This window comes from Micromonospora sp. NPDC005171, assembly GCF_040608575.1.
In the GTDB taxonomy this organism is placed as follows: Bacteria; Actinomycetota; Actinomycetes; order Mycobacteriales; family Micromonosporaceae; genus Micromonospora.
In genome coordinates this window covers 57,672-154,663 of the sequence record NZ_JBEXIM010000013.1, presented here as the reverse complement: position 1 = coordinate 154,663, position 96,992 = coordinate 57,672, and the positions used below count along the sequence as shown (strand labels likewise).

The following is a 96,992-nucleotide window of genomic DNA, read 5'->3' as shown; positions in this document are numbered from 1 at the left end:
CATCCGGAATCGCCCACCTGCACAACATCGCTCTGACCGGCTGACCAGAACCGATGCCGGGCAACGCCCGCCTCGAGTTACGAGACATCGCTTAGGTGGGTCCAGACGTTTGTTTGTGGCACCGAGGTGGACTTGGCGATCCACCACGTTGCCGTGCCGGAGGTCGCGGACGGCATTTGCGCCACCCACCGGTCGGTGCTCTTGTGGTACTGGAAGTACAGCGACGCCCACCCGGAGGCGTCTTTACTTACCAGCGTCCGGTCGGCTGACTTGTCGGTCAGCCGCACCCACGCGGCCACGCTGTACGACTTCGACGTGTCGACGACCTGCCCGGCGGCCTGGGCGTACGACGACGTTCCGTTGAACGTCGCTGTCTGCCCTCCCACCAGACGGACATCATTGGCCCACGTCACACTCGACGCCGTGACCGGCGAGTTGAGCGGGACAGGCTCGCCGTCGGCTAGCGCTGCCGCCTGGTTGATTCCCGGGTAGGTCTCCAAGCCCCATCTGGCCGTCGGGCCGGACGAACGGGAGACCATGAACTCGACAGATCCGGAACCCTCGTTCATGGTGGCATCCACCGCCTTGACCAGCAGAACATTGCGGCCGAAGCTCGGCGCCGTCATGTCCACTTCGGCGTACCTGGGGTTCGTGCCCTGCGCGGTGACCACCCGGGTGGCCTCGTCCCAGCCATAGAGGAACGTGACGACATCCGTGGAGGTGGACTCGAACCTGACCCTGCCCCTCATACCCGGCCCCGCCGGCAGAGCCACCACCCGCGCGGTCACCTGCGGCTTGGTCGTGTCGGCACTGAACTGACACCACTTAGACCAGGCGCTCGTCGCGTAATAGGGGGCTCTATCGGTGGCCTTGGCACGAAACGCATACGTCACCCCGGTCGTGATGCTCACCGGGTTGCTATCCGCGCGTGTGCCCGGGGTGACGCCTGCCTTGGTCGGCGGTGGGGCCTTGCGAGCCGGGGACGTGTCCGTCACCGTGCTCATACCGCCGGCAGGCACCTGGATCCACTCGAAGGCCGCCGTCAAGGAGTCGTTGTCATCGGCGTCCGGGAACACCGCGGAGAATTTCGGCGTCAGTGTGCCGACCGTCAGGACGCCGGAAGCAGGACAGGCCACCTCGGCGACCTGCAACCCGTTCGGCGCGCCCGGCTTGGAGTCGTAGTCCGCATACAGCTTTGCGTCGTTCGGCTTGAACTTCTTCCACCGCTTCTGCGTCGACTCCCCGGACCCATCGGAGGAACGCGCGGTGAACCCGACCGTGATGGTGTTCCACCAGTCCGTCGCCGCGGTCTGCACCTGACGGGTCACCGTCGCCCCGTCAAACTTCATGATCATGTCCGGTTGCGGCGGATTGCACCCGCCAGCCTCATTCGCGTGTCCCGAGGCATCGTCCAAGAACGTCGACAGCCTCATCTTCGACCAGCTGGCCTTCATCGTCGCGTCGATCGCCGAGGAGAGATACATCGACGCGACCGTGTCGTCGCAGGAGTACGAGTGCCCCAGGTTCATCTGGACGTACGCCGACTCGATGTGCTTGCCCTTGAGCGACACCCCATTCGCGGTCGTCTTGAACTCGAAGAACGACCGATACAGGGCACCGGTCTCCGGATTCAACCCCACCCGCGCGACCGTGTGGTCACTGTTCGAGGAGCCATTGTTGGTGGCATAGGCCCACCGTGACTGGTAGACCGACCAAAGCGGGTCGATGAAGAGCGGGAACACCGTGTCAGGTGCCTGCAGCAGCTCCGCGTCCGGGCGCAGCACGAGATCGGCGCCCACCACGTCCACCGCGACCGGCGCCACCTGAGCAGCATCGCCAGCGACCGCTGACGTCGACCTCGCCGGTGACACCCCGCCACGAACAGAGGCTCCCGACGCCTCACCTGTCCCGGAGTCCCACATCATCGCAGGCTCCGCCGAGGCGATGACGGAGCCACCAGCTGCCGCGCGCAATCCACCGTCCGGCTCGGCGCTCACCTGCACATTCCCGCTCAACCCGAATCGGATCTGACGCACTCCCGGATCCGCTGCGGCCGCCGCTGATTTGACGACCAGCGTGTGAGCGAACCCCGTCCGGGTCGCCCGCACCACCAGGTCCACCTCGGTCAACACGTTGCGGTAGGTGACAGCGTCGCCCGAAACCTCCGGCGCCGGCAGAGGACCCCCGGGCCACGACATCATCATCGTCTTGCCGCCGCGCTTGAGGGTCACCAGCGGGCCAGTGCCACCAGCGGAGAAAGAGACATCGGCGACAGATGCCGCCGGCCGCCACCCACCATCCGCTGCCGGAGCGAGATCGAGATCAACATCGGTCCACTTGCCGTCCACGCGGGTGCGCTGTGGTTCTACTGCTGCCTCGAACCGCAACCGCCCGTCGGGCTGCGCCACCACCTGGGCGAATTCCGTGCGGGAACCGTCAACGGACACCGGCTCGACACAGGCCACGGCCATCGCCGACGCCTCAGCCTCCGACGGCGCGACACCCGTACACGCTGGAGCCGCCCCAGCAGCGGGCACGGGCGCAGGAACGACGAGCAAACTGCCGGTGATAGCAGCGGCTACCCAGGCTGCCAGCCCACGACGGCACCGACGTCCCATGCCACACGTCCAATCGATCAAGGAGCAGTGGCAGAGACGATAGGGCTCGTGATCTCTTCGCTTGGTCCCGTCGGGCCGCGCACAGGCTAGCCCGCTCCACATAGGACCTCATTGGCATCGCATGCTATCTATGTCAATGCCTCCCTGAGCTTGATTCACTACGCCACGTAATCAACGCCGGTCAAACGCGCCGATCGCGTGATGTACGTCATAGCGAAATCTGCGAGATCGTGCGGTCCGCTGCTCAGCCGACCCTCGGCGTCGTTGTCGGAGTGGGTGTGGCCGCGTGGCAACGGGTGCACGAGGTCCTGAGGAGCTAACAACGGGATAGCAGGACGTGTCCGGGGCGCGAACCGACGGCTCCCAAATTTGGGTGCCCAGATGCGGCCTAAGATCGGTGCGAGTCCGGTCGACTGCCGCGCACCAAGCTCCAAACACCACTCCATCACTGACGTGAGCGGCGCCCTCGCCGACACTCCGGCCGATGGATCGACCGCGCCTTCGGCCAACCACCGCCCGTGGTCGAGAACGACCTGACGACGCCGCCGACGCCGCCAACGACCAGCGCCGAGTACTCACCTCACTACCGGACTACGCGCGGCTAACCCTCCCCGGCTACTAGAGTGTCGGAGCCAGTGCCGGCAGGGCTCAGCGCTCGTGAACAACGAGGGATTCGAACCCACGACAGTCTCTTGTCGAGCCTCGTTCAGGGCTTGTCATTGCTTGTCAAAACCCCTTGTTACCGTCCGCAACCATACCGACCTTGTCATTGATTGGCAGAAATAGGCGCTGAGCTGCACAGACACGATCAAACAGTGGTCGCTTTCTGTCACTGGTTGTCAACGGCAGGCAAGGGTTTTCGGGGGGTAAACGGGGGCAAGCCGACAGGACAGCACGAGGTCCCACCGCGCACCGCTCCCCCACCATCGGGGTACGCCCCGTCACCAAAAACAGGGTGCGCCGACCCGTCGCGACTCGCCTACCGCAGGCAAAGGGTTCGTGTCAGGGTATCAACACGAACCGATGCCCAAGCACGAAGCGATACCCATCGTGGGACGCTGTCAAGGACGGCCGTCAGCCCAGTCCATTGTGGCGGCGCAGGAAGGATCTGACCGGTGCGGCCCGCCGTTCGCGCCTGACACTGACGGAGCCGGGCGGGCAGCCGTCTTCTGGCCTGCCGGCGCGGGTGTTAACGTCCCCACGTGACCGCCATCTGGGGCTCCGACGCGACCGGCAGCTGGCGACCACTTGCGGCAAGGGGCTACCCGGCGGAGCAGGCGTTGCATGACTTGGTCGCCGAAAGACCACAGATGCTTCCACTGTCCGGTGCACCGCGACTGACCGTACTCGGCACGGAGGTGCAGCTCGGTGCCGGCCGCGCTGACGTCGTGGCCGTCGAGTCTTCAGGCCGGCTTATCGTAGTCGAAGTCAAGCTCGCCGGAAACCCTGAGGCGCGACGCGCGGTGGTTGCCCAAGTGCTCTCCTACGCCGCGTACCTCCAAGGGCTCGACCCTGACTACCTTGAGTCGACCACCCTCGGCGCACATCTAACACAGCGCAGAGTCAAGAGCATCCTGGAAGCCGTTCGCAACGACGATCAGGAGGGATCCGTCGACTCAGCGTCGTTCGCTGACGGGCTCGCCCGTAGCCTCGCCGACGGAGCATTCCGCCTGGTAATCGTGCTCGACAGTGTGCCTGACGAGCTGGTTCAGGTAGTGGGCTACCTAGAGTCCATTACAAACAATGTCGTTATCGATCTTGTCACCGTCACGGCGTATGACGTCGGCCAGTCTCGAGTACTGGTGCCCCAGCGCATAGATCCTGGCCGCAGAGTGGCGGAGCTGTCGGAGGCAGAGACTGCTGTCCGAGGGGCGAAAGCGCTACAGCCTGGCTCGGCTGAATTTCGTGCCATTGCGGAGAAGGCACCGATGAGGTATCAGCAGACGCTGGCGAGGCTGATCGACTGGGCAGAAGCCCTTGACGCGAACCACCTGATCTCATTGGAGACCTACAGCGGCAAGAACGAGATCACCACCTTGCTGCCGCGTCTGACCCGCGGCAGCGCCGGACTTGCGACGATCTACTGCGAGCCGAAGGGTGCCTACCTCCAGCTATGGCCGTCCGTGTTCAACCGCCTTGCACCCAACGCCACACCGCTCGTGGAAAAGGAGCTCGGCGGACCTATGAGACAGGGCCAACGCATCGTTGTCGTCTCCGACAGCCTTCTCGAAGCACTCACGTCCGCCTACTACGAGGCGAACGGCCGGCCCGGGCCAACCTCCCCCTCGTGACGCTGCTGGCGGCTCAATCGTGGCGTGTCCGCTGTCCAAACTGCCCCCAGCGCAGTCGGGCACTGCGCACAAGAAGCTCCACGCGCGGGCGGTCACACGCGGCGTTACCCTAGCCTCGTTCGCTCACGATCTCCAGCTCACGTTGAAGACAACGGCGACCGCAGGTCGGTAGCCTTCTCGACTCATTGCGCCCGCCCGTCGGGCCTGCAGCCAGGTTGGGAGCTCTTGATGAAGGCCCTGTCCTTCTGGAAGCCCGCTCTCAAATCGGCCGTCACCTTCGACGTCCGAGGCCGTACGCGCCCAGTCCGACAGTTGAGCCGGGAGTTCCCGCACGATTTGACTTGGCAGCCCAAGATCCTTCTTGCGATCGCCGAACAGATGCGACCATGGCCGGCTGTAGCGTAGGTGCTCCTCCAACGCCCTACGGCCGTTCCGGGGTTCTCCCTGGTGACGGCGGGCAACGGCACTCGCGGGCGCGATCGCACAGCCGAAGTCCTCAAGGTAAGCATGCACGCATCCCTTTTGTTCATTGCCATGCGGTACTGGCACTGCCGGCTTGCTGCGGTTTCGGCAGCCTGCGTTGGGAACGCCCTCCGGCCACGAGCCATGCCAGCCGTTATAGAAGCAGTAGAACGCCCAGATGTTATCCCTCTGCGCCTGCTCGAGCAGCAGCTCGTACTGCCGACGACCCCTGACGCGGTGGCCGAGCTGGGCATAGATGCCGTCATCGTCAAGCCTTTTGGCCTGGAATCGTAACCCAAGCCAGCGCGTGTTATCGCTTCCTATCCACCACTCGAAGTCGGCGCCGTTGTACGGCTCCTCGGTCTTGTCGAACTTGTAGACCTCGATCGGAGCACCTCGCCGATCCAGCTCGAAAAGGTTGTGGTCGGTAAGTGACTCCTCGCCGAAGGCTAGCCCTCGCGACGGTCCGACCGACATCTTGTACCACGTTTGGGCAGCGAGATCATTGAGTATGCCGACGAGGTGTTTAACGTCCTCATTAGTGCCGATATGCCGCAGAGAGCTTCGCTCAATCACGCACTCAGCAAACCACCACGCGTCCAACAACTGCTCCGCGGGATCGACAAGACCGTGGTGCCCGCATAACCACGAACCCGCAGCGTTGGATTCGTCGACACGCTGAACGACGGTCACCGCCGACCTACGCCGGCTCGTCGACCTGGCCCGTACCGACCCGCACATGGTCGCGCTCCCTTACCGGCCGGTCCGCGAGCTGATCGGTGACCAGCCGCAGATGTGCCACAAGAGGCCACGGCCGGAGCCTGGTCCAAGTACGTGGACATGAGCAAAGGAGCCTGGGAGCGCGGCGAGGACGGCTACCTGCCCCGTCCTGACCTTGAAGAGCCCGCTCGGACGCACGGCGTCACCCGCTCCTGGACGCGCCGGCGCGTCGGAAAGTGGATCAACAGCCGTCCCGGCCGCAGTGCCGGGGCCGGCCCGCGTGTGCGCACCGAAGAGACCGGCTCGACTGCGGCCAAGTACCGCCGCGTGGTAGCCGCGATCCGGCAGGACATCTCCGAGGGCGCCTTCACCTCAGGACAGCGCCTACCCTCCGTGAACGCGCTGAGCACCCAGTACAGCGTCAGCATGAGCACCATCCAACGCGCGATCGCCGAGCTCCGTAGCGAGGGCGTCCTGACTCGAGGCAGCGACGGCATCACCGTGGCGTAGCACGACCATCCTGCGGCGGAGAGCCGCTGCAGCGGCAACTCGACGATCTTCGTGCCGCGCTGCACACCGCCGAGGCCGACCTGGCCGCCGTGCGCGATCTCAACCAACGCCTCTTGGTGCAGAACAGCCGGCTTCTGGACGAACCGCGAGCCACACCGGCTGGCCCAGCCAGGGCCTTTCAGTAGTAACCAGAAAATCAACGACAACTGTGGTCTGAGTCGGTACTGCAGCGACAGTTGCTTGATGCCGCGACGAGGATCCAATATCACCTGGGAGCCATCGTCCAAGGTTTACCGAACGAAATCCGCCATTACTAACGCCCCCGCGACCCGTCCCCGCCTCGTCGCCGTGGCCGTCGGGCCTGCGCCACCGCCCGCCGCCAGCGCCGCCGCGACCGCACCCGCCCGGCCGCCGCGGCCAGCGCCCGCCACGGCCCGAACTCGACGATCCACAGAATCAGCGACGCGCTAACGCCGGCACCCACACCGGCCGCGAACATCCGGTTCTCGATGTCGGCCGCCTTGCTGTCGTCGACGTACGTCACGCTGGGTGCCAGCGTCGCCGCGAAGTCCTGGTCCATCGTCCAGGACAGGGCCAGCGGCTTCTCCCTCGGCGGGCTGGCGTACTCCTCCCGGACGTCCTCCGGCGGCGCCCCGAGGATGTCGATCCGGTACGCGAGTTCGGGCCGCTCGACCGGACCGCCGTTCGCCTTGAGCACGTTGCCGAAGTCGTCGAGCGTCAGAACAGTCGGAGGCCCGTCAAAGCGCACCTCGGGCGTCAGCAGCTGCGGCGTCCGGACGAACGTGCGCTCGCCGCGCTGGAAGTAGACCGGCAAGTCCGTGTCACCGAAGAGACGAGTCGCGTAGCGGTGACCCTTGCCCCTGGCCACGACCTTCGTCATCGGCTCGGCGGTCAAGGTCTGAAAGCCGTTGAAGCCAGTCAGCACATCGGCAAGCGGACCGTCCCAAACGATCGCACTCTCCGGCGAGACCTCGACGGTGACGCTCCGGTCGGCGAACTCCCGCGCCGAGTCGACGACGACGGTCAGAGCGTAGGAGACGTCGGTGAAGAAACTATTGTCGAGTGACGGCATGACGAACAACGTCACCTCGACCTTGGACACGCCTTCCGGGGCGATGACCCGGATGTAGCTCTGTTTCGCCGGCCCGGAGCCAGGGCGTGCCGTGTCGTACACGTGCCAGCTGCCGTACCCCGTGACCACGGCAAGGACTACGACGATCAGGAACGGGATCAGGCCGGCGGGACGGAACGGCTTCGGGCGCCTGCGAGATCGGGTCACGGCTGCCCATCGTGGCAGACGGGCGCGAGCGCGGCCAGTTTCCAGACGGGCACTAAGAGGTCAACTAGCCAGACGTGTAACGCATGTCCGGTGGTAGCCGATCTTGAGGATCTTCCAGTTCTTGAGTTGATGGCGCGTTCGACGGCGGCGCGGAGCGGCTCCACAGCGACGTCCAAGATCGCGGAAAGGAGGCCAGACTCAGCGCAGGCCGTCAGAATCAACCGCCTCAGCCCAGCGACGCACTTCGCCCCTCGGAGGCGGCCAACGCGGCCTGCGTTGCAGAAAGATCACGCCCTAGTCTGCGCGCCTCGGTGGTGGCCGTTTTTCGCGAGACTCGCAATCCTCCCTCAACCGCGCGCCAGCCCTGAGGATCTGTAGCCGGTTCCCCGGATCGGGCAGAACAGTTCTTCTTCTCTTTGCAACTCACCAGGCGGCGCTCGCGAGGGCTTTGCGGAGCATCTCGACGGGCAACGGCGACCTGTACCAGAGGCTGTCATGGTGCCGGTGCGCAAACCGCGTTGACTATCATCGGTCGGTCATAGATCGGCTACTACCCATGAGAGATGCGGACAATGGCTCAGTGGTTGCTCACCACCGGCGACACTCGGCTGCACCGTAGCCAGCAGGCTGGTTTTACAGGCGAGACCTGGGTGACGTCGGATTGTCTCGGGGATGCTCATCTCTTCGCGCCGCTGGCCAAAGGCGACGGTGTGGCTCTGCGGCGTGCGGGGCGCGGCGGCGGGATCGTGGCGCACGGCCGCGTTCAGCGCGCACCACCAGGTCCCACGTCAAGCCGGACGAGAAAGCCCCCACGGCGATCGGCGCGGCATCCCGGGGCATCTCTGCCGCGACACCGTCCCTCACCGTAGCGAGACGTCCCGCCCAGCGCCCGGGTCCCCCGGATCTTGGTCATTCACGTACCGTGGTCCTACCTCGCCGTGGCGGGCGCATCACGGAAAGCGTTGACCGAGCAGGAAGCCGGGGGCGAATGCAGCAGGGCAGCGGGCATGAACGCCTCAAACTGGCGAGTCTGGACTTCCTGGGCGACGATTCCGTCTTGCGCGAGCAGGCCGATCGCGCGCTGCGCGAGACGGGACGTGAGCTGCGACCCGGGGAGTGCTCCGGGACGGACCACTCTGGCTCCGTCCGCGTGGTGGTCGACACTCAGCGAGAGGTCTCAGCTGTCACGATCGCTCGCGACTGGCGCAGCCGGCTCGGCCCCAGCGGGTTCGCGATGCGCTCTTCGAGGCGTACGCCGCCACCGTGCAGGCTGCCCTCGAATTGGCGGCGCTCCTTCATCTGCAGGTGGAGGAGAGAGGTCCTGCAGCGCCGGATCAGGAGCCGCTCGACAGGAGCCCCGATCGGGACGTCGACGAGCACACCTGGCTGCGCGACACCTGGCGGACGCTGGACGACCTTGGCACGGATTTGGACGCTGCGGCTCGCCTGACCACGCGGACGGACGAGTCGAGCATGTCGAGCCCCAACGGCTGCCTGACGTTGCGCATCCGCGGAGGCGGCATCACCGGCATCACCGGCGACGTCCGGCGGATCGCACGGGCAGACGCGGGCCAGCTGCAGTTCGAAGCCCGTTCCCTCTTCCGCGCGTTCGCGCTGGCCAGCGCCGGACGGACTGGATCGTGAGGTAGTGAGATGGCTGAACTGAACGTCATCACCGGTTCGCTACGCGATGAGGGAGGTAAGTGGCTGACGCTGTCGGACCGGGTCGCCGCCATCAAGGTCGCTGCGGAGCAGCTGTACCTCGACCCATCGGCCTTCTTCATTGGTGACGCGAACGTCCTCATCCACTCGCTGGCATACAACGACTTCCACAACTTCATGGTCGCCGTCCTCAATGGGGCGGTGACCGAGTTCGAACAGGTGGGCAAGGCCCTGCGGCACATCGCCGACGAGTACGACCGGGCCGACGAGATTGTCTCACTCGACCTCAACAAGATCTACAAGGCCTAGCGACCCACCGCGACGTTCGGAGAGGGCACGGAGCACCCCATGCAGCCAGGTACCACTGATCTCGAGTACGGGGAACCGTTCAACAAGGCGTTCGACCACATCCGTGCCGGCATCGACGAGGCGATCGCCAGGTTCAACGAGATCGTCGAGCAGGTGCAGCAGTGGAAGTGGCTCCTCGGACCGGCAGCACTCTTGTGGATCAAACACAGCCTGGATAGCACCAAGACGGCACTGAACGCCGTCCTCGACCGCGTCGAGCAGGCCTTGGAGCATCAACTGCCGGTGCTCTCGCTGATCGAGGTCAGCTTCCGCTGGGTCAACGACGTGAAGACCCCGGTCTCCGACCTTTCTTCCGCCACCACTGACCCCACGAACGAGAACCTGCCCAAGTGGACCGGCGACGCCGCGAGTGCCTACAACGCCAAGGCACTCAAGCAGAAAGCCGCGGTCGACGAGTCCGTCGTCAAGTCGGAGTTCATCAGCCAGTGGCTGTTCACGATCGCCAAGGCGAATGTCGACTACGCCGTCGAACTCGCGAAGATCGTCACGGGACTGGTCGGCAAACTGGCGCAGGCAGCGAGTGAGGGGGTAACCGTCATCGACCTACCGTGGGCCATCTCCACCCTCGCAGAGTCGGTCGGAGACCTCGTCACCGCCGGCCTGGACGTTCTGCTCACCATCGGCCAGCGCTTCGTCGACGCGCTGGGGAACATCCGAGACATCGCCACGCAGGTCGGCGACCATTCGAAGCTGCCCGGTGGGCGGTGGCCCGAGGCCGTCCGAGGATGACCGACGGGCGCATCACACCGTGGGTACGGCCGCCTGCGTCGCCTTGAGCAACGTCAGCGCCTTCGATGCGAGCGTCTCGGCGGCGGCGTACGAGGCACCGCCGAGGGCCAACCAGACCTTCACCACCAGGTTGCTCGTGCGTGCGCGGACCATGTACTCGGCGTACTTGAAGCCGGGCTCGGAGCGCTTGGTGAAGGCTTCGGCCTCGTCGCCCACGCCGGTGATTACGCCGGCCGGAGTCATCACCGTCACCTGCGCCGTGGCCCGGTAGAGCAGCCGAGCCTCCTGCTCACTGGCTGGCGTGGCCGCCTCCACCCGCAGATTCGCTTGATGCCCGTCCTTCGTCCGCATCTCGAACAGACACGACGCACCCGGCTGCCCCAGCGGCGGCTTCGGATCGGTACGGACCACCGTCAGGGACAGCTCCGCCAACGGTTGAAGGTCAGTACGCTTGCACAGCTCCAGATCTTGAGCGCGATACATGGGGCCGGCCGAGGCGGTGGGCGCGGTGGAGGCAACGCTGCTCGCGCCCGACCCGGCGGTCGGCGCACCCGCCGGGGCCGAGGCACCGTCACAGGCGGCAGTGGCGAGCACCGCAACGAGCGCCACGACAAGACGAGAAACACCGGCCGACGCAGACACGCCTCGAACATACCGGCTGCGAAGCTGGCAGACTGCCCGAGCGACGAGCCACTATGGTGCCGGGTATGACCGCCACAGAGACCCCGGAGCACATCGCCCGGACCCGGATGGTCACCGCCCGGGCGGTCCTGCAGGGCCAAGCCGATCTTCGGACGTACCCCTATCGCCTGCTGGCCGTGGTCTCCCACCACGGCGTCAGCGGCGAAAAGGTCAGCGAGGCGGTTGCTGCCGCCGAGGTCCTCGGCCAGTTCGGCTGGGACCTCGTCAACATCTCGGAATTCGCCTCCAACAAGATCGTCTACGCCTTCCTGCAGCGACGGTGACGATGAGGCGGACGCTACCCCTGCGGACGGGCATTGATCTGCTCGACAGGCGGGAGCCGCCGAACGGGTTTCACCGATGGAGTAGGCCTCCAGGCAGCACAGATAGCCCTCACCATCAACGAGTAGCACGATGCCGGCGTAGAACTCGTCGTCGCTGACGTCAGCCGAGACTGGTGCGCTAGACAACCCCGAGGCCGGCGCCGCGGCGCGGTCCACGGCAAGTTGTCGGTCACGCAGCCGCACCCGCACCGACCCTCGAGTGTGGCGAACGGCAACTGCTTCACACAACTCGTCGCGCCGAGGGAACGGCATGGACAGCAGCCGCGCGATGACGTTCCGCTCGATGTCGCTGAGCGGGCGAGGTATGTCATCACCGGTCATAGCGACGCCTGATGGGGCAGGCCGGCGTGGAACCGCAGCAGCCGGACCGTGCCCTCACCCAGAATGGGGCAAGCATGCTCGATCAGCTTGTCTAGTTCGCCGGCACGATCGCGGGATGCACGTGGTAGGCCGTGGCCGCCTGCCGATTGGGCCATGAGCTGATGTCCGCCCGCGCACTGGCGCGTTTTCGGTAGTCCGCCGCGTCTGCCGCTGTCAGTCATAGCGGTTGAACACGCTCAAGCGCATGTTGACGCCGGTGCCGCTGACTGCCGCCACTTGATAGTGTCCTCACCCGCGGCCGACGGTTTGATGGGAGTGCCGGATGGAGTTCAGTCTCATCCCCGACCAGGCGATCGGCGAAGCCGATACCCGCAACGACGACGGGCTCGGCTTCGACACCTACTCCCGGATCCTAGCTAGCGCCGCGACCAACACGCGTGGCCCGTTCACGATTGGCGTCTTCGGCGAGTGGGGCACCGGCAAGACGAGTCTCATGCGCCTGATCGAGCGACGCCTCGACGACGACCCGAACGTGGTGACCGTGTGGTTCAACGCATGGCGCTACGAGCAAGAAGAGCACCCGATCATCCCGCTCGTCGGCACGATTGTGCAGGCGCTCGAGAAGCACAAAGGATTTGCCGCCACCTTCGGGGCGGGCGGCAAGCGCCTCGTCCGGTCATTGAGGGCGATCGCCTACGGATTTTCGGCCAAGTCGAAGGTCAAGGTGCCGGGCTTCGCCGAGGTGGAGGCATCGTTCGTCGCAAAGGACATGATCGAGCGTGACGAACGGCTCACACCCGACCCGCTACTGGACCGCAGCCTTTACTTCGGAGCATTTAACAGCCTAGACAAGACGAAGCTCAGAGACACTCTGCGGGTCGTGGTACTCATCGACGACCTCGACCGCTGCTTTCCAGACCAGGCAATCCGGCTGCTCGAGAGCATCAAGCTGGTTCTGGCCCAGCCCGGTTTCATCTTCGTCCTCGGCGTTGCCCGTAAGGTGATCGAGGGCTATCTGCAGCACCGTTATACCGAGGAGTACGGCATCGCGGACTTCAAGGGTGAGCTCTACCTTGACAAGATCGTCCAGCTGCCGTTCCACATTCCGCCCTCCACGGGTCGGATGGGTGCCTTCTGCAAGCTGCTGCTGGCCGACCAACCGGCGACGGTCGCCGCGGAGCTCGACCCGGTGCTGCCGGTGGTGGCGCAAGCGCTGGGCGGAAACCCACGTGCGCTGATCCGGTTCGTCAACAACATCCTGATCGACTACGCGATCAGCCAGGACCTCACAGGCTTCGTCGAACGAGGCGGCATTCCGATCCGATTCTTCGCCGTCACGCGCTGTCTGGAGCACCGCTGGCCGGAGGTTTTCGACGCACTGACCACATCGGACGACATCGCCGAAGCGGTGGATGCCTGGGCACCCGACACCTACGCGACACACGCGGAAGGCACCGGCCCGGCCGCGACGGTGGCGACCCAGTTGCTGTCCGACCCTGAGTTGCGGCTGTTGCTGGAGGGCGCGCACGGCCACGAGTGGCTGACTGATCCGTTACTACGGGGGGCAAGCGTGAGCTTCCTCTTCACGCAGCAGCGCCTCTCTCAGCTGGACACCTCCGAGGTCAGCGTCAAGTACGACGCCTTCGTGTCCTACCAGGCAGACAATCGCCGCGAGGCCATCCAGATCGTCGACGGGCTTTCTCGAGCCGGTCTGCGAATTTTCTTCGACCAGCACATCAGTCCCGGCACGGACTGGCAAGAGACGCTGAACAGCGTCCTGAGTTCGTCAAGTGTCCTTCTCTTCTGCGTTGGGCCGGGCACCGGCGAGTCACAATGGCAGACGCGGGAGTTGGACCTCGTACTCGATCGCGCAGAAGGGTTAATCATCCCCGTCCTGCTGCCAGGGGCAGATCTCTCCACTGCTCCCGGCTTCGTTCGGCGCAGGCAGGGGGTAGACATGCGCGACGGCATCTCCGAGGAGGGCATAACCCAACTAACTCGGGCTATTGAGTCTCGACGCCGACGCCCCTCGTCCTAGGTGGCAGACAAAGAACCGGGGCCGGAGTCCCCCTGCTTTCGATTTGGTGTCCGCCTCCACTTAAAGATCATCGCTACGCGGTTGTAGCGTCCCTACGACGACCGACGACCTGCCGCGGGATCGGATGTAGCGTGGCGGCGTGGCACTTGCCCAGGCAACCCTCGTCGGGAACGAGGAGACTTGAACCCACCAGAACCTCATGTCAAGCCTCGTCGAGGCTTGACATAGCTTGCCAAAACCTCTTGGCACCGAAAGTAACCAAACCATGCTTGTCAGCGCTTGCCGAAAGTCGTCGCTGAGGTACAGGAAAACCTCAGGCGCTCATCGCTTCTTGTCATCCTTCGCCAGCGATTGGCCGGGGTTTTCGGGGGGTAAACCATCCTGAAGGCCGGTAAGCAGCTCGGTCACTCGGACCGCCTCAGCCGCACCGATCCGGGTGAAGATAGCTGCGGCGGTTCGGAGGTGGTCGAGGGCGCTGGGATCGCCGAGCTCTAGTCCGCTGCGGCCCAGGCCCTCGTGGGCCAGTGCGGTCTCCAGCGGATTGCCGATGCTTACAGCAGCACTGTGGCCGGTCTCGTAGCGCTCCCAGGCGAGATTCGGTGAGCCTGCGTCGAGCAGCACGGCGCCTTGAACGTTGGCCACGGCCGCCGATCCGAGCCGGTCGTCTAGCTTCCTGTACAGGTCCCCTGCCTGTCGGAGCACCTCTTCTGCACCGGCCAAGTCGCCGCGGCGGCGCAAGACTTCGCCGAGCTGGTTGAGCGCGGCGGCGATGCCGAATTGGTCGTCGATTGCCCGATAGGTTGCGGTCGCCGCCCGCAGGATGGATTCGCCCGCCTCAGCCCTGCCCGTGCTGCCTAGTAGGGCACCCAACTCGCTCATCGCCTGCGCCTCGGAGGAGGGTCTGGAGATCTCGCGGCACAATTCGATTGCTCGGATGAGGGCTTCCTCTGCTGGTTCGTAGTTGCCAGTGAGCCGCTGAACACCTCCGAGCCCAAGGAGCGCGAGCGCCGTGCCGGCAGGATGCTCAAGCTGTTGGAAGATCGCCAAGGCTCGGGCTAGCGCGGCGCGAGCTTCTGGGTAGCGGTCAGAGAGGTAGTAGGTGTTGCCGAGCGCGCGCCAGGCGAGTGCCGCACCGAGTGAGTCGCCGGACTCCTCCTGCCGTTTCGCGGCGTCGGCCAGCAGTATGGATGCTTCGTCGTAGCGGTCGCTCATCATCCGGAACAGGCCCAGCTCGGTTAGGGCTTCCCCCTCCGCTCCGCTGTTCCGTCCTGCTTCGACCGCAGCGGTGAGCTGGCGGTCGGCCTCGGCTGTATCCCCCAGGCGCCATAGCACGGCTCCTAGTCCGGCTCGGGCATGCGCGACTCCTGTTCGGTCAGCTACGTCTTCGTACGCGCTCAGGGCCGCCGTCAGGCTTTGCGCCGCAGCCCGATATTCATCGGCCGCTCGCTGAACGGCGCCAAGCGTGTACCGTGCGGCGGCTTCCCCATGCCGGTCGCCGGTCGTCCGGGATGCCTCCACGGCGGTTTGGTAGACGATGGCGGCCTGATCCCATGGTCCGTACAGCCGCAGGAAATTCGCGTACGCGCCTGATAGCCCAGTCAGTCCGACATGATCGTTGGTCTGTGCTTGCAACCGCATGAGTGCGAGTGCATTCGGCCGTTCGGCACGCAGCCAAGCCACAGCTGAGCGCCGATCGGTGAGGTCCGGTCGCCGGCCGCCCGGCGCTGGTTCGCGTTCACGGAGCAGCCTGTCGGCCAGGGTTGCCGTCTCACAGTAGTAGGCGGACAGGCGGCTCAGCGCCGCCTCGGCTTCGGGGTCGTCGGCTGCCAGGTTGGCAGCGTACTCGGCGACGAGGTCGTGCATTCGGTAGCGGCCGAGCGCGGGTTCTTCCAGCAGATGGCGTTCGAAGAGGCGTTCGACTTCCGCGCGGCCGTCGTGGACCGACGTACCGCTCAGCGCAGCCGCCCCGTAGGCGTCGATGTCCTGCCCGGGGTGAACGCCGAGGAGGCGGAAGGCCCTCTGGCCTGTGGGAGGCAGGCTCGCGTATGACACCTCGAAAGCGGCTGCCACGGTTCGGCTGCCGTCGCGCACGGTTATCGTCCGTCCTCTGGCCCCGCCGAGCTGGCTGAGCATGTCGCTGACCGGAATGGCATGATGCGACCGCATCCAGCCGGCCACGATGCCGAGCGCCAGCGGTAGGCCACCGCAGTGTGCCGCCAGGGCGTCGATCTCGGCCTCGTCGGCGGCCTGGAGTTCGGCTACGCCAGCGATGAGTTCTCGGGCGCTGCGTTTGGCCAGTGGCGCCAGTTCGAGGGTGACGCCCCCTGGCGCGCCCAATCGATGACGGCTCGTCACTATGACCAGAGCCCGGCCGTCGGCTGGCAAGAGCGGTTCGATCTGGTCGAAGGAGGCAGCATCGTCGAAGATGAGAAGGAGGCGCCGCCGGGCCGTTCGGTGCCGCCACAGAGCGACGCGGGCCTCGGTTGTGGGCGCGATGGCGGCGGGTTCGACGCCGTCGGCGATCAGTAGCGTGGCGAGGGCGTCGCCAGCCGAGACACCAGGTCGGCCCGGTGCGTGGGTGTCCAACGACAGGAACATGGTGCCGTCCGGGAAACGGCTGCTCAGTTGGTAAGCCGCGTGCACGGCCAGCGCTGTCTTGCCGACGCCGGGCATGCCCTCAATGAGATGAATCGGCAGGACGCCCAGTCGTTCACCGCCTGCCTTGAGGAGCCGGGCTATCTCGCCTTCCCGGCCGTAGAAGACCGGCACGTCGCGGGGCAGCGCTTCGATCGCTTCACCGCGGCGACCGGTCGACCGGCGGTTTTCACGGTCGTACTCGATCAGTTGGGTCAGGTTTCGGTATTCACTGAGCAGGCTGTCACGCCGGGCCTGTCGTACACTCTCCGGCACCGCGAGTGCAGCGAGGCAGACCTCGACGTATCCGCTTACGAGGTCCTCTGCTGGCGCCCGCGCTCCTGCGCCGCGTTCCAGGTCGGAGACTGTACTTCCGCCTCCCTTGATCGACCCGGCCACCTCGCGCTGCGTCAGGTGCGCGTCGTCACGGAGACGGCGAAGCTCTCGTCCGAGGCGAACGCGGGCGGCCCGCACCGGGTCGTAACGGTCCGCTGGGGACACCGGCACCTCCTCCTCACTCTAAGTGTCCCTATGGTCACATTGATTCGCAAGAGGTTCAGTTCCGGAGTTGCCGACGCCGGACAGGCGCTTTACCAGCCCCTATAAAGATCAGTTCCGGCGTTTCGGCCGTCCGCGTCGTCCTCTCGCGACTATCGGTGCACGCGGCGGCCACCGGCCGCTCAGAACATCAGGGAGAAACATGTTCACCCACCGTCAGAGGTCGCCACGGCGTTCCGTGCGCCACGTTGTCTCCGCCATCACACTGCTGGTCGCAACCCTGGTCGGGTCCGCTGGCCTGGCCCAGCCGGTGTCCGCCAGCGCAGGTCGCTGCGAGTACTCGGGTCGCCCGGTCGACCGCTGCGTGTACGTCAACGGCAGCGGACTCAACGTCAACTACATCGACGCCACCATCACGTTCGTGACGGGTCAGTACCTGGAGATCGAGGTCTGGGGCGACGGAATCTACTACCGGGGGCACGGCGACCAGGGTGCCCCCTCGGACCAGGCGAAGAAGCGTCTCAACATCAACCGGAACCTGGCCAACCACAGCTGGGTGTGCGTGACCGGCCGATGGACCGACGGTAGCCAGATCCAGCCGCCGGCCTGCGTCGAGATCCACTCATAGGTGCAATGGGGTATGGGCGCCGCCGGTCGTCTCAGCGGCGCCCATACCTCAATCCGCGCCTGCGGGCAGCACCCGCTTCCAAGCCCACCGTCCTGCCGTCCGAGCGATCGGCGCTGCGGTCCGCGCTTCACGCCGTGTACCAGACCTACCGGCACGTCCTGAACCCAGCGTGGTCGGCGTTTGCCGCGCGATCAACGCCGAGTTTTCGATACGGACCCCGGCTCGGCCTGGCAGGGCTACCGCGACGTCGCGCTCACCAGCGGCCCCTGGTGGCCCTTGCCCGAAACCGTTTTCATGAGGGAGCGGCCCACCCTGGACGGTCACCACGGGTGGGCGCATGACGGGGCTTCCGACAACCCACCTCGCTCGGGACCGGCGTCGAGCGGCGCATGATCTCAGACGATCGCAGTGATCATCCGGCTATCCACAGGCACCTGAGTTGTCCACAACTTTGCGGATCAAGCTTTGATCGGCCGGACTACCCCTGCTGAAGTAGTCGCACGGGGACGATGCCACGTCCCATCCAGCAACAAGGAGTGCCGCCATGACCCGGGGTGGACGCAGCCGATCACGGCGCACGGACAGGCCAACACCACTGGAGCACCTTGTCGGTGTTACCGGCCTCATCGGCGCTGCGGCCGCTCTCGTCGCCGCCGTCGCCGGGCTGCTGACAGCCGCCGCCACACTGACGGTGAGTCGCTGATGCCCGCCGTCGAGGCATGGCTGCGCGGTGGACCTGCCGACGGCCGCATCACCCACATCGAGGTTGGCAACGACGGACCCCTTCCGCAGGCCATCGTCCTGCCGCAGACCGGCGCCTACCTCGGTGCCCGCGATCTTCCCAGCCAGCCGGTGCAGCACCGCTACCTCCGCTGCACCGGCGAGGTCGACCCGCCAACCTTCCGGTACGACGGCCCTGTCCCTCAGCACCAGTGATGTCGGCATGGGCTGCCAACCGCCCAACGCCGGAGTGGCCCGTTTTCCGACCAGATAGCGACAACACCCCAGCCCGGCCACATCGCTAACCCAACATCATCCGCTGATCGAACGCTTGTACGATTCCCTGGTGGAGGACGTGGCGGCGCGCTGGTGGAACGGGGTCTGGGGTCGCCTGGGCCGCCGAGATGTGTGGCTCGTCCGCCAGGTCCGGTGGAAGGTCACTGCCCGCGCCGGCGACAGCGAGACCGGGCGGGTGCTCCGGTGGGAGTTCGACACCGAAGGCGAGGCACTTGCCATGGTCAAGCGGCTGCTCGCCGCCGACGCGGGCGGCCAGTGGCGCAAGCAGTCCGGCGACAGCCAGCCGCCACAGCAGACCTAGCATCCGGCTGATGGTCCGCGCCTCAAGGCGTGGACCGTCAGCCAGATCGTGGTCAGGAGCTACAGGTGTTGAGCATGGCCTGCAGGGCGGACTTCTCCGACGACTGCAGGGTCAGGCCCCAGCTGTACTTCACGGTGATCCACATCTTGCTGTAGGTGCACCGGTACGACGACAGGGACGGCTGCCAGGTGGAGGGGTCCTGGTCGCCCTTGGCCTGGTTGACGTTGTCCGTCACAGCGATCAGTTGTGGGCGGGTGAGGTCGTTGGCGAAGCTCTGCCGGCGGCTGGTCGTCCAGGAGTTGGCGCCGGAGCGCCAGGCCTCCGCCAGCGGCACGACGTGGTCGATGTCGACGTCGGAGGCCGCCATCCAGGTCGCGCCGTCGTACGGGCTGTACCAGCGGCCGGAGGTGGCAGCGCAAGAGCTATCGACGACGACCGAGGTGCCATCGCGCTTGAGGACCTGCTCGCGGGTGTTGCAGCTACCGCTGATGGTGATCCAGTGCGGGAACAGGTCCCGCGAGTAGCCGCTGGTCGAGCCCTGCGCCGCCACGGTCAGGGCGTTGAGCTGCGACTGCGCCGTCGCCTTCGACGGGATGCCGGGAGGCGTGGCCGACGCCGGCTGCGCGCTGACGGCGACCAGTCCGGCGCTCGCGAGCGCGGCGAGGACGACTGCGGCGGCGTGACGCGTGGCGCGTGGGAAACGGGCTGGGACTCGGGTTACCCGCATGGGGCCTCCTCGGCAGTGGGGTGGACGGCAACCGTCTCTGACGATCATGTCGATCGAAGGGCGCCTTTGTGAAGGGGTGAGGAAGCAGCTACGAAACTTCGAAGAGCTTCGCTGGCGTGCAAGCACGGGCTAGGCGCATCCGGCGGACCTCGTTCTGCTTCTCGTTCTGCTTCTCGTTCCGCTACCGCTATCGATCGTTCGGCATCTTCCAGCGCCACCCCTGTGCGCCCCTCAACTATGTGAGAGGGGGTGAGCGAGATTCGAGTTCGATGTCGTGGGTCGGTCCTGCGGTGACTCCAGCCCGCCGGCGTGCCGGCGCCACCGCCGAAGGGCTGAATCCGCCGCTCACGCCGATGCTGGCGAAGGCCGTCGACGCTGTCCCTGAGGCATCGGATCTGGCTTACGAGCCGAAATGGGACGGTTCTCCAGAGATTTCGAGGTGTCTCAGGGGCGAGACGTCCCCGCGCAGTCAACCTGACCATGCCGACCCACGCGGCTTGATCGAGACCACGGTGAGTTGCTACCGGCAGCTCTGCGACATCGATGCGGTGTCCGCTTCTAGCCGATGAGCGGATATCGGATCATGCGGAGCGTGCGAGCATGTCAACGGCCTTTGCGGCTGCGGACAAGCGGGCTGCTGGGGTCGACGATCGAGTATCGACCAGGTGGCGGTCAGGCAGCCGTCAACGGTTTCGCGTTGACGTTCGCGGGCCAGGCGAGCATTGCGGCTTCGGCGACGGCGAGAAGCTCATCCGTGCCTGCGCCGTCGCGCGCGTGCTGGGACATGCCCTGCAGGATGACGCCGACGAGGACGGCCAGACCGTCGGCGTCGGTGCCGGCGGGCAGCCGGCCGTCGGTGACATCGGCCTCGATCCGCTTTCGCAGTGCGGTGATGTTGGTGGCCCGTTGGGCGCGCAGCAGTTCGGTGATGTCAGCCGACGCTGCGGTGCAGTTGACCGCCGCGCTGATGACGAGGCAACCAGGTGGATGCTCGGGTCGGGTGTACTCCACGGCAGCGGCGCGCAGCGCCCGGGCGACGCCGTCGCGTACGGACTTCTCCGCCGCGAGTGCTGTCGCGAAGAACGCGCCGTGGGTCTGCTGATAGCGCTCGACCACCTCGCGGAACAGAGCCTTCTTGTCGCCGAACGCCGCGTAGAGGCTGGGTGGCGTGATGCCTATGGCCGCAGTGAGTTCGGCCACCGACACCGGCTCGAAGCCGCGTTGCCAGAACTCGTGCAGCGCCGTCAACAGGGCCTGGTCCCGATCGAAGGCTCGGGGCCGGCCACGCCGGCGGGGACGATCATTGGCCATTGACACATTCTATAGCGCTCGCTAGCCTGATGCCCAGGGCTATATATATAGTGGTTACTACAGAAAGGTCGCGCGGCACCATGGCACTGCTCAACGGCAAGACTGCTCTGGTCACGGGCGGCAGCCGAGGGATCGGTCGGGCAATCGCCACACGACTCGCGGCGGACGGCGCCCTCGTCGCCGTCCACTACGGCACCAACGAGGCAGCCGCGAACGACACCGTCACTGCCATCACCGAAGCCGGCGGCCGCGCGTTCGCGGTCCGCGCTGAACTGGGTGTACCCGACGACGCACAGGCGCTGTGGTCCGCCTTCGACGCCGGCCTCACCGAATCCGGCGCCGAACCGGGCGTCGACATTGTGGTCAACAACGCCGGCATCGCGAACTCCAACGACCTGGCCCGCACGACCGAGGCCGAATTCGACAAGATCTTCGCCGTGAACGTGAAAGCGCCGTTCTTTATCCTTCAGCAGGCCCTGAACCGGCTGCGGGACAACGGCCGGGTCATCAATATCTCCTCCGGCACCACCCGCATCGCCGCACCCGCGATGGTCACCTACTCGCTGACCAAAGGCGCCATCAACACTCTCACTTTCACCCTCGCCAAGCAGCTCGGCGAACGCGGTATCACGGTCAACTCGGTGGTCCCCGGCATCGTCGACGTGGACAGCAACGCCGTCTGGCTGCGGGACGACCCTGAACAACTCGCTTTCTGGGGCTCCTTCTCCGCGTTCAACCGGGTCGGCCAACCCGCCGACATCGCCGACGTGGTGGCCTTCCTCGCTTCCGACGAGGCCCGCTGGGTCACCGGCCAGCATCTCGACGCCACCGGCGGCGCACACCTGTGACACATCCCATTGCGGAAAAGCCGCATTGCGAGGACTGTGGAGATTCGTCGGCCAGCACTTCCGGCCGGCCCTCAGTGCTGACCCGGCACACCCTTGATTCTTGCGCCCAGACGCACGCTCGATCAGGTTCGCACATCTGCCGCTGACCGGGCGGCCAGCACGACGATACGAGCCAGTGGTTGAAGCTCAACGCACCACTGTCAGGGCGCCGGCAGAGCGTGGGCTGGCACCCTCGTTACTGATGTGTCTGCCGACGGCAGGTCGCGCCTGCGGCTACCAGGAGAGCCTCCGTATCGGAGTGGCCGCCTCGGACAGCCCAGTCGAGCGGCGACAGGCCGCTGCCATGGTCCTCGCGAAGATTCGGATCCGCGTCCTGCGCAAGAAGTTCGCGTACGACGTCTGCGTGTCCCCATGCCGCGGCCCCCGTCAACGGAGTGCCCTCGTCGCCGTGTCCGCTCTCGACATTCGGGTCCGCGCCGGCATTCAGAAGGATCCGCACAGCCGCAGGCGCGTTCTGTACCGAGGCTAGGTAGAGGGGCGTGGTGCCATCGCGGTCTGCCGCATTCGGGTCGGCACCTGCACGCAGAGACGTAAGCACGGCCGGAAGATCGTCACGCAGCAGCGACGCCATCAGGCAGGATGTGAGCTTCTTGTGCTGCCGGACGTTCACCCTCGTCAGGGTAAGCGCTCGGTTCGTCACGACCGGCCTACGCACGGCTTCCGGCATCCTCACATGCCGCGAAGCGCTCGTCACCGAAGGTGACGTCGGCACCGGTCTGCGACGTCCGGACGTGCCGACGCGGTCGATCGCTAGCTTCCGGCCCCGTTACGGATGATCGTCGGCGCTGCCCGTGAATCCTCTCCAGCTCCGCCGCCAAGGTCACTGCTTGCGACTGGTGGCAGCGGCCGAACCCGTTGCGGGGTCCGGGGCAGTAGGACCTGACCGCTGTATCCGGGACCCAGGGCGATGGCCGCTCCGTTTGTGGGCGGGGCGCCGACGACGCTGCTCTCCACCGCCGGTATCGCAGGAGCGAAATCCGGCCCGCCCAGGTCTCCGGCGTCCGCCGCGTCACCGTCGCCCATGATCACTCCTTTTTGTCGTGGGCTCCGCGCGTGCCGGGGCCCGGTGAACCCGCCGGCGCCAGCTCGGCTTCCGGCACACACCATATCCTGTCTCCCACTATATTAGGCGGATGAGTTCTCGGGCGATGACGGAACCAGCCTTCTTCATCCTCACCGCGCTGCTCGACGCTCCGCGCCACGGCTACGGGATCGTCGCGGAGGTGGCGGAACTGTCGCGGGGCCGCGTGCAGCTGAAGATCGGCTCGTTGTACGGGGTCTTGGACCGACTCGTCGGTGATGGCCTGGTCGAACTGGACCGCGAGGAGGCATGGCAAGGACGGTTACGCCGGTACTACCGGTTGACCGAGCGGGGTCGCCATGCCCTCGACGCAGAGGCTCAACGGCTGGCCGCCAACGCACGCCTCGCCTCGACCCGGTTGCGCGAGCGGCGGAACCCGATCGCGGGGACACCGTCGTGAGCCGGCTGGAGGAGCGCTACCGGTTCGTTCTGCGGCTGCTGCCCGCCGCCTACCGGCAGGAATGGGAAGACGACATGGTCGCCGCCTTCCTGGACAGCATGGACACCGGCGACTCCGAGACCACCGCGTATGTCACGGACTACGGCCGACCGAGCCTGTCCGAGGTCGCCAGCATCGTGTCCCTCGCCGTTCGGCTGCGTCTCGGCGGGGCTGACGCGCCACCCCGCTCGTACGCCTGGGGGCAAGCCGTGCGACTGGCGACCCTGATGGCGATGCTGGCCCACTCCGTCATGGTCACCGCCAGCATCGCCGTCACACTGTGGCTCTCCGGGAAGATCGCCTGGTTGCCGGCTCCTGCACTGGAATGGCCACTCAGCCCGCCGTCGAACATCTGGCACACCGCGTGGAATCTCGCCGGCTACGCCTGGTTACCGGCCTACATCGCGCTTGTCCTCGGACGCCGGCGCGTGGCCCAAGCGGTCGCCCTGCTCGCCATCGTGCCTCCGGCCATCACCACCGCCGTGGAACAAGCCGCCGGTGACGTACCGCTGTCCGTGTCGCCCTGGGGGATTCGGTTCATCGACGTCGTCCTGCTACTCGCGATGGCGGCCTTTCACCACGGCGGCCCACCGGTGCCGCGTCGCCCTTGGCTCCTTGCGCTGCCGATCGGCATCCTCCTCGTCCCCGTGCCGCTGTTCACCGTTCAGGCGACCACACCGGCGCTGAGGCTCCTGGACTGGCCGGGCCTGTCCTGCGCGGCGGTCACTTCCGCCATGGTGATCCACCTGACCGTTCGAGTATCCCGTCGTCCGTCTCGCACACTGCCATGGTCACTGGCGCTAACCCTGCTCGCCGTAACCACGCTCGCCCAGCGAACCGCAACCCTGCCCGACTACAGCGACCAGGCGCAGCGCACAACACTCGCCACGATCGCTTCCGTGGAGGTTGTCGCCGTCCTAGCGGTAGGCGTACCGCTCGCCGTACTAGCCATCCGGGCACTGCGCCGACTTCCATCGATCCCCACCCTCGCCCCAAGACCCACCACACCGACGTAGGAACTCGCCCAACCTCGGCACCACCGGCCCGAGACGCAAGCCCCATCGGCCGCGCAGACCACAACGGAACGCACTGACATGCCGCTGATGGGGCGGCGTTGGTGGATCGACCTGCAGGACACGTCCGGCTTTGGCCGATGTCAGTGCACCTGATCAAGGGACATCTGCGTCCGGTCGTGCCGATGAGTGTGAGTCAGAAGTCGTCGGTCCGGCGGTCGCTTTCGGCCAGCTCCAGATATGCATGATCTCGATGATGCCCCGGCTCGACTCTGGCCCGCAGCGCATCAGCCTTATCATGCGGAAAGTACATCCGTCAGCCAGACAAGGGGACTCTGGTCGCCCTGTTCGATCACTTGGAACACCGCATGGTGAAAGGTCGGCGGCGGGCCGTTGCCCCTCGGTAGGAGCGCAAGCATGGCCAGGTACGACGTGTTCCTAGCCGACTGCCCGGCGCGCACGACGCTAGGTCTGGTCGCCGACACCTGGTCGGTCGTCGTGGTGTTCGGGCTGGGTCGCGGCCCGCAGCGCTACAGCGACCTCCGTGACCGGATCGGCGGGATCAGCAACAAGATGCTGACCCAGACCCTGCGTAGGCTGGAACGCAACAAGCTGGTGGAGCGCCGCACGCTGCGCACGGCGCCCGCCGGGGTGGAGTACCGACTGACAGTGCTCGGCGAGAGCCTGCTCGAGCCGGTGTCGGTGCTGGCCCGGTGGGCCGAGGAGCACGCCGACGCACTCGGTGGCGGCGCCGATGACGGCGACGCTGAGCGCTGGTAGGGAACCGGTTGGTGCCCTGCACGTTCCTAACGTTGTCGCCATGCGAATCGGAACCCTCGAGGTGTCGCCGCTATGTCTGGGCGGCAACCCGTTCGGCTGGACCGCGGACGAGCAGACCTCGTTCGCCGTGCTGGATGCGTACGCCGAGGCGGGCGGTAACTTCATCGACACCGCGGACCGGTACACGTTCCACCTGCCCGGCAACCGGGGCGGCGAGTCCGAGACGATCATCGGCCGCTGGTTGAGATCCCGCGGTTGCCGGGACCGGATGGTGATCGCGACCAAGGTGGGCGCGCTGCCCGGCCTGGACAACCTGGCCCCGCGGACGATTTGGCGCGCCGTCGAGGACTCGTTGCGGCGGCTGGGGACAGATCACATCGACCTGTACTTCGCGCACGTCGACGACCCTGGCACTCCGCTTGCCGAGACCCTCGCCGCGTTCGACGCGCTGGTACGCGCCGGCACGGTGCGGCACCTCGCGGCGTCCAACTTCGGCGCGGACCGGCTCGCGGAATCGCTGGAAACGTCGGCGCGCGAGGGGTTCGCGGCCTACATCGCGCTGCAGGCGGAGTACAACCTGGTGCAGCGGGAGGGCTACGAACGGGGCTTGGCCCCCACCGTGGCCGGCGCCGGGCTGGTCTGCCTGCCGTATGTCGCGCTGGCCCGTGGCTTTCTCACCGGGAAGTACCGACCCGGCGGCCCCGCGGTGGACAGCCCCCGCGCCGGCCAGGCAAGCGCACACCTGAACGGCAACGGCCCGGCCGTGCTGGCGGCTCTGGACGAGGTTGCCGGCGCGCACCGCACTACGCCGGCTGCGGTCGCGCTGGCCTGGCTCGCCGACCAGCCGACCGTCGCCACCCCGATCGCCGGGGCCCGCACCCCCGCCCAACTCGCCGACCTGCTGCCGTTCCTCACGTTGCGGCTCGCTGCCGAGGAACTCGCCCGGCTCAACCGCGCCAGCGCCTAGCCGCCGCCCGACCTGGAGGTCCCCATGCTTTCTGTTCGTACCGTACTCGCGGTTACCGCGCTGCTCCTCGTTTCCCCCGCCCAGGCCCGGTCCGCGGTGGCGGTCACCACGGCGTACGAACTGCCCGGCAGCCAGGTCTACCCCGAAGGCATCGCCGCGGACCCATACACCAGCGAGCTGTACGTCGGGTCGTACCGGGACGGAACGATCTACCGGATGACGCCCGGGCGTCGGGTCGCGGAGCAGTACCTGCCCGCGGGCGCCGACGGACGCACCGGGGCGTTGGGGCTGAAGGTCGACCGGCAACGGCGGCTGTGGGCGATCGATGCCACCACTGGAGTCGCCGTATACGACCTGCGCAGCCGTCGCCTGCTGGCCCGCTTCGACGCCGCCGACCAGGACGCGCACCTGGTCAACGACCTGACAATCACCGCGGACGGCAGCGCCTACCTCACCGACAGCCTGCGCGCCGCGGTCTACCGGGTGACGCCCCGGCAGCTGGCGCTGGCCCAGGAACAGGGCGGTCGCGCGCCGCTGACCCCCGCGTTCGATCTCGCCGGCGTCGTAGTACCGCACGAGCCCGGCACGGTCACCCTCAACGGGATCGTGGCCGACCCGTCCGGACGCTATCTGCTGGTCGTTGACATGACCGGCGGTGATCTCTACCGCATTGACCTGTCTTCCGGCGGAATCTGCAAGGTCGCCCTAGACGGCGGCGACCTGCGGTGGGGCGACGGGATGCTGCTGGAGCGGGACCGTCTGTGGGTGGCGCACGCCAACCCCACAGCCAATGCCATCAGCCGGTGGCGGATTACCCGCGCCGGCCGGGCGGCCCGGATGGAGCAGCGGGTGACCGACCAGGCCCTCGAGCTCCCAACCACCCTGGTGCACCGGAATGGGAGGCTGTACGTCGTCCGCTCGCAGCTCGACAAGGGCGGCCCGGTCGGACCAGGCACCCCGCAACTCCCGTTCGCCATCGCCGCCGTGCACGGTATCTGACAGCCTGGGACACACGCGCCGCGGCAAGGTACCGCAGGGCAACGTACCGAATCCGCCCCAAGATCGACGCGCGATCATGCCGCCGACCGTGCGCGCTGCCTTCTCGTGAACCGTCACGCCAGGGCATTCGATGCTGACCGCGATCGGTCACGCTATCGGGGGTCGCCGCTGTCCCAGGCGTAGAGGAATTGCCGTGGGCGAAGTTGCCATAGTTGGAGCGCTGTCAGCAGTTGCGTCTCGTCGGCCGCCAGGGTGCTTCGCAGGAGACCGGCGCCGATGTCGTAGTCGAAGCCGTCGACGCGGTCGGCGTCGTACTCCCAATGCTCGCATGGAAGCTGCGGTTGGTGTCGCGGCGAGTCCATCCCTCACGCCGAGCCTGCATGTCGAGAGCAGCCTGGTTCGGTGTGATGCTGACAAACGCCCTCCGCCGAGGAGCCGAGGCCGGAACCTCAACCGCCAAGCGCCGACCCAGTTGCAAGGCGGACAGCTTGTCCGCCGGCCAGAAAAGATCGTCGTCCCCCATGTGAGGCAACGTAGGCCATCGCTGTGTCAACCGGCACGGAGTATCCGCTTCTGCCGCGAACCGACCGTCACCGTGGGTGACGGTGATGCTGGTCGTCAACTTCCGGACGTGCCGATGTGCGGAAGTTAGGCATAGCAAGTGGTCGATGGCCCCGCCTGAGCTGTCTGGCGGTGAGGGGTTGGCCGGCTCGCCGGCCAGCGGGTCGGCTCGCCCGCCCACGCCGGGTGCGGGCGGGGCCAGAAGGCTTCCGGTGTCAGTAGTTCGCCCGGCTGGCGCCGGGACCCTGAGGGGGTGAAAATCGGACTCGGGCCGTCTGGTGGTCGTCGTACCGTCTTGGCGCTGTTGAGCCCCGACCACGACCGTCCGATTTTCGTACTACAGAGGTTGAAAGGCTGAGGTTCGGGTTGTCATGCCGGTTCCGGGTCGAGGGTCATGCCGGTGCTGGCGAAGAAGCCGGCGAGGAGATCGGTCTGTTGCTGACAGGCGCGTAGCCGACGTTTGACCAGTTCAGCGAGGTGGTCGACGCCTCGGGCGGCGGGGTTGGTCAGGCCGCGTTTAATCCAGCGCCAGACGCCTTCGGTGGGGTTGAGGTCCGGAGCGTAGGCGGGTAGCCGGATCACGGTCAGCCAGGCCCGGGCGGCGATCAGGGCGTGCATGCGGCGGCTGACGTGGGTGTTGAGGTTGTCCCAGATCAGCACGATCGGTGCCTGCAGGCGCTGGTGGGCTTGGTCGAGGAAGGCGATGTAGTCGTCCTCGCCGAAGCTGCCGCGTTCGCCTTTGCGGCCGCGGTGCAGGCGGGTGCGCCACATCAGCCGGCCGCGTTCGCCGGGTTTGAGGCAGACCAGGCCGGCGATCGAGACGCGGCCGGAGCCCTTGCCGGAGATCTCCACGACGGGCGTGCGGCCGCGCCGGGCCCACGTCTTGGCCACCGGCGGGCGAAGTACCTGACCTGCCTCGTCCTGGAAGCAGATCCAGGCGCCGCGGGCCGCGGCTAACCTCTTACCGACGGCCACCGCCTGCGATGCCAGGTCGCGATCGCTTCCGGGTCGCGTTCGATCGCCCTGCGGGTCGGGACCTGCCGGCTGTAGCCGACGCGGTGCAGCAGATAAGACACCCCGCGCAGGGTGTAGATGACCTCGAAACGACGCTCGATCACCTCGGCGACCCGGGCCAGCGTCCAGCGGGCGTCGTCCCAGCCGTGCAGGACAGGCCCTTCATCAAGCATCTCGGCCAGCTGTTTCTGCTGGTCGGCGGAGAGTTTGCAGTCCGAGCCACCGCGCCCGGCCGAGGCCAGAGCCGCCGTTCCGCCGGCCGTCCACTGCCGCCGCCACAGGCGGACTGATTTATCAGAAACCCGCAGCTCAGACGCAATCTGCGCGGTCGTCTTGGACTCCTCGAACATGGCCGCGGCCTGGATCCGAACCCTCTCACGCCGGACCCGGGCTGCCGCGTTCATGCCACCACCAGCCGGATACCTCATACCTCCGGCCTACCGAAGTCATCGACATCGGTCACGCCGACACGCCGAGAGACCTCAGCCTTTCAACCTCTGTAGCACCGGCAGGCGCCCGAATCGTGCTCGAAGTCGACGGCCAAACGCACTACGCAAGCGAACGAAAAGCCCCAGACGGCCAGCGACGCTGGCACCCGGATGGCAACGAGTACGCACGTACCGTGGCCGCCAGCCGCGACCTCGCCCTCGCCGGCTACAAGGTCTATCGGTTCGGCACGAACGAACTCCACGACGAGAACCAGGCACGCCTGATAGTCACGGCCTTCTTCGACAGTCTCTTCCGCAGGCACCACATCGCCCTGGCGAGGTAGACGAAACAGGCCCTGCGGGCTCGGAGAGATCTCACTGGCCTATGCACACCAAAATTCAGGGTGCACGCCAGAGCGGCGGCTGCTGATGACGACAGCGGGCCCTCTCCCGCACTGCAGTTGAGAGGGCCCGCTGGTCAGCGCTAGTGTCGCGTGCCTGGAGTCATTTAACAGTGGCCGTCTCGATCTCTAGAATCGGGGCGTGGAGAGTTCGTACCGACTGCGGAAGATCGTTGGTGGCCTGCCACACATGGCGTATGTCGAGGTACGGGTCGAAGCCTTCAGCCAGGACGGGGTCGCCGTGTCGGACGAGGTGTTCGACTGGCGGCGTGACGTGTATGGCCGCAGCGCGGTGAGTGGCGGGACTGCCGATCAGCAGATGGTGGCCGAGGCGATCGAGGGCGTGTGGTACGTCCTCGTTCGCAGCGGCGGCAGCGACGGTGGTGGGCGCCTGGTGACCGTGACCAGCATCCGTGACTCTCCGGCGGATACCGGTGTTGGAGACGTGAGGTTCGCGGCGGTCGCAGCAACGTGTCAGGCACTCGGGGTCGTGCTGGATCGCCCGCCGTTCATCGACGCCTCGGGTGTCGTGTTTCCCAATTAGGTTCGTGCAGGCGAGCCGGCTCGGGCCGCCTTGGTCAGGATCTGATCGGCAGTCTTGGTCCACGCGAACGGTTGGCAGCGTTCGTTGTAGGCGTCGATGAAGATACGGATGGCGCCGATGAGGTCGGGGACACTGGTGAAGGTGCCTCGGCGGATGGCTTGGCGGGTGATGATGCCGAAGAAGATCTCGACCATGTTCATCCAGGACGCGCTGGTCGGGGTGAAGTGCATGGTGATGCGTGGGTTTTTCGCCAGCCAGGCACGGACGTTCGGGTGGTTGTGGGTGGCGTAGTTGTCGGCCACAACGTGCAGTTTCACGCGAGGGTGGGCTTTGGCAACTTGCTTGAGGAAGGCGAGGAACTCGCCGTTGGTGTGCCGTTGGTAGCAGGCGTCGGCCGTGATCTTCCCGGTCGCGACCTCGAGCGCGGCGAACAGAGTCGTGGTGCCGTGCCGGCGGTAGTCGTGAGTGCGTTTCTCCGCGTCGTCGAACCGCATCGGCAACAGCGGCGCTGTGCGGTCCAAGGCCTGAATCTGCGACTTCTCGTCCACGCACACAACGACCGCGTTCGCCGGTGGTTCCAGGTAGAGACCGACGACGTCACGGATTTTGGCTTCCAGCTGCGGATCGGTGGAGAACTTGAACGTCTCGGCTCGGTGTGGCTGCAGACCCCAGTCCCGCCAGATCCGAGCGACCTCGGCGAAGCTGACCGGCATCCCGTCACGAGTCAGGTGATCCGAGAGCAGCCTCGCTGACCAGTGCGTCACCCCGACTTGCTGCGGCGGAGGGTTCAGCGTCGAGGCGATCACCGCGGACTCGTCGATGACTGGCGGCCGGCCCGACCGAGGCAGATCAGCCAGCGCGTCAATCCCACCAGTCTGGTATCGGGCCCGCCACGCAATCACTGTCTGGCGAGTCATCCCGACCCGCCGCCCGATCTCGGCGTTCGGCAAGCCCTCGGCCGCCAACAACACCATCCGGGCCCGCTGGACATGGCCAGCCGGCGCCGTCGACGAGCGGGTCAATTCGCGCAGACGTGCACCATCACCAGGACGCAGGATCAACGGCGCGGCAACAGACATGCCTCATTATCCCGCAGCATCACTGTCAAATCACTTCAGACACGCGACACTAGCGCATGGCAAAGCTACTTGCGACCGAGCCCGACAGGTTTCTTCAGCAAAGCGATCGCCAGGCCTATCGGTCCGAGGAGGAAGCCCATTACGGCGAATCCTGCGTGCCGCACTCCCTTACGGTCAGCAATCTTGTCGCTAAGGAGACCGCACAATACACAGATAATGAATACAACACCACGAAAGACTGGCGAATCAAACATGCGACCTCCTTATGCCTTACCTGGAAAACTCAGCCAGTACCGCCGGAACCCCAACGGCTGGTAATCGTTTGATCGCCCCAGAAGACAATGCTGAGCACAGTCCGCACCCGCTCTTGCTGCTTCTCGTCCCAACGATACTGCCACTGGCCACCCTTGCACCTGCGGTAGACCTTATAGCGAGTGCGGAGCTGGTACTTCATGCTGTCGATAGTCACTACCGTGAAGCCACCCCATCGGGCAATGCTTTCCTTGACAATACTTCTCAGGTGGTAGGGCAGGTTGTTGTATCTTGTATTCATCCACCGAGAGGTGCTCCAACTGGTCGTGGTGTAGTGCTGCCACTTCTTATTCTTGCTGGTGCATTTGCAGCTGTTGCTGTAGCCTCCGTCGTCCACTTCTTTGAGGCCGCTGGGGTCGGAACGATTGACCGGGTCGGTCGGATAGATGTAGGAGTTAGCGTTTCCTCCGTAGATGGGGTCGACCGAAAGGAATCTACCGGTGCTCGGGTTGTAGAGCCGAGCACCCATCGTAACGAATCCGCCGATGTTGTCGGCGCTGCGCTGCGCGTTGCCCAGGTATCCGTAGCGTGGCCCGGGCGTGCTGGCGTTGCCGTACTCATCTAGCGTGTATGTCGCGGCGAGACCGGCAGATCCGTCGAGGACCGTTGCCACGACGTCCCCGTGAAGGTCAGCAATCTGCCATTCGAAGCGCGCCTGACTCCCGATATAGAGTCCGGCGACTCCCGTGAAGCCGCTGATGACGCGGGTGTAGGAGCCGGCTTCACTCATCCAGACAGGGTTGTCGGAATCATCGCTGTAGTGGTTTGTCCGAACGGCCGAGCCGGTGGTGTCGCTAGCAATTCGGTTAGCTGCTCCGGCCGTGCTTCGAGGCGCTGACCGGCACCCCGGGAAGGCTCTGCGACGCTCAGGACCCGCCCGAGGCGGAGGCGTGATCCGCTGATGCCCGTACGGCGGGGATCAGGGCGGCGATCCGCTCGAGCTGGTCGCGCTGGGAGTGCAGGTCCAGAGCGCCCAGGCGGATGACGATGTGGCGCGCGCCGGCGCCGACGTACCGGGCCAGTCCCTCATGGACCTGGTCGGCGGAGCCGGTGACGACCGCCTGGATCTTCTCCAGCTCCTCCAGCGGCATGCCGTAGCTGGCCCGCGCGTAGTCGTCCAGCGCCTGGCGGCCGGTCTCGACCCCCTCGTCGACCCGTACGGAGACGAACAGCGCGGGGGTGATGTCCTCGGCCGTGCGACCGGCGTCGGCCGCCGCCCTCCGGACGTCCACTAGGCCGTACGCGTAGTCGGCCGGGTCGGGCGGGTAGGGCAGCCATCCGTCGTATATGCGGCCGGTGCGGGCCAGCGCGGCGGGGGTCGCGCCGCCGAGCCAGATGGGCGGGCCGCCAGCGCGGAACGGTCTGGTCGCGGCCGGGATGTCGGCGAACCTGAGAATCTCGCCGTGGAAGGAGTCGGCGCCGTCCCACAGAGCCCGCCACAGCGCGACCGTCTCGTCCAGCCGGGCGAAACGCCGTTCCCACGGCACCTCGGACAGCATGTAGAGCGGCCGCCCGAAACGGCCAGGAAAGCCCGCGCCCACCGTCACGGTGAGCCGACCGCCGGACAGCAGGTCGATCGACGCCAAGGACTGCGCCGCCTGGATCGGCCGGCGCAGGAACGGCAGCAGCGCGCCCGTCCCCAGGGTCACGGTCTCGGTCGCCGGGGCGAGCGCGGCCAGCATCGTCAGCGCCTCGACGCGCGGGCTAATCAGGGAGTCGTTGACGAAGAGCGAGGAGAAACCCAAGCGTTCGGCGTTGCGGCCGAAGGCGACCAGCTCTCGAGGGTCGCCGTCCGCGCCCCATTGGGCGCTTCCGGTCGGAAGCAGTACACCGATGTCCATACCGACGATACTCACGACCGACGTGGGCAGTGACAATTCCCTACGAGGAATGGCAGGGAACCCTCCGTCGCGCTACAACAGGACCGTGGACTTCTCTCGGGCGCTACGCGAACGCCGTACCCGCCGTCATCTCAGCCAGCTCGACCTGGCGCTGCGGGCGGGTACCACCCAGCGGCACCTCAGCTTTATAGAGTCCGGAAGGTCCGTCCCCGGCCGGAACATGGTCGTACGCCTGGCCGAGTCGCTCGAACTGCCGCTGCGGGAGCGCAACGAGCTGCTGCTGGCCGCCGGGTACGCGCCCGCCTACCCGGAGAGCTCACTCGACGACCCGGTGCTGGCCCCGGTGCGCACGGCGATCGACCACATCCTCCGCGGGTACCTGCCGTACCCGGCGCTGGTCGTGGACCGAAACGGCGACCTGATCGCAGCGAACGACGCGTTCGGCCTGATCACAGAGGGTGCCGCCCCGGAGCTGGTCGGCCCGGGTAAGAACGTCTACCGCCTCGCGCTGCACCCCGACGGCATCGCGCCCCGCATCCGCAACCTGGCCGAGTGGGCACGCCACATCCTGACCCGCCTCGGCCACCTAGAGGAACTGCGCGAGGAGCTCGCGGGGTACGTCCCCGACCTGGAGCCGTCCGCCGGGCAGCTCGGTTTCGCAGTGCCGCTCCACCTGCTGTCCTCGCGCGGTGAGCTGCACCTGATGACGACCGTGACGACGTTCGCCACCGCCGTCGACGTGACGCTCGCCGAGCTGAAGCTGGAGGCGTTCCTGCCAGTCGACCCGGCAACGGCCGGGGCTCTCCAGGCGACCGCCGGGCCGGTGTCCACCGCGACGCCGGGTCAGGCCCCCGGGAACATGTAGTCGGCCTTGATCCGGCCGTCGTCATCGAGCACGAGGATCTCCAGGCCTCCGCCCGCCACGTCGCCGGTGTCGACGGACACCGTCTCCCAGCCGAACTTGACGACGCCGTGGAGGCGCACGGCGCCGGCACGCGACCGGAATGTGAACCCCCCTTTCTCGACGAACCGCTCATAGCTCCGTGCCACGCGGATCTCGATGGCGTCGTACCCCTGGGCCTCGAGGGTCGTGTGGTCGAAGCCGAGTTTCGCAGCGATCTCGCGGATCTCCACGGGCGGCTGGAGGATGTGGGCACCGTCCTCGGCCCAGAGCCGCTCGATGGCCGCGCGGCGTTCGGCGGCGTCCGGCTCCGTCCACTGGGCCATATAGCGGTCGGCCAGGTCCTGCGGGCTGATCTCGATCATGGATTCTCCTTGCCGGGTTGATCGCTTCGGCCTAGATCCTCTCGGTGGCGAGGGCGACCGACAATTCCCCGCGGGGAATGGCCGGGGGCCGGCCTTGCTCATCGTTGGGTTCCCACACGGAAAATAGCCAGCATCCTGCGAGAGGTTCCCGATCTCCCGCAGGGTCGACCCCAGGGCTGAGGCAAGGCAGACAGAGATATGCCCGGTTTCTGTGACGCCCAGGAACCAGACATCCGGATCTGCCGCCGACTGTGCGCGTCGACGCCGGAGTGCCCATCACCGTTCGTGACCACCGGCGGCGGCACGTCCAGGCGCTGGTGCTTCCGGTCGTGCCGAGTTGAGTGCGTCGCTCGTGCGGTTGAATTGGCGTCATGGCTGTACTCCCAATCCATGATCGTGCTGGCAACGCCTTGGTCGAATTTCGTCTCGTGGCAGAAGAGGAACTGCCGTGGCTGATCGAGAAGGTGCGTGTGCCCGCGTCGTTGGTGGTCGTCACCCACGGGGACGCGGTCCTGATGATGTTCGACAGCTGGCGAAAGCAGTGGGAGCTTCCCGGGGGTATGCGGGAGTCGGGTGAGAGCGCACGCCAGGCCGCGGTACGGGAACTACGTGAGGAGACTGGCCTTGACGTGTCGGACCTTACCTTCGCCGGCGTGGCGGAGTTCGGCCTTGCCAAGCCGAAACGCCGGGAGATCCTCGCTGTGTATCAGGTCCAGTTAGAGGCTCCGCCCCGGTTGACGGTGAACGATGAGGCGCTGGGTTTCCGGTGGTGGCCGCCGTCGGAACCAGTGGGCGACGACATGAGCCCGTTGGACGCGGAGATCGCTAGGCGGGTTGTCCGCTGGTCGACTACCTGAGATGGCGCACGGCCAGGATGATGCGGTGAAGGCGGTGTGCGGCCGGTACCGCACGGATGCGGATCAAGGCATCCGCATCTGCCGCGGATAACGCGTGCCGGTTCTCTGCGGCCCGGCACGCTGCGTGAGCAGTCCGGCTTCCGTTGGTCGGTGGTTGCCGACGGTGCTGGCGGTAGCGGACTACCGCTGGCTTGGCCGTCTCCGCCCGCCGTAGAGATGAACGCGGTGGTCGACGTCATGGTCGGCCTTGCGGGAGACGAGCTCGTCGCCTCGCACCTGGTCGTTGGCAACGAGGATTAGCCAGTCCTCGTAGTACCAGCTCGGATTGCACGCGCGGGTGGTGACGGTGAACCGGAAGTTCGCCCGGTACCGGCCGACCTGCCCCGGCAGTAGCGTGAAGAGACTGCCGGGACCACTCTGGCGAGGGTAGACGGCCCGTCCGGGTAGCCGGTCAACGACCAACCTCGAGGTCTCCGTAGACAGCCACAGGTCGAGGTCGCGAGCAAGCTGCACGCCGCCACCGGCTACCTCGTCCTGGCGCGTGTATCCGTTTGCCTCATCGGCGAGTACGTCGTGGACAACCACGTCACCGGCCGGCAGTGACGGAGGAAGCATCACCGGACGACACAGCCCGCGTCGCATATTCGCCTGCGGCGCGCCGCGGGCGGCCGCGCTCCACCGCACACGTATCCGCTGGATGGTGATCACGACTCACTCTGGCCCGCCGGGCGGCGAGGCACCAGCCGATTTCCGGATCCGGCGATACGCAGCTGGGCGACCGTCTGCTGGCGAGTGTGCGCCTCATGAGACATCCGGAGTCTGGAGAAGGACGGCTGGCGGGCGTTGGCCTTCCGCCGGCCCGACGGCGTGTACCTGCAGTCCAGAGCCTGCCGGGACGTCACCCCCTACTTTCCCGACATCACCCGGGCTGTCGCCGAATCTGTCGAGCCGGGTGCCGTCCTCGACGGCGAGCTGGTGGTGTGGGAAGGCGAGCGAACCAACTTCGCCTACCTGCAGCGACGAGTCACCGCCGGCGCGCAGCTCCAGGACATCGCCCGACGCCACCCCGCGCACTACGTGGTCTTCGACCTGCTCAGCGCACCACCGGGCCGACCCCTGCTGAACCGTCCTCTGCACGAGCGACGTGCCTTGCTCACACAGCTGCTCGCCGACACACCCGGCCAACTCACCCTGTCCCCACAGACCACCGACCTCGACCAGGCCGCCGAATGGTTGGCGACCTGGACCGCTGCGGGCATTGAAGGCCTCTTGTAGTCATGCTTCTTGGTTGACCGATTGACCAATCGAATCACGGGAGGGTGTGCTGGATCTTGACCGTTCTATTCGCCAATATCTGCCCGGTTTCGCCTGAGCAACGAGGCCGTCACTGCGTCTTTGACCGCCCGCCATCTGCTCGGCTACCCCGGCGGTGTCGACGGCATCCGCTTCATCGACACCGGCCGGCCGGCCGGCCACGCTAACGATGCAGGCAGGCCGGCCGGGTCGCTCGGCAACGGACCTAAGGGACGTCTCGTAACTGGGTGAAGGCGTTGCCCGAGGCCGGTCGGTGGTCAGCCGGCGAGGATGATGTTGTGGAGGTTGGCGATGCCGGAAGCGGCGTCGGCCAATGTGTGGGCGGCGCGGCGGTAGTCGCGCAGGATCTTGAAGCACTTCATCCTGGCCAGGGCGTGTTCGACCCCCGCGCGAACGGTCCGGTGCTCGGCGTTGAGGGCTTCCTTCCAGTCCGGCAGGAAACTGCCGTCAGAGGGCTTGCGGTACGGCATGATCACCTCCGGGTTGCCCCGGTAGCCGCCGTCGGCCATCACGGGCCGCCCGTCCAACGTCTCGGCCATGCCCGAGGTGCGGTAGACGATGGTGTCGTTGCGGTTGCCCGGTTGCGGATCGCCGACGGCGATGACCAAGCGGGTGCTGGCATCGATGGCGACCTGCAGGTTCGTCGAGTACCGGTAGTTCTTGCTCCGGGCGGCCAGGCGGTGATCGCGGGTCGGGACCAGCGTCCCGTCGACGATCGCGATCTGCTCAATCGGCCGTTTGCGCACCGGCGCCAAGGCCAGCAGCGGCGCGAGGGTGTCGATGACCCGATGCGCCGCGGAGTGCGACACCCCGAACAGGGGACCGATCTGGCGCATCGTCAGGTTCGTGCGCCAGTAGGCGGCGACTAGCAGCACCCGATCCGGCAGGTCAAGGGCCCACTGCCGGCCCGGTCGACCGTCGGCGATGCCGTCACCACCACGCTCAGCGACCAGGCGGACCAGCGTGCGGAACTGAGCCGGCTGCAGCCCGGTGAACGGGAAGATCCACTCCGGGTTAGCTGCCGTGATCACCTGTACCCCCCGGCATCCTGCCGCAACGTCCTCAACAGACAGACGCCAGGGTTACGAGACATCCCTTAGCCATGGTGCACGCGGCACGCGACACACGAAAGACAGGATTTTGGGGGCTTTGCGGCTCTAGGTCTTGCGATGGCTCTTATTCAGTTTCGGTATGGGCTGCACGTGTGGCTCGGACTCGTCGGCGCGCAGGGCTGGCGAACGCGGCTAGTCCGGTGATGAGGATCGCGATGCTGAACCACCAAGATGCCGGCTCGGCGTCAGGTTGGGTTGGCCAGTCTAGCGGCGGAAGTGCGGTTTCGGTTCCGGCGGCTACTAGACCGACGGTGAGCAGGGTGATCGGTATCGTCCAGCCCATGCTGACGCGGAAGGTCGCTGCGCCAATCAGGGAGTAGCCGAGCAGTCCTAGGTAGTTCCGCAGTGCGCCGGACTCCGTGATGGTGCCGGTGAGCGGCTGCGCGGCCCATCCGACTAGTACGGCGCCGACAAGGGCGGCCGCGGTGAGATAGAGCAGGTCGTAAAGGTCGACGCGGCGAACGGCGAGGTGCTCCTGCAGTGGTAGCGCCGACCATGCGATAACCGTCGTGAGGTAGGCGGTGATGGCGGGTAGCACCACGGCCCACGGCAACGGGATCGGCTCGGTTGTGCCGATGAGCAGGTGCTGGCCTCCAACGTCACGCGAGACGATTGCGACCGCGACTAGAGCCAGTAGCAGCGGTGCAGCTCGTCGAGACTTTAGAAGTAAACGTGGGCCGATCATGTGAACGACTGCGGGGTCACCGAGCAGGCGTGAACGGCGTCGACGTGGGTGGTCAGCCATTGCTGTTGGGCTGGTAGGGAAAGGCTGAGGAATCGGACTTTAGCCTGCTGATATCTGGGCTCGTCTGGAATGAACAATTTCTCGTCATCGACAGCCCAAGCGACGAGGAGCTGAGCCATGGCGTGGCCGGTCCTGTCACGCTGAGCTCCGGGTCTGCAGGATTCGATGCCGAGAGCCCCGATGGCGATTTCGATACTGGCGCGGTCGTAGTGCTCCTGGGTGGGCGCGTCGACCGCGTACGCGATTGCGCCGGGTGTAGGCGTGCCGCCTACGCCTCGGGGCCGCTGTTCAACACGACTGATGGCGAAAGGCGTGGAGGCCAGACGTTGGCTGATCGCTTGCGCCCGTTGGGTGATGGGTGCCAGGCTGGTGGCGAAGGCGGGATGGATGCACACCTGCGGGGAATTGCCTGAGCAGGACCAGATGATGTGGCGGTTCACGTCGACGTAGCGGCCGTTTTCGCCAATCAGGATCCCAGCGCCGCTGACGGCCAGGGTCAGAGACGCGGCGATCGCCGGGATCGCCACCCGTACCGAAGAGCGCACCTTGACGGAGACCAGTGACAGGGTCAGTAGCGCCAGGCCGATGAACCAGATCAGTTGTCCAAGCATGGTCGGGGTGTGCGGTGCACTAAATGGCGGAATCAGTTCGAGGGTGTGGGGAAACATCGCATACAAGGTGCCGTGCTGTCTGAGGTTCCAGTTCGTGGCGAGGTAGTGCACCACTGCGACGATAAAAGGAGTGAATCGCCCCGGCAGGAGCACGCCCACCGCGTAGGCGACCGCGACGACGGCGGCGAGGCCGGCCCCGGCCGAGGCCAGCCACCACCAGAACGGGCCACCCCACGTCGCGGTCGTCGCCGTGGGGACCAGCGTTACCGCCGCGACCAGGGCGTAGGCCAAGGTAGCGCAGGCAACCAACACGCCCGCCTCAGCCAGGGGCGCCTGTGCCGGGTCACGGCCCGCCAGTAGCCAGGCATGGCGTACGCCGGGGCGCTGTGAACGGCTTCCCGCCCACGCCGCGACACCCACCGCAAGCGGCGCCATCAGCACCGGAGCACTCGTCACCGCGCCGGTGGCATACGCCCAGACCGTATCGGCGCTTAACTGAGCTCGGGCCATGAACACGCCGAGTGCTGCCAATACAGGAAGAGTCCACAGGCCCGGCCCTCGGCGCAGCTCAATACGAATCAGGGTCACGCCGGCACCACCGACTGCCGGAGCGCGGCCAGGTAGCCACGTTCCAGATCACTGTCCCCGTCTACCTCTGGTCTCGCGAGGCTCTCCAAGCCGGCCACCGTCCCGGTGAACGCAACAGCGCCCTCGTTGAGAACGATGATGGTGTCTGCAACGTGTCGGGCGTCGTCCACCACGTGGGTACTGATCAGTACGGTCGCCGAGCCGGCAACCTTCCGCAGGACACGGCGCAGCTCGATGCGTTGCTGAGGGTCAAGTCCGGCCGCCGGCTCGTCCAGAATGAGCAACGCCGGCTCGTGCACGATTGCCTGCGCGATACCGGCGCGGCGTAGCAGCCCACCCGACAGACTCCCCATCCGTGACCCGGCCCGTCCCGACAAGCGCATCAACTCGAGAGCTCGATCTACCTTCGGGTCGATGTCTCGCTTCGCTACCCCCTTGAGCCAGGCCGCGTAGGCGACGGACTCCCGGACGGTGTAGCCGGGATAGTGAGATACCACCTGGGACAGGAAACCGATCTGCGCCGCGACGGCCCGAAGACCGCCACGGCGCAGCACATCGTGATCCAAGACGTGAAGACCTCCCGCCACAGGGCGTTTGAGACCAACGATGGTGTGCAACAGGGTGGTCTTGCCAGCGCCATTCGGCCCCAACAGAACCGTCACGCCGCGCGGGACGACGAAATCGAGATCGCGAAAGACGTTCCGCTTTCCGTACCGCTGCACAAGTCCATGCCCATTTATTGGGTCATCCATCGCAGATCTCCCGAATCCGCTAGATCAGCAGGTGGTTACCTGGTAGTGGGAGGTATCTTTGTAGGTCGTGTTGACCGTGAAAAACGAGCGGCCGTAGTAGTTGGCGGTCTTGCGGCCGTCGCAGCTACTGGTGCTGGCCTCATAGTACGTGCCCGTCCAGTAGTCGTCGTAGCTTGACACAACTACGTCAGGGGAAAGGTTTACATCTCTTTTGATTTCGATCTTGTAGGTCCGGGTGGCGGACGTATTGCACGTCGCCCAGTTGCTTGCGGTCATGTAGCCACCGCTCTGGCTGAACGATGGGGTGGCTTGGACGCAGCCTGTCGGCTCCGCCCATGCCGGACTCGCCACAGCGATGATGGAAAAGGTCAAGACGGCCGTCATCACGGCCGCCGCCGATCGCCTCATGCGATCCTCCGATCCTCGGTGTCAGGTAGCAGGCGCGCCAGCGTCGACGACTAGTCGCCTTAACCCAAACACTGATAGTCGTGTACGTCAATACGCAGAGCGAAGTCCTCCCGTCATTCGCGAATCTAAGAATTGACATGCCTCGCCATATGGATAGAAAGGTGCGAAGGGGAACCATTTGTTCAGCTGCCGGCGATCCTGCACCAGCAGGGAGCGGCGGACCGAAGAGCGCTATCGCGCACTCAGTGATGGTGACCTACGTCCGAACCCTTATCGATCCGGCATCGCCGGACGTCCGCAAAGTATGACCGCCGCTGAGCGGGCGAGCCACACCACTTCGTCGACCAACCGAACTTCGCCTGCCCGGCCAAAGCAGCACCTCACGGGTTCAGGCCAGCGAGCGCGACGACTGCAGCGACACGACCCTTACGAGCACCCAGGCGGGGTTATGGCCGTAGGGTTACGTCTTCCCTCTATCGTCACCGCTTGCAGCAGAGACAGGAGATGCTGCGGAGTGGGTAGCGTGACATCTGCCGGCTCGGACGGGTCGTGCATGTGGCCCCACGCTGCGGCAGCACTGAAGCTTCCAGCCGCCTTCGCGGCCTGCAGGTCGAGGGGAGAGTCGCCGATCAAGATCAGGCGCTCGGGTGTCGTTCCGAGCAACGTCGCGGCGAGCCGCATGCCGTCTGGAGCGGGCTTTGGGTGCTCCACCTGGTCGCCGCCGATGATGATGTCGGCCTTCAAGCCGGCTGCGCCTAGGAGGATTCTGGCCGCCTTCGTGCTGCCGGTGAACACCGCCACTGGCAGGCCCTTGGTCTGGAGAGCACCGAGAGTCGCCGCCACCCCGGGATAGGCGACCACCCGGACGCCGGCCAGCTCAAGGTAGTAAGCGTCATGTTCGGCCGGACCCAGTTTGCGCCCGACGAGATGCTCCAGGATGACTTCCGGGGTGCCGCGCCAGTAGGCCGCGATCACGTCGTTGACGTCCACCTTCGGGCCGTTCAATGCGGCAACGGCTTTCACGAAGACTTCCGGCACCACCCTGGACGAATCGATCAGAGTGCCATCCATGTCCCATATCGAATGCTCGAGATTCACGAACCCGATTTGATCACAAACAATTCATCCAGACATCCGCTTTTCGGTACATGCGCGCGTCGGCTCATGCATCGCCGTCGCCATTGAGGTTTACCGGGAGTGGCTGCGCGGCTATTCGCTGATCGCCATCAGCAGTTCCTCGCCAGCGGCACCCGTGGGGCCGGCAAAGCCTAGAAGAAGGTTGGTCGGCTTCGGTCAGCGTGGCGGGCCAGGCAGGCGGGTGACGTTACGGGCGTATTCGAGCGCTTCGCGCAGCTGACGGACTTCGAGGGTGAGTTGCTGGATGTTCGCGAGCGCCACTTCCAGATTCGCCACGAGGTTGTGGTTGTCGCGGCGCAACCGGGCATTGTCGTGGCGCAGGTTCGTGACGGCATCTACGTCGATCTCGGGCGATGCGTCCGGCGTGGTACGGCCGGGTGCGAGCTCGGCGCAGATGGCGGGGAACCGGCGACGCAGGGTGGTGTTAGGCAAACTGAGACGCTGGGCGAGCGCGAGGACGCTGGGCCGGCGGCCGGTGGTGGCGGCCTCACGGCGAAGCGCGTCGAGGGCGGCGCGAACGTCGGTGTCGGTAAGCGGCGGCGGCTGTGTCATGGTGCCTCGGCGGGTTCGTGACGGGTCAGGAACGTGGTGATCTTGTCGCGGCGGTCGGTGAGCCGGTGGATGAGCAGCGGCGGCAGGGATGGCCGTTGGTCGAGTTGAATGCTGATCTGGTCGGCTTCGGCGCGCAGGGCGGTGCGGTTGGCCGGGGTGAGCGCGGTGTTGCGGCAGTCGAGCGGCTGGCAAGCAGCTTGGGCGGGGCGGGTGGTGCCGCCGCTGTCGGGTCGGGGATGACACATGGCTTTGGCGGGGTCGAACACGCAGGTGCTGTAGGTGCCGGGGTAGATGTGTGGGTCGCGGCGCTGCATGAGTCGTTTCAGGCGGGCGGGGTCGGTGACGATGGCACCGGTGAACCCGGCGCCAGCTGCCGGGAGGGCAGGCGATGGTGTGGTGGACGGGGCGGTGTCGGCTGCAGCGGCGAACGTGGTGATGCGGCGGCGGGCATCGGCGGCGGCAGGTCCGGTCAGGTCGGCGTGGTGGTGGCTGGTGGTCATCGCCAGAAGGTCTTCGCCGCGGGCAAGGGCTTGTTCGGCCTCGACTTCGACGCGGAATCCGGATTCGGAGGTGCCGGCGTAGCCTTCGAACATCTGGATGCTCAGGTGCCGGTACTGGATGGCCCCGGCGATCGCGCCGCCGGGGCGGCGGGCGATGTGCCAGGCAAGGGTGCGGCGGAACTGGCGGGTTTGCAGGGAGTGTCCGCCTGGCATGGGCGGGATCGTGTCGGTGCGGCCGTGGGTGTGGCAGTAGGTGTTGACCCAGGCGGTGAACTGGTTGAGCAGTTCATTGGTGCGTCCGACGTGTTGCGTACGGGTCGGGCGCGGCTTGGGACTGTTGCGGGTGCCGCCGTTGGCGACGGTGCGGAACAGCTCGTCGACGGTGTCGGGCTGCAGTCGTTGCAGGACGTCAACAGCGCGGGCGGCGGCTGCGCCGATGACCCAGTTGGCGGTGGTGCCGGCGGGGTCGGTTTCGCCTTTGAACGCCAGGCTGGTGATCGTCCACCGGTAGGGGTGGCCGGTGCTGTCGCGGTGGGTGCGGACGCAGTTGCGACGCAGGTGCTTGATCTCGCTGTCGCGCATTCCGGACAGGTAGGCGATGGTGATGTAGCAGGCGGCCTGCAGCAGGATCGCCAGCGGCACCGTGCCGTTGGGGTCCGACGTCGAGGTGCCGATGTGCGGCAGCCACGGTTGTCCGTCAAGCTGCCCGGTAATCGGGATCGGCACGGGAGCCGAGACCGTGATGCCGGTGCGGGCCGCGACCGCAGCGATCTTCGTTTCGTTCTGCGGGAGGTACAGCGCTGAGTCGCTGCAGCCGATCTCGTCGGCCAATGCCGAGTAGTTCACCTTGCCGGCATGCCCGGGCAGCGGACGGCCGGAGGACAGGTAGCACTCCAGCGTCGCGTGGAGCTGCTCCTGGACCGCCGCGTCGGGCAGCCGGCTTCGCCGCGGAGCGTGGCGGTGCTTCTGCCAGTGCGCGCGGGCGGCGATGATGTCCGGTGCGAAGTCGTCGACGAAGCGCAGGCACCAGGCCAGCAACGGTCCCATGACGGCTTCGGGGATCCGCAGCGTGGTGTTCTCCGCGCGGCGGCGGGTGCTGTTGCCCCAGCCGTCGGCGTCCAACGGGTCGACGCTGAGCCGGTCGGTGGGCAGGACGGTCCGGTAGCGCCAGAGCAGCCGGACGGCGACCTCGGCGACCTCCCGCGATGCGCCGCGGCCCAGCACCGAGTCCAGGTGTGAGCTGTAGGCGGCGAGATCGGCAGCGGTCAGGTCCCGCAGCGCCTGCTGTTGCGCTCGGGTGTCCAGCCAGATGGTGAAGCGTTTGAGGTCGACCAGGTGCCGGCGGATCGACAGGATTTTCGGCCGGGCCTCGTTCGGTGGTAGGTCCCCGCTGAGCATGAGGTAGCAGAGTTCTTTGACCGAGGTGCGGTAGGCGGCCGGGATCGGGGCGAAGTTCAGCACGAGCGCCCGGGCTTGTTGTTGGAAGATCGCCGGGGTGAGGTCCCAGACGTCGCCATCGAACGAGGAGGTGCCCTCCAGCGTGTGGCCCAGGCGAAGCGGCCGATCGGCCAGGACCAGGCGGCCACGCCACCTGTGCCTATCGTCACCGTCGGGCCAGCCCGGGCGGCCTGGGGCGGCGGCGGATGCGGTCGCGTGGCTCACGGGTGCTCCCAGGGCTCGTCGACGAGGTCGAGCAGCGCGTCCGTGACCTGAGCCAGGCGGGCGCGTGCGACTTCAGCCGGGGTGAATCGGGGCAGTACATCGCTGCGGATTGCGGCCCACGCTGGTCCGTATTTGGCCCACCACTGCTCTTCGGTCATCTGTTGCCGGCGTTGTTCGAGCGCGATGAGTAGCGCCAGCAGTCGGGGCAGGTGACTCGAGTCGATCAGGCAGTTGCCGCAGTGGAAGCAGTCCAGGAACGACGACCGGCAGGCCCGGCCGGTCGCCGGGTGGCTGCTCACGTCGCGACATGCCGACCAGGGCCCTTCCTGGCCGCCCTGGTGCGAGGCGTCAGGTGACATTGAGGGCTGGCCGGAAACGGTGGGGCGGGCCGGTCCGGGAACCCGCTCCCGCACCACGTCATGCGAGTACGTCGCCGGCCGCTGCTCATCCAACGTCCGAGCACCAGCCCGCCCAGCGCCGAAACCAGCCGGCCGGCGAGACACCTGCGGCACGGGATTACTAGCCACGTGACCGCGGCGCACCGCCCAGCGATAGAAGCGGTTCACCGCAGCGACCTCCCGGTCCCACGTCGCACCGGCCACCCGAGGCCCATCTGGATCCCGACGCCGCCACACGAGGTAGGCGACATGATCAGATTCGGTGGCGTCCCGCCACGACCGCTTCCCCCGCGCCGACCACAGAAACGACAGGAACGCCGCAAGATCCCGCGCATACCCTGCCTGTGTCGTCACCGCCGCCGCCCGCATCGCAGGATCGAGGAAGAACCCGTTCAACGCCACGTCGTACTCCAGCGACGGCGACACCAGAAACGGCGTACCCGGCTCCAGCCCGGACTCTGCCAACCATGCTGGCCAACCCGCGCACACCTCCGCCATCCCGTGTATTGGCGACGGCGGCACAATCAACTCGGCGCGCCTGAACAGCACACGCCACACAGGGCTCGTCACGGCCGTGATCATGCCGGTCACTGACTGGGTGTGCACAAGGGGTTGTGGTCAAACGCCTCAACGGGCGCTACGAACCGGGCCGGCGTGGCTGGCAGAAGGTCCGCGCCTACCGAACCACCGAAGCGATCATCGGCGGCGTCACCCCCAGCATCGAAGACCCCGAGACCCTCCTGCTGGGTCGCTGCGACCAGCTGGGACGGCTCCGCTACCGGCCGAACCATCCCTCTACGACCCGCACAGCGCGCCGAACTTGCCGCCCTGCTCACGCCCGTCAACCCGGAGGGGTCACACCCGTGGCCGCAACCTCTCCCCGCCGCGTGGACCGGGCAACTCGACCGACCCCAACCCCTTCCGTACAGCCCTGTGCTCCCCACCATCGTCGCGGAAATCGACGTCGACACCGCCTACGAACATCACCGATGGCGACATCACGTCCGCTACCTACGCCCCCGCCTCGACCTCACCCCCGCCGACGTGCCACCGGCCAACGGTCAACATTGAGGCCAGACCCGCTGCCTCCGCATGTCGCAGCAGACGAAGACGCTCCCAGCTTCGCAGCCCTCACCTGCGGCAGGCTGACCGCTCGTACCACCAGTTGCCCAGAAACCACGTACCGTCGATCGAGTGGACGTGTTGCTGCGCGGCGGGCCGGGTGACGGCCACGTCGTCCACGGCGGCGGGGAGAACCTCCTGTGGCAGGCGTGCCTGTACGAGGTCACGTTCAAGGTAACCTCCGTCACGACGTGATCTGCGGGTGTACCGACACCGCCCCGATTGCTGCGAGCGGCACGGGCGAGGGTCCGAGGACAAATGTGAGTGACGCTATTTGACCCGACGCCCACACGGACGTGTAGCGGCTCGCGGCTACGACGACGGGGCGGTCACGCGGCTCGACTTCATCCACCGCGGTCGCGCCGCCGGTCACCCTCGCCCAGATCCGCGAAATCCTCGCCGTCCGCGACGCCGGCAACGCCCCCTGCGGACATGTACGGCAATTGCTCGCCCAACGGCTCGACGCCATCGACGCCCAACTGGCCGACCTGCACGCCCTACGCTCCACCGCGGCTCAGCTTCACAGTCCCCCACCGACGCCGAGCCGGACACCTGCCCACCGAGCAGGTCTACCGATACCCGTAGCCGCTCTCCCTCGAGCTTCTCCGGCCGTTGACGCGCGTCGCGTGCCGCCCGTTGAGGTCCGTAAGACGCGTACAAGTTTCACCCAAACGCCGGTTAATGGGCCATGGGGTCACAGGGCCTACGTGACACTCCGCCGTTCGTAGCACCCCCGAGGCCAGAGTCGATGAGCTGATCCGAATCGGCGGTGGCTTGACGGCACCGACGGACCTCTACGTCTTCCCGACGGGGTCACCAAGGCGGGGCCGGCGGGCTTCAGGACTGGCGGCTTGCTGATAGTTGCTGCCCACGTGGGCGGGCGGACCGTATCGTCAAGCGCATCCAAAGGCCGATCCGTGGACAGGGGAAGCGGGCGGTAGCTGTGAGGATCGCGACGTTCAACGCCAACAACCTGTTCTCCCGCTGGTCGTTCCAGGCAGAGCTTTCCCGGACCGTGGCCAATCCCCCGCTCGCCGAGATCGCCACCGACGCTACGCCGGACGCAACAGGCGGGCCGAGCAGCGAGCAACCGTCAGTGGTCGAGGTGGTCCTGCCTGACGGCACCCACATGAGCGGGATTCTGCGCACCTTCCGCGGCAGACTCGTGAAGGGCAAGGACCCGAAAGCCCGGGCGTGGATCGCACGACGCATCGCCGCCCTGAACGCCGACGTGCTGTGCCTGCAGGAAGTCGAAGACCAAGACGCCCTCGACACGTTCCACCGCGACGACCTGCGCCCGCTGGGCATCGACTACCGCTACCGGGTCGTCGTGGAGGGCAACGACCCTCGCCGCATCGACGTTGCCATCTGCTCCCGCCACCCGATCACCCGTATCAGCTCCTGGCGGTTTTGGCCCAACCCTGATGGGAAGCCGGTGTTCGGCCGCGACCTGCTTCAAGCCGAGATCGCCGCCCCGGATGGTAAACCGTTGCACGTGCTGGTCAACCACCTCAAGAGCAACTTCATCACCGATGAACACGCCCTCAGCCCCGCCGAGGTCACAGCCGCTCGCCAAGCTATTGCCGAACGACGCCGCGACCAAGCCACGGCGATCGCCAAGATTTTGCGCCGGCAGCGGCTGACCCGCCGCGTTGTGGTCACCGGCGACTTCAACGACGCCCCTGCAGCCGCGACCCTCACCGCCCTGCAACAAGCGAACCTCACCGAACACATCCAACGGGGCACCACGATCGCCGGCCCCAACCGCAAGGAGACCCTCGTCGACGACAAGTTCGCCGACCTGTCCCCCACCATGTGGACACACCGGCACCGGGCAAAGGGCATCACCACCTTCGCCCTCTACGACCAGATCTGGACGACCCCCGACCTGACTGTCACCGCCGCGCACGTGATGCGCCGCACCCAGATCAGCGGTGACGGGTCCGACCACGATCCCGCATACATCGACCTTGTCCTGAGCTGACGCTGAACCATTCACCGGAGGCCCACCACTGAATGGTCAGCTACGCGCCACAACGTCGACAGCTGCACCCGCTCGGCCGACTTCGATCTACGCCGCAGCCCGCCTGACTGGAAGCTGTCCTCACGGACACATGAACGGAGCAGGCTCACGCTCGACTTACATAAGGGTCACTATGGTGTTCTCGCCTCCTTCTCGCCGCACCGTGTGGCGACAAACCGTCGACTGCCACCCCTGGTGTCACCTGCGGTCGAGAGTGGTCATCTCATCGGTGAGGGCGGTGATCCGGCGGGCAGCCCCGGCACCTCAACAACTGCAAGGTGATCGGCAGATCCACGCGACCACCGCCGGTCTGAACACTCCCTGGCTGGCGCTCGTGATCATCTCTCGACGTTCACGAGCACTCTCGCCATGCCTGTGACGGTTGAGGTGGGTGTCGACTATGGATCCGTTGGTAGAGTCGTAGGCCTCTCGGCGGCATCTCCCGCCCGCCGGTGATCTACAGGGAGTGAGATGAGCCTCCCGACGCCGCAGGGCCGTCAGCACGACGTGGTCTACATGGCTGGGCGAGGGCACCACGTCATCCTCGGCACCGCTGGCACGGGCAAGACTGTAATGGCCGTGCACCGTGCCGCGCATCTGGCCGACCCGCGGACCCAAAATAGCGGTCCCACGCTCTTGCTGACCTACACCAATTCGCTGGTTGCCTACTTGCGGCACTTCGCCGCCGGCCTGCCGGGGGTTACGGTCGAGACGTACGGCCGGTTCGGCCGCGGGTACCTGGCCGCCCGTGGCCGGATGGGCAACCACCAGATCGCGACCCCGAGCCAGCGGCGCTACTACGTCGAGCAGGCGGTCAAGACCACGGCCGCCACCTACCGCCCGAGCACGTTCTTCGACCGGGCGACCGACTTCTTCCTCGACGAACTGGAGTGGATCGACGGTAACGGCCTGGCCACGCCCGCGGACTACCTCGCGGTGCGGCGCATTGGCCGGATGGAACCACTGCAGCAGTCGCAGCGGCAGGCAGTCTGGGCGATCCGCACCAGCTATCTCGCCGCCCGCACGAGCGCCGGACTGCCCTACGACTGGGCCAGTGTGCCGTCCGCGGTGCGGGCGGCGCTCGCCGACGACGCGCAGCCGCGCCGGTACAAACACATCGTGGTCGACGAAGCGCAGGACCTGTCGCCGGAGGCGATCCGCTCCCTCGCAGCGGCTATCCCCGCCGATGGCAGCCTGACATTGTTCGCTGATTACGCCCAGCAGATCTACGGGCAGCGGGTGTCCTGGCGGTCCTGCGGCTTGACCGTGGCCAAGACCGAGGAGTTCCTCGACAACTACCGCAACAGCCCGGAGATCGCCCGGCTCGCCATCGGGATGAGCGAGATGCCGCATTTCCAGGACTCGGCCGACCTGGTCGAGCCGCGGGCACCGCAGCGAGCGGCCGGCGCAAAGCCGACTCTGGTCCGGTACCCGTCGGCCGAGGTCGAGGCTCCGGCGGTCGCGGCGAACGCGGCCAGCTTCGGAAAAGTGTCCCGGGTCGGAATCCTCACCCGTACCCGCGCCGAAGCCCGCAGGGCCTCGCGGGGCATCCCCGGAGTCCGCGCGCTGCACGACGGCCTCGACCAGTGGGAGATCACCGCAGGGGTATACGCCGGCACCTATCACTCGGCGAAGGGCCTGGAGTTCGACGTGGTGTTCCTGCCGTTTTGCGGGGCCAATCGGTGCCCTGACCCCGAGACGGTGGCCGCGTTCGGCTACGACGAGGCCGCCGCCAGGGAGAGCAGACTGCTCTACGTCGGCGTCACCCGCGCCCGCGACGAACTCATCATCACCCACACCGGTGAGCTGACCCCGTTACTCCCGTCAGCCGGCTTGGGTCTCTACCAGGTGACGGTGGCCCGATGACCGGGCCGCTCGACCTCGCGGTCGCCGCCGAGCTGGCGGAGATGAAACTTGCCCGGCTGGCCCACTTCACCCCGGCACGAAATCTGCCCCACATCATCCGCGACGGCCTCCTGCGCAGTGTCGCTGACCTGGCTCAGGACGTGCGGGCCTGCTATAGCGCCACAGATTTGGAACGGTTGGACGGACGGCCCGACCGAGTGTGCTGCAGCCTGCAATACCCGAATGGTTTCTACTTCGACAAGGCCAAGGGCAAGGCGGCGTCTCTGAACTACCCTGACTGGGTCTGCCTGCTCTTGGATAAAATGGTCGCCGCAGCCTTGGGCACGCTGTTCTGTCCGCGCAACGCCGCTGCGGCGGCCGGCATCGCCCGGCCGGGTGTCGGCGGCCTGCGCGCCTGCTATGCGGGGACCGTGGTTGGGCAGAAGATATACACCCGGGGCCCGAACCACGACCCCGGCAGCCCGACCGACGTACAAGCCGAAGTGCTGGTCGTTGCGCCGGTGCCAATGTCGGCGATCCGTGCGATCGTGTTCCCCAGCAAGGCAGCTGCAGAAGAGGAATACGGACGTTTGGACCGCTTTAGGTTAGCCCCGCCCGACCACGTGAACTACGTGATCTCACCCGACATGTTCAACAAGTGGAAGATCACCGACGCTGTTCAGAACAGCCAATACTTCAGCGAGACCCCCTGGTCTCCCAAGGCGGCATGATGACTGGAAACACCCGCCTCGATGCGCAGGTCGCGACAGGCATGTTCCTGGGCGCCGCAGTCGGCGACGCGCTCGGCTGGCCGCAGGAACCCCGCGGCGGCCTGGTCGGCGGCCAGAAGGAGCGCGACCGCGCTAAGCCGCAACCGACCTTCCGTAGCTGGATCCGCCATGCTGGCCACTACTCCAGCCGCTACCGCGACCCTGTCCAGGCGGGCGAATACAGCGACGACACGCAGCTGCTACTCGCCACCGCACGGGCTTGCCTGGCCGGCGACCGCTGGTGGCAGCGCCTCACCGAGGCCGAACTCCCGACCTGGTTGCTCTACCAGCGCGGCGGCGGCGGAGCAGTACTGCGCGCGGCCGGCGCATGGGCTTCCGGCCGCCCACCCTGGGACGCTGGAAAGTCGGCCCGCGCTCAAGACGCACTGGCCAGATACCGCAACGCCGGCGCTAACGGCATCGCCATGCGCATCGCCCCCCACGTGCTGTGGGCCGATAGCCCTCGCGCCCTCATCCAGCGCGTCGTGCGCGACGGCATCACCACTCACGGGCATCCCCGAGCCCTGGTCGGCGCGCTCGTCTACGCCTTCGCCCTACGACACGCCGTCCAGACACAAGCCACCCACGGATTCGGCGACAGCATCGAAGCCGCCGCCGGCGGCCTGATCGACGCCGACCAGATCCTCTCGGAACTGCCTGCAGGCTGGGCCAATAGCAGTGAGCTCGACCATTTCGCCGAAGCCTGGCGCGACACCAACAAAGAAACACAGCAACTGTTGGAGATCATCGCGGACTCGCTGCACCAAGGCGCCATGAGCAACCCCGAGACCACCCTCGAACGAATTGGGTGCACCGACCCCAAGGTTAATGGCTCCGGCACCGTCACCGCAGCAGCCGCCATCTACCTAGCAAGTAGATTCGCTGCCCGCCCTCAAGGCGGCCTGCTAACTGCGGCGTTCCTGCGCAAAGCCGACACCGACACACTGGCATCAATGACCGCCGCGATACTCGGGGCTCTGCACGGCATCGACTGGCTCGGCGATCTCGCGCTCACCGTCCAGGACGCCGCCTACCTCACCAAGATTGCCCAGCACAGCCACGGGCAGATGGTGGACCTTGGTCACTGGCCGAACCTTCCGCCACGTCACCTGCGCGATGAGCTGCAGCTCACGTTGCTCACCGCGTACACCAACAAGGGTTCTTCGAAACTGCACGAATTCCCTGACGGGCGCCGTTTCCGCATCGCCGACCTCGATGCGCTCGACGACCGTGTTCTCCGCGCACGACTGCAGCTCAGCGACGGTCAGACCGTCCTCATCGACGCGGCGATACTTCATTCTCCATTTACCCGCGCCGACGAACAGCCCGGCAGGCGCCATGACACCCTGGATGTGCACACGGCAGGCAACCCCGCAAGTGCCATCGAGTCAGCGGACGAAGACGCAAGACCGGAAGCAGCTGTCATCCTCGTCGCCCGAAGCCTCACCCGATCAGCGGCGTTCTACGCTCAGCTCACCGGCCGCGACATCCCCGTACGTTCCGGCACCGCCCACGTCGGCCCAGGGCTACTACTTCAACAACAGGCCGCGAACACTCCGATCGACACCGCATCGGTCAGCGTGCATATCACGGTCGGCCTACTTGCCGACGTGGCACGACGGCTCGGACTGGACGTCGAACGCAGTCCGAGAAACCCAGAGGACGTCCTCGAAGTCAAGGACCCGGATGGGCGCATCGTGCGGGTCAGCCAGCACTACACCGGCACTCAGAGGAACATGAAGTCAGATCGTTGAGATGCCCGGCCAACTCCTTCCGGCCATGAACCTTGACAAACGAAGCTCGCCACTTCCAGCAGAGACCTGCCGCCTCCGCCGGTTCGGAACCGTAGGCGATCACGCCACAAGCGCGGGGTTCCGAACCAGAGAACCTGCGCGAGACCGGTATAGCGGGCACCAACGCAGGCCCAACGATGTAAGCACCCATCTATTGGCCCAGCTCACGAAGCGTTGCACCGGTCGAAGACGACCGGTCTCCGTTGCAGCGACGAGATCATGGCCGCCGGTGAGAACCGGATTGCCGGCGTTGCACTGGTCGAAGACGACCGGTCTCCGTTGCAGCTGCCGCAGCCAGTGCATCGGCTCGTCCGGGTTGGTCGTATTGCACTGGTCGAAGACGACCGGTCTCCGTTGCAGCCCGACCCGGAACGCGGCCGTGACCGACACGTGGGGGTTGCACCGGTCGAAGACGACCAGTCTCCGTTGCAGCGCCTCCAGGCGCATACCGTCCGTGGTACGCAGGTAGTCCCGCCGGTCGAAGACGACCGGCCTCCGTTGCAGCTGGTGGCCGTCCACGCCGAACCGGCCTAGCCGCAGCGTTCCACCGAGACGACGGGTCTCCGTTGCAGCATCTGGCAGCGCAACACGCTGGTCCGCCGGATCCCCGGTTCCACCGGTCGGAGAGGACCGGTCTCCGTTGCAGCCGCACCCGCCAGGTCGGCACCGACATCCGCTTCGAGACGTTCCACCGGTCGGGAACGACCGGTCTCCGTTGCAGCGGGGCCAAGACCGAGGCGGCCGTGCGCGCCTTGCAAAGTCCCACCGGTCGGAGAAGGCCGGTCTCCGTTGCAGCACGATGTATCTACGGGCGGGAGCAATGGCCACCGGGTGGTTCCACCGGTCGGAAACGACCTGTCTCCGTTGCAGCGAAACCTGCCGCGCCTACAACCCCCCTCCGGCCTGGTTCCACCGGTCGAGACGACCGGTCTCCGTTGCAGCATGAGTGTCGTCCTGATCACCGTAAGAGAGCCATCGGTTCCACCAGTCGGAGACGACCGGTCTCCGTTGCAGCACCGTGCCCGCGTACGGTTGGATCCGGGAGCAGCTGGTTCCACCGGTCGGAGACGATCGGTCTCCGTTGCAGCTCCACGAGGATTCCGCCCCAGGCGTAGTACTCCTCGCGTTCCACCGGTCGGAGACGACCGGTCTCCGTCGCAGCGGCCTTGGCTTGTTTACCACGATGGGGTACGGCGCCTAAGAGGGGATAGCCGAGGTATTCATGCTCGTGCGGGTATCAGCGCCAAGCAAGCGCTCGTCTGCGTCCTACGCCAGCGACAGGGCGTTCGGGTCGCCGAAAGGAGCTCCCGTGGCTGCACCCTCCGGCGAAGGTCTTCCTCAGCGGATTCCTTGTCGCCCTTCGGTCTTCGCGGCCTAAGTATGTTCGGGCAGGAAGATGCCGTATCCGAAGTGGCTCAGTTGCCCGAGGAGGATGGGCCCCGGCTGCTCCTGGTCGAACTCCAGCTGTAGTCCGAGTCCACGGCGGGCGTGGGCGAGTTTCTCCGATTGCCGGTATCGGCGGTAGGTCAACGCCCATCGGTCGGACAGGCCTTCTTCCGGGCTGAGGCGGGTGACGCCTGCTGGCGGCAGGTTCCGGTATCCGAGTTCGGTTCGGATGTCGGCGGTGATGTACTCGTCGAGGGTTTGGCGTTTCGGGTATCGGACGGGGAGGTATGGGGTGAGGCTGCGCCATCGGCGGGCGGGCCCGCACAGCTCTGGTGCTACTTGCTGGACGCTGCCGGTGGCTTGCAGCATCAGCTTTACGTCGGGAAGGCCTTTGACCTGGTAGTCGCCGCGGCGTCCGGAGGCATTGCGAATGCCGATGAGGTGGCTGATTTCGTCGAGCATGAGTCCGCTGGGTACCCAGACGACGAAGCTGGTCACGGTGGCACCGGCCTGCGCTCCGGCGGGGATGGGGATCCAGTGGGCGTGCTGGTGGTTCGTGGCCGCGCCTCGTTTCCCGAACAGAACAGGCCGGTTGCTGTCGATTTTTGTCGCTGCGAGTTGGTGGACTCTGTCGGCGAGCAGGACGGCGTGGGTGGCCTTGAACGGTGCACGTGACGTGACAGCGAAGCGGATCGCGGTGACACCACTGTCGACGTCGCGTTCTTTCGTGGGTGCTGATGGTTCAGCGGGTTTACGGGTGTAGCGGACCCAGCGTGTTTCGGGGGGCAGGGTGCGGCGTCCCTTGCGCACTTCCAGGGTTGTCGTTTCGAGGATTGCCCGGCGGATCGGTCCAGCTGGGGCGAGTAGCCGTACGGTTTCGCTCCCGGCCGCCGCCGGTCGCCACCAGGTGTCATCGGGTTCAGGGTTGGTGTCGAGGAGGCGGGCTTCGCAGACGGAGTCGGCGCGGCCGAGGTAGGGGATCAGCTCGACGAGTTTCGCGAGGGTGTTCCGCTGCTCATCAGTGAGGGTCGCCGGCCACTGGATGAGCAGGTCCTCGTCCCGTGGGACCGTAAGGTACGGATCAAGGGTGAGGTCGGTAGATCCGGTGGCACCGGTGGTGTGGTCGGTGTCGGGCAGGTAGTGGCGACTGTGGCCGGGGCCTGCGGGTGGGGTTTGGTAGGCGGGCAGGTCAGCGAGGGTGTGGAGGACTTGGTCGAGTGTGGGGGCGGGGAGGTCGGGCCAGCGGGTGTACCAGGTCGCGACGAGCGCGCGGAGGAGCCGCCATGGTGATGGTGGCCATTCGACGGCGCCTTCGTTGACGCTGCGGTCCCAGGCGGTGGCGTGGTAGCGGCCGAGGGGGAAGCGGATCGCGAGGGTGATCGTCATCCCTTGCCCCGTCCGGTCCAGACGGCGGTGGTGACGGGGCCGAGCTGGTCGCCGCACTCCTGAACGATTTTGGCGAAGCGGCGGGTGGCTTCGGCGGTGTCCGGTCGTTCTCCTTCTACGCCGACGACTTCCAGGTCGCAGGCGGTTCGCAGGCGGAGTCCGCCGTCGAGCAGGGTGCCGATTTCGAAGTCGACGAGTGCTTCCAACAGCGCGGTCGCAGAGTCAGACAGGCCGTAGGAGCGTAGTTGTGCGTGGTCGACGGAGAAGTAGGCGGTGATCTGCTTCGCGGTGTACTCGACCCGGTGGTGCGGCACCGTCCCGTACCCCTCGGCGGTCGCGCCGTCCTTCGCCTCGTTGATCACCACGTCGCGTTTGACTCCGCCGCTGACCGCAGGGCGGACGTCGTATGCCTCGATGAAGCTGGTGACCGCGCGGGCGATTCGGGGCTGCCAGGGCCACCCCTTGCGAGCGAAGAACACGCCGTGAATCAGGGACACCGGGTCGAGCGCGAAGCAGGCGCGGGCCACCGCTCGGTGGTCTAGCGGTCGGCCGGCGGTGAGTCCGAGGCGCTCGCGCATCCACTGTTCGCCCTTGACGCCGTCGACGGCGCCGTTCATGACATACGCGGAGGCCAACCGGTGTGCTTCAAGCCGGCTGGAGGACAGGAACGCGCCGTCGCCGTCGACGACGCGCACGTACGGCAGACCGGACAGTTCTTCACGCTGCTCGGCGCGGGCGTCGTCCCAGGTCGTCGACTCCAGGCGGTTCGCCATCGACTGGGTGGACTCGACCAGCAGCGCCCTCCCGTCGGTGGAGTCGAACTCCGCGGCGCCGAGGTCGGGGAACCCGGCGGGTTGGAACCGGGATCCGATGAGCGGACGCAGGTCGGCCTTGATCACCGTGCGGGCTTTGGTCACAACGTCTCCTTCAGGAGTTCGGGGGCGTGCGCGCTCTCGCGCGGTTCGTCAGAGGCGATCGGGGCGCCGAAGTAGCGGCGCAGCAGTCGTTGAGGTTGCCGGCAGCGGGGGACCAGCGCCGCCGCGAGCGCATGGCCATCAAAGGGAATTTGTGCCGGCGCCGGGACCGCGTGCCAGCCGGCTTGGCGGAGCCGGCGGACGGCCTCGGCGTGCACCGCGGGTATGTGTCCGGCGGCGAGCCGGGCGGGCCAGTCCGGACTGAGCGCCCACCGGGGCACGTCACCCTGGGTGCGGCGTGGGGGTGCAATGCCGTCGGCCAGGGGATGAAGGAGCCCGAGGGTGGCGATCGGGACCACGGGTTCGTCGGGGTCGGCCCAGGTGTGCTCGACGCCGTCCCAGCGCAGGGCGAGGCAGGCGCGTAGCCACAGGTCCAAGGCATCATCGTCGAGGCGCCCGAGTGTGGCGAAGGCATGCAGGTCGAGAAGAGGAACCCGTATGCCGCGGCGGAAAGTCGGCGAGCCGCGAAACGTCTGCTCGCTGGGCTCGTCCACGGCGGTGCGGCTGCGCCACAGCAGCACGTCGGTCAGGACATGGCGCAGCGGACGCAGTCCGAACCCGGGTACCACCGAGCTGGCACGCCATCGCGGGTGCGGGTCGACGGGCAGCAGCAGGTGACGCATGGTCCGCGCCTCCTGCCGGGGGGCCGCTGTGGCGGCGGAGGCTATGCCCACCGCGATCCGTAGTTCGGCGCGGCTGGCCGCCGTGAGCACCTGGAGGAACTCGCCCGCTGGCGGTGGTGTCCGCACGGGCACAGCGTCGCGGGTGCGTCCGCTGCGGCCGACGGCCTGTTCGAGGTCGGTCACCGAGGCGAGGAGCCGGGCCAACGGCAGCGCTCCCCCGTCGCGCACGTAAGCGAGGTGGGCGGTGTCGAAGCGGCGCAACCTCTCCCCGACCGAGCCGGTGCCCGAACCGCGGCGTACCCAGGACACCCAGTCCTCCAACCGGGCGGCGAGGCGTACCTCCGGTCGGTCCACGACCCTCACCCGGTCCAAGGGCACCGCGACGTGCGCGAGGCCGTTGCGTTGGTGCAGACCGAAGCGGGCGAAGGCGTCGACGCCGCGTGCGACGCCGAGGCTGCGGGTGGCGGCGTAGAACTCGACGGCCCGGCGGGCAGGCCGGCCGCGCCAGGCGGCGCGGGCGTCGGAGAACAGTTGCAGGGTCTCGGGCAGGCTGAACGGCCGCTCCCACAGCGGCGCCCAGATCTCACCCCGGCTCACCTCACCGGCGGCGCCGCTCGTCGACCCGTCCGGGGTAGCGGCCACCGTGAACGGGATCGCCGCCCGCCCCACCTGATGCTGATGGCGGCGCACGGCGGTAGAGGCGAAGAACAACGCCCCCTCGACCATGAGCACGAACGCCCACGGATTCACGATCGCCTCCGCCGCACCGAACGGCGACGAGTTCGGCCCACCAGCGGACAGCGGGTCGAACTGACCCGCGGACGCCCGACTCAGCGGCACCACCTCCTGACCGGTGAGTACATCCTGGGCGAGGGCACCAGAGCGGTCGACCTGCACCGGCGTAACCCCGAGAACCTCGAGTAACCGTTGGTGAAAGGAGGTGGAGAACTCCAACCGGCCGTCGTTGCCACCCGAGCCCAGCAGCGGCGGGAAGTAACTCTGGTCGCCGACGAGGACCACCGTGGCGTCGATCCACGGCAGCAACGCGTCCGGGGCCCGGTTACGGAACTGGCGGATCGTGCGTTCCTTCGTCCACCCCTGCGAACGAGACCGCTCGCCCACCAACGTCGCGGTCACCACCGCTGCGCGGAACGCGTCGAGGCGAGGCGAGGGATGCGCGACCAACGCGTCGAGGGCCTGTTTCGGGGTCTTGTCCTTCACCCCGAAACCGCTGCCCTCGTTCCACGGGCTCAGCACCGGCGTCGGCACATACCGATCCACCAACCACCCACTGAGCTCCGGCACCGTCGTGTCGAGCACCAGCCCGTCGTCGCTCCAGCAAGCGGTCACCTCCGGGTCGGCCTGCTCGCCCAGCACCCTAAACAGGCCAAGACCAGCGAGGTACGCGCTCAACGGCGTCGGACGCAGCCCCGCCAACACGTGCCGGGTCACGCGGCTGTCCCCGGGTTCGCGCTGGCCCGCCAGTCGGCGATCCGCACCAACGTCTCCAGGTACGCCAGCACGAACGGCCCGTACCGATCCCGCAAACCAAGAGCGGTCCGCGTCCACGACCGGGCACCGCCAAGGCCGAACTGATCCAGATCGACGGTCAACGTGCCCCCTGGTTGGCCCAGCAGGTCCGAGGTCAGCACCACCTCGTTGCGTTTCAACCCGAGCAGCCGGTCGTCGTCGGTGTCATCCGGCCCGCGGACCTGGACCCGCAGCTTCCCGTGATGAGCCAACACCAGATACCGCACCAGATCCGGATCCTCAACGTCAGCGAGCAGGCCACGTAACGGACCATCCAACAGCAGCAACGACACCAACTCGTGCCGGAAGTTCGTGACCCCACCCGCGTAGGCCAACCGGCCGGCGACGGCAGACTTCGCCCACGGACGCCCACCCTCGACGTGCTCACGCTCATCCGGCGGCGCCAGGGCGCACAGAGCGTCCTGCCAGGCCGGATGAGTCTTCCCCGCGTCATGCGCGTACGCGGCGACGGCCACGGCGTGCCGCACCGGCACCGGAAGAGCCGGGTTGATGCCGCTGATCAACGCCCGCGCTTGGGCGCGGACGTCCGTGCTGTGTTGCTCCAGGCTCACCCACTGCGGCTGCGCGACGCTGGCATCATCCTGCTGATACGCGTCCTCCACCCCGGCCGCCTGGTCCATACCGGTCACGGGCACGGGCACGGGGTCCAGAGAGGGGCAACCCGGCACCGGCCGACGCACCGACGGATCGAACCCGGACTCCGGGTCATAACCGCCCGCGCTCGCCGCGACCACCAGCACCTCACCCGGACGGGCCGACTGCCGATCACTGACCCGCGTCCACTGACCCGTCACCTGCGTGAAGCGCCACACCGCGACGCGTTTCGCGAGAGCGCGCAACTCACCGAGGGGCACTCGGCAGCGCCACCTCGCCTCCGGCGCCTTCGCCTCTGCCGCCGGCCGCCCGCTGGCGTCCACGGGTGCCCAGATCGCCCATGCGAGCAACACGTCAAGATCGTCAGCGTCGCGCACATACGGGCCCACATCCAGATCCGCCCCGGTCAGATCCGGTGCGGTATCGAACAGCGCGAGGAGATCCGCCCGGCGCAGAACGGTGACCTCAGGCTCCGTCACGAGCACATCGCGGCCGAGGAGATCCTCACTCGTCACCGCAACACCCTCCAGCACCGTCAGCTCTGCGACGCTCGCGCGCACATCCGCTTCCTCATACGGCAGGTGCCTGACCGGCGGCAGCCACCACAGCTCCGCATCCGCTAGCAGACCCCGCCGGTTACACCGCCCCGCCCGCTGCACCATCGACGGCCACGGAGCCGCCTCGGTGACCAACACCGCCGCATCAAGATCAAGCCCGGCCTCGACCACCTGAGTAGCGACCACCACATGACCAGCGCCCGAAGGCTCGGCACCGACCGCCTCCGCCAAGCGCTCCCGCTCCACCCCCCGAAACCGGGAATGCAACAACGTGAGGGGCACCGACTCCCCCCGCAGGGCCGCGTGCACACCGCGTGCCGCGGCGACCGTGTTCAACACCACCAGGGTCAAGGTGCCCGGCCGATGCCGCCGCAGCACCGCCGCCGCAATCGACGCGTAGTCGCCGGGCTCCACCGGAAGCCGGGCAACCGTGCGGCTCGCGTTCAACCGGACAGCTAACTTCCCGACCCGGTCACCCGCCTCGACGCGCACCACGTCGGACTCAACCGGGGCCGGGTTATCCACCGTGTCGAGCAGACGCGCGGACACAGTGGCCGACATACACGTCAGACCGGCCGGCTCAGCCATCGGCCACGACCCCACACCACCCGCGCGAGTGAACGCCGCGAGCTGCCGCAACGTCGTCGTCGACTCCGGACACAACTGGATCTCATCAATCACCCACTGGGCGCCGTTGACGACCAGGGCGAAGTCGATCGGGTAGATGGCCCGAGAGATGCCATAACCACGGTTGAGCGCCTTACTGACCAGCGAATCCACCGTACCGATCAGAATCGCCGGCTGATCCATCTCCAACCGCCAACGCCGCTGAGATTCACCCGCCCCACCCATCACCACATGCAACGCAACCCTCTCGGACAACCCAAGGTTTGCCAACCACCTCTCGGTCTCCCGCGCCACCTGCTCTACCAAGGACCGTTGCGGCAACGCAAAAACCAACCGCCGCGGCGTACCGGCCGGATCGGGACCATGTAGCCGCCGCCAGAGCCACGCCAGAATGATGCCCGTCTTCCCCGCGCCCGTCGGCGCCTGAACCACCGCCGGCAAACCGTCATGCGCCAACCGCGCCTGATACCCGTACGGCACCTCACCGGACGCCAACTCGAAGAACGCGTCAAAAGACGTCACACACACTCCTCATCGAGTCATCGAGCCACCTCGGGAGCATTGCCCACCCGAACTCATGGAGCCGGACCAACAGTCGATCGGGAGACAGCCTCATCGACTCCAGGTCGTACACCCAGGGTGTGACACTGTCGGGATCCAGACGAAGCCAGCTACAACCGGATCCAGCAACCTGACCATCGCCAGGCAGAACCAGCCCACGCACCATGCGCTCACGCGAAGCCGACCAGGCCAAAGCAGCGCATCACCTTAATGCCGCTTCGGCAGTCAAGGAGGGTCCGAGCTAATCTGGCCACGTCCCACACAGCGCTGACATCGCAGAGTTGACGGCTCGGGATGCCTGATGTGCCCCGCACAGGTACCTCCCCCGCCAGCAGCGGTTCGCCACCCACGGACGCCCACCCCTGGCCACGGACCTTGACAATTGAAGCGCGCCATCACCAGCAGACCCGCGTCGCCTCTGTGGTTCGGAACCGTTCGCGACCACGCCGCAGGCGCGGGGTTCCGAACCAGAGAACCAGGATAGAACCGGCATAGCAGGCAAAAGGCAAGCCCTGACACATTGATGTTCGTCTATTTGCGCAGCTCAAGAAGGGCTCTACCGGCCGGAGATGGCCGGTCTCCGTTGCAGCACGAACCGCAGCACGGCCGTGACGCCGTTGTAGACCGCTCCACCGGCCGGAGACGGCCGGTCTCCGTTGCAGCATCGCCGCACTCGCCGTCAACGTGCCCGGGTTCCCCGGCTCCACCGGCCGGAGACGGCCGGTCTCCGTTGCAGCAATCAAGTCAAGCGCTTCGATACCGGGGCTCGTCTGCTCCACCAGCCGGAGACGGCCGGTCTCCGTTGCAGCTTGCGCCGACGGCGGACGCCCTGCTCGTGGGCGTTGGCTCCACCGGCCAGAGACGGCCGGTCTCCGTTGCAGCTGCTGGCCGTTGAAGCGCAGTTGGTCGCCGGCGGAGTTCCACCGGCCGGAGACGGCCGGTCTCAGTTGCAGCGTCGTCGCATTCCGCACCGCCTGGGAGGAAACCGCCTGCTCCACCGGCCGGAGACGGCCGGGCTCCGTTGCAGCCGGGCGGCCGGCCGACGCCCAGTACATCTCGTTGACCCGCTCCACCGGCCGGAGACGGCCGGTCTCCGTTGCAGCAGGCCGGGCGGGATCTCCTCGATAAGGTTGCCCCGGAGCTCCACCAGCCGGAGACGGCCGGTCTCCGTTGCAGCGCCGGTGGCATCGCTTTCCTTCTGATGGCGGCGTGGGAGCTCCACCGGCCGGATACAGCCGGTCTCCGTTACAGCACCAACTCCTGCGCCCACTGAATCGTCGACACGCTTGCTCCGCCGGCCAAGAGCAGCACCCGGCCGGAGGTGGACGCCGCAGGCTCCACCTGGCCAGAGATGGCCGTTCTCGGTTGCAGCTGCGTCGTGGACGGCCGCCCGATCAACCCGGGTGAGCGCTTCACCGTCCGCAGAGGGCCGGTCTCCGTTGAGGCACCCGCCCGACGACCGGCCATGTGCAGGTGCGCACCCGCTCCACCGGCCGTAGCCGGCCGGTCTCCGTTGCAGCGCTCCGGTCCTCGATCGGTCCGAGTGCCCCGCCTACGCGCTCCACCGGCAGTAGACGCCGGTCTCCGTTGCAGCACGAAGAAGGTCCGCCGGGCCAACGGGACGGTCATCAAACTCCACCGGCCGGAGACGGCCGGTCTTCGTTACAGCTTGATCGCCGCCTCGGTCTTGACGATCTGCCCGGTCGCTGAAGCGCCGGAGACGGTCGGTCTCCGTTGCAGCGATGAGTACGACGAGCGCAACGTCGGGGTGGCCTAGGTTCCACCGGTCGGAGACGACCGGTCTCCGTTAAAGCCACCGTCGCCGGCAGAAGGACATGTTTGTCGCCATGCTGTTTCATTAGCTCGAGACGGCCGGTTCCGTTACAGCGATCAGCACGACCTCAACCATGTCAGCAGGCGGCAGGTTGTCCGGCGAGCCGAGTGTCATGATCAGTCCGTGCCACCCCGACATGTTCGCCGCCCAGGAGCCGGGCGGTTTGGATGATCACAAAATTTGTCGGGCTCAGCCACAACTAGACAGGGCCGTAGTGTAGGCACCTTCGATGAGGCGGCGCATGAGAGCCCGCCTGACGCCCTTGCGCTGACGCTCAGACGCTAACGTCGACAAGAACGAGAGTCGCTACAATCAATGGATATTACCGCGCCTTCGCACTCTGAACAGGCCAGAGGCCGCGCCCGCAAATCTTCAGCAAGCGATCACAGCAGTGCCACCCTGCGACCAATTTTTGATCTTCAGAAATAGGAACCCGCTGGTCATCGGCCTACGGAAAACAATTGCGTGCGTTTTAGGAAACCGATGCTCTATCCCCTGAGCTACGGGGGCGCGAGTGGTCAGTGCAACGACTTCCGGGTCCACCCGCGTTGGCAGGGAGTGACCCGCGTTGACCTGCGTTGACCGGGCGAACCGCCCCGACCGACGACCACACGGTGACCACACGCGGCGGGTCGGCAACCATGATCATTAACTCCGGTTGGCTCGGAGTGGCAAGGATTGACCCGGGGTGACCTCCGCTGGAGACCACACGGCGAGCACAGCACCAAGATCAATGAGGCGCTGCCGGCGGACCCTCACCTCGGCGCCCTCCATCCACCGGATGTTTGAGGTCACAACCGCTGGTCGCATCTGGCGCGCCACCCCAGACAGCGGGCCAGCGTACGGCCGACGGGGTGCCGCCCGCCGCGCGAAACCCACCATCCGATGAGGCTGAACGGTTCCGCATCGACACAGGTCGGCTTCGCCAGCCTCGCACAATGTCCGGCCGACAAGGCGCCCCAGTCGCCCGTCGGCATTCGCCTTCCCCACCGAGTGGATCTCGAAGCGACGGCGGTCGTCGCCCTTGCTGCCAGCACCAGCGACCGCGCGAAGGGAAGCGCCTGGTTGTGACGAATCGACTTCCCATGGAAGGATCCTGCTGGAAATTACTGGAATCTAGTGGAGAGTGTGTGGTAACTTCTCCCACGTGGCGGAGACGATGGATGAACTCGAAGGCCTGATCTCAGGGCTGCGAGCGCAGATCCGCCGTGCGCTGTCCACGGGCCAGCGCGCCAAAGTTCCTGCACTTCGGGCTGAGCTTCGCGCGGCTGAGCAGCGATGGGACACGGGCCTGCAGGACATCGAGGGGTCGGATACGGGACAGGCCCCGCTGGCCCCGTTGCCTTCCGGTGCGTCGCTGTTACCCATGCGGGAACAGGTTCACCAAGTGCTCACGCTGTTGGGGGTGCCGGCTGCGCCGAAGCTGATCGTCGCGGTGCATGACGCGTTCTACGCCGGTGAGTTGGTCAGCGCGAAATTGACCAGCCTTCGGCGAGACGAGGAGCGGTCGTTTCGGTCGGCGCCCTTTGCGCGTCCGTACTACTTGTGCAGTGCGCTCGCGGTGGACCAGTGGGTGAGCGTGCGGGGGTTGTTGGCCGTCTCCACGTGGTCTCTGGACCGGCGGATGATCGGTCCGCTGTCCCCGCGGGTCGATTTCCTTTCAGGGGCGATCAGGCTTGCCGAGCACGTCGAGCGGACCGGCGATCCCGGGCCGCAGACGAGCACGCTTCTGTGGCGGTTCGCGACCAACATTCCCGGCGCGGCAGAATCGTTCGGCTCGGCCAGGCCTGCGGCGATCATTGCGGCTGCGCGAGCCGAGCTGGCCGTCCACGACGACTCTGATCGCGCACAACGCAAGGCTGCCGCCGAAGCGGCACGCCGTCGGCTCGACGACGTCCAGCAGCTGTTCGGTGCTCAACCGCTCAGGGCCGTCCGCAGCGCAGACTAACAACTTCCCCGATATCGGCGGCCCGGTGCCGCGAAGACCGGACCCGTCATTCCAGAGGACACGATGACCGTCATCGACGACCGTCTCAACGCCATCCGTGGTGCGGCACCGCGAAAGCCGCACAACGCCCGAACTCTCGCTGCTCTTGCCGCTAACCCCGGCTGCCGCCGTCGCACGCTCATGGACGCCGCCGGCGTGAACAAAGCACTCATCGCTGATCGGCTCGGCCACGGCATGACTGTCGGCCAGATGTCCAGTATCGCGCTGGCCCGCGGAAAGAGCTTCGAAGCGCAAGTCAAGGCCGAGGGCGGCAATGACCTTCTGCGGCTGCTGCGGGGGCACCTCGATCTGCCGACTGCCCAGGCGCACTATCACGACCTCAACCCGGCCGACGACGACGACCGCATCAGCGCTCGACTTAGGCGGTCACAGAGCGCCCTGGAGGAAGCGGCGCGAGCATCGGACCCAGTGGGAACGATGTTCGATCACCCGATCCTGCAACTCACCATGAACGGCGTCCGGGTCTACATCGAGCCTGACCTGATCGCCTTCAAGTTCGGCGACCGTTTCCACATCGTCGAGATCAAATCTTTCCCCATCGTGGACGGCACGGCAGACCCGGGCAAGGTCGCCGCCGCCGCGCAGCAAGCGGCGGTCTACGTACTGGCGATGCGCGAGATGCTGCAAACCGCCGGGCTCTCACCGGAGCTGGTTTCCCATGAGGTGATCTTGGTCTGTCCCAGAGACTTCACTAACCAACCCGTGGCCGAGTTGGTCGACGTGCGCAAGCCGCTGGCGTCCCTGCGGCGTCACCTCACCCGCATGGAGTCGATGGAAGCCCTGCTGTCGGCCCTTCCTCCGGGCTTGACCTTCGACCTTGTTCTTGACGACACGGGACAGGCGACCCGGAGCCCGGACGATCTTGCCGCCTCTGTCGCTCAAGTCTCGGCACGCTATTCACCGGATTGTCTGGAGAGTTGCGAGCTGGCGGGGGTGTGCCGGGCGGAAGCGGACGGCACCGTGCCGGTGCTGGGTCGGGTGGTTCGCGAGGAGTTGGGCGGCATCGATTCCATCGCGGAAGCGATCGCGCTGGCGACCGGCGGCCGGGTGCCTGATGACAGCCAACGCCAGGCCGCCGGTCTGCTTCGGAGCGCTTACCAGATGCGCCAGCATGCCCTGGGGGCTATGCGGTGACCGTGATGAGCTCGCTGGCCCGGGTGCTCGCCGCCGGCTCGCAGACGCCCCAGCGTGTCACCCTGTATCGCCACCTACACATATCCGAGCAGCCGATCGTCATGGTGCCGATCATCTTGGCCGGCGAGACGAACGCTCCGCTCGCGGTGATGGTGGGCTCTGACCCCGGGCGGCCAGAGGTCATCGTTACGCGGCAGCCGCGCGAACGAGCCGAACGGCTTCGATTCGCGGAACGTCTCGCCGGCCATCTGCTGTTCCCGATCGCCTCGATGGCAGCGACCACACAGCGAGTCGACACCCGCAGATCGGAACTGTCGGTACGGGCAACCCAGGCGCCTCAGGTGTGGGTGCCCAACCCGGCTGGCATCGACTACGTCCGGTTGCTGGGGCGTATGACGCGGTTCCGTTCCAGTGAGGGCCCCTGGGCCGTTGCCCCGTCCGTGCGGCAATTGGGTATCTGGCTCACCTGGCTGGCGGAGCAGGCCGAGTTTGCCGACTCCTGCGTCCTGGTGCCGGCCACCCGAGCGTTGAGCGCGGTGTGGGCGACCGGGCAGAGCGACGTCGAGGACGGCAACCTCGCCGCGCTGATGGCCTGGCTAGCGCCGCCGCCCGGCATGGCCGTCATCGATGCCGCGCGCCGAGCCGAGGATCCGGCCGTGTGCCCGCCGGCCGGCCCGGCGACCGACCCCACCTTCGATCGGCTATTCCTACAGCCCACCCTGCACGATCTAGCCTCAGCGGCGACTGAGCCAGCCAGGCGGCAGATCCTCAACCGGTTGACCGGCATGCTCGTGGAACAGATGCGGCCCACCTGGGATTTGGTGTGGCAGTCCATCGACCTGCTGCGGGCGGAGTCACCGGCAGCGCGAGTGGCCCGCCGATGGGAGCGGCAGCGTGACCGCTTCACCGCGTTTCATCACTACGTCACGAACGGCGGATACCCGCAGGCCAAGCGCGACAACGCGGTACGCGCCGCACAGCGCCTCGCCGAGATGGAACAGCGGTTGGCTAGCTTCGACGCCGAGCGCGCCTACGACGACCCGCTGGTCCTCGCCGACTACCGGCTCGCCGGCGAGGCGTTCGCCGGCGAGGTCGTTGCGAGCGACCCCGATCGTCGGGTACCCGGCGCGCAACGATCCGTTACACGGCCCCTGGTCACCGTCACCACCACAGACCCGGTACGTCTCGACAAGAGACAGCAAGTGCACGACCCGAGCCGCAACGGGCAGCGGGCGCTCATCACCAAACTCGACGAGACCAGCGACGGCTGGATGATCGAACTCGAACTGCAGGACAAGATGGGTCGCGGCCGGAAACCTGAACCAGGATCCGTCCCGGCCGTCGGGGACAACGTGGTCTACACAACGCTCGCCGACACGTTCGTGCGTCGCGGCCGGGCCTGGCCCACGCGGGAGAACATCCCGTGGACCCACGGCGGGCCGCCGCCGGAACCTGTTCCCGTTCCGGAGGACGCGGTGGAGGACTGGTCGTGACAACACCGCAGCAGCTCGCCGAGGCCCGCACCGCCGAGATCATTGCTGATTTCACCGAACCCCGACGCTCAGGGGTGGTCGTCGACTCGCCGCCCGGGGCGGGCAAGTCCACGCTCGTCGTCCGAACGGCAGCGGAGATCGCCGGAGCCGGCGAGCCGATCATGGTCATCGCCCAGACCAACGCGCAGGTCGACGACCTCACCGCGAAGATCGCCGCGCGGCTGCCGCACCTCCTGATCGGCCGCCTCACCCGCGACAACTACCGTCCGCCCGCCTCTGTGGAGCTACCGAACGTGCAGGTCGGCAACCGCCTAGACGCCCTCGGCGATTGCCGCGTCGTGGTCGGAACGGCAGCGAAGTGGAGCCGGGCCGAGACGGCCGGAAAGCTGCCGTGGGCAATCGTCGACGAGGCGTATCAGATGCGTTCCGACATGCTGCTGCTCATCGCCGCGCTGTTCGAGCGGATGCTGTTCGTCGGCGATCCCGGGCAGCTGGACCCGTTCTCCCCGGTCGAGGGCGAGCGGTGGGCCGGCCTGCCGTGGGATCCCATGCAGAGCGCGGTCGCCGTACTGCTACGAAACAACCCGGAGATCACGCCGCACCATCTGCCCCTGTCCTGGCGGCTGCCGCCGAGCGCGGCCGGGGTCGTCCGGGAGGCGTTCTACCCGTTCACCCCCTTCCGGTCCGGCGCCGGCTACGCAGACCGCAACGTCGTCATGCGCGTGGCGGGACTGCGGCCGACTCCGGTGGACGAGGTGATTGCGCTGGCGGCCGAGACCGGCTGGGGCTTCTACGAGCTGCCGCACCGCAACACGCTGCGCACCGACGAGGAGGCGGTCGCGGCGACGGCGGACATCGCCACCCGCCTGTTGCAACGTGGCACGGAAACGTATTGCGAACACGCCCGCGGCGGACGGCCATTGACCCCTGACCGCATCGCCGTCGGTGCGGCGCACCGCGACCAAGTCGCCGCGCTGCGCCGGGAACTACGCACCCGCGGCGCAACCGGCATCCGCGTGGACACCGCCAACGGGCTGCAGGGTGCCGAGTTCGATATCACCGTCATCCTGCACCCGCTGTCCGGTCGCATCGACGCCACCGCATTTCACCTCGAGTCCGGTCGCCTGTGCGTCCTGACCTCCCGGCATCGGCATGCCTGCATCGTCGTGGGACGCCAGGGCATCCCAGAACTCCTGGACGCTCACCCGTCCACCGAGCCGATGCACCTCAGAGCGTTCAACAAGTTCCCCGACGGCTGGGAAGCCAATCAAGCCGTCCTCGCCCACCTCGCCGACCACCGGATCCGCGGCCTCGGCTAACGCCCGATCCCCCTTTGACGTCAGCGCACGTCCCCTTCGCGAAAGGGCCCCGATCCCATGCAACTGCTACACACCTCCGACTGGCACGCCGGACGGACCACGTACAACCAGTCCCGCGCCGCCGACCTCGACGACGCCCTCACCGAGTTCATCGCAATCGCCCGGGACGTCCGGCCCGACGCGATCATCAACTCCGGTGACCTGATCGACCACTCCAAGGTCAGCCACGCCGAGATCGAGCGGGTCGTCGACGCTCTCGCCGAACTCGCGGCGATCGCCCCCACGATCGTGGTCGCGGGCAACCACGACAACTTCAGCTTGCTGCGCTACCTCGACCGGCTCGGACGCCTCAACCGGCTCTACTTCGTCAACAAGCCGCTCGGCATCGGCGGTGACCACCTCGTTTTGCCCGGCCGGGACGGCAACACACTGCGGATCGGCGCGCTGCCGTTCGTGTCCGCCGAACGTGGCGTCGACGTTTTCGACGACCCTCGCCGATGGGCCGGCGCCTACCGTGCCCGCATCGCCGACCTGCAGGCGAGGATCACCGCCGGCTTGACGGCGGGCCTGGACCCGCGGCGCGAGCTGACGGTTTTCGCAGCGCATCTGCATGTAACCGGCGCCGGTCTCTCCGGTAGTGAGCGTGCCCGGCATTGCAGCGACGACTACGCCTGCGACCCCGCGACCATCCCGCCGGTCGACTACGCCGCGTTCGGCCACATCCACGACCCGCAGGACCTGCCCGGCCCTGTCACCGGCCGGTACGCGGGCTCGCCGATCCCGCTGGACTTCGGTGAGGCCGGCCAGCGCAAGAGCGTCACGCTGGTCACGCTCGAGCCCGGCATGCCCGCGCGCTGCGAGGCGATCCCGCTGCGGGGTGGCCGAGCCCTGTTCCGATTCGAGGGCAGCTTCGCGGATCTGCAATCCCAGGCCGCCGTGATCGGCGACGCCCTATGCCTTGCGACAGTGCACACCGACACCCACGACCCGGCACTCGCGCAACGCGTCCATGACCTGCTCGGACGCGCCACCGTCCTGGACGTGCAACAGCGTGTCGCCGGCACCCAGGGTGCCGCGCTCGTGGTCGAACCCGGCACCGCTACCGCCCAGCGGCCGCTGTTGGACGCCTTCGGCGCCTACCTCCAGCAGACCGACACCCGCACCGCTGCGATCGACACGGTGATGGCGATCATGGGCGAGTTCCTCGCCGCCGACAACGAGGACCGCGACCCCTGCTTCGCCGTCGACGCGCTGCTCACCGACGATCAGACGGCGGGTGTCGCATGAGACCGCTTGAACTCACCTTCTCCGGCCTACGGTCCTACATCAGCCGGCAGCACATCGACTTCCGCGACCACACACTCGTCGGGATCACCGGCGAGACCGGCGCCGGCAAATCCTCGATCTTCATCGCCATCAATTTCGCCCTGTTCGGGGCGTGTACCTTCGAAGCTCCCACCCCGAAGGTGCTCATCGCCGATGGCGGCGACGGCACGCTCGCCGTGGAACTCGTCTTCGAAGCACGCGGCAAAGAGTGGAAGGTCAGCCGACGACTGTCGAAGAAGTCGACCAACTCCCACCACCGGCTGGAGGCAGTCGACGGCTCGGAGACGCGGCTCGGCCGAGACGCCACCAACACCCGCATCCAGCAGCTCATCGGGCTCGACCAAAAGACCTTCGTCCGCGCGGTGCTCCTGCGGCAGGGCAAATTCGAACAGCTGCTGCACGCTTCGCCTGCTGAACGGGCGCACATGCTCAAAGGCCTGCTCGGCCTCGACATCCTCGACACCATCAGCCGACAGGCCCGCGACCGCCGCGACGCACTCGTCCCCCGGCTGCACAAACTCCGTGAGCGCAAAGCCGCTCTGATCCAGGACCCGCGCGCCGCCGCGACCCAGGCCGCCACCCAGATCGGGCAGGCCGACGAGCAGATCAAACAGCTCGGGGCGGCCCAAGAGCAGCTCGCCGACATCGACACGCGCCGCGCCGACGCCGAGAACGAACGCACGCGGCTGCTGGAGCTGATCGGCAAACTCGCATCGATCATGGAAACCGGCGCACCCGAGCAGCTCAAGAAACTCGCCGAACTCGATGACACCATCGCCGTGATGGACGGTGCCCTCGTCGCCGAGCTGATCCCCCTGCGTCAGCAGCGCGACGATCTCCTTACCCACCTCGGAGACCGCAGGCCAGGCGGTCCGCTCGCAGATGTGCCCGCGACCGCCGCTACCGGGCTCGGCCAACTCGGCGAACTGATCGAGCGCGAGGCCGACGCCAGGTCCCGCTACGACACCGAGACCGCCGAGCTGCGAGCAGCGGAGTCTGGGGCATCCGGCGCACGGGAGCAAGCCGGAAAGCTCGCCATGCTGCGCAAGGACACCGAGCAGGACCGGAAGGACGCCGCGGACCGTGAAGGCGACCTCGACAGACAACTTGATGCGTGGCGCGCTGCCCTGCGCGACGTTCGTGACCTGACTACTCGCGTCTCGCAGCTCACCCAGCAACTGCGCGACCGGCGATCCGACCACTCAGCCGCGGCGGAGAAGCTGGAGCAGCAACGCGCCGCCGAGGAGGAAGCCCATCAGGCGGTGACGGCGGCGGAGGAAACGCTTGAGGGGCAGAAACGCCTGAACGCCGCCGCATACGCCGCCGCCGGCCTGCAGCCGGGCGACGCCTGCCTGATCTGCGACCACGAACTGCCCGACGGCTTTGCACCTCCGCACGCGCCGGGCCTGCACGACGCCGAACAAGCCGTGAAGAAGGCCCGAGCCCACGCGAAGCGCGAAGCCGACCTGACCACGGCGGCACTGAGCAAGGAACGGGAGACCTACACGGTCGCCGAGCAGAAAGCCGCCCAGCTCACAGACGCGTCCGAGCAGGCGCGCACCGCCTTCACGGTCCTCACGCAGCAGCTCGGCGCGATCGACCTCGACCGGCACGACGATCACAACCTCGCACCACATATCGAGCTCCTCACGGCCGCCCGCGAGCAGACCACGGCCAAAGCCACGCACCTCGAGGAGATCCGCGACAACGCCGCGAAAGCCGCCGCAATCGTCGGGGCCATCGACAAGGACATTGCCGGTCGTACCGCCCAGCTGAAAGAGGTCCACAGCCAGGTGGCGGCGCTGCACAAGAGGATCACGACCCTCATGCAGCAGATCCCGGCTGAATACCGCCCGGAACAACCCACCACGGAACTGGTAACCCGCCTGCGGGACCAAGCGACCGCCGACCGGCTACGTCTGGGCGAGCAATGGAGCACACTCACCCAGCTCAGCACCGAGATCGACGTGCTGGAGACGCGACGTGAGCAACTGGTAGAGAAACGCGCCGATCAGGTCACCACACCGGCGAAGCAGAGCCAGCAGCGGATGCTGGACGTCTCCTCGGCCCACGCCGCCCTCGCGGCGTTGCTGCAAACGCCGCCCGCCACCCAACTCGATCTCACCGCCGACCTCGCCGCACAAGCCCAATGGGCGGCCGACCTCAAGGACCTCGCGAAGGATGCGCTCGACGCCGGCCGGGCCCGGACCGGGCATATCAGCTCACTGCTCGAACGGCTCGCCGACGAAGCAGCCGCCATCACCAGCAACGCGCCGACCGGCGGTAAGCCCATCCGCACCGCGTACGACGACGCCGTCGGGCGCCGGGCCATCGCCGTGGAGACATACGACACCGCACTGGCCCAAATCCCGGTGATGGACGACCTGGTACGCCGCATCCAGTCCACCCAGCCGCACCTTGACGGACTCACCGCACTGATCGACCTGCTCGGCAACGGAAAATTCGGCGCCGCCGTTGTCCAGGAGCGACAGCAGACTCTGCTCGGTGCCGCCACCGCGATCATCCGCGGCATGACCCTCGGCCGGTTCGCCTTCGGCCCTGACTTCCAAATCTTCGACGCCCACACCGGCAGCCTTCGCGACGTGAAGACCCTCTCTGGCGGCGAGACGTTCCAGGCGAGCCTCGCGCTCGCCCTCGCCGTGGTCGAACAAGCCAGCAGCAGCGGCGGGAAAGCCGAATCCCTCTTCCTGGACGAAGGCTTCGGCAGCCTTGACCAGACCGCCCTCACCTACGCTCTGGATGCCTTGTCCACCCAAGTCGCCGCGGGCCGCCTCGTCGTCGTGATCAGCCACATGCTCGCCGTGGCCCAACACGTTCCAGCACTGCTCCGCGTCTCCAACACCGCCGCGGGAAGCACCGTGCGCTGGGCCACCGACGCCGAACTACTCGAACTCGCCGACGACCCCGGCGCTGGGCCGCTACACACCTGACCGCAGGCACCACCACCGACTGCGCCAGCAAACGGCGCCAAGGCGCAGCCAAGATCAGCAAGCATCCGCATCCGGACGGAGGTAGCCGACATCAACGCCACCACCACTCGCGGCGACACCCCCACCCATCGCCGACGCAGGCGTGCATTGTCCGCCGGCGCTGCTGATTCGCCCTCTCGGCCGGCCGTAGCCCAACGGTCCTCATCAACGCCGCACGCGCGTGGCGGCCCGGAGGATCATCACCTACCGAGCGTCGGGCAGGTGATCTTGCGGTGAAACCAGCACTCGAGGAGTTCGTCCGCCAATGGCAGCCACGCCAGCGTCAATCATTCGGCATGATCGCTGCGCTTGCCGTACGACTGCAGAACCTGGTCAACAACCACGGCGACTGGAACGTGTACGACCCGCCCACGATCGCGCTCGCCGCGTTGTACCTGGTCGTCGAGCCTAGTCGCCTTGCCGGAGGGTGGACCCGCGAGCAGCTGATCGACGAGCTGCTGCCTCTGGCGCAGCGTGCCGGGGCGGGCCGGCCCGATGCCGAGCACCGGGAGGTCGTGACGGCCGTGGTTGACCTGATGCACGGCCGCTCCACCGGTGGGCAGGCGTTCATCGACTTTTACGGTGACTGGACCGGCGAAAGCTATCAGCGGCTGCAGAAGCCGTTGGAGTATTTGTACCTGGTCGGCGGCGAGGACGCGGTGCCGACGGTGAAGGCCGACGCTCGTGCGGTGAACATGTTCCAAGGCCTCTACACCCTCGATCTCGAGGACCAGAACGCGGCGGAGAACTTCATCGCCGACCGGCAGCTGGCCCGCGGTGACGTCGACGAAGTGGTCGCCACAGTACGGCGCCAGCACATGACGCTTAACGCGCTGCTCGAGCGCATCCGCGACCAAATCAAGCAGATTCGCCGTGACGTGCGCTCGGTGGACTACGTCCACGACGTACAACCAACGATGGAACGAATCATGCAGGTGCTCGGCGAGCAGCTGAAGACCACGAGCGACTTCAAACACCGCGTGCAACAGCGCCTCGAACCCGACCAGCCCGGCGAACAGCAGATGCGCGAGACCGAAGCGCTACTCGAACGCCGCTACGACGACCTGTCCGACGTCCTGCACGAGGTCAGCCAGGTGAATCAAGTCTTCGCCGAAGAACAGGATCGGCAGGTGTGGACGCGTTACCGAGGCAACCTGCACGACCCCGAGAAGACGTTGTTCGCCCCGCTCATCGGTATGAAGGCCGGCGCCCTCGAAACACTCCTGGAACCGGTATGCGCGCTGGCGCTCGGCGTCCGCCGGCCCCGTGTGCCGTCCGCCCTCGAACTCGTCGAACGAACGGCGCCCAAAGTCCGCCGCGTCACGCCGGCTCCAGTCGACAACCCGTTCGAGATCGACGACATCGTCGCGCCGGTGCCGTGGATCCGGGACGAGACGCTCAACTGCCTGCGCGAGTTGTTCCGCGCAGTCGATCAGCCGACGCGCCTGTCAGAGCTCTTGACTCGGGCGGTCCACGATCATCCTGATCTGTGCCGCACCGGCGAGCACGCCACATTGACGCACCTGGTGTGTCTGGTCACTCTGACCGCGTTCGCTCCGCCGCACGCCACAGAAGCCGCCGACGACCTGACGATCGCGGTCCTGGCGAGACAGCGGGAGTTGCTCGATCCCGACCGGATCCGCGTGATCAATGACCACACGCCGCTCAGCCTGCCCGGTATCGCGGGCGACGACCTTCTCTTGCAACCCGTACCAGCCGCTGCAGGAGGGGACCAATGATCTCTTTCGAAGAGGTCGGCCGACTCATCGCCTTCGGCACCAACATAGCCATGACCCCCGGGGCCAGCGGAGACCGCGCCGAGTACCGCCGGCTGATCCACGAGTACGTGATGAACCCGGACTTCCGCGACGCCGTGGATGCCGTCCTCGGTGGCGCTGAGTGCGAGGTCACGGACGCCAACGAGACCATCGGGCTGGTGCTGTTCCCCCGCTCGGGCAGCCCTTGGTCCTGGCCGGGAAAGGCACCGGATTTGCCGTGGAACAGGAGCGATGACTCCGTAGACCGCGCAGCCCGGATGCTGACCATCGTCGCCCTGCTCGCCATGCAGTTCCCCGCCGGTGTCGATCTGGAGGCGACGCTCAATGACACCGACCGGGCGGTGCCCTCGGTCTCGGTCCTGCAACTCGAGGAGTACATCCGGGAATTCTGCGAGCGGCAGAAGGCCAACGCGCCTGACGTCGCGGCCGGCACCCCCGACCAGGAACTCCCGATGTGGTCGTTGTGGCTGAGCAGAACCACCTACGGCGGCGCGGTCAAGCGCACCTCCCGTACCACCTCCACCTATCTCGTCTACCAGACGCTGGACGGACTGCAGCAACTGGGATTCGTCAGCGACCTCACCCCAGACAGCCCCGCAGAACATAAGAACTACCGAATCCGGCGACGGCTGCTCGCCCAGTTCCCCGACTTTCTGATGAACCCCCTGTTCGAGGCGCTGCGCCCCACCAACGCCTGACTCGTCACCCGGGAGCCCGACAGATGCTTGCCCCCACTCGGCTGCGCCTCGTCAACGTAGGTATCGAACGCCCTCGCTTCGCCGACCTGATCATCGATCTGCGCACCAACGGCCAGCCCGACGACACCGTCATCAAGCTGCAGAACGGCGGCGGCAAGAGCACCATCATCGCGATGTGGCTGCACGCCTACGAGCCCCACCGTGACAAGTTCCTGGCCAAACTCGCCATCCGGCACCAGGGCAAGGCCGGCGAGCAGAAGAAGTTCGAGCACTACATCCCCGCCGGATCAACCACCTACGTCATCTGTGAACACGCCATCGCGGGAACCGCCGAGAACCTGTTCGGGGTGGCACCGCGGCTGATTGTCGGATACGCCGCCTGGCGCGACAGCGAAGCGCAGGACCGCGCCAGCGAGTTGTTCTTCTGCTTCCAGACCAACGACGCGCTGACGTTCGACACCCTGCCCGTCCGCGGCACCGACGGCCGCCCCATGTCTCACACCGATTTCCTCGACCACCTCATCGCGTCCAAGAACAGCGACCCCACCCTGCAACTAGCTCACACCGACGATCAGGGCAAGTGGGCGGTCGAACTGGCGAGCCGCGGCTTCGACCTCGATTTTCTCCGGCGATTCCTCCTGCAGATGAACCTCGACGAAGGAGCGGCCGACCGCATCTTCACCTACGACAGCAGCCGCACATTCCTCAACAGCCTGATCAACGTGCTGGCCGACCCGAAAGACCTTACGACGGTGGCACGCGAGATCACGCGACTCAAGGTGAAGGTCGCCAATCAGGAGGTGGATGAGGCCACCGAAGCGTTCCTCACGGCCGCTCGCCGATACACCGAGCCGCTCGCCGCCGCGGCCGACCTGTTCAAGAAGCAGCAGACAGCACGCACCTCAGCGTTGACGCAGTGGGCCGACACCACCCGGCTCGTCGAGCAGTGGACCGCGACGGCGGACACCGCAACAACCCACGTCAACCAGGTCCACGGCGCCGCCACGACCGCCCGGAATACAGCAGACCGCCGGCAGAAGCACCTCGAAGGGCAGCGGGCCGCGTTGATCCTGCGTCGATGCCAGCAGGAAGTCGACCAAGCGGCGCTGGGGGCGAAGACCGCAGACGAGGAGGTCACCACCGCGGAGGGCGTGCTTGAAGCGGCCAAGGGCTGCATTCAACTGGCCCAGCATGCCGTTGCCGCACAGGACCAGCAGCTTGCCCTCGACCAACTGCAGGACAAGGTCCGTGAGGCGGCGCCGCTGCGGCGCGACCTCGCGACCACGGCGCAACTACTCACCAACCGACTCGAAGACGAGATCGCGGCTTTGGCCCAGAGCGACGGCCGGCTCGACTCCCAGGAACAGACCGATGCCCGCCGGCTCAAGGTCCTCGACACAGCGATCACGGCCTGCACCGTGCTCAAAGCCGAGGCCCGCGCCGACCTGGAAAAAGTCACCGAGCAACGTGCCGACGGCAAGATCCTCCGGCAAGGGCTTCGCGACGACGGGTCCCTGGAGACCGACGAGCCGGCCCATCGCGCCGTCACACGATACCGGCAGACCGCCGAAGCGGCCCGTAGCAACATCACTTCGAACCGTCAGCAGGCCGCCCGGTATGACAACGGTGCCAAGGCAGCCACCCAGCAAGCCCACCGACTCCAAGTCGACCTCGACACGGCCGCACACCAGATCACCACGAACGAGAACAGCCTGGCTGAGATCGTGCGGCGCACCGACAGCCTCACCAACGAGGTGACCGCATCAGGGGTGGTCGAGATCGACCGCGTCGACCTCGACGAACACGCCGACATCATCCACGCCGACATCCGCGCCCGCCTCGTCGGAACACGCGCCACCGCCCGAACCCGTGCCGTGCGCGTCAGCCAGCTCGAACGCAACGTCCAGGCACTGCAGGCCAGCCAGCTGCTACCCGCCCGACCCGAAGTCGACGAACTCGTCAATCAACTGCAACACCACACCGGCCGCGGCGCCGTACCCGGCTGGACCTGGCTGTCTCGCATCGCCCCCGACAAGGCCACCTCGTTACTGCGCAACCACCCCGAGCTTGCCGACGGCATCGTCGTACCCATCGAGGACGACTTCGCCGAGGTCGAGAAGTGGCTCGACGCGAATCAACACGCGATCTCCGTACCCGGCCCCGTCGTCGTGGCCTGCGGCGCTTCGTTCTTCAACGGCACGAGCGGTGATCGGCGGACCGTCGTGCTTCCCGATGCCGCGCTCTGGGACCAGCAGGCCGGCCAGGAAGCCGTCACACGTGTCGAGCAGGAACTCGACACCGCGTTGACAAGCCGTGACGAGGCCGAAACGACCATCGTCACCGGTGAGCACCTGATGCGAGAGCTCGACCGGTGGACGAGCGAGATCGGTCAAGGCGGCGCCGATCGACTTCGTGAGCAGATCGAGCAACAGAGGCTCGCCCGCTCGGAACTCGCCGAGAAGCAGAAGCAGCTGTTCGAGGACGCGCAGGACGCCCGCGAGCAGGCAGAGAAGCACCGTAAGGACGGCGACGACGAGCGCGCCCGCGCGGAGCGGGCCGAGGAAGCCGAACGCAAGGTCCGACCGCTGGCCGAGTTCGACGCGGGCGAAGACCAGCGTACTCAAATTGAAGAAGATGCCCGCCGCCGGCGTGACCAAGCCGCACACAACCAGCGTGAGCACGAGGACGAGCGGCAAGAGATCCGTAACCGCGCCGGCGGCCTCGCGGAGCAGCGCCGGGGTCTCGCCGTCCAGACCAGCGAACTGCATCGCCGGCTGGCCATCGTCAACGACATCCTCTCGGCTCATCCCGGAGAGGCGACCGAACCTGAACCCGGCCTGCTCGAACTACCTCGCGACGCCCTCGACAGCCGCCTCCGTGACCTGAACCAGCAATACCAGGGACTCGTGACTGACGCCGACCTACGCTCCCGCATCAGTACGGCGCAGGAAAGAATGGAGGAGTGCTCGGCCGCTCTCGGCAGACTCAGCCAGGCCGCTCAGCAGCAGGCACGAGCGATGTTCCACCAAGCCCCGCACACGTCCCTGGTCGAATGGGACCGCGCCGACAAACAGGCCGAGCGACTGGTCCGCGCCCTCATCGAGGCGCGAGGCGCCGCCCAACAACGCCACCAGGCCGCCAAGACCGCGTGGAACGCGGCGCGCGGAGAGAAGGGCGCGCAGTCACCGCTCGACGTTCAATGGCACTCGCCTGACCTGACCACCACGAATCACCACCTGGAGGAGGTCCAGCAGCTGATCGCCACTGCCAAAGAGAGCATGAGGGAGGCGAAGCAGACCCTGGACCAGGCGACCGTACTCCAAAACCGGCTCACCGCTTTCGCCTCGACCGTTAAAGACCGCCTCGCCGCCAACCTCACCGCGGCCGGTAAATCCCTGGCCCAGTCAGGCAAGCTCGGACAGCCCGTCAGCCTCGACGATCTGCTGTGGGAGACGAGCGCCTCGCTCGACACCACCCATCCGGTCGTCACTCGACTGCGCTGGATGAACGAGGCTCTGGATGAGGCCAAACTAGCCGCCAACCCCTTGAGCCTCGCTGCCGGTCTCGACCGCTTCAGCGCCGACGACCTCGAGCGCTTCGTCACCAGTGTCATCGAGGCCATCGAACACGTCGAACGGCAATGCCAAACGGCCGAAGGCCAGGCCCACGCCTTGGCGGAGAAGCTGCGCGAGTGCAGCGTCAACGCACCCGGTAAGGCTTCCGGCACCATCGTGAGCCGACTCAAGTCCTCACCGCTGGCCGAACTGATCGATAACGCAACCTCCAACGACTACGACGCCAGTCAGCGCCTCGCCGCCGTCCAAGCCGAACTCCGCAACTTCAGTACCGAACTCGACCATTCCACACAGGTCGTCAGCAACACCGTCGAGTCAATGCGCAGCAAGATCCGCACCATCGCGAGCCGATCCAAACTCCCCACTGACGACCGGCTCGGTGTGTGGTCCGGCCAAGAGTTCCTGAAAATACAGTGGAGCGAGTCGAGCCGTGACAACCGGCAGAGATTGGTCCGGGACGCCCTTGAAGTCATGATCAAACCTGAGGAGGCACCAACGAGCAGACGCCCAAGTCGGAAGCCGGCCCCTCTTGAAGCGCTTGTCGAAGCGATCACCCCGAACCTGCGCGCGGAAGTCCTCATCCCGAAGGTGCCGTTCGACGGCAAGCACTATCCCATGGAAGAAATCGCCATGCGCACCTCCGGCGGCGAAGGCGTCACCATGGCCGTCATCATCGCCGCGCTCATGCTCTCGATGCGCAACCCGAGCCGGAAGGAACAAACGTTCCTGATCATCGACAACATCTTCGCCAAAGTTGTCGAACCGTCCTTGCTGCGCCTCATCCGCCAAGTGGCCCGCGGGCTGCGCGTCCAGCTCATCCTGCTCACCGCGTCACGCGACTCGCACGCACTCAGCGTGTTCTCCAATTGGGTACAGCTCAAGGTCCAGGAGGCGGGCAAACGAGTCCTGGTCGTACCCGAAGCGGCCGTCGCCGCAGACCTCCCGAGACAGCTCCGACGTGAACCCCTCGTCGCAACGACAGCACCGGTCATCCTCGACACGGCCGCCGCCAGGATCAGCATCACCGACCCGATGCTCAGGACGAGCGACCCCGACAACTCCGGCGCTGCACTCGATGTAGAAGTAGACGAACTCGCGTGACCCCGGCAACCACGCTCGCCGCCGCATTGCAGGCACGGCTACTGGCCCACGCCATCGACGCGGGCCGCACCCGGGCCTCCCTCACCACCCTGCTGACCATGCAGGCCACCATTGAAGCGCACGCCGCCACCCGACCCGGTGCCCGCCAACGGCTCAGCAACGCCATTGACGAACTCGTCAAACAGGCAGCCGTGGAAACACCTCGTTCACGACATTTGTGGGACCATGCCGCGCTACCTCCTCTGCCCCGATGGGTCGTCATCATCGCCGACATCTCCGGCAAAGTCCCTCCCATCGACATGAGCACAACCAGCTGGGTGCCCATCATCTCGCGTTGGATCGGCACGTGGCTGCGAACGTGCAAGCCGCCGACGGCCCTGCGCGCTGCGCTCCAGCAGATCAATAGCTGGCTGCTGGAGCACCTCGGCGAACAACCCGCCATACTCGCCCGGGAAGAGCGCTCACTCAGCATCTTCAACGACGAGAAGACCCTCGCTCGCATCGAGCCGAGCAGCATCTTCGCCCCCGGGCGCCTGAAGCCACAGGATCTCGCCTACGAACGCCCCGTCGCCCCGCTGCGTGCAGCCCGCCTCGCCGCCGGCGGCGATCTGCTCATCGTCGAAAACCAGGCCACCTTCGACTCCGCCTGGCGCGCTCTACGTCAGTCGCCCGGCCCTTTCGCCGCAATCGCCTTCGGCAACGGGTGGGAGGCGGCCCAGGCCGAACCGGTCATCGCCCTGGCCGACCACCTACAGCTTCGCGCGGCTCCCGAGCGCATCGTCTACGCCGGCGACCTGGATATCGACGGCCTCGACATACCGCAAACGCTAGCCGCCAACCTCAATGCGCTCGGATTCCCCGAGCCTCAGCCGCTTCGCGCCGCCTACAACACTATGCTCGATCCCTCCCGCGATCGAACAGGCAGACCTAATGCCCCCGCCCCGGAAGAGCTCGCACGGCAGGCAGTCAAGTGGCTCCAGGACGATCAACGCGACCGGGCACACCGCCTACTCGTCAACGGACAGCGCATTGCTCAAGAAGTCTTGGACCGTAAGTGGTGGGTAACGACCGAGCTGTAACTACATGGCGATTCGCATATTTCGCCGGCTGCTTCAGGGTCGGCAAACAGTAAGCGCCGCCCAGCAAGGACGAGCGCGCGGGGCCTTCACAATCCGTTAGCCGGGAACAGCGTGCACCCGGCCGCCGGCCCGTTGCTCGGTCGTGCAACCGCATCGGCAAGACACTCCTGTCGCTTCTTCACTGCTCATGACCGTCCCCCCGAAGGTCATCTGCTGTACAGGTCATCACCGAGAGGTAGTGAGCCAGCTCCGCCTCCAGCGCCGCGCCTGCTCGACGGGACGACGCCACATAGTGGCCGACATCAGGGAGAAGCAACATCTTGGACGCCATGCCGAGAGACGTCAGCTCCTTGGCGAGGTGGCGGACATCCTCGACTACGGCCACCTCGTCGGCGGTGCCGTGAATGAGCAGCACCGGCCGTTGGACAGCGGCGGCACGGACTGGGCCAGCACCACCTCCCAGCCGCATGGCGTGCGCCTGCTGGAACCGCGGCACCGTCTGGGCCCACCGGTCAGGATCCACGATCGCCGAAACGGCGGTGGCAGCGGCGAACGGACCGTCCTCGGCCACCGCGTGCAACGCGGTGTATCCGCCGGCGCTGGCGCCCCGGATGAACACTTGCCCCGGCACCGCCCGTCCCGCCGATAGCAGGTGCACCGCCACTGACGCGCAGTCGACGACATCGTCCAGGCCCCACCGGCCGTACAGCGATTCCCGGAACACCCGGCCGTACCCGGTGCTACCCAGGTAGTCGACATCCACGACGGCGAACCCGCGACTGGTGAAGAACTGCGCCTGCCAATCCAGGCGCAGCAGGCAGGAGGCGGTAGGCCCCGGATGCGCCCGAACGATCACCGGCGCCCGCCAGTCCGCCGCCGCACCCGTCGGCGGATAGACCAGGGCAAGCACCTCCCGACCACTGGCCACTGGAAGACGCAGCTCCGTCGGCGTCGACACTCGCGCCCCTTCGAGTGCGGGATGCTCCGACCTGGCAAGTACCTCCACCTGGGGGTCAGCGTCAGCCATATCCAAGAGCGCGACCTGCGGGGCTACGGTCGGCGACGATCCGATCAACGCCACCGCCGTCCCGCGAACAGCCAGGTACGGCTTGATCGACGTATACGGGAGGTCGACCGGGCGGACAGTGCGGTCGGGCTCGACGACGACAAGGCGGTGTCGCGGCCCCTCCTGCACCGCCATGACTATTCGACCGTCGTCGAGGAAACCGTACGACGCGTAACCCAACTCCCAAGGCTCCGCGGCACACTCACCCGCGATCGGCGCCACCGCCCCCACATTGAGGCCGTTCCACCGGTAGAGGTTCCACCAACCACTGCGGTCCGACAGGAAGTACAACGCCCCGTCGGGTCCCCACCGCGGCTCCACCGCAGACTCATCCGGACCACCGGCCAATCTCACTGCACTCTCGACCGAACCACGCGGCGGGTAGGAGGCCAACCACACCTCACACCCGTCCCAGGGCATATCGCGCTCGCTCCACGCGGTCCAGGCCAACCAATCCGGACTCGGCCGAGGGGCACCGAGAAACCCCCGCGACACGGCAAGAGTCCGTACCTGCGAGGCCCCGGTGAGCGGCACCGCGACGAGTTCGTCACCCTGCTCCGACTCCCGCACAGCCAGCAACTCGCCGTCGCCGATCGTCAGGTCACCGAAGGATCCATGGCTGACCAATTCTGGTTCATCGCCGTGACGACGGCTCCGGTAGAGGCCATCGCTGCCGACGCACCACAACGTCCCCTCGGCGAGAGCGAACGACCCGCCTCCGTACGCGTGAACGCCGCTGGCGACATCGAAGCCCTTCGGACTGACATCACGCTTGCCCTCGCCGGACCGCCACCGTGTCACCGTCGTACCCCCGCCGGCGTCGGGGCGAGTCTCCAGCCAGTACAGGCCGTCACCACCGGTACGCAGTTGGTCATAGCTCACGGAGGCGCGGACGGCGTCGTTCACCGACACTTCGGCGATCCTGTCGCCCAGCCTCATGGGTCCTCCTCGAACAACTTCCACGCGGGCCGGTGTCAGGTCAAGGCCGAGCTTCTCCGGCACTCCCGGATTCTGGCCTGGTACGGAGACTCGTCAGCCTCGACCCACCCGCCGGGGATCTCCCATTGCGCCTTGTAGGCCGATTCGACCAGCAGGACCCGCTCGTCGCCATCGGTGATCAGCAGTCCAGCTGTCGTCCGCTTGCGAGGCAGGCTGGCGGTAACGTCCGACGCTCGGAGGGGCATGCAGGGACCGGACACCGACCGGTCGACGCACCCGCAGCGACGTGCGCCGACATTGTCGGCAAATGTCGATATCAAACTCCGACAAAACTCCGACATTGTGGTCCTGCCACGGGCTGCCGCCGCTATCGACAATGGGAGCCTGACGAAGCTGCTCGATCTCGCAGCGGTCGTCGACGGCGCCGGTGCTCGCTCAGATGCTCGGCGCTGCTCGGCCGACCCGGAACGATTTTCACAGGCAGCAGCTATCGTCTGCACACATCGTGACCGCACGTCTGCAGTAGACCGAGGGGTTAACAGCGATGGCTGACAGCGACGAGACCAAGGCCGCCCGCCGCGAGCTCGGCCGCCGGCTCGCGCAGTTGCGCAGGGCTGGCGGTCACACCCAGCACGACTTGGCGCGGCTCGTGCAGTACGGCCGCAGCTCCGTGGCGAACACCGAGACCGGTCACCAGCACCCGGACCGTGCCTTCTGGGCGCGCTGCGACACCGTGCTGCAGGCCGGTGGCATGCTCGTCAGGGAGTACGACCGCATCACCGAGTTCAATCGTCAACGACGACGCTCATCGGCGATCCAGGAGGCCAGGAGCGCGTCGGGGCTGGCGACGCCGACCGATGCTGGCCATGACGATTCTGGAGCGAATGGCGGTGCTGTTCTGTGGGAACGCGAGGACCGTATCGATGCCCGCCGGCTGGCACTGAAGTCTTCCGTCGATGACAATATTCGTCTCGCTTATCTGGAGAACGAGGTCCGCCAGGCAATCGCCGACAACGAGCGTCTCACCCCGGTAATCCTCATAGCGCGTATGCGACCGCTGCGCTCTTACGTCGACCAGCTCATGGAAGGCCGGCAGCACCCACCGCAACGCGCCCGGCTCTACGCCGTCGCTGCTCACCTATCCGGACTTCTCGGCGCACTCGCCCTTGACCTCGGCGCATTCGGTGCGGCTCACGCCTATGCCGCCGAAGCGTTCGACCTCGCCGAGGCTGCCGAGCAGTCCGACGCGCAAGCCTGGGCACGCGCCACGCAAAGCCTGATCGCCTTCTACGCCGGTGACTACCATGACGCGCTGGCCTACGCCCAGGACGGCCTGCGCCGTGGCGGCACCAGCGGGCACCGCATCCGCCTCACGATCAACGGTCAGGCGCGAGCCCTCGCCCGTCTCGGAGACCGGTACGGCGTTGACCGCGCCGTCGACCACGCGTTCACCATGCTGTCCGACTACCCGGCCGGCTCGTCGGTCAGCGCTAGTCTCGCCCTCGGCCCGTACTGCCCGGCCAGGACCGCGGCCAACGCGGCGACCGCCTACCTGGCGCTCGGCCGCACCGCAGGCGTCACCAACCATCTCACCACCGCGATCACCGCCTTCGACACCGCAGGGTTGGCTGGCCCGCGTGCACTCTGCCGCCTCGACCTGGCCACCGCGCACCTGCACGCCAACAGCCCCGACCCCGAGGAGGCAGGCGCACTGGCGGTGGAGGCGCTCACCCTCACCGCAGACCAGCGTTTCGAATCGGTCACCCAACGCGCCCATCAGTTCCTCGCCGCTGCCCACCCCTTCGCTTGCCACCCGCAGCTACGGCACGTCGCCGACCTGCTCGCCGACCGCACACCGGTCGCTGGCACCGGGCAGGGCGCTCTACCATCGCTCTCATGAGCAGCCGGGAACTGGCCAGCCAGCACCAGCGCTGGACCGCCTACCAGGACCTGCCCAGACTCACCAACCACTGGTACTGGCGCCCGGGCTGGCGGGCCGACCGCCAGTTCTACACCTGGCACCTCACCTTCGAGCATCAACCTGAACTCCATCACCTCGTCGCCGACCTGCAACGTCAACTCGCTCTGCCCGGACTGGACTTGGTTCCGCTCGACGGGCTCCACCTGACCATGCAAGGTCTCGGCTTCACTGACGAGGTCACCAACACCGACGTCGCAGCGGTAGTTGCCGAGACTCGTCGACGCTGCGCCGGCCTGCCGCCGCTGGAGTTGTCGCTCGGGCCGGTCGACCCCGACGCCGAAGGAATCGGCTTGCTCGTCCGTCCCTGGGACCGCCTCGAACACCTCCGCGCCACCATCCGAGGTGCCATCGGCGCGGTATGGCAGGCCGTGCCGGAGGCCTCAGATGGATTCCGGCCACATGTGACGATCGCCTACAGCGGCGGTCAGGCACCGACCGGACCAATCCGCACCCGCCTTAACGACCTCCGCCACCAGCAACCCGCCCGGGTGACCATCCGACAAGCATCGTTGATTGCGCTACGTCGAGAACACCGCAGCTACCGGTGGACAACGGTGGCGACTACGCCCCTCGGCGCGTGAGGCGTTCGACGCGGGCGGCGAGAAGCCGTGGCAGCACGGGGCGATGAAGTCGACCCAGGACAGGTCGGACCCGGCGGCGTTCGAGGAGACGAAGCAATGGGCGCGGGCAGGTTGCACCGTTCGGTGAACTGCACCAACGCCTTGCGCCCGTCGCCTCCGACGGAGGTGCGGAAGTAGCAGAACGAGGCGTCGGTGTCGACGACAAGGCGCTTCACGAGGATCTTCTTGCAGTAGGTGATGGGCGGCTGGCGCTGAGAGGCGAGGGTGTCCCGAGCAGGTCCAGTGCGCCCTGGAGTTGCCGGAGGACGACTTGGGTATGGCGCCGGTCGGCGGAGGCAGGGTGGTGGCCAGCGGCGGCGGTCGTGAGCAGCCACCAGGCTGCCCACACCCGGTGCCAGCCCAGCGCCCATCGGGCAGCGGAAAGCCCGCCCCGGTCGGCTTCGGCCTCGGGGTGGCCGCCTGCGGCGACGTAGGCGTGGATGAGTTTGCTGAGGAGTCGGGGTTCGGTTGGTCTGCGGGTGCCGAACCAGGTGGCCAGGTCGAGTAGGCCCGGTCCGGTGAACGCCTTGGCCCAGTCAACGAGGCGGCAGCCGGTGCGGCTGACGTGCAGCGAAGTGCGGTGGAATTCGCCGTGGCACAGCCCGAACGGTGGTCGCTCGGCACCGTTGGCTCTGTGTCGTGCGGTGGCAGCGAGTCGCTGCAGCACCGCTTCAATCCCTTCCGCATCGTGGGTGAAGCGCCCTTGCCGACGGAGCTCGTCTAACGCGTCCAGACCTTGCCCTGGTAGCCGTGCCAAGCCCCCTTCGTCGAAGGTCGGGAGGTTGGGGATGCCGGCAGTGGCGTGAGCCCACTGGGCCGTGGCGGCAGCCTCAGCGAGCGTCGCGGTCCGGCTCGGCTCGCCAAGGTCCTCCATCAGCATGCCCAGACCATTAGGGCGCATTGTGTAGCCGTTCAGCAGCGGGACCGGGGCTTGCTGGTTGTTGAGGGCGCATAGGACGGTCGCCTCGCCCGTGAACGGTGCCGTGGCGATCTTGCAGATCAGGCTGCTGCCATCGGGGAAGAACCAGCGCTCGACCGAGGACAGCTCCCATGTCTGGATGATTTGTCGCCGCGTCGGTACCCGTCGTGATGCGGCGAGCAGGTCACCTCGTAGGTGCGTGCGGAGCTGATCATCGAGCATGGCGCTGTTCACCGTGCACCCGCGCCCTGCGCACAAGCAGTGGCGCGCTCGATCGGCGCGAGGGCGGCGTCGAGGTGCGCCGACATGCTGGCTGGCAGCCGAGGATGTGCGGCGCGTTGGAAAGCCCGGAAGTACGGCAGTAGTCCGCGTAGCGCCGCGCGCCGGTCAAAGAAGTCCGATGCATTGCCGGTGCTCTGGGCCCGGCGTAGCAGCGAGGTCAGCGCGACGATTTTGTCGGCGGTCGAGGCGAGAAGGACGGGCTGGTCGTCAACGCGGATGGGCGGGTCGGGTTCATCAAGGGCGCGGTGTTCGGCCTGAAGGGCGGCGATGATCCGGGCGACCTCGCTCCCGTAGTTGGCGGTGAGCGTCTGGTAGATGTCTGTTTCTGTCGGGGCGAATTCCGGTGCGTCGTGCAGGAGCGCGGCGACGATGACGTCCTGTGCTGGGGCGGGGACGTGTTGCCCGATGGTCACTGCGACGCGCAGCGCGTGGACCAGGGCTGGTCGGTCGTCGATGGTGTGCCCCGCGCACCACGTTCGAGTGTCGCGGAGGGCGCGTTCGATCGCGGCAGGGCGGGGAGGCGATAAGACCGTCATACCCTGGTACCTCCTGATTGCCGTACGATCGGCGGCATGCCGGGGCCCCTTCCGCAATGGTGTGAGCGGACCTGCGTGGTGTGTCCGGCTCAGCAGCTCGGGCCGGGCCAGTTCGATGTGATCGACCGGCCGGGACCCGAATTCGCGTACCGACCTGACCTGGGGTGGCGGGCAACCGCGGACGGTGTCGCCGTTTGCGTTCATCCGTTCCGGGTGGGCCTTCCCGCCGGCCGGTACGCCTCGGACGGGGAACTGGTCCCCGATCACGCGCCCCGACCGGCGCCGACGGCGGCGGCGCTGGAGTTGCCCGCCGACGTGGTCGATCTGGATGGTTGGCTCGTAGCCGTCTTGCGGCAGGCACCCGCCGAAGGGATCTTCGCCGCTGTTGCCCGCGCCGAGCGGCTGGCCGCCGAACGGTTCGGAGCGAAGGAAGCGGTGACGGCCCTGCGGCGGGTGCTGTCGGTGGAGTTGGCTAACCGCTGACCCCGGCGCCGACCGGCTCGTGCCGGTCGAAGTCGAAGTCGTGGCTGCGTCCATCCCGGCCGAGGCCGGCCGCCTGGTAGCGCTCGTTGAGCAGGCCGAGACGTCGGTTCACCTCGGCCGAGTCCAGCCAGTACCGCAGTGGCTGCTCTCCCCACCCGGCGGCGGCGTAGTAGGCGTCGGTGATGCCGCCACGGGTGTAGGTGAACTCCTCCAACTCCGTGGCGTGCGGGAAAGCAACGCCCAGGTCGCGCTGCAGGCGCGTCATCAGCGTGAACTGGGCCAGCACGGCGTGGATCATCTCGTCCACCGGCGCCGGCACCAGCAGTTCAGCGGCGTGCTCGTCGCCCCCAGTGAGCTCGAACACGGCAGCTTTGAGCGCCAGCACACGCAGCGCTTCGCCCAGCAGCGGAGCGGCATCACGCTCCAACGACCAACGGCTGATGGCCGGGTAGCCGGTGAACGTGGCCCAGCAGGTGGAGTACTTCATCGACGAGCTCTGCAGCCGGCCGTAGGCCGGGTGCGCCTGCATCTTGTCGAGGATCTCGGCGGCCAGACGGCCAACCTCTCCGACCTCCGGCATGGATGAACTGGTCATGGTGCATGCCCTCCCAAGGGGTCATGGACACGGCAGACCGTCACGCCGCATCGCGGCTGCGGTCCCTCATCGCCAGCGACGTCGACGCGGGCGCTGACTCAAACATCAGAAATCGTCGGTGGCCGTGTCGATAAGGGCTGCCGTTCATCTCCGACAATCCACTGACATGTATATACGGCGGATGTTGGCGATGCCGAGATTGTCAGTGGATTGTCGGAGCCGCTTGGCAGGACTGGCCGACATTGATCAATTTCGTCTTAGGTTGCTCTATGCCGGCGTCATCGCCGCCGCTGCGCTGTAGTCACCAGCCAGCGATGCCAACTCACCGAGGGAAGGTTCACCGTGCCTGCTGCCAAGAAACTCATGCCCCTCCTGATCCCAACGCTGGTGGCGCATTCGGTCATCGCGCCGCAACTGCTGGCGTCGATCGGCCGGCAACTCTCCGCCGACGGGCCTGTCCACGAGCAGGTGCATCGATGGCCTTCTTCACTCGGTCGGCGTACTCGGCAGACGCAATATTCCATTCACTGACTATTGAAACCCGCGGAGGATGTTGTGTACGAGCAGGATTTGGCCCGCTATGGATACCGCCAGGAGTTGTCTCGTCAGTTGAGGTTCCGGGATCTGGTCGCGTACGGCTTGGTGTACATGGTGCCGATCGCACCGATGGCGATCTTCGGCAGCGTCTACGCCGGCTCCGGTGGGCTGGTCGCTCTGGCGTACGTGATCGGTGTGGTGGCGTTGGTGTTCACGGCGTTCTCGTACGCGCAGATGGTGAAGGCGTTCCCGATGTCGGGCAGCGTCTACAACTACGCCGGGCGCGGCATCAGCCCGCCGGTCGGGTTCCTCGCCGGCTGGGTGATCCTCCTCGACTACGTCCTCGTGCCGGGGCTGTTGTATCTGGTGGCGTCGGTGGCGATGCACGCGACGGTCCCGGCGGTGCCGGTGTGGCTGTGGCTAGTCGGGTTCGTCGCGGTCAACACGATCGTCAACTCGGTCGGGATCCGCATGACCGCGGTGGTCACCCGGGTGATGCTTATCGGCGAGTTGATCGTGCTGGCGGTGTTCCTGGCCGTCGCAGGCTGGGCCCTCGCGACCGGCAAGGGTCGGTTCAGCTGGGCGGCGTTCTACAACTCCGACACCTTCACCTGGTCGGTGATGGCGGGTGCGGTGTCGATCGCCGTGCTGTCCTTCCTCGGTTTCGACGGCATCTCGATGTTGGCCGAGGAGACCAAGGGCGGCTCCCGGCAAATCGGCCGCGCGATGGCCACCGTTCTGGTCTTGGCGGGGGTGCTGTTCGTCGCGCAGACGTGGCTGGCGGCGATTCTCGTCCCCGACCCGGCCTCGCTGCTGGCCGAGGGTGATCCGAACGGGACCGCGTTCTATGACGCCGCCGCCGCGGCTGGCGGGGGTTGGCTGGCGACGCTGTGCGCGGTCGCGACAGCCATCGCGTGGGGATTGCCGAACTCGATGGTCGCGCAGGTCGCCACCTCTCGGCTGCTGTACGCGATGGCCCGCGACCGACAACTGCCGGCGTTCCTGGCGAAGGTGTCGATCCGCCGCAACGTTCCGATCAACGCGACGCTGCTCACCGGCGCGGTGTCCCTGGCGCTGGGCCTGTACATGGCGACCCGCTCGGATGGGATCACCCTATTGTCGTCGCTGATCAACTTCGGGGCGATGGTCGCGTTCCTCGTCCTGCACGTCTCCGTCGTGGTGCACCACCTCATCCGGGAGCGCAGCGGCAACTGGTGGGCGCACCTGGTCATGCCCGCCGTCGGCTTCGCCATCTTGGTGTGGGTGGTGGTCAACGCCAACATCGCCGCCCAGCGCCTCGGCCTGGCATGGCTCGCCCTCGGGATAGTCGTCCTGGCCGGCCTGTACCTGTCCGGCCGCCGGCCTGCCCTCTCGGGACTGGCGCCCGCGCAGCCGCAGGCACGTCACGTGGAGCGGGTGTGACCGGCATGGACACGTTCACCTACCGGCCCGCCCGCGACGAGCTGGCCTACACCTTCGGCGGCCGGATGCCAGTCGCGCACGTACGCGGCGGTGACGTGTTCACCGTCGCGACGGAGGACTGCTTCGGTGGTCTCGTGAGGGGGCCGGCGGACCTGCCGTCGCAGGTGTGCCGCATGCCGTACCTCAATCCGGTGTCCGGGCCGTTCTTCGTCGAGGGCGCCGAGCCCGGCGACACCCTCGCCGTCCACCTCGCCTCTATCGTTCCCGCGCGGGACTGGGGTGTGTCGTCGACGTTCCCGCACTTCGGGGCACTGACGTCCACCTCCCACACCGCCACCCTGCAGCCGCCGCTGGAGGAGCGGGTGTGGGTGTACGGCATCGACCGGCACGCCGGGACCGTACGGTTCGAGGCCACCCGCAGCGACCACAGCGTGGACCTGCCGCTGGACCCGATGATCGGCACGATCGGTGTCGCCCCCGGCGTTCGAGGCCCGCTCCACACTCGTGCCCGACACCCACGGCGGGAACCTCGACACCCCGCACCTGCGCGCCGGAACCACCCTGTACCTGGGGGTGAACGTTCACGGGGCCATGCTGGCCCTCGGCGACGGGCACGCCCGCCAGGGCGAGGGCGAGGCCTGCGGCGTCGGCGTGGAGATCGCCACGACCACCACCCTCGCCATCGACGTCATCAAAGGCGTGCCCACCCGGTGGCCGCGGTTGGAGACCGACCGGGACATCCTGACGATCGGGTGCGCGAGGCCATTGGAGGATGCCTACCGCATCGCCCAGCATGACCTCGTCGGCTGGGCCAGCGCCCTGACCGGCTTGGAAACCCTGGACGCCTACCAGCTCGTGTCGCAGGCGGGGCGGGCGCCGATCGGCAACGTGTGCGACCCCAACTACACCGTCCTCGCCGCCATCGACAAAACCCTGCTCCCCGCCGCCGGTCCCGCCTATGGCGGGGCACACGAGCGGCTGCGACGGCTCACCGTCGGGCTGCGGTAGGAACCCGGCGATGACCGCGTCGATCCCGCGCCTGCCCCTGCGTGATGACCTGTTCCTCCTCGGCCACGACGACGACACCGGACACGCACACGTGCACCGGCAAACCCTCGCCCTCGGCCTCGCAGGCGCGGTCCTGATCGACCTGTACCTGGCCGGGCGGGTGACCCTCGACCCGAACGACGACACCGACCCGGCCAACCACCAACGGATACACCCGCACATCGACCGGCCAGTCGGAGACCTGATCGCCGACGCCGCGACCGCCACCATCCGCCACACCCACCCACCCCTGCGGGGGTGGCTGCGCGGGTTCTCCGCCGACCTCTACGACCGCACCCGCGCTGGCCTCGTTGCCGGCGGAATCCTGCGACACCACACCCGACGGCGCCTCGGCGGCCTCATGCGCGCCGACACCTACCTGCCCACCGACAGCAAATGGGCGGTCATCGCCCGCTCCCGACTGCGCTACCTCGCCGCCGGCCACGAACAACCCAACAACCACACCGCCGCCCTCGCCGGCCTCGTCGCCGACCTCGGCCTCACCCACCACCTCTACCTCGACGACGACATCACCACCCTGACCAGCCGCCTGAAAGCCATCGCCGCGCAGCACTACCAGCCGGTACGCGACATCACCGCCGCCGTAGACGCCGCCGTCGGTGACCTCACCACCGCCGCCTACCGCTAGCCCCAATCCACCTCACCTCAAGAAAGCTCACCGTGAACAACCTGCCCCACCTGCGACCCCCGACCGACAACCCCCACCTGGTGGGCCGGCGAGCCGTAAAGGTCACTGCCGCCGTCTGCGCGCTCGGCCTGCTCGCTACCGCCACGGCCATTCCGATCTGGACGGGCACCGCTGGGACGACCCAATCCGCACCCTCGCCTTCCAACGCCACCGCATCGCCCCCAGCCGTGGCGCCGTGTCTGTCGCCCGCCGCCCTGACCGCGGCACAACTCAAGGCACGCGCACAGCAGAAACTTGATTCGTCGCCGACGCGTCTGCCGGCGTCGCCCCCGGCGGGGCAGGCTCTCAAAGCGGTCACGGCGGGGCCGTCCGGCTGCGATGCCATCCCGGGCCGATTCGCCTACGTCCACCTACTGCAATGGGCCGCAGACACCACCATCGCGGGCAACAGCACCACAACGCGGGTCGTGCTGTTCGAAGAGCAGCGCTGGCGCGCCGACGACGCCTCCGGACGCGTCATCCGCAGCCGCTACCCCGGCGGCAATCAGCCCACCGACGACAGCACCTACTACCCCGGCGAGCTGGACGGACCCATCGGTCCGATCGCCGCCGACCCAGCAGCGCTCACCGCGCACATCGACGCCACCCAACCCCGATTCCTCGGACCCACCGCCGTCATTCGCGGCCTCGCCAGCCTGCTCGGCTGGCGCACCCCCAACCAAGCAGCCCGCACCGCGATCCTCACCGTCCTGCGCGACAACCCCGGCATCACCTACCACGGCCCGGTGAGAGACCGGGCAGGCCGAACCGGCATCGGCGTCAGCGCCACCACCGACGACATCCGCTTCCTGCTGATCCTCAACCCCACCACCGGCGAACTGCTCGCCTACGAACGAGCAGCACTCACATCACCACCCAGCAGCGACCGCACCGGCCCCCTGGTCGACGACTACCACCTGTTCCTCGTCCACACCCGCGCCAACAGCAGCAGCACCTCCTGACCCCGCAATCAAGACCCTTCTAAGGAACCCCCATGGACACTGTTCCGCGTATCCGCGCCGCCCGCTGGGCGGACAAAGACCACGTCGCCGCACTCATCGCCGACGCCCTCCATCCCAGCCCTCTCGCAACATGGCTGATCACCGACCCCGGCCCGCGACGTCGAATCCTCACCGATGTCCTCGCCATCTGGGTTGAGCACGCCCTGTTCTACGGTGACGTCCACCTCACCGACGACGCCACCGCCGCCACCGTCGGCTTCCACCGATACCGCCCCATCCCGCCGCCAGCGAACTACCCCACCCGCCTCAGCGATGCCGCAGGCCCCCACACCGATCGCTTCGACCTACTCGATCGGCTACTCACCAAAGACCGACCCAGTGAGCCCCACTACCACCTCGCGTTCCTCGCCGTGTCGCCCAGCGCCAGGCGGTCAGGACACGGCACGGCCCTGCTCAGCCACCATCGCAGCCGACTCGACCATGTGAACCTACTGTCCTGGACCAGCACCACCCCCGATGCCCAGAGCCTGCATGTCCAGCATGGCTACATTCCAGAATCGGCGATTCAATTGCCCGAAGGCCCGGTCATCTGTTCCATGCGCCGCAGCCCTCTCCACGGCGACATCCAGCCAACCAGGACGACCGCGACCGAGGGCCAGACCAGTCATCCAAATCTGCGACCATGACCCATCCGCCACTCGCGAGGACGAGACATGGGACCGGCTACCGGGTCGACCTCGACTTTTAGGTGAGGCTGAGTCCTGCTGTCTGCCGATCCCGCCTCAGCCGGACAAGTAGCAGAGAAGAGAACCGATGCGTAGCGATTGGACCGCTCTGCCGGAGAGTGTCACGGCAGGGATCGCCGAACGGGTCGGCGGAACCTTTGACGTCGCCCATGCTCCCAGTGGCGACCACGCTGAGATCGCCTCAACGGTGACCGGACCAGCCAGACAGGTCTTCGTCAAGGCGGCCTCCGGGAAGTTGAGCGTTCGGTCGCTGCGCTACGAACTGGCGGTAACCCGGGCCATCGACCGGGACCCGCCCGCAGTCCTGTGGCAGTTCGAATCCGATGGCTGGCTGGTGGTGGGGACCGAGCATCTTGCCGGTCCCCACCCCGACCTGTCTCCCGGCAGCACGGATCTCAATCTGCTCCTAGCCGCACTGAAAACACTTCAGGAGACGCCGGCGCCTGGCGAGACGTGGTTCACCCCGGCAGCCCGGCTCGGGTTCGCGCACCCGGCGATGGACGGCGGGACACTCATCCATTCGGACCTCAACCCAGCGAACCTGATCGTGACCCCACTCGGCCTACGCATCGTGGACTGGGCGTGGGCAACCAAGGCCGCCGCATGGGTCGAACTCGCGTTGCTCGTCCCATGGCTGATCGGTAGCGGCCACAGCGCCGAACAGGCAGAACAGTGGCTCACCCAGCTTCCCGCATGGACCGCGACTGACCGTTTGGTCCTGGACGACTTCGCTTCAAGGAACGCAACGAAGTGGGCCGCCAAGTCCCGGCGAAGCACGGAGACCTGGGTACACGACCTCGCAATGTGGACCGGCGAGTGGGCGGACCACCGGACCGACGGCCACCCGTCAGCCCGTGAGCCACAGCGCGGGGGCACCCTCCCGTGATGTGGGCGCCGGTAGCGGTAGGACCAGCGTCTCAACTAGCCAGCAGTCCCCACTCGGGGCTGCAAATCAGGTCACGCAGCCGGGCGGGTCCATGCCGGTCCGAACCCAGAGCCAGCCGCGCTGCTCCCAATCTGCTCCCAATGTAAGCAGCACATACCGCAAAGCCCGTTACCGATGAATCCGGCAACGGGCTTCTGACCTGCACAAACTGAGAGTGGGCGATGCTGGTATCGAACCAGCGACCTCTTCGGTGTGAACGAAGCGCTCTCGAAAACACCGCTAGACGGCCTGCTCGGCCACGGAGATCGGTTACCACGCAGCAACTCGCGCACCTCGCACCTCCGACTTCCGGATCCGCCCCACATCGCCTGCGGAACGTTGCTTGAAGAGCGCAGATGGTCGACGTGCTGGCTGTTCTGCTTGAACAAGAGCGACGAAGCGACGGCCGGCTTCGGCGATGCCGATGGGTTGTCCGGTAGAGCGGGAAGGAACGTATCGAGTGGGTTGAGGGTCAGCACGTGGCAGCGGGCGAGGTACATGACGACTGCGGTGACCAGGTGGTCGGACTCTGGTGCGAGGAGGGCGTAGGTCAGCACCTGCTCGGCGAGGGCGTTTAGGTGGTGAGCATCGTCGAGTGGCCTGTTTCGATTCGACCGCGGTGGTGCCGGCGAGGGAGTCGGCGATGCGAAGTCGGCCCAGCAGACTCAGAGAGGCGGCTCCTCCTACTCCCTCGCGTCCGGTTGATGCTGTTGATCCGCTTTCGCCTACGTGCCCCACAAAAGGTCCATCACCATCACTCCGATGGTCAGGCACGCACCAAAGGTGGCACCGGCCCGCATCAACGTTGTGGGGACGCTGGCACCGTCGAGGCGCTTCAGGATCCCGGCCATTACTCCGCACAGCAGAGACGCCAAAACGGCGATCACCGCCATGAGGATCCGCAGCGTGATCAAAGAGCCTGCCATCTAGGACCTCCATCGTCGACTTGACGACCACTGTGAACTGCCGCTGCCCAGGTGGTGTTCAGCCTGTGCGATCCTGAACATCTCTGAACGGCTGCAACTAGGGAGGCTCGCCGTGGCCGAACAGGACTACTTAGCCGAACTCGGGGCCGAGCTGATGCGCCTGAGAGCGGCGAAGGGATGGACAACACAGCAACTTGCCATACGTTGCCGACGAAGCAGAACCTCAATTAGCCAGGCTCTAAATACTCGGCAGGGTCGTCCAATGCCGTCTCTCGATACCGTCAGCAGTATCTGTCAAGTCCTGGGAGGTGATACTCGCCGGCTGCTCACCCTCCTGAACAAGGGCCGGTCGCAGCAGAATTTCGGAGAGGCAGGGCCACTCGCATCGGACGGTAGTCGGCAATTTACACGGGAGCCTAGCGAGCCCGGCCCGGGAGAACTTGATGGGCTCTACAACCCGCTGCGGCGAGAGAACCTCGAGCGGAGTGTGCAGTGGGCACTCGAGGCAGCGCCTACCATCCCGCTTGCCCGTCAGCCCCTGACGAAGGGGGACGGAATCTACGCGATCTACTACATCGGCTCGCACGAGCTCTACCAACCCGTATCCACGCCGCGGTGCTCAGTGCCCCTCTTCGTAGGATCGACTCGTGCCTCGAGGCCGCGTCGGAACTCTTCGGGGTTGCCTGAGGGTGGCGGGCTGAGACGCAGGTTGTTAGAACACCGGAGGACGATCGAGCAATG

Annotated in this window: 81 protein-coding genes, 3 pseudogenes and 1 CRISPR repeat array (1 of these 85 only partly in view); of the genes and pseudogenes, 47 read left to right on the top strand and 37 right to left on the bottom strand. The window is 66.9% G+C overall.

What is annotated here, in order from left to right; translation table 11 throughout:
• Positions 1 to 77 precede the first annotated feature (77 nt).
• Positions 78 to 2,471: a LamG-like jellyroll fold domain-containing protein gene (locus tag ABZU74_RS18515; RefSeq protein WP_355425011.1), complete on the bottom strand. Its 2,394-nt coding sequence runs from the start codon at positions 2,469 to 2,471 to the stop codon at positions 78 to 80.
• A gap of 1,349 nt (positions 2,472 to 3,820) precedes the next feature.
• Between ABZU74_RS18515 and ABZU74_RS18510 the strand changes: the two genes are divergently transcribed.
• Positions 3,821 to 4,909 (top strand): hypothetical protein, encoded by a 1,089-nt coding sequence (locus ABZU74_RS18510; protein ID WP_355425009.1) that lies wholly within the window; start codon positions 3,821 to 3,823, stop codon positions 4,907 to 4,909.
• A 123-nt stretch (positions 4,910 to 5,032) separates the two neighbouring features.
• Here ABZU74_RS18510 and ABZU74_RS18505 read toward each other — a convergent pair whose 3' ends face one another.
• Positions 5,033 to 6,064 (bottom strand): DUF6615 family protein, encoded by a 1,032-nt coding sequence (locus ABZU74_RS18505; protein ID WP_355425006.1) that lies wholly within the window; start codon positions 6,062 to 6,064, stop codon positions 5,033 to 5,035.
• Positions 6,065 to 6,211: 147 nt separating this feature from the next.
• Between ABZU74_RS18505 and ABZU74_RS18500 the strand changes: the two genes are divergently transcribed.
• Complete coding sequence (locus ABZU74_RS18500; protein ID WP_355425003.1) at positions 6,212 to 6,601, top strand: winged helix-turn-helix domain-containing protein; 390 nt, start codon at positions 6,212 to 6,214, stop codon at positions 6,599 to 6,601.
• A gap of 313 nt (positions 6,602 to 6,914) precedes the next feature.
• On the opposite strand, the gene ABZU74_RS18495 is transcribed toward ABZU74_RS18500, so the two are convergent.
• Complete coding sequence (locus ABZU74_RS18495) at positions 6,915 to 7,901, bottom strand: hypothetical protein (protein ID WP_355425000.1); 987 nt, start codon at positions 7,899 to 7,901, stop codon at positions 6,915 to 6,917.
• Between the two features lie 1,263 nt (positions 7,902 to 9,164).
• Here ABZU74_RS18495 and ABZU74_RS18490 point away from each other — a divergent pair.
• Genes ABZU74_RS18490 through ABZU74_RS18480 form a run of 3 tightly spaced genes read left to right on the top strand, consistent with a single transcriptional unit; the run spans position 9,165 to position 10,661 of the window.
• The gene (locus ABZU74_RS18490) at positions 9,165 to 9,545 is read left to right on the top strand and encodes a hypothetical protein (protein WP_355424997.1); all 381 of its coding nucleotides are present in this window, start codon (positions 9,165 to 9,167) and stop codon (positions 9,543 to 9,545) included.
• Between the two features lie 9 nt (positions 9,546 to 9,554).
• Positions 9,555 to 9,872 carry a hypothetical protein gene (locus ABZU74_RS18485; protein WP_355424995.1) on the top strand — a complete coding sequence of 106 codons (318 nt, stop codon included), beginning with the start codon at positions 9,555 to 9,557 and terminating at the stop codon, positions 9,870 to 9,872.
• Between the two features lie 39 nt (positions 9,873 to 9,911).
• Positions 9,912 to 10,661, top strand: coding sequence for a hypothetical protein (locus ABZU74_RS18480; RefSeq protein ID WP_355424992.1), 750 nt, complete (start codon positions 9,912 to 9,914; stop codon positions 10,659 to 10,661).
• 12 nt (positions 10,662 to 10,673) lie between these two features.
• Here the strand turns inward: ABZU74_RS18480 and ABZU74_RS18475 are convergent, their stop codons facing one another.
• Positions 10,674 to 11,270, bottom strand: a complete 597-nt coding sequence (locus ABZU74_RS18475; RefSeq protein WP_355424989.1) for a hypothetical protein — start codon at positions 11,268 to 11,270, stop codon at positions 10,674 to 10,676.
• A 98-nt stretch (positions 11,271 to 11,368) separates the two neighbouring features.
• On the opposite strand from ABZU74_RS18475, the gene ABZU74_RS18470 reads away from it, so the two are divergent.
• Together ABZU74_RS18470 and ABZU74_RS18465 are read left to right on the top strand one after the other, a co-directional pair.
• A complete protein-coding gene (locus ABZU74_RS18470) occupies positions 11,369 to 11,626 on the top strand; it encodes a transcriptional regulator (RefSeq protein ID WP_355424986.1) in 258 nt (85 codons plus the stop codon).
• Positions 11,627 to 12,329: 703 nt separating this feature from the next.
• On the top strand, positions 12,330 to 14,045 hold the full coding sequence (locus ABZU74_RS18465; RefSeq protein ID WP_355424984.1) for a P-loop NTPase fold protein: 1,716 nt from the start codon (positions 12,330 to 12,332) through the stop codon (positions 14,043 to 14,045).
• A gap of 321 nt (positions 14,046 to 14,366) precedes the next feature.
• Here the strand turns inward: ABZU74_RS18465 and ABZU74_RS18460 are convergent, their stop codons facing one another.
• Complete coding sequence (locus tag ABZU74_RS18460) at positions 14,367 to 17,180, bottom strand: tetratricopeptide repeat protein (protein ID WP_355424981.1); 2,814 nt, start codon at positions 17,178 to 17,180, stop codon at positions 14,367 to 14,369.
• Positions 17,181 to 17,415: 235 nt separating this feature from the next.
• Here ABZU74_RS18460 and ABZU74_RS18455 point away from each other — a divergent pair, with 235 nt between their 5' ends.
• From ABZU74_RS18455 to ABZU74_RS18445, 3 genes are all read left to right on the top strand, one after another.
• Complete coding sequence (locus ABZU74_RS18455; protein ID WP_355424979.1) at positions 17,416 to 17,805, top strand: hypothetical protein; 390 nt, start codon at positions 17,416 to 17,418, stop codon at positions 17,803 to 17,805.
• A gap of 702 nt (positions 17,806 to 18,507) precedes the next feature.
• Positions 18,508 to 18,741 (top strand): hypothetical protein, encoded by a 234-nt coding sequence (locus ABZU74_RS18450; RefSeq protein WP_355424976.1) that lies wholly within the window; start codon positions 18,508 to 18,510, stop codon positions 18,739 to 18,741.
• A gap of 130 nt (positions 18,742 to 18,871) precedes the next feature.
• Positions 18,872 to 19,123 carry a hypothetical protein gene (locus ABZU74_RS18445; protein WP_355424973.1) on the top strand — a complete coding sequence of 84 codons (252 nt, stop codon included), beginning with the start codon at positions 18,872 to 18,874 and terminating at the stop codon, positions 19,121 to 19,123.
• Between the two features lie 52 nt (positions 19,124 to 19,175).
• On the opposite strand, the gene ABZU74_RS18440 is transcribed toward ABZU74_RS18445, so the two are convergent.
• Both ABZU74_RS18440 and ABZU74_RS18435 read right to left on the bottom strand, forming a co-directional pair.
• The gene (locus ABZU74_RS18440; protein WP_355424970.1) at positions 19,176 to 19,850 is read right to left on the bottom strand and encodes an HNH endonuclease family protein; all 675 of its coding nucleotides are present in this window, start codon (positions 19,848 to 19,850) and stop codon (positions 19,176 to 19,178) included.
• 672 nt (positions 19,851 to 20,522) lie between these two features.
• Entirely contained in the window at positions 20,523 to 21,161 is a 639-nt protein-coding gene (locus ABZU74_RS18435) for a TetR/AcrR family transcriptional regulator (protein WP_355424967.1), read from the bottom strand.
• Positions 21,162 to 21,241: 80 nt separating this feature from the next.
• Here ABZU74_RS18435 and ABZU74_RS18430 point away from each other — a divergent pair, with 80 nt between their 5' ends.
• Positions 21,242 to 22,009 carry an SDR family oxidoreductase gene (locus tag ABZU74_RS18430; protein ID WP_355424964.1) on the top strand — a complete coding sequence of 256 codons (768 nt, stop codon included), beginning with the start codon at positions 21,242 to 21,244 and terminating at the stop codon, positions 22,007 to 22,009.
• 235 nt (positions 22,010 to 22,244) lie between these two features.
• Here ABZU74_RS18430 and ABZU74_RS18425 read toward each other — a convergent pair whose 3' ends face one another.
• The gene (locus tag ABZU74_RS18425; RefSeq protein WP_355424961.1) at positions 22,245 to 22,679 is read right to left on the bottom strand and encodes an ankyrin repeat domain-containing protein; all 435 of its coding nucleotides are present in this window, start codon (positions 22,677 to 22,679) and stop codon (positions 22,245 to 22,247) included.
• A gap of 523 nt (positions 22,680 to 23,202) precedes the next feature.
• On the opposite strand from ABZU74_RS18425, the gene ABZU74_RS18420 reads away from it, so the two are divergent.
• The 5 genes from ABZU74_RS18420 to ABZU74_RS18400 all read left to right on the top strand — a co-directional run bounded on the left by ABZU74_RS18420 (position 23,203) and on the right by ABZU74_RS18400 (position 27,348).
• Positions 23,203 to 23,550: a PadR family transcriptional regulator gene (locus ABZU74_RS18420; protein WP_355424958.1), complete on the top strand. Its 348-nt coding sequence runs from the start codon at positions 23,203 to 23,205 to the stop codon at positions 23,548 to 23,550.
• Positions 23,547 to 24,605 (top strand): hypothetical protein, encoded by a 1,059-nt coding sequence (locus ABZU74_RS18415; RefSeq protein ID WP_355424955.1) that lies wholly within the window; start codon positions 23,547 to 23,549, stop codon positions 24,603 to 24,605. The genes ABZU74_RS18420 and ABZU74_RS18415 overlap by 4 nt, the downstream gene beginning before the upstream one ends.
• Before the next feature lie 414 nt (positions 24,606 to 25,019).
• Positions 25,020 to 25,382 (top strand): helix-turn-helix domain-containing protein, encoded by a 363-nt coding sequence (locus tag ABZU74_RS18410; protein ID WP_355424952.1) that lies wholly within the window; start codon positions 25,020 to 25,022, stop codon positions 25,380 to 25,382.
• 40 nt (positions 25,383 to 25,422) lie between these two features.
• A complete protein-coding gene (locus ABZU74_RS18405; protein ID WP_355424949.1) occupies positions 25,423 to 26,349 on the top strand; it encodes an aldo/keto reductase in 927 nt (308 codons plus the stop codon).
• Positions 26,350 to 26,373: 24 nt separating this feature from the next.
• A complete protein-coding gene (locus tag ABZU74_RS18400; RefSeq protein ID WP_355424946.1) occupies positions 26,374 to 27,348 on the top strand; it encodes an SMP-30/gluconolactonase/LRE family protein in 975 nt (324 codons plus the stop codon).
• A gap of 152 nt (positions 27,349 to 27,500) precedes the next feature.
• On the opposite strand, the gene ABZU74_RS18395 is transcribed toward ABZU74_RS18400, so the two are convergent.
• The 3 genes from ABZU74_RS18395 to ABZU74_RS18385 all read right to left on the bottom strand — a co-directional run bounded on the left by ABZU74_RS18395 (position 27,501) and on the right by ABZU74_RS18385 (position 29,327).
• The gene (locus ABZU74_RS18395; protein WP_355424943.1) at positions 27,501 to 27,710 is read right to left on the bottom strand and encodes a hypothetical protein; all 210 of its coding nucleotides are present in this window, start codon (positions 27,708 to 27,710) and stop codon (positions 27,501 to 27,503) included.
• Positions 27,711 to 28,278: 568 nt separating this feature from the next.
• Entirely contained in the window at positions 28,279 to 28,884 is a 606-nt protein-coding gene (locus ABZU74_RS18390) for a transposase (RefSeq protein ID WP_355424940.1), read from the bottom strand.
• Positions 28,863 to 29,327 (bottom strand): winged helix-turn-helix domain-containing protein, encoded by a 465-nt coding sequence (locus ABZU74_RS18385; RefSeq protein WP_355424937.1) that lies wholly within the window; start codon positions 29,325 to 29,327, stop codon positions 28,863 to 28,865. Before ABZU74_RS18385 ends, ABZU74_RS18390 begins: the two co-directional genes overlap by 22 nt.
• 119 nt (positions 29,328 to 29,446) lie before the next feature.
• On the opposite strand from ABZU74_RS18385, the gene ABZU74_RS18380 reads away from it, so the two are divergent.
• Together ABZU74_RS18380 and ABZU74_RS18375 are read left to right on the top strand one after the other, a co-directional pair.
• Complete coding sequence (locus ABZU74_RS18380; RefSeq protein WP_355424935.1) at positions 29,447 to 29,695, top strand: hypothetical protein; 249 nt, start codon at positions 29,447 to 29,449, stop codon at positions 29,693 to 29,695.
• 199 nt (positions 29,696 to 29,894) lie between these two features.
• Positions 29,895 to 30,296 (top strand): hypothetical protein, encoded by a 402-nt coding sequence (locus ABZU74_RS18375; RefSeq protein WP_355424932.1) that lies wholly within the window; start codon positions 29,895 to 29,897, stop codon positions 30,294 to 30,296.
• Here ABZU74_RS18375 and ABZU74_RS18370 read toward each other — a convergent pair.
• From ABZU74_RS18370 to ABZU74_RS18360, 3 genes are all read right to left on the bottom strand, one after another.
• Positions 30,293 to 31,375 carry an IS630 family transposase gene (locus ABZU74_RS18370; protein WP_355424929.1) on the bottom strand — a complete coding sequence of 361 codons (1,083 nt, stop codon included), beginning with the start codon at positions 31,373 to 31,375 and terminating at the stop codon, positions 30,293 to 30,295. The genes ABZU74_RS18375 and ABZU74_RS18370 overlap by 4 nt on opposite strands.
• Positions 31,376 to 31,658: 283 nt before the next feature.
• Positions 31,659 to 32,417, bottom strand: coding sequence for an RHS repeat-associated core domain-containing protein (locus ABZU74_RS18365; RefSeq protein ID WP_355424926.1), 759 nt, complete (start codon positions 32,415 to 32,417; stop codon positions 31,659 to 31,661).
• A gap of 136 nt (positions 32,418 to 32,553) precedes the next feature.
• Positions 32,554 to 33,528: an LLM class flavin-dependent oxidoreductase gene (locus tag ABZU74_RS18360; protein WP_355424923.1), complete on the bottom strand. Its 975-nt coding sequence runs from the start codon at positions 33,526 to 33,528 to the stop codon at positions 32,554 to 32,556.
• An 85-nt stretch (positions 33,529 to 33,613) separates the two neighbouring features.
• On the opposite strand from ABZU74_RS18360, the gene ABZU74_RS18355 reads away from it, so the two are divergent.
• Positions 33,614 to 34,393 (top strand): helix-turn-helix domain-containing protein, encoded by a 780-nt coding sequence (locus ABZU74_RS18355; protein WP_355424920.1) that lies wholly within the window; start codon positions 33,614 to 33,616, stop codon positions 34,391 to 34,393.
• On the opposite strand, the gene ABZU74_RS18350 is transcribed toward ABZU74_RS18355, so the two are convergent.
• A complete protein-coding gene (locus tag ABZU74_RS18350; protein ID WP_355424917.1) occupies positions 34,372 to 34,794 on the bottom strand; it encodes a hypothetical protein in 423 nt (140 codons plus the stop codon). The genes ABZU74_RS18355 and ABZU74_RS18350 overlap by 22 nt on opposite strands.
• Positions 34,795 to 35,165: 371 nt before the next feature.
• On the opposite strand from ABZU74_RS18350, the gene ABZU74_RS18345 reads away from it, so the two are divergent.
• Positions 35,166 to 35,651, top strand: coding sequence for an NUDIX hydrolase (locus tag ABZU74_RS18345; RefSeq protein ID WP_355424914.1), 486 nt, complete (start codon positions 35,166 to 35,168; stop codon positions 35,649 to 35,651).
• A gap of 180 nt (positions 35,652 to 35,831) precedes the next feature.
• Here ABZU74_RS18345 and ABZU74_RS18340 read toward each other — a convergent pair whose 3' ends face one another.
• Positions 35,832 to 36,359 (bottom strand): hypothetical protein, encoded by a 528-nt coding sequence (locus ABZU74_RS18340; protein WP_355424911.1) that lies wholly within the window; start codon positions 36,357 to 36,359, stop codon positions 35,832 to 35,834.
• 102 nt (positions 36,360 to 36,461) lie between these two features.
• On the opposite strand from ABZU74_RS18340, the gene ABZU74_RS18335 reads away from it, so the two are divergent.
• The gene (locus tag ABZU74_RS18335; RefSeq protein ID WP_355425026.1) at positions 36,462 to 36,926 is read left to right on the top strand and encodes a hypothetical protein; all 465 of its coding nucleotides are present in this window, start codon (positions 36,462 to 36,464) and stop codon (positions 36,924 to 36,926) included.
• Between the two features lie 296 nt (positions 36,927 to 37,222).
• On the opposite strand, the gene ABZU74_RS18330 is transcribed toward ABZU74_RS18335, so the two are convergent.
• The 9 genes from ABZU74_RS18330 to ABZU74_RS18290 form a co-directional block, all read right to left on the bottom strand.
• Positions 37,223 to 38,038, bottom strand: a complete 816-nt coding sequence (locus ABZU74_RS18330) for a transposase family protein (RefSeq protein WP_355425023.1) — start codon at positions 38,036 to 38,038, stop codon at positions 37,223 to 37,225.
• A 103-nt stretch (positions 38,039 to 38,141) separates the two neighbouring features.
• Positions 38,142 to 38,762 (bottom strand): hypothetical protein, encoded by a 621-nt coding sequence (locus ABZU74_RS18325; protein WP_355424908.1) that lies wholly within the window; start codon positions 38,760 to 38,762, stop codon positions 38,142 to 38,144.
• Entirely contained in the window at positions 38,759 to 40,021 is a 1,263-nt protein-coding gene (locus ABZU74_RS18320) for a hypothetical protein (protein ID WP_355424905.1), read from the bottom strand. The genes ABZU74_RS18325 and ABZU74_RS18320 overlap by 4 nt, the downstream gene beginning before the upstream one ends.
• Complete coding sequence (locus ABZU74_RS18315; RefSeq protein WP_355424902.1) at positions 40,018 to 40,773, bottom strand: ATP-binding cassette domain-containing protein; 756 nt, start codon at positions 40,771 to 40,773, stop codon at positions 40,018 to 40,020. Before ABZU74_RS18315 ends, ABZU74_RS18320 begins: the two co-directional genes overlap by 4 nt.
• A 24-nt stretch (positions 40,774 to 40,797) precedes the next feature.
• The gene (locus ABZU74_RS18310) at positions 40,798 to 41,181 is read right to left on the bottom strand and encodes a hypothetical protein (protein WP_355424899.1); all 384 of its coding nucleotides are present in this window, start codon (positions 41,179 to 41,181) and stop codon (positions 40,798 to 40,800) included.
• A 426-nt stretch (positions 41,182 to 41,607) separates the two neighbouring features.
• Positions 41,608 to 42,279, bottom strand: a complete 672-nt coding sequence (locus tag ABZU74_RS18305; RefSeq protein ID WP_355424896.1) for an HAD-IA family hydrolase — start codon at positions 42,277 to 42,279, stop codon at positions 41,608 to 41,610.
• Positions 42,280 to 42,474: 195 nt separating this feature from the next.
• Complete coding sequence (locus tag ABZU74_RS18300) at positions 42,475 to 42,870, bottom strand: hypothetical protein (RefSeq protein WP_355424893.1); 396 nt, start codon at positions 42,868 to 42,870, stop codon at positions 42,475 to 42,477.
• Complete coding sequence (locus ABZU74_RS18295) at positions 42,867 to 45,032, bottom strand: hypothetical protein (protein WP_355424890.1); 2,166 nt, start codon at positions 45,030 to 45,032, stop codon at positions 42,867 to 42,869. The genes ABZU74_RS18300 and ABZU74_RS18295 overlap by 4 nt, the downstream gene beginning before the upstream one ends.
• The gene (locus ABZU74_RS18290; protein WP_355425020.1) at positions 45,029 to 46,012 is read right to left on the bottom strand and encodes a site-specific integrase; all 984 of its coding nucleotides are present in this window, start codon (positions 46,010 to 46,012) and stop codon (positions 45,029 to 45,031) included. The genes ABZU74_RS18295 and ABZU74_RS18290 overlap by 4 nt, the downstream gene beginning before the upstream one ends.
• A gap of 612 nt (positions 46,013 to 46,624) precedes the next feature.
• Here ABZU74_RS18290 and ABZU74_RS18285 point away from each other — a divergent pair.
• The 6 genes and pseudogenes from ABZU74_RS18285 to ABZU74_RS18260 all read left to right on the top strand — a co-directional run bounded on the left by ABZU74_RS18285 (position 46,625) and on the right by ABZU74_RS18260 (position 52,944).
• A pseudogene (locus tag ABZU74_RS18285) lies at positions 46,625 to 46,820 on the top strand (hypothetical protein).
• A gap of 66 nt (positions 46,821 to 46,886) precedes the next feature.
• Positions 46,887 to 47,073 (top strand): annotated as a pseudogene (locus ABZU74_RS18280) (MerR family DNA-binding protein); the annotation flags it as partial.
• A gap of 575 nt (positions 47,074 to 47,648) precedes the next feature.
• A complete protein-coding gene (locus tag ABZU74_RS18275; protein WP_355424887.1) occupies positions 47,649 to 48,536 on the top strand; it encodes an endonuclease/exonuclease/phosphatase family protein in 888 nt (295 codons plus the stop codon).
• A 510-nt stretch (positions 48,537 to 49,046) separates the two neighbouring features.
• Complete coding sequence (locus ABZU74_RS18270) at positions 49,047 to 50,441, top strand: 3'-5' exonuclease (RefSeq protein ID WP_355424884.1); 1,395 nt, start codon at positions 49,047 to 49,049, stop codon at positions 50,439 to 50,441.
• Complete coding sequence (locus ABZU74_RS18265) at positions 50,438 to 51,151, top strand: DarT ssDNA thymidine ADP-ribosyltransferase family protein (protein ID WP_355424881.1); 714 nt, start codon at positions 50,438 to 50,440, stop codon at positions 51,149 to 51,151. Before ABZU74_RS18270 ends, ABZU74_RS18265 begins: the two co-directional genes overlap by 4 nt.
• Positions 51,151 to 52,944 carry an ADP-ribosylglycohydrolase family protein gene (locus tag ABZU74_RS18260; protein ID WP_355424878.1) on the top strand — a complete coding sequence of 598 codons (1,794 nt, stop codon included), beginning with the start codon at positions 51,151 to 51,153 and terminating at the stop codon, positions 52,942 to 52,944. The genes ABZU74_RS18265 and ABZU74_RS18260 overlap by 1 nt, the downstream gene beginning before the upstream one ends.
• Before the next feature lie 99 nt (positions 52,945 to 53,043).
• Here ABZU74_RS18260 and ABZU74_RS18255 read toward each other — a convergent pair whose 3' ends face one another.
• The 5 genes from ABZU74_RS18255 to cas3 form a co-directional block, all read right to left on the bottom strand.
• Positions 53,044 to 53,502, bottom strand: a complete 459-nt coding sequence (locus ABZU74_RS18255; RefSeq protein WP_355424876.1) for a hypothetical protein — start codon at positions 53,500 to 53,502, stop codon at positions 53,044 to 53,046.
• A gap of 855 nt (positions 53,503 to 54,357) precedes the next feature.
• Positions 54,358 to 55,755 (bottom strand): type I-U CRISPR-associated protein Csb2, encoded by a 1,398-nt coding sequence (gene csb2, locus ABZU74_RS18250; RefSeq protein WP_355424873.1) that lies wholly within the window; start codon positions 55,753 to 55,755, stop codon positions 54,358 to 54,360.
• Positions 55,752 to 56,672: a type I-U CRISPR-associated RAMP protein Csb1/Cas7u gene (gene cas7u / locus ABZU74_RS18245; RefSeq protein WP_355424870.1), complete on the bottom strand. Its 921-nt coding sequence runs from the start codon at positions 56,670 to 56,672 to the stop codon at positions 55,752 to 55,754. The genes csb2 and cas7u overlap by 4 nt, the downstream gene beginning before the upstream one ends.
• Positions 56,669 to 58,804: a type I-U CRISPR-associated protein Csx17 gene (gene csx17, locus ABZU74_RS18240; protein ID WP_355424867.1), complete on the bottom strand. Its 2,136-nt coding sequence runs from the start codon at positions 58,802 to 58,804 to the stop codon at positions 56,669 to 56,671. The genes cas7u and csx17 overlap by 4 nt, the downstream gene beginning before the upstream one ends.
• The gene (cas3, locus tag ABZU74_RS18235; protein ID WP_355424865.1) at positions 58,801 to 61,203 is read right to left on the bottom strand and encodes a CRISPR-associated helicase Cas3'; all 2,403 of its coding nucleotides are present in this window, start codon (positions 61,201 to 61,203) and stop codon (positions 58,801 to 58,803) included. The genes csx17 and cas3 overlap by 4 nt, the downstream gene beginning before the upstream one ends.
• A 592-nt stretch (positions 61,204 to 61,795) precedes the next feature.
• Positions 61,796 to 62,494: direct repeats of the CRISPR family, unit length 37 nt; unit sequence GCTCCACCGGCCGGAGACGGCCGGTCTCCGTTGCAGC.
• Between the two features lie 1,729 nt (positions 62,495 to 64,223).
• Here cas3 and ABZU74_RS18230 point away from each other — a divergent pair.
• From ABZU74_RS18230 to ABZU74_RS18185, 10 genes are all read left to right on the top strand, one after another.
• The gene (locus ABZU74_RS18230; protein WP_355424862.1) at positions 64,224 to 65,024 is read left to right on the top strand and encodes a hypothetical protein; all 801 of its coding nucleotides are present in this window, start codon (positions 64,224 to 64,226) and stop codon (positions 65,022 to 65,024) included.
• 63 nt (positions 65,025 to 65,087) lie between these two features.
• Positions 65,088 to 66,218 (top strand): hypothetical protein, encoded by a 1,131-nt coding sequence (locus ABZU74_RS18225; protein WP_355424859.1) that lies wholly within the window; start codon positions 65,088 to 65,090, stop codon positions 66,216 to 66,218.
• 23 nt (positions 66,219 to 66,241) lie between these two features.
• A complete protein-coding gene (locus tag ABZU74_RS18220; protein WP_355424856.1) occupies positions 66,242 to 67,711 on the top strand; it encodes a hypothetical protein in 1,470 nt (489 codons plus the stop codon).
• A gap of 38 nt (positions 67,712 to 67,749) precedes the next feature.
• On the top strand, positions 67,750 to 69,030 hold the full coding sequence (locus tag ABZU74_RS18215) for an AAA domain-containing protein (protein WP_355425017.1): 1,281 nt from the start codon (positions 67,750 to 67,752) through the stop codon (positions 69,028 to 69,030).
• A gap of 57 nt (positions 69,031 to 69,087) precedes the next feature.
• Positions 69,088 to 70,317, top strand: a complete 1,230-nt coding sequence (locus ABZU74_RS18210; protein ID WP_355424853.1) for an exonuclease SbcCD subunit D — start codon at positions 69,088 to 69,090, stop codon at positions 70,315 to 70,317.
• Positions 70,314 to 73,307 (top strand): SMC family ATPase, encoded by a 2,994-nt coding sequence (locus ABZU74_RS18205; protein ID WP_355424850.1) that lies wholly within the window; start codon positions 70,314 to 70,316, stop codon positions 73,305 to 73,307. The genes ABZU74_RS18210 and ABZU74_RS18205 overlap by 4 nt, the downstream gene beginning before the upstream one ends.
• Before the next feature lie 272 nt (positions 73,308 to 73,579).
• Positions 73,580 to 75,085: a hypothetical protein gene (locus ABZU74_RS18200; RefSeq protein WP_355424847.1), complete on the top strand. Its 1,506-nt coding sequence runs from the start codon at positions 73,580 to 73,582 to the stop codon at positions 75,083 to 75,085.
• Positions 75,082 to 75,822, top strand: a complete 741-nt coding sequence (locus ABZU74_RS18195) for a hypothetical protein (protein WP_355424844.1) — start codon at positions 75,082 to 75,084, stop codon at positions 75,820 to 75,822. The genes ABZU74_RS18200 and ABZU74_RS18195 overlap by 4 nt, the downstream gene beginning before the upstream one ends.
• Positions 75,823 to 75,845: 23 nt before the next feature.
• Complete coding sequence (locus ABZU74_RS18190; RefSeq protein WP_355424841.1) at positions 75,846 to 80,498, top strand: hypothetical protein; 4,653 nt, start codon at positions 75,846 to 75,848, stop codon at positions 80,496 to 80,498.
• Positions 80,495 to 81,577: a Wadjet anti-phage system protein JetD domain-containing protein gene (locus tag ABZU74_RS18185; RefSeq protein WP_355424838.1), complete on the top strand. Its 1,083-nt coding sequence runs from the start codon at positions 80,495 to 80,497 to the stop codon at positions 81,575 to 81,577. The genes ABZU74_RS18190 and ABZU74_RS18185 overlap by 4 nt, the downstream gene beginning before the upstream one ends.
• Positions 81,578 to 81,755: 178 nt before the next feature.
• On the opposite strand, the gene ABZU74_RS18180 is transcribed toward ABZU74_RS18185, so the two are convergent.
• Positions 81,756 to 82,934, bottom strand: a complete 1,179-nt coding sequence (locus ABZU74_RS18180; RefSeq protein ID WP_355425014.1) for a prolyl oligopeptidase family serine peptidase — start codon at positions 82,932 to 82,934, stop codon at positions 81,756 to 81,758.
• A gap of 683 nt (positions 82,935 to 83,617) precedes the next feature.
• Positions 83,618 to 83,827, bottom strand: coding sequence for an NUDIX hydrolase (locus ABZU74_RS18175; protein ID WP_355424835.1), 210 nt, complete (start codon positions 83,825 to 83,827; stop codon positions 83,618 to 83,620).
• Positions 83,828 to 84,126: 299 nt separating this feature from the next.
• Between ABZU74_RS18175 and ABZU74_RS18170 the strand changes: the two genes are divergently transcribed.
• Together ABZU74_RS18170 and ABZU74_RS18165 are read left to right on the top strand one after the other, a co-directional pair.
• On the top strand, positions 84,127 to 85,482 hold the full coding sequence (locus tag ABZU74_RS18170; protein ID WP_355424832.1) for a helix-turn-helix transcriptional regulator: 1,356 nt from the start codon (positions 84,127 to 84,129) through the stop codon (positions 85,480 to 85,482).
• Positions 85,479 to 86,144 carry a 2'-5' RNA ligase family protein gene (locus ABZU74_RS18165; protein ID WP_355424829.1) on the top strand — a complete coding sequence of 222 codons (666 nt, stop codon included), beginning with the start codon at positions 85,479 to 85,481 and terminating at the stop codon, positions 86,142 to 86,144. The genes ABZU74_RS18170 and ABZU74_RS18165 overlap by 4 nt, the downstream gene beginning before the upstream one ends.
• Positions 86,145 to 86,355: 211 nt before the next feature.
• Here ABZU74_RS18165 and ABZU74_RS18160 read toward each other — a convergent pair whose 3' ends face one another.
• Positions 86,356 to 87,336, bottom strand: a complete 981-nt coding sequence (locus tag ABZU74_RS18160; RefSeq protein ID WP_355424826.1) for a phosphotransferase — start codon at positions 87,334 to 87,336, stop codon at positions 86,356 to 86,358.
• The gene (locus ABZU74_RS18155) at positions 87,333 to 87,797 is read right to left on the bottom strand and encodes a metal-dependent phosphohydrolase (RefSeq protein ID WP_355424823.1); all 465 of its coding nucleotides are present in this window, start codon (positions 87,795 to 87,797) and stop codon (positions 87,333 to 87,335) included. The genes ABZU74_RS18160 and ABZU74_RS18155 overlap by 4 nt, the downstream gene beginning before the upstream one ends.
• A 336-nt stretch (positions 87,798 to 88,133) precedes the next feature.
• Between ABZU74_RS18155 and ABZU74_RS18150 the strand changes: the two genes are divergently transcribed.
• Entirely contained in the window at positions 88,134 to 88,403 is a 270-nt protein-coding gene (locus ABZU74_RS18150; protein WP_355424820.1) for a hypothetical protein, read from the top strand.
• Here ABZU74_RS18150 and ABZU74_RS18145 read toward each other — a convergent pair.
• Together ABZU74_RS18145 and ABZU74_RS18140 are read right to left on the bottom strand one after the other, a co-directional pair.
• A complete protein-coding gene (locus ABZU74_RS18145; protein ID WP_355424817.1) occupies positions 88,393 to 88,998 on the bottom strand; it encodes a hypothetical protein in 606 nt (201 codons plus the stop codon). The genes ABZU74_RS18150 and ABZU74_RS18145 overlap by 11 nt on opposite strands.
• A 267-nt stretch (positions 88,999 to 89,265) precedes the next feature.
• Positions 89,266 to 89,472 (bottom strand): hypothetical protein, encoded by a 207-nt coding sequence (locus tag ABZU74_RS18140; protein WP_355424814.1) that lies wholly within the window; start codon positions 89,470 to 89,472, stop codon positions 89,266 to 89,268.
• 81 nt (positions 89,473 to 89,553) lie between these two features.
• Here ABZU74_RS18140 and ABZU74_RS18135 point away from each other — a divergent pair, with 81 nt between their 5' ends.
• The 6 genes and pseudogenes from ABZU74_RS18135 (at position 89,554) to ABZU74_RS18110 (ending at position 95,286) form a co-directional block, all read left to right on the top strand.
• Positions 89,554 to 90,957: an APC family permease gene (locus ABZU74_RS18135; RefSeq protein WP_355424811.1), complete on the top strand. Its 1,404-nt coding sequence runs from the start codon at positions 89,554 to 89,556 to the stop codon at positions 90,955 to 90,957.
• Positions 90,954 to 91,965 (top strand): annotated as a pseudogene (locus tag ABZU74_RS18130) (acetamidase/formamidase family protein). The gene ABZU74_RS18135 and the pseudogene ABZU74_RS18130 overlap by 4 nt, the downstream one beginning before the upstream one ends.
• A gap of 10 nt (positions 91,966 to 91,975) precedes the next feature.
• On the top strand, positions 91,976 to 92,653 hold the full coding sequence (locus tag ABZU74_RS18125; RefSeq protein WP_355424808.1) for a GPP34 family phosphoprotein: 678 nt from the start codon (positions 91,976 to 91,978) through the stop codon (positions 92,651 to 92,653).
• Positions 92,654 to 93,120: 467 nt separating this feature from the next.
• Entirely contained in the window at positions 93,121 to 93,654 is a 534-nt protein-coding gene (locus ABZU74_RS18120) for a hypothetical protein (protein ID WP_355424805.1), read from the top strand.
• A 32-nt stretch (positions 93,655 to 93,686) separates the two neighbouring features.
• On the top strand, positions 93,687 to 94,340 hold the full coding sequence (locus ABZU74_RS18115; protein WP_355424802.1) for a GNAT family N-acetyltransferase: 654 nt from the start codon (positions 93,687 to 93,689) through the stop codon (positions 94,338 to 94,340).
• Positions 94,341 to 94,467: 127 nt separating this feature from the next.
• Positions 94,468 to 95,286: an aminoglycoside phosphotransferase gene (locus ABZU74_RS18110; protein ID WP_355424800.1), complete on the top strand. Its 819-nt coding sequence runs from the start codon at positions 94,468 to 94,470 to the stop codon at positions 95,284 to 95,286.
• 764 nt (positions 95,287 to 96,050) lie between these two features.
• Here ABZU74_RS18110 and ABZU74_RS18105 read toward each other — a convergent pair.
• The gene (locus tag ABZU74_RS18105; protein ID WP_355424797.1) at positions 96,051 to 96,251 is read right to left on the bottom strand and encodes a hypothetical protein; all 201 of its coding nucleotides are present in this window, start codon (positions 96,249 to 96,251) and stop codon (positions 96,051 to 96,053) included.
• A gap of 112 nt (positions 96,252 to 96,363) precedes the next feature.
• On the opposite strand from ABZU74_RS18105, the gene ABZU74_RS18100 reads away from it, so the two are divergent.
• Positions 96,364 to 96,992: the 5' portion of an Eco29kI family restriction endonuclease gene (locus ABZU74_RS18100; RefSeq protein WP_355424794.1), read on the top strand. It continues 295 nt past the right edge of the window; 629 of the gene's 924 nt are visible here — the first part of the coding sequence; it begins with the start codon at positions 96,364 to 96,366; its stop codon lies beyond the right edge, outside the window.

Bases quoted from the DNA above. Each gene is read 5' to 3' on its own strand.
- ABZU74_RS18350 (WP_355424917.1), bottom strand. From the start codon at position 34,794: ATGATCGAGATCAGCCCGCAGGACCTGGCCGACCGCTATATGGCCCAG.
- ABZU74_RS18190 (WP_355424841.1), top strand. From the start codon at position 75,846: ATGCTTGCCCCCACTCGGCTGCGCCTCGTCAACGTAGGTATCGAACGC.
- ABZU74_RS18400 (WP_355424946.1), top strand. From the start codon at position 26,374: ATGCTTTCTGTTCGTACCGTACTCGCGGTTACCGCGCTGCTCCTCGTT.
- ABZU74_RS18165 (WP_355424829.1), top strand. From the start codon at position 85,479: ATGAGCAGCCGGGAACTGGCCAGCCAGCACCAGCGCTGGACCGCCTAC.
- ABZU74_RS18300 (WP_355424893.1), bottom strand. From the start codon at position 42,870: ATGACACAGCCGCCGCCGCTTACCGACACCGACGTTCGCGCCGCCCTC.
- ABZU74_RS18370 (WP_355424929.1), bottom strand. From the start codon at position 31,375: ATGTCTGTTGCCGCGCCGTTGATCCTGCGTCCTGGTGATGGTGCACGT.
- ABZU74_RS18145 (WP_355424817.1), bottom strand. From the start codon at position 88,998: ATGACCAGTTCATCCATGCCGGAGGTCGGAGAGGTTGGCCGTCTGGCC.
- ABZU74_RS18265 (WP_355424881.1), top strand. From the start codon at position 50,438: ATGACCGGGCCGCTCGACCTCGCGGTCGCCGCCGAGCTGGCGGAGATG.
- ABZU74_RS18430 (WP_355424964.1), top strand. From the start codon at position 21,242: ATGGCACTGCTCAACGGCAAGACTGCTCTGGTCACGGGCGGCAGCCGA.
- ABZU74_RS18450 (WP_355424976.1), top strand. From the start codon at position 18,508: ATGCCCGCCGTCGAGGCATGGCTGCGCGGTGGACCTGCCGACGGCCGC.
- ABZU74_RS18435 (WP_355424967.1), bottom strand. From the start codon at position 21,161: ATGGCCAATGATCGTCCCCGCCGGCGTGGCCGGCCCCGAGCCTTCGAT.
- ABZU74_RS18405 (WP_355424949.1), top strand. From the start codon at position 25,423: ATGCGAATCGGAACCCTCGAGGTGTCGCCGCTATGTCTGGGCGGCAAC.
- ABZU74_RS18395 (WP_355424943.1), bottom strand. From the start codon at position 27,710: ATGGACTCGCCGCGACACCAACCGCAGCTTCCATGCGAGCATTGGGAG.
- ABZU74_RS18515 (WP_355425011.1), bottom strand. From the start codon at position 2,471: ATGGCCGTGGCCTGTGTCGAGCCGGTGTCCGTTGACGGTTCCCGCACG.
- ABZU74_RS18170 (WP_355424832.1), top strand. From the start codon at position 84,127: ATGGCTGACAGCGACGAGACCAAGGCCGCCCGCCGCGAGCTCGGCCGC.
- ABZU74_RS18345 (WP_355424914.1), top strand. From the start codon at position 35,166: ATGGCTGTACTCCCAATCCATGATCGTGCTGGCAACGCCTTGGTCGAA.
- ABZU74_RS18440 (WP_355424970.1), bottom strand. From the start codon at position 19,850: ATGCGGGTAACCCGAGTCCCAGCCCGTTTCCCACGCGCCACGCGTCAC.
- ABZU74_RS18260 (WP_355424878.1), top strand. From the start codon at position 51,151: ATGACTGGAAACACCCGCCTCGATGCGCAGGTCGCGACAGGCATGTTC.
- ABZU74_RS18420 (WP_355424958.1), top strand. From the start codon at position 23,203: ATGAGTTCTCGGGCGATGACGGAACCAGCCTTCTTCATCCTCACCGCG.
- ABZU74_RS18210 (WP_355424853.1), top strand. From the start codon at position 69,088: ATGCAACTGCTACACACCTCCGACTGGCACGCCGGACGGACCACGTAC.
- ABZU74_RS18310 (WP_355424899.1), bottom strand. From the start codon at position 41,181: ATGAGGCGATCGGCGGCGGCCGTGATGACGGCCGTCTTGACCTTTTCC.
- ABZU74_RS18175 (WP_355424835.1), bottom strand. From the start codon at position 83,827: ATGCCCCTCCGAGCGTCGGACGTTACCGCCAGCCTGCCTCGCAAGCGG.
- ABZU74_RS18290 (WP_355425020.1), bottom strand. From the start codon at position 46,012: ATGATCACGGCCGTGACGAGCCCTGTGTGGCGTGTGCTGTTCAGGCGC.
- ABZU74_RS18325 (WP_355424908.1), bottom strand. From the start codon at position 38,762: ATGATCGGCCCACGTTTACTTCTAAAGTCTCGACGAGCTGCACCGCTG.
- ABZU74_RS18465 (WP_355424984.1), top strand. From the start codon at position 12,330: ATGGAGTTCAGTCTCATCCCCGACCAGGCGATCGGCGAAGCCGATACC.
- ABZU74_RS18485 (WP_355424995.1), top strand. From the start codon at position 9,555: ATGGCTGAACTGAACGTCATCACCGGTTCGCTACGCGATGAGGGAGGT.
- ABZU74_RS18365 (WP_355424926.1), bottom strand. From the start codon at position 32,417: ATGAGTGAAGCCGGCTCCTACACCCGCGTCATCAGCGGCTTCACGGGA.
- ABZU74_RS18480 (WP_355424992.1), top strand. From the start codon at position 9,912: ATGCAGCCAGGTACCACTGATCTCGAGTACGGGGAACCGTTCAACAAG.
- ABZU74_RS18315 (WP_355424902.1), bottom strand. From the start codon at position 40,773: ATGGATGACCCAATAAATGGGCATGGACTTGTGCAGCGGTACGGAAAG.
- csb2 (WP_355424873.1), bottom strand. From the start codon at position 55,755: ATGACGATCACCCTCGCGATCCGCTTCCCCCTCGGCCGCTACCACGCC.
- ABZU74_RS18385 (WP_355424937.1), bottom strand. From the start codon at position 29,327: ATGAACGCGGCAGCCCGGGTCCGGCGTGAGAGGGTTCGGATCCAGGCC.
- ABZU74_RS18105 (WP_355424797.1), bottom strand. From the start codon at position 96,251: ATGGCAGGCTCTTTGATCACGCTGCGGATCCTCATGGCGGTGATCGCC.
- ABZU74_RS18110 (WP_355424800.1), top strand. From the start codon at position 94,468: ATGCGTAGCGATTGGACCGCTCTGCCGGAGAGTGTCACGGCAGGGATC.
- ABZU74_RS18500 (WP_355425003.1), top strand. From the start codon at position 6,212: ATGAGCAAAGGAGCCTGGGAGCGCGGCGAGGACGGCTACCTGCCCCGT.
- ABZU74_RS18270 (WP_355424884.1), top strand. From the start codon at position 49,047: ATGAGCCTCCCGACGCCGCAGGGCCGTCAGCACGACGTGGTCTACATG.
- ABZU74_RS18205 (WP_355424850.1), top strand. From the start codon at position 70,314: ATGAGACCGCTTGAACTCACCTTCTCCGGCCTACGGTCCTACATCAGC.
- ABZU74_RS18470 (WP_355424986.1), top strand. From the start codon at position 11,369: ATGACCGCCACAGAGACCCCGGAGCACATCGCCCGGACCCGGATGGTC.
- ABZU74_RS18195 (WP_355424844.1), top strand. From the start codon at position 75,082: ATGATCTCTTTCGAAGAGGTCGGCCGACTCATCGCCTTCGGCACCAAC.
- ABZU74_RS18225 (WP_355424859.1), top strand. From the start codon at position 65,088: ATGACCGTCATCGACGACCGTCTCAACGCCATCCGTGGTGCGGCACCG.
- ABZU74_RS18115 (WP_355424802.1), top strand. From the start codon at position 93,687: ATGGACACTGTTCCGCGTATCCGCGCCGCCCGCTGGGCGGACAAAGAC.
- ABZU74_RS18140 (WP_355424814.1), bottom strand. From the start codon at position 89,472: ATGCACCTGCTCGTGGACAGGCCCGTCGGCGGAGAGTTGCCGGCCGAT.
- ABZU74_RS18125 (WP_355424808.1), top strand. From the start codon at position 91,976: ATGACCGCGTCGATCCCGCGCCTGCCCCTGCGTGATGACCTGTTCCTC.
- ABZU74_RS18410 (WP_355424952.1), top strand. From the start codon at position 25,020: ATGGCCAGGTACGACGTGTTCCTAGCCGACTGCCCGGCGCGCACGACG.
- ABZU74_RS18360 (WP_355424923.1), bottom strand. From the start codon at position 33,528: ATGGACATCGGTGTACTGCTTCCGACCGGAAGCGCCCAATGGGGCGCG.